This is a genomic window from Sediminibacterium sp. C3 (genome assembly GCF_000508085.1).
Lineage (GTDB): Bacteria > Bacteroidota > Bacteroidia > Chitinophagales > Chitinophagaceae > Sediminibacterium.
In genome coordinates, this window is sequence record NZ_KI669560.1 from 273890 (window position 1) to 389232 (window position 115343).

Sequence of the window (115343 nt, forward strand, 5' to 3'; positions counted from 1 at the left end):
TAAAACCATATTCGTCACATTGCTTTGCAGTTTCACCTACAACAGAATAATTACAAATTCTTTTTGCCAAAGCACCGGCGATTTGTTTAAATAAAATTTCTCCGTGTGTGTTCTTCACTGCCACACTCCATCTTTCGTTTTCTGTGGAAGATTTAGGATGCCAGGCCACCAGGTACTTTCCTTTATGATATTGGTTATAAGTTACTTCCCCGCTCATGGGATAACGATTCACGTGCACATTGGCAGGACTCATGAAAATGCTTACCTGAATTCGCTTGTCTTTAAAATATTCTGCATCGGTGATTTCTTCAATTACCACCACTTTGCCATCTGCAGGACAAACAATTTTATTATCGTCAATGGTATGAACCCTGTTAGGAATTCTGAAAAAAGAAATTATAAAAAGAAACAGTGCCAGGGTTACTACAAAAACGATAGTAGCTACTGTTGGCAAACTAGCACTCAGGAAACCAAACGACAACAAATTAATACCTCCAAAAAGTAAGGCAGTAATGGCGATGGTTTTAAATCCTTCCCGATGTATGGTCATATTATCAATGAATTAATGTGCAAATGTAGGGCGCAGAGAACTTACTCTTAGAAAAAAAGAAATAAAACCACCCAAACTGCCGGAATCGCAATCAGCAAAGAGTCAAAACGATCCAGAAATCCCCCATGTCCGGGCATAAAATTTCCGCTGTCTTTTACCCCTGCCGTTCTTTTAATTTTACTTTCCAGCAAATCTCCCAAGGTACCTGCTATGGCGGAGGTTAGCGAAACAGCCATCAGGGTTTTCAGCGGTAAGCCCCAGATATAATGGCCAGCCAGGGTTACTGCTATAACAGCCAGTACCGCTCCCCCATAAGTTCCCTCCTTGGTTTTCTTGGGACTGATTGGGCTTAGGGGTGTTTTCCCTATTAACGAGCCCACCAGATAGGCCATGGTATCATTGATCCAGATAGAAGCGATAATGGTCATGGGCAAAACCCAGTGCGGCCCTTTAAAAAACTGAATGCTATGATCGTACAAATCAATCATCATGGCAATAGGTATAGTAATATACAGTATGCCCGATGTTGCATATAAACTTACCGGATAACCCAGTTTGGTTCTATAAAATAATAAGGTAATCAACGATACAATAACCAGAATATACACAACAACGGTTGCCCAATACCAGAGCGGTAAAGCCTGGTATAGTGTACCCTTCCCCGCTATCACCAGTAGCACCCAGATACTTCCGATAATATTCTGAGACTTGAATATCATGGGAGCGCCTGCATAAGTAGCGTTTATCTTCCCCATAAGCTGATGAAATTCTACCAGGCAACCTACCATGATAACCCCAAACAAGCCTAAGAAACTCCATTGGTTGTAAAAAAGACCAGCACACATCACCAAAACAAAAACAACTGCAGTGAGGGCCCTGGTTTTTAAAGTCTGTAGGTTTAATGCCATAATAAAGCGAAGATAAGCATCGCGGATTTATTGGCTGAAAGTCTGTTGTATTAACTGTAAGGAGGTTTCCTTTAAATGGAAGGGGACATAAATTTCAATCTCTCCAAAAACAGGGTAGCTACTGTCCTGTTTATTCAATTGTTGCACAGGTATCTGATTTTCAGACAACATTCCATACACGATACTGGCTTCTGCAAGACTTTTAGTTGCAAATACTTTAGTCCACTGATTCATTGGCAACAACTTGGGGTTCTTTAAGAAAATAGGTACTGGCTTCTTTTTTCATAAAAATAATGGCAGGTACCACTATCATCAACCCAATCAGTCCATACCAGACTGGCATGGATTCTTCAATGGCTTCCTTGATGGGTTTACCCGCTTTGGTATACATGAATATTTGAATTACTACTACTGCATTGTTCAGGAAATGCATGAGAATCGCCAGCCATATATTGCCACTATAATGATAAATCAATCCCAGTATAACACCCAATGCTACCCTGGGTAAAAAACCAAAATAGGAAGCATGGATGGCGCTGAATAAAATAGATGCAATTAAAATTCCGAGGAAAGCATTCCTGGTTAAGCCCACTAGGATTCTTTGGAGACCTGAACGAAACAGCACTTCTTCAAAAATGGCAGGGGCTACCGCAATCACCAATAAACCTAGCAATAAATCCCAAACATCTTTCATATTCGCCAGCGACAACATGGTCTTAATATAATCGTCCTCCATTTGTCTGGCTTTGGCTAAAAAAGAAGCCGGCATAGGAATCATTTCATTGATTTCTGCCAGAGAACCACTGATAAAAAGGGCACCAAATGCAATGGTGCCAACAGCTGCTACTTGCTTAATGGTTAAATTACTATTGAATCCCAGTTCCTGCATGGGAGTTTTGGATGCAATTCTGGCAACCGCCCAGGAGGGAATAAAAAAAGCCAGAAAAGTAGCAAAAGCATTGGCAAAACGTGAAAATTGAACGTTTTCAGGTTTTAATAAGGCGTCTCCCGCCTGCAACAGGGGCACATTGAGTACCAGGGAACTTAACCAGCTCAGGAGCAATCCACTTACAATTAAACTCACTCCTAAAAAGCCCAACAACATGCCTAACTGGCTGGAATATGCAACAACTGGTCTCTGATTCATTAAAATGCGTAATAAGATTGTAAATTTGCCATTCCTTTTTTCATTCACCAACTAAATAATGATAAAAGGATCATCTGCAATATGGTAAAAATAGATCAAATAGAACTACCCGATTTCCCTTTATTACTGGCTCCCATGGAAGATGTAAGCGATCCTCCGTTCAGGGCGGTATGTAAAGACAATGGAGCCGACCTGATGTACACAGAATTCATCAGCAGTGAGGGTTTAATCAGAGATGCCATTAAAAGCAGACAGAAGCTCGACATATTCGAATACGAACGTCCAGTGGGCATACAGATTTTTGGAGGAGACGAAGAAGCCCTATCCCTGAGTGCCAAAATTGTAGAAACGGTAAACCCTGATTTGCTAGATATCAACTTCGGTTGCCCGGTAAAAAAAGTGGCATTAAGAGGAGCAGGTGCTGGTGTTTTAAAAGATATTGACCTGATGGTTCGCTTAACAGAAGCTACGGTAAAAAGCACCAAACTTCCGGTTACTGTTAAAACCAGACTGGGATGGGACGATCAGAGCAAGAATATAGAAGAAGTGGCAGAAAGACTACAGGATGTAGGCATCAAAGCGCTGGCGATTCACGGAAGAACAAGGGCGCAGATGTATAAGGGTGAAGCAGACTGGACTTTGATTGGGAAAGTAAAAAACAACCCAAGAATTAAAATACCCATTTTTGGAAACGGCGATATCGACAGTCCTCAAAAAGCCAAACTATACAAAGAACGTTACGGCGTAGATGGTATCATGATTGGAAGGGCTGCGATTGGATACCCCTGGATTTTCAGAGAAATAAAACACTACCTGGCTACGGGTGAAATTTTACCTGCTCCAACATTGGCTGAAAGAATTGAAGTATGTAAAAAACATTTGCGCAAATCGGTTGAATGGAAGGGACCCAAAGTGGGCATCTTTGAAATGCGCAGACATTATACCAACTATCTGAAAGGATTACCGGGCATTAAAGACTACAGGGCCAGACTGGTAACCTTAATGGAGCCAGCTGAAATAGAAGGGGTATTAGACGAAGTAACTGCCAACTACACTGGATATGAGTTTGAAAGAACTCCCATTGAACTAATCGACTACCACCAGAAATGTCCCATTAACTAGTGACATGTTTTTGGGTGAAACCCACTGTGAATAGTAAGCCATCAGGATACCTTTTTCATCAATAAGATATTTAGAAAAGTTCCAGTCGGGTTCATTTTCGCACCAACCATTTTTCGCTGGGTTGGTGAGCCATTGATAAACCGGAAGTTGCTCGGCACCTTTAATCACCTGTCCTTTTTTCATCAGTTGAAAACTAACTCCGTAATTTACTTTACAGAAAGCGGCTATGTCTTCATCTGATTTTTTTTCCTGCCCTTTAAAATCATTCGCAGGAAAACCAAGAATCACCAGGCGATCGCCATATTTTTTGTGCAATGCTTCCAGTTCTTCATATTGACCAGTGTACCCACAATCACTCGCTGTGTTAACCAACAAAACCTTCTTGCCTCTTAAGTCACTGAAATGAAGCGTATCCCCGTTGTTTTTTATGGCAGACAATTCATAAAAAGTTTCCCGAGGTTTGATGGCTCTTTCGTTAACCAGCATAGTCTTACTGGACTTCCCGGTAAGCTTCCCAAAAAACATAATAATTGGGTAAGCCTTTTTCATGATTGATTGTCTCCAGGTCATATCGGGATCTTTTATTAGAAAAGCTGCAACACCAAATACTACAGCCAACAGAATTAGTTTTCTCATATACGTTTTTGAAAGGTAAAAAGTTCAGGGCTTAGCCAATTAGCCACTTTAATAATTTCAGCTTGCCGGTGAAGGGAGGATACTTCAGAGAAGGATCAAACCAGGTTGGCGTTTTCATCACGGATTTTTTATGACTGAAAGTATCAAAGCTTTGTTTTCCATGATAAGCACCTGTGCCACTGAAACCTCTTCCACCAAAAGGCAGATGGGGATTGGTTAAATGCAGGCTGGCTGTATTAACACAAGCCCCTCCGGATGGAACCGCTTCTAACCATGCTTTTTCTTTTTCAGCGTTTCCGGTGAATACATAGAAAGCAAGTGGATTAGGGTTTCTTTTAATAATGGCTGTGGCTTCTTCTAGTGTAGAGAAAGTAAGAATGGGCAATACAGGTCCAAAAATTTCGTCGCGCATAATATTGGAATCAACCGAAACGCCATCGAGTAAAGTGGGTTCAATATACAAATTGGCTGCATCGTAGTTACCACCATACACAATAGTGCCATCCGATAAATAAGAGACAATTCTGTTGAATTGTTTCTGGTTAATGATACGGCCATATGCATCAGAATCCGCGGCATTGGATCCATAAAACTGAGGGATGTATTTTTTGAGTGCCTCAATTAATTCAACACGCTTTGATTCATGTACCAATACATAATCGGGTGCCACACACATTTGACCAGCATTGGAAAACTTCGGCATGGCAATGCGCTTGGCAGCAACAGAAATATTGGCATCTGCCTCCACTACACAAGGACTTTTGCCCCCTAATTCCAGGGTAACAGGCACCAGATTTTCAGCCGCCATTTTGTAAATGATTTTTCCAACGGATGTGCTGCCCGTATAAAAAACATGATCGAATACAAACTGATTCATCATAGCAGGTATAACCGTTGCCCCATCCCCTTTTACATAGAGTACCTGCTCCGGAGGAAATACATCCAGGATAATTTTTTCCATCACTGCTTCTGTGGCGGGAGCAAACTCGCTGGGTTTCAAAACCACTGTATTACCTGCTGCAATGGCTCCCATCAAAGGTGTAAACAACAACTGGAAAGGATAGTTCCAAGGACCAATCACCAGCACAACACCCAGTGGTTCCCTGAGAATAGAAGAACTGGAAGGCAGGTTCAGCAAATTGGTAGCAACTGGTTCCGCATCCATCCAGGAAGACAAATGCTTGATTGTTTCTTTTAACTCAGTCAGAAAAAAACCATTCTCTGTAACCCAGGTTTCTTCCCGGCTTTTATGCAGGTCTTTATAAAGTGCATCATAGATTTCCTCTTCATGTGCTTCCACTGCTTTTTTCAACAACAATAACTGCTGCTTTCGAAAAGCATAAGGCCTGGTGGCTCCTGATTCAAAAAACTGTCTTTGCTGCTGCAATTGATCAATAAGCGCTTGCATTTGTCCGATATTTTAGCTTAACAAGTTAAGAAAATTAGGGGGTAAGATTGAACTGAATCCATGCATCATTTTTCATCCACTTGTTTTATAAAAAACAGTATATTCATAGTTCACAATTGCGCTATATGAAAAAGAAAGAAAATCCAGAAAAACAATCAGCTCAAACCAATTCCCGGCGTTCCTTCCTAAGGAATGCGAGCCTTGCTGCAGCAGGGTTTTACATTGTACCCCGTCATGTATTAGGACGAGGTTTTATTGCACCCAGTGATAAGCTCCAGATTGCAGGTATTGGTGCAGGAGGAAAAGGGGAAAGCGATTTGTGGAGTTTCTACAATAGCGGAAAAGCAGATATTGCTTTCTTATGTGATGTAGACGACAGACAGTCTAAAAAAAGCAGGGAGCGTTATCCTAAAGCGAAGTACTACAAGGACTATCGCGAAATGTTAGACAAGGAACACAAATACATTGATGCAGTATCTGTTTCAACACCCGACCATATGCACGCCATTCAAGGACTGGCTGCCATGCAGCTGAAAAAGCATGTATATATTCAAAAGCCATTATCGCATAATATTTCTGAAGCAAGAGAATTAACAGAAGCTGCTCATAAATACAAAGTGGTAACACAAATGGGTAACCAGGGGGCCAGTGGCGATGGCGTAAGAAAACTGATTGACTGGTACAATGCTGGTTTAATTGGCGATGTACATACTATTTACTGTTACACAGACCGACCCGTTTGGCCACAAGGAGTGGGTTGGCCTACCACGAAAGGAACCGTTCCGGAAGGATTGGATTGGAACCTTTGGCAAGGCGTTGCGCCAGCTAAAGACTATGTAGATGGCTTATTACCATTTAACTGGAGAGGCTGGTGGGATTATGGTACCGGTGCATTGGGTGATATGGCTTGTCATATTATGGCCCCTGCATTTGCCGTATTGGGATTGGGGTATCCTGTATCTGCTGAATGTAGTGTAGCTACCCGTTACCTGCAACCATGGACCCGTGCTTATTATCCTGAAAGCTGTCCAACCGCTTCACATATTATTCTAACCTTTAAAGGACAAAACGGTAAGCCCGATGTAAAACTTCACTGGATGGATGGTGGCATTCAACCCGCACGTCCAGAGGAACTAGGTCCTAATGAAATTATGGGTGATGGTGGCAACGGTGCCATCTTTGAAGGAACCAAGGGTAAAATGATCTGTGGCACATATGGTGCACTACCTAACTTATTACCTACTTCCAAGAGCAAGGAATACGACAATGTACCGCAAACCATTAAGCGTGTACCCAAAGGAGACAATGGTCACTACGCTGCATGGGTAGAAGCTGCTATTGCCGGATATGGTTCTGCTCAGGCAAAAGAACTCAGCTCTAACTTCGACATTGCCGGTCCTTTAACGGAGAGTGTGTTAATGGGTAACCTTGCCATCAGAAGTTTCGATATTCAGAAGAAGGTAGGCGGCAGAGTTTCTTATCCAGGCAGAAATATCAAATTGCTTTGGGATGGTCCAAATATGAAGATCACCAACTTCGACGAAGCCAATCAATTTGTAAGAAAGGAATACAGAACTTTCTAAATCTTATAAAAAATACTGAAGAAAAGACCCGCTTTGAAAATTCTCAGAGCGGGTCTTTATTTTAAAGCACAATATTCAATTTTAGTAAAACAGCAAAACAACAACATCAAAAAAAATGGGCTAGCTAAAAGCTAACCCAACTCAATATCACTTAAAAATCCAAATGGATTCTAAATAGAAAAATCCTTCATATAAGCAGCATTCTTCTCTGCACTCTCTAAAGGATTGGTGCCTGTGAATGCTTCTTGTTCTACAATATGGTGCTTCATGCCATATTTCTGCATTTGACCCAGTATCTTTTTAAAGTCGATATCACCTTTGCCAATCTGGCAAGACTCAATACCCTTTGCGGTTTTAGTCTGGTCTTTTACATGACATAGTCTAAAGCGATTCGGATATTTTTTAGCCCAGGCAACCGGATCTTCTTTGGCTGCTACCACCCAGTAGATATCCATTTCATAATCAACAAGGCCGGCATCGGTACCTTCCATCATAACCGTCTGAGGAACCAGGCCATCTAAAACTTTAAAAGAATAATCGTGATTATGATAAGCAAAACGAATTCCGTTTTTCTTGCAAATTTCACCACTCTTATTAAACTCATCGTTGAAGCGCTTGAAATTCTCAATAGACTTCTGAGGTCCTTTGTATGGACAAATTAAATACTCAACACCTACTTCTGCAGCTTCAGCGGCTTTGCGTTCAAAGTCAACGGTATTGTTGCTATGCGCAGAAACAAGTTTCATACCCAAATCGTCCATGTATTTTTTGAACTCCGTATTTTTCCAGCCCCAGAAAAATCCTTTGGGGCCTTCAAAACTTTCAATCTGCTTATATCCATAGGAAGAAAGTTTGGCCAAAGTGCCTTTGGCGTCTTTCATCATATCTTCTTTTACTGTCCATAACTGTAAACCAAAGGCAGGAAGCTTTTTGGTTTCACCAAAGCTGGAAAGAAAATTGGCTTTACCGGCAAATGGCAAACTCAATCCTGCTGCCGCAAGGCCCGCAGTCTTTAAAAAATCTCTTCTTTTATTACTCATACAATTGTATTGAAGGCGTGTATCAATTTAAATCAAATGCTGTGCCATATTGCTTTACAGCCTTGTGCACTTTATTTATACTACTAGGTAGCCCAGGCTTTATCGCCTTTTTTGTACTCAGTACATCCTTCAAACTTACCTGGTACTGCTACATAACGCAATACTTTGGTTGCACCTACTTCAGAAGTAAAGAAGCCCCATAGTGTAAGCTCTTTCATCATTCTGAAATAATGCGGAAGTTCTTCTGGCTTTTTCTTTTCCTGGAAAGCTTTTGCTTCGGCATCTAATTCTGTTAACAATTTAGTGCGCTCTTCAGGACTTGCTTCCATAAAGGATTTACCAATTTTTGCTTTGGCATCTTTAAACTGCAATGCAGCCATCCCTTCCATGAAAACTTTTGCTTCTGCTGGCTTGTAGCAATCTTTTACAATCACGGTCATGAACTCACCCACATTGGCTTCTTTAGCCCCAGGGGTATCTGTTTTAGGAAGAATGGTTTCAGCAACTTCATTTAAAAAAGCAATGTCTTCTGGTGTAAAAGCAACTGCATCACCAGCAGTTGATTTACAACCCGACAAAAATGCCTGAGAGCCTAAAATGGTTCCGCCCAATAATAGCGCAACACTGGATAATGCTTCTCTTCTATTCATCATGGTATAATGCGTTTAATGAGTTTATAAATTTCCTTTTTTCAATTCGCTAACAGCAAAATCAGCTGCTCTTGCAGTGAATGCCATATAAGTTAAGGATGGGTTTACACAAGCAGAAGATGTCATAAACGAACCATCGGTAACGAACACGTTAGGTGCATCCCAGATTTGATTGTGCTTGTTTACTACAGATGTCTTAGGATCAGCGCCCATTCTGGCAGTACCCATTTCATGGATACCTCTACCCAATACACCATTCGCATCGTAACCTCGTACATCTTTTACGCCTGCATTGGTTAACATTTCAATGGCATCAGCCTGCATATCCTTACGCATTTTGAGTTCGTTTTCTTTTAACTCTGCGTCAATTTTCAAGACATTCAAGCCCCACTTGTCTTTCACTGTTTTGTCAAGGGTAACAAAGTTTTTATGATCTGGCAATACCTCACCAAAGCCCATAATACCCATTGACCATCCACCTGGCTCAGAAATAGCTTCCTTGAACGCAGCACCAATGGTAGCTTCGGCCACATTGCTGCCCCATCCGCCTCTGTTACCACTTCCCTGATAACCAAAGCCTCTCAGGTAATCACGCTTATCATTACCAATATTCTGGTAACGTGGGATATAAATGCCATTGGCTCTTCTTCCAAACGTGTATTTGTCTTCGTAACCTTCTACACGTCCACCGGCACCTACGCCAAGATGGTGGTCCATAATATTATGCCCTAATTCTCCGCTGCTGCTTCCCAATCCACCTTCCCAAACATCGGTTGCAGAATTCATCAGAATCCAGGCAGAGTTTAAGGTAGAAGCATTTAAGAAAATAATTTTGGCTTTGTACTCGTAGGTCTTATTGGTTTCGGCATCCAGCACTTCTACACCGGTTGCACGCTTGGTGTCCTTATCGTATAGAATCTTGGTTACAATGCTCCAGGGTCTTAGTGTAAGGTTACCGGTCTTCATCGCAGCAGGCAAAGTAGAACTCTGCGTACTGAAATAAGCACCAAATGGACAACCTAACCAGCACTTGTTACGGAACTGACAAGCCGATCTTCCTTCAATTTCTTTTGTTAGGTTGGCAGTACGGCCAATAATCATGGCACGCTGTCCCTTGTAATATTCCTGCAAACGCTTGGCAACATCCTTTTCAACGCAGGTCATTTCCATCGGTGGCAAAAACTGTCCGTCAGGTAAAACTGCCAGTCCATCTCTATTTCCACTGATACCAGCAAAACGCTCAACATAATCGTACCAGGGCTCAATTTCTTTATAACGAACCGGCCAATCTACGGCTATCCCATCTTTTGCATTGGCTTCAAAATCTAGATCGCTCCAGCGATAGCTTTGACGCCCCCATAGCAAGGAACGCCCACCTACATGGTATCCTCTGAACCAGTCGTAACGCTTCACTTCAACATAAGGGCTCTCCTTGTCGTTTACCCACATGCCATAAGTTTGCTCATTCAAAGGATAGTCGCGATCGAGCACCGGATTCTGCGCAATCATTTCCTGAGTCTTTCTTCCGTGGTGCGGATAATCCCAGGCTTCCTTATTGGCGTTCACATAATCCTTTACGTGTTCAATGTTGCGACCTCTTTCGAGCATCAATACTTTTAAGCCTTTCTCTGTTAGCTCCTTTGCCGCCCAGCCGCCGCTGATGCCAGAGCCAATCACAATCGCGTCGAAATTTTGTTCAGCCATGTTAGATGTTTAAGCTTTGATGGTTTAAAAAAATAGATATTAAATATTACAGATTTCAATTGCCTTTTTCAATGAACCCAGTTTGTCCTTTGCAACAGGAATGAATTCCTGGGCCACATATCCTTTAAAGCCCGTTTCCACAATGGCTTTCATGATGGCAGGATAATACAATTCCTGTGACTCATCAATCTCATGACGGCCAGGCACTCCTGCGGTATGGTAATGACCAATATAAGCGGAATTGTTGCGGATGGTTCTGATTACATCTCCTTCATCTATCTGCATATGGTAGATATCGTAGAGTAATTTGAAATTCTCTGAACCAATCATTTTGCAAAGCTCCACACCCCAGGCAGTTTTATCGCACATATAATCTTTGTGGTCTACCTTACTGTTGAGCAACTCCATGATAACAGTAACCCCTCTTTTCTCTGCAAGCGGCATAATTTTCTTTAGCCCTTCTGCAGCATTCTTTAATCCGGTAGCATCATCCATTCCGTTACGGTTACCGCTAAAGCAAATCAGGTTTTTATACCCTGCATCTGCCACCAGATTAATATGTTCTGTGTAGTTTTTAATTAAAGTAGCATGATATTGTGGATCGTTCCATCCCTTTACCAGACTGATTTCTGCGCCATTGCACATGGTAGAAACCATACCGTGCTTTTTTAAAGTTGGCCAGTCTTTCGGTCCCACTAAATCAATACCCGTAATACCCATTTTTTTTGCTTCAACACATAATTCTTCCACAGATAATCCATCAAAACACCAGCGACAAACTGAGTGATTTATATTTCCTTTCATTGTATTTGAACCCGTTGCGCAGGACGCGAAGCTTGGAATCAGGGGCGTTGCTGCAACAGCAACGGAACCCGTGATAATGTTTTTAATGGCAGATCGCCTGTTGGAAGATTTTTTCATATAGCATTCAGAACCCTAATATAAATATTTGTTTGCAGTAAACTTCCATGAAATATATAAAATGTTCAAGAAGGTATTTGATTCGGTGAACAAATAACAAGAATGATTCATCTTTATTAAATGAATATAATCGGCGATTATGATTAAATTAGAGGCGCTTATCCAAACTATAAATTAAAAAATATACTTATGGCTAGAAAACTAAGAATGGGAATGATTGGCGGAGGCAAGGACGCATTTATTGGTGCAATCCACCGTCTTGCAGCCAATATGGATGGACAGATAGAGCTGGTTTGCGGTGCATTAAGCATTAATCCAACCATTGCCCAGGAATCCGGAGAAATGCTTTTCCTTCCGCAGGATCGTATTTATATGACCTATGATGAAATGATTACAAAGGAAGCCGCCTTGCCTGCAGACAAGAGAATGGACTTTGTAACCATCGTTACCCCCAACTTCGCACACTTTGCTCCGGCGATGATGGCGTTGGAGCATGGTTTTCATGTAGTCATTGAAAAGCCCATCACATTTACTTTAGAAGAAGCCAAGCAATTAAAAGCCAAAGTGGAAGAAACAGGTTTGACACTCTGCTTAACGCATACTTATTCAGGATATCCAATGGTAAAACAAGCCAGGGCAATGGTTGCTGAAGGCGCTTTGGGTAAAATCAGAAAAGTATGGGTAGAATACCCGCAGGGCTGGTTGAGCAAGCTGAGCGAAAGAGAAGGCAATGCACAGGCAGCCTGGAGAACCGATCCCAAAAAATCAGGAAAGAGCGGAAGCATGGGAGACATTGGCACCCACGCAGCGCATTTAGCTGAATATGTAACTGGTGCTCAGATCAGCAAGATTTGCGCAGACTTAAATACCAAGGTGGAAGGAAGAATGCTCGACGACGATGGATCTGTATTATTACATTTTAATAATGGCGCATCGGGCGTTTTAATGGCATCTCAGGTAGCAGCAGGCGAAGAAAATGCGCTTAAAATAAGAGTGTACGGAGAAAAAGGCGGATTGGAATGGGCACAGATGGAACCCAATACCCTGATTGTAAAATGGCTGGAAGCGCCGATGCAGATATTACGTGCAGGAGCTAATTACACCGATCGTTTGTCGAGTTTTGCTACCAGCAATTGCAGAACGCCGGGCGGACATCCGGAAGGATACCTGGAAGCATTTGCCAATATTTACAAAAACTTTGCAGCAACCGTACAGGCTAAAATTGAAGGACGTACCCCAACCAAAGAACAATTGGATTTCCCTGGTGTAGAAGATGGTATCAGAGGTATGGCATTTATTGACAACGTTGTAGCATCTGCCAATTCAGATGTAAAGTGGACCGAACATAAAATATAATTCATGACCAATATTAAAGGACCAGGGATTTTCCTGGCGCAATTCATGGGCGACACAGCCCCTTTTAATTCATTGGCTTCTATATGCCAGTGGGCGGCATCATTGGGTTTTAAAGGAGTACAAATTCCTTCTTGGGATGCCCGTTGTATTGATTTACAAAAAGCAGCAGAAAGCAAAACTTATGCAGACGAAATCAGGGGGATTGTAGCTGCCGCCGGATTGGAAATCACTGAGCTATCCACGCACTTGCAGGGACAATTGGTAGCAGTAAACCCCGCATATGATGCACTTTTTGATGGTTTTGCACCCGAAGCATTAAGAGGAAACCCCAAGGCAAGAACAGAGTGGGCAGTACAGCAATTAAAATATGCAGCGAAAGCTTCACAAAACCTGGGACTCAACGCCCACGCCACTTTCAGTGGTGCATTGTTGTGGCAAACCGTATATCCCTGGCCACAAAGACCTGCAGGATTGGTAGAAACCGGTTTCACAGAATTAGCCAAAAGATGGATGCCTATACTAAATGAGTTTGATGCCAATGGGGTTGACCTTTGCTATGAAATTCATCCAGGTGAAGATTTACATGATGGGGTTACCTATGAAATGTTTTTGGAAAAAGTAAACAACCATCCACGTGCTTGTTTACTATACGATCCCTCTCACTTCGTATTGCAATGCCTGGACTATAAAGCCTATATAGATCACTATCATGAGCGCATTAAAATGTTCCATGTAAAAGATGCAGAGTTTAATCCAACAGGAAAACAGGGTGTTTATGGTGGCTATCAAGGTTGGGTTGAAAGAGCAGGCAGATTCAGGTCTTTGGGAGATGGACAGGTAGATTTCAAAACCATTTTCAGCAAGCTGGCTCAATACAACTATACAGGTTGGGCAATAATGGAATGGGAATGTGCGTTGAAGCATCCTGAAACCGGTGCAGCGGAAGGTGCACCATTTATTCAACAACATATCATCCGTGTAACGGATAAAACCTTTGATGATTTTGCCGGTACGGGTTCTGATGAAAATTTTAATAAAACAATCTTAAGTATCAACTAACTTTAACCACGCTACTATCAGGTAGCGTATCACCATTTAAACGAACGATTATGAAAAAGTACTTAGTGTTATTTGCCATTACCGGATTGGTAGCTGCAGCTTGTGGCGGTAGTGAAGAAAAGAAAGAAGAAAAAGCAGCTGAACCAGCAGCAGCGGCTCCTGTAGCAGACCTTAGCAGCAATCCGGACTATACAAAGGGATTGGAACTGGTTGGAAAATCAGATTGCTTAACCTGTCATAAAGTAAACGATAAATTAATCGGACCTTCTTATAAGGATGTAGCCAACAAATATGAAGCAACGGAAGAAAACATCAGCATGTTGGCTGGCAAAATCATTAAGGGTGGTAAAGGTGTTTGGGGAGAAGTTCCAATGACTCCGCATCCTCAAATCAGCGAAGAAGATGCCAAAGCCATGGTAAAATATGTTCTACTCCTTAAGTAAGCCACATGAACCAACTACTATGGGTTACTGCAGTTGGAGCTGCTTTAATAACAGCTTCAGTGAACAGCAAAAATATAATGCCCTCAAAGGCTTCTGCAAATAATACAGTAATTTCTGTTTCAGCCAGTTCCAATCCCGCGAAAGCGAAATGGATTAAACTGTTTGATGGCAAAACCACCAATGGCTGGAAAACCTATTCGAAAGACAGCATTGGAAGCGCATGGAAAGTAGAAGACGGAGTTTTGTTCTTAGACTCAAAAGCAAAGAAAGAACAAAAACTGGGCGGAGGTGATATTATTCACGAAAAATCATTCGAGAATTTTCATCTTCGTTTGGAATGGAAGGTTTCTAAAAATGGCAACAGCGGTATTATTTTCTGGGCACAAAACGACCCGGCAAAATACAAAGCTGTCTGGCATACCGGACCTGAAATGCAAGTGCTGGACAATGGTGGGCATCCTGATGCAAAAATCAGAAAACACCGCGCCGGTGATCTGTACGATTTAATTGAAGGACCAGACACTGCTGTAAAGCCAGTTGGTGAATGGAACAAAGCAGAAATTATTTCTAAAAACGGAACACTGGAATTAAAACTCAATGGCGTTACTACGGTAAAAACCACTTACTGAGACGAAGCGTGGTTTAACTTAATTGCCAACAGCAAATTCAAAACCATGTCTGGATTCGGCAGAACTTTTAGCGGACATATTGCCTTGCAGGACCATGGAGACGATGTATGGTTCCGCAATATTGAAATAAAGGAATTATAATGCAAACCCTGAACCACGAGTACTTCATGCAACAGGCATTGAAAGAAGCCCAGCTGGCTTTTGATGCGGATGAAGTACCCGTGGGTGCAGTGGTAGTGATGAACAATCAAATTATTGCAAGAGCCCACAACCAGGTAGAGCTTCTGAACGATTCAACTGCGCATGCAGAAATACTGGCTCTCACTTCCGCTTATAGTTCATTAGGCGCCAAATACTTACCCGACGCCACTCTTTATGTAACTGTAGAACCCTGCCTCATGTGCTGCGGCGCCATTTATTGGGGTAAATTAGGGCGCATCGTTTACGGAGCATCCGACGAAAAGAACGGTTACAAACACCTCACCAAAGAACAGTGGCCCTTTCATCCCAAGACAGAATTGATCTCCGGCGTTTTAGAAGCCGACTGCTCATTTCTGATGCGTTCTTTTTTCAGGGCCAAGCGATAATTGATACCCCCTTTCACAAACCGTTTAAAGATTCTGCGGAAGTTGCATCTTAACCTTACAGTTCATAATACTTGTGTGTAAGTGCCCCTAAAATTCGGACAGTTTAAAAATAGAGCTAAAAGATTAAATTTAAACTGCAAAACATGAAAAAGACACGATTCACTGAGACCCAGATTGTTTCTATTTTGAAGCAACAGGAAGGTGGTAGAACCACAAAAGAGCTTGCCCGTGAACACGGAGTTTCTGAAGCCACTATTTACAATTGGAAGAGTAAATATGGTGGTATGGAAGCCTCGGATGTTAAGAAACTAAAAGACCTAGAAGAAGAAAATTCTAGGCTTAAGAAGATGTATGCTGATGTAGCAATGGACAATCAGATACTAAAGGATTTGTTCTCAAAAAAAGGCTGGGCCCTGCCACAAAAAAGCAGCTAACACAAGAGCTGGTGAATGAATACGGTGTACCGGTGAGCAGGGCTTGCAAGTTGATATCAATTCCACGTTCTCAGTTTTATTATGAAACTAAGAAAGACGATAAATCTGTGATTGAAGCATTGCAGGATCTAGCTTTTAAGCATCCAACGTATGGATTTAGAAAGCTCTTTGCATATTTAAGGAGATCTGGTAAAACATGGAACCATAAACGCGTGTATAGGGTTTATAAGCTATTAAAGCTGAATAAAAAAAGACGTGGTAAGCGGAGACTTCCAACAAGAGTGAAGCAACCATTAGCAGAGCAAAACACTATCAACCAAAGCTGGAGTATGGATTTTATGAGCGACAGCATGGTTGGGAATAGAAAGTTTAGAACCCTGAACATCATGGATGATTGTACTAGAGAAGTATTGGCCATTGAGATTGACACATCACTGTCCTCAAAAAGGGTCATTAGAACACTTGATAGAATCATTGAACAGCGTGGTAAACCAGTTGCCATTAGAACAGATAATGGGCCAGAATTTACCTCAAAAGACCTTGAGCTATGGAGTATTGACAACGGAATAAAGCTTCAATTTATACAACCAGGAAAACCAATGCAAAATGGTTTTATTGAGCGGTTTAATCGATTGTATCGTGAAGCAATATTGGATGCATACTTGTTCTTTGATTTAAATGAAGTAAGGTTATTGACAGAAGAATGGATAGAGGAATACAATAACCATAGACCTCATGAATCTTTGAACAACCTAACACCAACAGAATGGAAACTAAACCTTATTAAAAATGATTATTCTCTAATTAAAACTGTTTGATATTTGGGGTACTTACACCAAAAAACAAAAGAAAAACCGAAATTGTCTCAAATTCTTAACCCTTTTTGTCCAAAAATTAAGGGGTCGATACACTATTACACATAGAAAGATTTGTACCATGAAACAAAGTGTTCTAATCCATCGTTCACAGAAACAGTTTGACAATAATTAAAAGCATTATTGAATTTTTCCATTGAAGCATAGGTTGAAGTTACATCACCTTTTTGTTTTCCTTCAAAAACCACAATTGCTTTTTTACCAATTTTATTTTCCAAAATATTGAGGAATTCATTTAAAATTATAGGGTTACTGCCGCCTATATTGTATACATGTTTAATGTCTTTATTAAAATTATAGAGATCTAAGCATAGTCTAATTGAATTTAACCCGGCTATAACATCTGAAATGTATGTAAAATCACGTCGCATTTCCCCATTATTAAATATTTTAATTGGGTTGCCATTAATAATATCTTTAGTGAATGAAAAATAAGCCATATCAGGACGACCATATGGTCCATACACTGTAAAGAATCTCAATCCAATAGATTTAATTCCAAAAGTTTGCTGATAAGAATATGCGATTATCTCATTAGATATTTTAGTTGCTGCATATAAAGAAACAGGTTTATCAACATTTAAGTTTTCAACAAATGGCGTTTCCAAACTATCACCATAGACACTAGAACTACTTGCATAAACTAAAATTGCTTGTGGAGAATATAGTCTTATACTATCAATAACATTGAAAAAACCATTTATATTTGAACTTATATAAGCTGCTGGATTTATTAAACTATATCTAACACCTGCCTGTGCAGCTAAATGGTATATACAATAAACATTTGAGTCTAGTATCTTTGATAAATTATTAGTAATATCACATCTCCAAAATGAAAGTTTGTAAATTTTAGAAGAATATTCTTTATCAAAATAATATTTTTCTGAAATTATTCCTAAATCCTTTAACCTTGCATATTTTAAGTTTACATCATAATAATCATTTAAAGAATCAACACCTACTATTTCAAAATTAGTATTTGTTAATAGAAACTTTGCTAAATGGTATCCAATAAAACCTCCTATTCCTGTAATTATAATTTTATTCATCTCTAAGTTCAAGTTATAAGTGCTTTTTTCTTGTAGCAATTGATTTTGGTTTGGTAATAAAATTCTTACTAATCTATGGTTTGATAATTTTTCAATACGTTTCACTTGATAATTTGTTACCAAACTAAGGTCAATCTTCTTAGGGAAAAACCTTCTGTTCTGCCCTATTTTGTTTCAACTCTATATTTCACCTCGAAAATAAGAACAGAGTGTTAAATAAAAATTTCCTAATCTAACTTTTACAAATAAAAAAGCAAACACTTAGCAAATTAGTACCATCTTTAAAAGGCTACATAAAAAGTCTTATTTGAAATGCCAGCTGAATGAGCTATGCCTTTTATAGTAACACTTACCTTTCCAAAAGCTTTGAAAAATTTTGCAGTTCAATATAAAATTTTATTTTCACAATCTATTCATTTAGTTTTCCCAGCATCAAGTTTTTTCAATACAACTGTTGTTGGCAATTCAAATAAATCATGGTGTTTAGCTATAACCTCTAAGCTTAACAACTGTAATGAATCTAAATATTCTTCACGTGTAATAATAATTGCTTCTTGTTTTTGCTCTAATGCATTGTTAAGATCAGCAATGCTTTGATAAGTAATGATGTTTGAATTTTTAAGGTTAAAATTATATCCTGGATTATATTGCCTATATGCTATAACAGGGCAATCTTTTTTAAATAGTTTTAAAGTTTTATATACCGGATTTTGTTGATAAAGAACAGGATAAACAATAAGCAAGCCTATAATGTTAAAAACCAAATAAGTTATGCTTAAGGCAAGTATATTAGTACCCCATTTCCATTGCTTTTGCCTGAAAAGAAATAGGAATAGTATCAATGGGGCTATCAATAATAGTAAAGCAACCCATTTATTATTTGCAGCTTCAATTTCATTATTTATGGCGAAATAACCTGCAACAGGAATGAGGATTAAAAAAACAAGTAAAACAAAAAAGGGGTATTTTTTTGAGCAAAATTCGATACTAACTAATTCATTAATAAAACTGCCAAGCAATATTGAAATAAATGGATAACTGATCATTGGATAGTTGGGAAGCTTGGTGCCAGCAAAACAAAAGAAAGCAATTGGCACAAGAGCTGACAGCAATGCATATTTCTCCAAATTTAATTTAAATAGCTTTTTCCTTTCTCTAATTAGTTCTGCAATAAATGCTGTATATGGCAACAATCCTATTAATACAAATAAAACGGGAAGAATAAATAATCCACCATGGCCTTCTTTAGGAGAAGCAAATCTTTCAATATTGTGTTCAAACAAAAAACTTGTTATCCATTTTCCATTAGTTGCCTTATAGACCAAAATATACCATGGCAACACAATTGTCATTACTAAAGCAAATGCTGAAATTAAATGCCATGAAAAAAAGTAACTCCACTTTTTTTGCCATATAACCCAAATGAAAATCAAAATTGCAGGCAGGGCTAAAGCGATAGGGCCTTTGGCCAATGTAGCCATCCCTAATGCAAAAGCCCCAAGATATAGCTGGGATGTTTTTTTTTCATCAAGCCATGCAAAAAAGCTAAAAAATCCGAGTGTAATAAAAAATATTAAATATGGATCAGGAACGGATAAACGAAACTCAAATAAAAAATGTGTACTTGTTACCAACACTAATACTGAAAAGAATGCAATTTTCTTGTTAATGTACTTTTTTGTATAAAAATATGTAACACAAATTGTACCGAGGCCAGCAATAGCAGAAAAAAAGCGGGCAGCAAAAGCATTTATACCAAATATTTTGTAGGAAAGCATCATAAAAAAATAATGCAATGGGGGCTTATCAGTCCTCAATTCACTATTAAATGTTGGTACAATCCAATTAGATTTTTCCAGCATTTCAGCAGCACATTGAGCGTTTTTTGCTTCGTCTAAAATATACAAGGGAGTGCTTCCCAATTTCATAAACAGCAAAGAGGCTGTTGCTACTAATAACCACCAAAACTGCTTTTGATTATATTTATTGTGCATTGATAAAACCATACATTTTATTAATTTTTGATTGAGAAAGGATTTTTAAATACCCACAGAATACCTACAAAAGAAACCAAAACTGTAGTTCCATAAAACAGTAAACTTATGGAAATGCCTTGATGTTCATTTAAAGAAAAATTTGTGCATCCCCATAAATAAACCATTTCTCTTATTCCCAATCCTCCAATAGATATAGGTAATATGGCTGCTATTGAAGAGAGTAGGAATAATAAGATATATTCAGAAAAATTCTGCTCTATTGCCATAGCTTTTAAAATAAAAATTACACATATTGTTTGAAAAAGTTGGACAATAAAACCCAAAAGCACAGTCTGAACAAAACATTGCAATATAGAATGCGGCTTGAGTACCTTCATCATTACCCAATAGTAAAATGCCATTAATAAAATTGTTGAAAGAAAAAAAAGTAAAAAGTAATTACCTGAACCATCAATTAAATATGTTGTAAAAGAAGCTAATCCAAATAAAGCTAATACACCACTGATTCTGTCAAATAAAACTGCAGATATAAGGGTTTTTATACTAACTTTAGTTTGCCTGTTTAATATCATCACTTTATAGGCATCACCTCCTATACTTCCAGGTAAAAACAAATTGTAAAACATACCCAACCAGTATAGTTTTAAATTAAGTAATTGTGAAAGAGATATATTGATATTTTTAAAATATATGTTTAATCTGAACGATGATATTATTTTTGAAATAATAAAGCTTATGAGTCCTAATAATAAAAAGCATTTCTTACTTGACTGAATTAGATTCCATGTTTCGATCCAATTTACTTTTTTGTAATGTAAATGAAGCAAACAATAGTTACAAGAAGTTTAAGTATCAATTTAAGAACATTAATGATTTTGAATCTTTCCATAGATTTTTTTTATTGCATACTTTTTCTTGTTAATAGTTAAGTTATATGTTCCCATACCAATTTCAGCTAAAATACCAATGCTTATCAGTTGAATCCCACCTAATAAAAAAATTACTCCAACAATTAATAATGGTTTACCCCAAATAGCATTGCCAGCTAATTTTAGTGATAATAGATATAAATTAATAATAACTCCTAAAAACAAACCTATAACACCCATGGTTCCGAATAGATGCATTGACTTTTGGCTGTATTTTTTAAAAAAAAGAAGAAAAATTAAATCGCTCAGCACTTTAAATGTTCTGTTTATGCCATATTTTGATTTGCCAAATTTTCTAGAATGATGCAATACATCCATTTGAGTTATAGAAGCACCACCAAATGAGGCTAATAAAGGAATAAACCTGTGCAGTTCTCCTCTCAAATCAAGATCTTGTGCCACTTCTCTTTTCATTACTTTTAATGTACATCCATAATCTTTAATATTTATATTGGTTGTAATCCTGATTACAAAATTTGCAATTTTACTAGGTATCTTTCTAAGAAATGTACCATCTTGCCTATTTTTTCTGTTGCCTGCAACCATATCCCAGTTTTCACTTTTTAATTTTCCTAGCATCTCTGGAATGTTAATGGGGTCATTTTGCAAGTCTCCATCTAAAAAAGCAATATATTCACCTGAGGAGTATTCTATACCTGCAACCATTGCTGTACTTTGCCCGTAATTTCTTTTAAATTGAATTAAACTAATCCTTTCGTCTTGAATCAAAAAATTTTGGATTTTTTTACATGTATCATCAGTACTGGAATCATCAACGAAGATTATTTCATAATCAATCAGAGAAAGGCTTTTATATATTTCCTTAATAAGAGGATCAATGTTTTCAGCTTCATCATAAACAGGTATAATTACAGAAAGTTCTAGCATAGATTATTATTTAATTTTTTTTATGAATTTTTCATGTCTGCTTAGTTCAACAGATAAGTGCAATTTTTAAACAAAAGGTAAAAAAGCTTTTGAGGGCTTTTTGCCTTTTGACCAAGTAGTGCGACTTTTTGGTTACTATGACAAAAAATTACACTCAACTTAGTTTGGTACAAAGATATCAGATTGAGGCCTTTGTTGAGGATGGAATGAAACAAAAAAAGATAGCGGATTATTTGGGCGTCAATCCTTCTACTATTAGTAGAGAACTGAGACGAAATGTCACGTCCTAAAAAAACCTTACACATTTAAAAATTAATCCGGGTATTACTTTACAGGTGTTTTTCTAAATCCTGGATTTTGTTTACAATCAAAGATAGTCATTTCTAAGTTCAAGTAATAAGTTGTAATAGTTAGTAGTTGATCTGAAAGTTTAGGATTTTTTCTTTTCGGTTTTTATAGGTGTCTCGACCCCTTAAAAACTAGACAAAAGTTCAATATTGGTTAGTCTGTTTTGGGCTGTTTTTTCTCTGCTTTTGGCAAAGATAGCCTCGCCTGCAGAAAACTCAAGGCTATACGAAGCGGTGGTGGCCTTTTCACAAGGGCCTTCAACCACCGGCCTTGACTTTTCCTCCGGCTTTGCGGCTTCAGGTTGCCTAAGCAGATCAACGACCAGTATAATAGTCATCCCAGGCCTGTTGTGGTGATTGATCACCTAAGCTTCCGTGTAGCCTTCTTTCATTGTAATGCTTTTTCCACCTGTTCATGACCAGGCCGGCATCATAGATCGATTCAAACTCATATCTGCGTTCAATGGTTCGCTCTACAATGCTGTGATATGCTTCTATGAAAGAGTTCTCCTCCGGAGTGGCAACATGGGTAAATTCTTGGTCTACTTGCATCTCTTTGAGGTAATCCCTCACAAGCTGGGCAATGAACTGACTTCCGTTGTCGTTTCTGATGGTGATACCCTTAACAGGATGTTTTTCAATAATCCGGCTAAGCAACCACTTCACCTGTTCCTTTCGGATACGCCACCAAAGAAGCTGTCCCAAGATCTTGCGACTATATACATCGAGCACAGTCAACACCAATGCATTACGACCTGCACCATGGATATGAAGGTACTTGATGTCCATACACAGCTGCTGCATCGGCGCTTCGGCTTGTTGAGTGTAGTACTGAACAAACTTACGCTTGTCTGTCTTAACCTGAATTTTACTACAATACAGCAAACCTTGCTCCGCCATCAGCCTGTACACCTTTTTCCTATTGATTAGAAAACCTTCCTGTCGAAGACTGGAAGTCATCACCCGGTATCCATAGTCAACAAACTCAATGCCTAAAATAAACTTTACAGCAATAATCACGCTGATGTTGCTGAGCTCATTACCATCCTTCATCAGAGTATGGGTCGATGGCTTTCTGCCTTGTTTTCCCGATTTACATCGGTAATAGAAGCTACTCCGATTAACACCACACCATTGCAGCATCCGACTAACCTTTATCTTACTTTCAAAGAGCTGGATACAGGATCTTACATCCTGAACCTTTAACGGCTTTTTTTTAAAAGCTCGGTTTTGAACTCAAGCTCCAAAGCCTGGTTCGCAATGATCCGTTTCAAACGTTCATTCTCAGACTGTAACTGTTTGACTTCCGGATCAATGGTGTGATACTTGGACCGTAAACCAGCTATCCCATCCTGATTGAACTCCTTCTTCCAACGATGGAATAACGATTGTGCCACATTGTGCTTGCGTAGCGTCTCAGTAAGCCCGTACTGATCCACTTCCTGGATGAGCTGAAGCTTCTGTTCAACACTCCAACTTCGACGTTTTGTACTCATGGTTCCCTAAATTTAATGTTCTAAACTGAATTAAAAAATCAGTCCAGTCATTTAGGGGGCTAAGACAACACCCAATGACCGGTTTGAAGAATCTATTAAATCACAAAATTGTACCACAGTTTTAACAACTAATCATTAACTTAACATCCTGATACTTTGGTATCGAATTTGGGGAGTATTATATATCACTGATCATCTGTATAAGCATGTATTAGAGATAAGTAATTGTAATTACTTACTTAAAAACGGAAAGACTTATTTAATCAAGGATCTTAGTGAAATTGAAGAGCATGGCTACACAATGCCAGTATTAGATAGATAGATGTACATTTTTAAACTAAAAGAACTAAGTGAGCATTCGGCAATAAATGGTATTGTCTGTCTTAAAATAAATAAGCGAGTATTCGAGAAATGCTAGTTTTCGTGAGTTTTTGGGTTAAGGTAATTGCATTTCTCGGCCGTGAGCGTTTGATTTTAAGACAGACTCTTGATTTATGTCGAATTCCGAAAGAATTTATTGATTTAACAGCCATTTAAACCAATGCCGCGTAAATTTGTAATTCATTCATACACATTTTAAATAGAAATATTATGTCATTTACACTAGCACCTTTACCCTATGCGCACGATGCGCTTGAGCCACATATCGACACTACTACCATGCAAATTCACCATGGTAAGCACCATCAGGCTTATGTTGACAATTTAAACAAAGCCATCGCTGGTACACCCAACGAAGGCAAGTCTTTGGAAGAATTGGTGAAAGCTGCAGGCAGCATTAGCCCTGCTGTTCGCAACAACGGTGGCGGTCACTGGAACCATACTTTCTTCTGGGAAAGCCTTGCAGCCAATGCAGGTGGAACACCTTCAGGTGAATTAGCAGATGTCATCAATGCTGCTTTTGGCTCATTCGATGCGTTCAAAGAAAAATTTGCAAACGCAGGGATGACTCGTTTTGGTAGCGGTTGGGCCTGGTTAATTGTAAAAGACGGTAAACTGGAAGTAAGTTCTACTCCCAATCAGGACAACCCCTTAATGGATGTTGCTGAAGTAAAAGGAACTCCCATCTTAGGAGCGGATGTTTGGGAGCATGCATACTATCTTAAATACCAGAACCGCAGAGCAGATTATTTAGCTGCTTTCTGGAATGTAGTTAACTGGAGCAAAGTTGCTGAGCGTTTTGCAGCAGCCAAGTAAATAAAATCTTGTATTTTCACATCACGCTGTAGGTATCTGCAGCGTGATTTTTTTTAAATATAGTTGTATGAAAAACCTATTTGCCTTTTTTGTTGTTAGCAGTTTATTAATCGCCTGTGCCGGAAATGATAAAACCATTATCATCATGAGTAAGGGAGATGCCACAGTGGATTTAAATGCAGGAACCATTCAGGCAAAAGACGGCGCAGGTCATGAAGAAAAACTGGTAGCTGTAAACAAGGCCAATATCAGTTTTAAACTCAATACACCGGCAGGTGAAGCTACCGTTGAGTTAAAAGAAAATGGTCTGTATGTCATCAACGTAAAAAATGACACAATCATCGGCAGTTATCAACCCTATACCAGTGCTTCTCAGGCTCAAAAAGTAATTACGCAGGAAAGCCTGGCGCAAAAAATTGATTCTTTACAATTATTAAGCGAGGGTAAAAATGTAACTGCCGCCAACAGAAACTATTTCATTTTACCTAACCAGGCAACATTGATTACCAGCAACCCTCAGGCGCAGGTAGTGGGTCCTTATCACCAAATGCGTTCTGCAGAAAAAGTTGACGGAAAAGATCCTGAGATTTATCGTTTCTATAGCATCAAGGAAATCAGAGAGATGATTACTAAACTCAGAGCGCTTACTGTTGCGCCTGAATAAATTTAAGGAACCGGATCCCAGCCGGAACCTCCGCCAGGTCTGCATTTGCTGAGTCGCTTAACAAGCAACCATCCTCCTTTAAAAAGACCATATTTTTTTAAGGCTTCTTCTCCGTATTGAGAACAAGTGGGTATAAATCTGCACTTAGGCCCCATCACAGGAGATATAATGTATTGATATATTTTAATGAATGGGATCAATACATAGCCAAGCAAACGGGTTATAGAAAATTGGCTTTGCCGGCTTTTCTCAGAAGTTATTGGGGGATTACAACCGCTACACATGGCTTTCGGTTTCACTGATTTTTCGAACCAATTTTTCCAGGACTTTTTCCATAGTTTCCTTTAGTGCGGCAAACTCAGGGAGCTCTTTACCTATGTACAAAAAGAAAACATCTAAAGTTGATGTCTTTTGTTCCATGGCAGCATAAAGCGGGTGCTTTTGTGTTCTGTATACTTCGCGCAACAATCGTTTAACCCTGTTTCGGTCATTGGCTTTCTTAAAAATCCTTGAACTCACACCTACACCGGCTTGAACATTGCCTGAATTAACTTCTTCCGACAAGGTGTAAAACACTTTAATCGGGAAAATACTAAACGACTTACCCCTGGCAAATAGCCCTTCCAAAGCTTTTCTGCTTTTTAATTTTTCGTTTTGGGAATAAGTGTTTTTGATAGCCATACTTTACAAAACTAAAAAAGCTCCGTCACAAAGACGGAGCTCAATATGATTTGCCCAACAGGATTCAATTGATTCCTGTTTCCTCAGAGAGGATGAGGGGATTACTTTAATCCTTTTTCGCTGGAAACAGTAAGTTTCTTGCGACCTTTCGCTCTGCGGCTTGCCAATACTTTACGGCCATTAGCAGTCTCCATACGCTTACGGAAACCGTGAACGGTTTTACGACGACGCTTGTGTGGTTGGAATGTACGTTTCATTGATGTCTTTTTTTACTAACCCTAAAATATGGTTTCATTTCAGTGCTGCAGTCACCATACCGCCGCTTGTGAAAGGACGGCAAAATTAAGTAAAAAAGATTAATGACCCAATAGTATATGCTCCGATTTTAAGGATTTTCCGAAGAAAATAGCCCCTTTTTCATCAAAATCGGCGGTGGAATCGGTGGTACAGAACCTGATTTGCCCTTTTTTGGAACATTTATCCTCCATTGCAGGGTGCCTTTCCAGGTAATGAGCCAGGCTTTGGGCTACAATTTCTCCCTGAGCAATCAGCTGAATATGATTGGGCAAAATAGCAGAAATTTTAGGTATTAGTAACGGATAATGGGTGCAAGCCAGTAAAATGGTATCAATAGCAGGGGATTGTTGTAACAACTGATCAAGGCTTTCTTTTACAAAATAGTCTGCTCCTGACCCTTCATGCGCTCCGTTTTCAATCAAGGGCACCCACATGGGGCAGGCCTGCTGATACACAGCCATTTCAGGAAAGAAATGGGCTATTTCCAGAATATAGCTTTCGCTGATGACCGTTCCCTTGGTTGCCAATACCCCTAGCTGGCCCGATTCTGAGAAACGACCAATCACTTCAGCGGTGGGTCTGATCACCCCGAGAACCCTTTTAGATGGCCCGTAATTGGCCAAATCTTTTTGTTGTATTGTTCGCAAGGCCTTTGCTGATGCCGTATTACAAGCCAATATTACCAGTTCACAACCCTGCTCAAAAAACCATTCAACTGCCTCTAAAGTATATTGATATACCGTTTCAAAGGATCGGGTGCCGTAAGGTGCTCTGGCATTGTCTCCCAGGTATAGATAATCGTATTGGGGCAGCGCATTCACCAGTTCTTTTAAAATGGTTAATCCTCCGTATCCACTATCAAAAACGCCGATGGGTGCTGATGGTTGCATGGGCCTAAAGATAAAAACAAAAAGCCTCTCTGAAATCAATCAGAGAGGCTATATAATTCAGTTTACAGTGTTTGTATTCAGAACTATCCTTTACCTGCAGGCTTAGCCGCTGGCTTAGCAGGAGTTGTTGTGCTGCTTCCTGTAGCTGCTTTCCATGCATCTTCAATTTCCTTTGGTAAAGGAAGTTTTAATTTTTGTGCAGCGCGGATAGTGATATTATCCAATAAGTTTGGTCTTACATAAGGAGAAATGGTTTCAGCCTTTAAAACCAAAGTATACTTCTGCTCAGCAACTACTTCCTGAACGGCAGCATATAATTTTTGTCTGTATGGATCAACCAGTTCTTCGTATTTAGCTTGTTCCATTTGCTGAGAATATTCAGTCCAGTTAACCAATTTGTAACGGGCCTGTAGTAATTCTCTGGTTGCCATTTCTCTTGCTTTAGGAGGCATAGTTGCAGAATCTTTCTTGAAGATGCTGTCTCTGCGTTGGTAGTCAGCCAAAGTGTATTTGTATTCTTCCTGCAAAGAATCTATTCTGTAGCTATTTAAAAGGGTATCAATTTTAGCAATACCAGGGAACAAAGAAAGGGCGGCTTGCTCATCAAAATAACCAATTTTAACCTGAGCGCTGGCGCTGTTAGAGAAAAGTGTAACCGCAGCGATTGCCACACACACAAAGAGAAATTTTTTCATTGTAATGAAATTTATTGTTTGTTTTTGATTAACTAGTTTTTAATGCCCAACTCTCTCAAAACCTCATCGGATTTATCCAGTTTGGGGTCGGCAAATATAACGGTAATTCCTTCACTTTTATCCAAGATAAAATCATAAACCCTTGCTACCGCTATTTTTTGGATGGCATTGTATACTTTATCCTGAATAGGTTTAACTAATTTTTGGCGCTCTTTGAACAAATCCCCCTCGTATCCGAAGCGCTTTTTTTGCAGATCCCTGATCTCTTTTTCTTTTACAAAAAGCTCGTCTTCCCTTTTTTTCTTTAATTCCTCCGTTAACATAACCTGCTCTGCCTCGTAGTTTTTGTACATTTTGTCGAGGATGGCCTGCTTGTCGTCAATTTCTTTTTGCCATTGTTCCCCTACCAGCTGCAGCTTTTTATCTGCGTCTCGGTATTCCGGTATTTTACTCAGAATATACTTGGTGTCGATAATTGCATAGCGTTGTTGAGCGCTAACTGCTGTTGTAAGCAATACAAGGGTGGTAAAAGCAACTAAAATTTTTTTCATACCGATCATTTTATGGTTATTCAGGTTCAAATCCAAGCATAAAGGTAAAGCGTGCTGCATCCCTTAACTGATTGGTTCCATTAAACCTATCCAATCCTATGCCATAATCGAATCCGAGCAATCCAAACATAGGTAAAAAGAATCGCATACCCAGACCCACCGATCTTCTAAGCTGGAATGGATTGTAATCTTTAAAGGAATACCAGCCGTTGGCTGCTTCAAAGAAAGCCAATCCAAAAATGGTACTGCTTGGGTTTAAGCTAAGCGGATACCTCAATTCCATCGTGTACTTATTAAAGATGGTAAAGTATTGGCTGGCTCTTTGCTGATCGGGGTTTACACGTGGATTGGAGTTATCGTATACCGGATAACCTCTGTGTGCCACAATATCAAATCCCAATAAGGCAAACTGGTTGGTTAAACCGGCATCCCCTACCTGGAAACGTTCGAATGGAGAAATCTGTAACTTTTCATTGAATCTGCCAACAAAACCAAACTTCGCAGCAAATCGCATTACAAACTGCTTGTTGCGGTCTTCTCCATGTGGTTTACCCAATGGCACAAACCATTCTCCGTTAAAGCGCCATTTATGGTATTCAATCCATTTGTATGGATTGTCTGCGGGATTAAAGTTGCTATTGATTAAAGAGTAAGGCGGTGTAATCTGCAGACTGGCCAGGAAGTTGGACCCTGTTTTGGGGAACATCGGCTGGTCTATAGAAGAACGCTGTAAAGCAATTCTGAAGTTCAGGTTGTTTACTATACCATTGTCAAAACCAGGTAAGTTGGTAGGATCAATGGCGTAGTTGCTCAATTTATAACGGGTATAGTTTAAACCCATTGATAAAGAGAAATAGTCATCCGGCCATTTCAATTGACGGGCAATACTTGCCGTTGCACCTGTGGTAGAAATATATCGCTCGCTGGCAATTCTTGGATCAAAACGACCAGTTAGCGGATCAAATGTCTGACCAAACTTGGTATTGAAAACGCTGATGGTTAACGCATTTCTTTTTTTACCGCCTAACCAGGGTTCAGTAAAGGAGAAATTGTAAGAACGGAATGCACGTCCATTACTCTGAACACGCAAACTCAATTTCTGCCCATCCCCCATTGGCAAGGGATCCCAGGCTGTTTTCTTGAATAAATTTTTAGCAGAAAAGTTATTGAAGGATACGCCAAGGGTTCCGGTTAATCCAATCAAGCCACCCCATCCTGCACTTAGCTCCAGCTGATCACTGGATTTTTCTTCAACGCTATAGTTAATATCCACCGTTCCGTCCTCCTGATTGGGTACCGGATTCGGAGTAATTTTTTCCTGATTAAAATAATTCAACTGAGCCAATTCACGCACCGAACGAATCAATAACTGACGACTGAATTTCTCACCCGGAATGGTTCTGATTTCTCTTCTGATTACATATTCCTTGGTACGGTCATTACCTGCAATACGAACATTTTTAATGGTGGCCTGCGGGCCTTCAATAATACGAATCTCAAAATCGATAGTATCGTTGTAAACCGCTGTTTCAATAGGCTCAGTTCTGAAGAACAAATAACCATCATCCTGATACAATCCACTGATATCCATTCCATCCGGAGTAGAAGATTTACCCAGCTTCTTGTTTAGCACATCCAAGTTATAGATATCTCCTTTTTTAATTCCCAGGATAGCAGTTAAAATAGAATCAGAATACTTGGTGTTCCCTCTCCAGCTAATATTACCGAAGTAATATTTTCTTCCTTCGTTCATCTTTAGGTCGATGTTCAGGTTACCGTTACCCACACTGTACACTGTGTCTTTGTCAATCACCGCATCTCTGTATCCTAAAGTGTTATAATATTCCAGTAAAGCTTCCTTGTCTTCTATATATTTCTTTTCATCGAATTTGGCAGAACTGAACTTGATCCTCATGTAAGGATCCATCACGCGCTTTGTTTTACTGAAAGTTAAATAGCCTCTTTCTTTCAGGTATTCTTCGAAAGTGTAGTTCTTTGGAACCACAATTCTACCACTGTCCATTACAGGGAACAAAGTAAGTCTGGACCTTTCCTTTGATCCCTTCAGCTGTTTTTTCAGTTTAACATCATCAATGGTAACGTCACCAAAATTGATATTGTTGATTTTTACCTTAGGTCCTTTTTCAATAAAGAAATCCAACGCAAGGGTATTGGCAAATGTGGTATCTCTTCTTTCGGCTATTTTTACTTTGGTATCTCTGTATCCCTTTTCTCCATAAAACTTCTTGATTACTTCAGAAGCTGTGATTTTCATGTTTTCTGTAACCACACGGTTTGGAACCAATCCTGTTTTACCTCTTAATTCATCTGCCTGACCTTTTGGAATGCCTTTAAAGAAGAAATTAGACAAACGTGGACGTTCGGTAACTGAAATTTCAATATCAATTTCCTTGCCTTCCAGCTTGGTAATATATATTTCAACATCGCTAAAATAATTCTGGCTCCAGAGTTTGGTAATGGCTTTGGAAAAATTGTCGCCCCCCGGAATGGTAACCTCGTCTCCAATATTCAGGTTGGCTATAGAGATTAACAAGTTCTCATCAAAAAAACTGTTCCCCACTACTTTCACCGCAGCAATCTTATATTTTTTGGGGGTCTTTTGGTTGAAAAGATTGATCAAATCTGCGTCAATAGAGCGGATGGTTGTATCAGAAGTTTGTTGTGCAAATGCAGGTTTAGTAAATAATAAAACAACTAAAGCGAACACCGATAATTTAAACACTTTATGCATCCCGTTTCTGTTTGTTCTGTTGGCGGTTGGTTATTTCCGCACACGCAGCAATTAATTTGGTTCTTTAAGCTGGGCAAATTACCCCGAATAATGAAAACTGTTTGTTAAATAAACTAAGCAATACTGGTCTCGGTTTGCACCTGATGGCCGGTTTTGCCAAATCTCCTTTCCCTGGATTGAAAATCAATGATGGCTTCGTATAGATTCTCTTTTCTGAAATCCGGCCAGCGCGTATTGGTAAAATACAGTTCGGCATAAGCCAGCTGGTACAACAAAAAGTTACTGATTCTATATTCACCACTGGTTCTGATCATCAGTTCAGGGTCTGGAAAGTTACTAGTTGCCAGGTAATGCTGCAAAGTTTCTGCGGTAATTTCTTTTGGATCAATCACCCCCTTTGCAACATCCAACCCGATATTTTTTACGGCATTCACCAGTTCCCAGCGGCTGCTGTAACTCAATGCCATAATGAGATTCAGGCCAGTATTGTTCTCTGTCATCTGCAAAGCTTCCTGCAAGGCAGTTTTGGCAAAATCAGGTAATAAATCTGTATTGCCAATCACATGCAAACGAATATTGTTTTTGTTCAATACCGGGACTTCTTTGCGAATGGTATCAACCAGCAATGCCATTAATCCATCCACTTCCGGTTGGGGTCTGTCCCAGTTTTCTGTGCTGAATGCATATAGGGTAAGATAGCCCACACCTAACTCTGCTGCACCTTCTACAATATCTCTAACGCTCTCTACCCCATGAAAATGACCATACAAACGGTCCTGTCCTTTTTCTTCCGCCCAACGACCATTTCCATCCATAATGATGGCAATATGTTTAGGCAAACGGTCTTTGTTAATTTGCGGCAAAAGGTCTTCCTTTTTAACCATGGGTTTAATTTAGTGTGCAAAATTAACAAAATCAATGGTTTTTAAGGATTTAAATACCTTAAAACTGGCTTATTTGCTAATAAGTGGGGCAGCGATAGTTATGTAAATTGAAGGAAATCCCCACTTTAATGGTCGCAAAAGCGTCGGCTTTCAGGCTATTTCCCCTCTGTCTACCCTTCATGCCAATGGAGGCACCGGTTTCGTAGCTGCGGTCCTGTAACAGAAATGCAGGGCTGGGAGAGCCATCCGGAAGGGGCGCAAAAGCATCCGGGGCATAGGTTTGGCCACTTACATCATCTAAAAAGTCGGTATTCGTAAAACGATAAATCAATTCGGCAAATACATTGGTTCGGGCATTTAAAGCATATTTGGCACCCAAAGTAAAAGGTATGCTGATGGCAACCGGATTGTAATACTGTCGGTCCAAATAAAGAGATGATCCCTGCCCCTCTGTGCCCAATAATCGCAAAAAATATTTCTGCCCGCCTAAATAAGCATAGGGATCATAGGAAAATGCCCCGATTCCCAGTCCTATATAGGGGGTAAAGCTAAATTCCTCGAAACCGGGCTGAAAACGGAAAAAATTGAAATCCCCGGATATGCCTACTTCCCAAACATTGGAATTGAAGCTCAGGTTTCTGGCTCTTTGAACATCATTGTTGCTGTATCTATCAGAATACCCCAGAAGCGCATATTCTCCTGATAAGCGAACACTGATATAATTATTGATTTGCTTTCGGTAGAAAAGACCGAAAGAAGTTTTGGGTCGATTGAATCTGATTTCAGGATTCAAATCACCAAAATAATGTCCCATACCAACGCCAATTCCAATTTCACCCGAATGCAAAAAGCTTTCCATTAACTGGGCTTTCGCCGAAATTCCGGCCGATAAAAAAGAGAAAATGATTAAAAGCTTTTTCAACATATAATCTACGGGCTTCTGTTGCCTTTGTAAAATAGCAACAAATTTCATTATCTAATTTGTTAATTTCTTTTATCAAGACCCCAGGTAAGCTTGGTTCGCAGCGTGGAGAGAAAAGTATTTTCGTTTAATCGTATTAAACTAATGTTAAATGATTCTTTTCTTACGGCCAGTTGAACAGTCTTAGGCACCAACTCCCTTCGTGCATCCATTGCCACAATAAACTCATCTGCCCTTCCTTCTACTTCAAAAGAAATAATATTATTATCCGGAATTACGATGGAGCGCACATTTAAATTGTGCGGGCAAATGGGTGTAATGACCAAACTGGAAGAATCCGGAAATAAAATAGGCCCATTGCAACTCAGATTGTAACCCGTGGAACCAGTGGGGGTAGAAACAATTAATCCATCTGCCCAATACGTATTTAAGAACTCCCCATTCATATAGGTATGAATCTTAATCATGGGGGAAGTGTCTTTTTTGTGTATGGTAAATTCGTTCAATGCAAAAGGCGCATCGGTAAACAATGGAACATTGGAATCCAAATGAACCAGGGTTCGTTTATCAATAAGATAGGTATGATTCACCAAGGCATCCACTGCAGTAGACAATTCTTCTCTGCTGATACTCGCCAGAAAACCCAGCCTGCCAAAATTAATCCCCAATACCGGAATGTTTTTTTCTCTGATTAGTGTAATGGTATCCAACATGGTTCCATCGCCTCCTAAACTAATGACACAATCGACCGATTCATCCAGGTCTTCGTATCCGGAGAACTGCTGAATTTTATTGCAAAGCTGTTGAGGAATATTAAACTGTTCAAACAAGGTGTTAAAAAGCAATATTTCTGTATCGTGGCGGCTCAGCTCTTCCAATAAAATCAACAAAGGATTTTCTTGTTCTATATCTAAGCCACGACTATAAATGGCAACTTTCATGAAACGGATTTTTGTAACTACATATTCAGATACGACAGTAAGTGCTGGTAATTTTCTTTCAGCTCATTGGCATATTCTTCTTCACCATAAAAATGTCTGACTGCATAATCGTATCGCTGGAATGTGGCTACAATATCAGATACTTCCAGCTTATTGATTTTAATGGTAATAACAACCAGACCTGTCCCTGCTTCCGTATATGTATTTAATTGAGTAATATATGCATCATTGGTTTCAACCAGACGGCTTAACTCACCAAATGAAAAGTTTCTTTTTTCTGTTTCCAGAACAATGATCGCTCCCCTGTCATCATTGCCCAGGAAAGTTGACATGGCTTTCAGGAAATCTTTGGTAGGTATAACTCCAAGTAACTCCATCTGTGCATTTACAACAGGTAAAATGGAGAGCTCGTGATTGGCAATCAGGTTTAAAGCACCCAGTAAATTTTCTTCTGGCCCAATTGAAAACTTTTTGAGTAATTCAGGATCGGACAAATGCAGATCTGAGTCCATTGCATCCAACATGTCTTCCTTGGCAACCAGACCCACAAATTTATCCTCGCTTAAAACAGGTAAATGAAGTACATCATAGTCATCCATTAGCTGCAAAGCAAAAGATGGCTTGTCCGAAATATTCAGCGAGGGGAAACTGGTATTTACTATTTGCGATACAACCATTGAAGTACAAATGTACAAAATGATTCAGGCAACACCCTTAATTATCCTTTGTGTTTACCTAAAAAGCCTTCCAGGATCACATTAAATTCATCAGGCACTTCCATCATTGGCGCGTGTCCGCATTTATCAATAAAGTGTAATTCACTGTTGGGAATCAACTTGTTGAACTCCTTACCTACAAACGGAGGGGTAATGGTATCGTTGTTGCCCCAGATTAAGCAAGTGGGTTGTTTAATTTGATTTAATTCTTCGCCGAGGTTGTTGCGGATGGCACTTTTGGCGAGTGCAATAATTTTAATCACTTTAACCCTGCTATTGGTAATTTCAAAAACTTCGTCTACCAGTTCCTTGGTAGCCATGGCAGGATCATAAAAAGTTAATTCGGTTTTCTTTCTGATGTATTCATAGTCACCTCTCTTAGGATAACTATCACCCATTCCGTTTTCAAATAAACCACTGCTACCTGTTAGTGTAAGGGTTTTAATTTTTTCAGGATGCTTTAATACATGCACCAATGCAACGTGTCCGCCCAAAGAATTACCTAATAAATGTATGTCGGTATATCCTCTGGTTTCAATGAATTTGTGAACGAATTTTTCCAATCCGCCTACACTGGTATGAAAAATATCTAAATCGAATAATGGTAAAATAGGCACCACTACACGGTGGCTCTTTCTGAAATGTTCAATTAAATCCGCAAAATTGCTCATGGCACCAAATAGTCCGTGCAAGAGCAGCAAAGTCTCTCCTTCCCCTTCTTCTATAAACTTATACTTATCAATTTCTTTTAACTCGTAATTCATTGGCTTGTTTTTCTTAAGGCCCAGCAATTGTTGCTAAAGTAATCAAAATAAAAGAGATTTTCACCCCTTATTCTTATTTATTGCTTCAAAAAAATCAGTCAAATCGGTGAATAAATCTTTGAAAATCGGAATGGCCATACCCAACCCCTCAACAGCAAAGGGTCCCCATAAATGAATATACGGGTAGGTTTGAGATGACTGAATGGTTGACTGGCTTAATAATTCCATCTTTTCGGTATAAAAAATAAGCACACTGAATACTGTCAGATAGAGCAGGGTATACATTAGAATACCCCCCAATTTATTAGCCCAGCCCAGCATAGACAATTCAAGCATTTGCTCAATAATGGCACTCAGTATCCTTACCCCGAAAAATACCCCTGCCATAATCAGGATAAAAGCCAGAAGCGGTAGCCAGGAAGCCCCTACATTAACCGTATTGCCTAACCAACCGGCAACCAGCGTACTGCATTTTAAAGCAGCTGCCAGACCAATGAAAATGGCTATAAATGAAAGTGCTGCCAAAACCAATCCTTGTTTAAATCCTTTTACGATTGCAAGAACCAGCAATGCCAGCACTACGATATCTAAAAACATAATGGTTATTTACTCAATAACGCTTTAACGGTAGCGGCAATTGTTTTACCCTCTGCTTTACCCGCCAATTGTTTGGATGCTACACCCATCACTTTACCTAAATCAGCCAAAGTTGTTGCTCCTGTTTCAGCAATAATTGCGGAGATAGCGGCTTCCAGTTCTTCCTGACTTAGTTGTTTCGGAAGAAATTTTTCAATCACGGCAATTTCCTCTAACTCTTTCTGAGCAAGGTCTGCGCGGTTTTGCTGCTGGTAAATTTCCAGAGAATCCCTTCTTTGCTTTACCAGTTTTTGTAACAGCTTTTGTTCCTGCTCTTCATTAATCTGGCCATTGGCACCTGGTTCGGTTTTGGCTTTAATGATTTCTGCTTTAATAGCTCTTAGCCCTCTCAGCAAGGCTTCATCTTTTGCTTTCATGGCGTCTTTCATCACGCCCATCACTTGTATTTCCAGACTCATAATTATTTATTTTGATTGATTTGTGAATCACGAAACTTCTTGTAAAATGTTTTCGCATGTGCTTTCATGTCTTCTACCAGTTCCTGTTGCTGGGTTGCTCTCATAAAAGTGTCGGCCATACCCATAAAAGTCTGGTAGTAAAAATCAGCCATTTCATCCACCATCATGTCTTTGGTCCATAAATCAATTCGCAAGGCAGATTTATCGGCTCCATCCCAGAAAGCAAGCATCATTGCTTTAGCATCCTGCTTAAGATCTGCGGTACTATCAGATGCAGACCAATCAATATGCTGAGGTACTTTATTTTCATCCAGACTCACATTAACGGTAATCGTTGATTGTTTCATATTGGTCAATTATTTTAAAATGCCGCAAAACTAAGACGAATCTGCTTTGGTAGCTAGTATTTCCTTCCAAAACAAGCTGGCAGCCTTCTCCCAGCTATACTGCTGCGCTCTCGTTAGCCCCTTCTGCACCATTTTTTCCCGTATCTGTTCGTTTTTGTACAAGGTTTGCATATGTGCAGCAATGGTATCGGGTTGATTGGAATCTGCATATAAAGCAGCCTCCCCGCCAACTTCGGTCATGCTGGAATTATTGGTTGTAATAACAGGTACCCCTGATTGCATGGCTTCGAGAATCGGCAGTCCAAATCCCTCAAAATGAGATACATAAATGGCTGCATAAGAAGATGCAGTCAATTTGGCAAGAATCTCATCTGTTACATATCCTGTTAATACCACATCGTTCCTGTATTTGTAGGTCTTGAGTTTCTCCATAAAATCCTGGTATTGCCAGGCAAGCCTGCCTGCGAAAACCAGCTTCATATTGCTTTTATGCCATTTTTTAAATAAGGAAAACGCTTTGATAATATTGAGCATATTTTTTCGGGGACTGATGCCACCAACACAAATAAAATATTCGTATCCGTCTGTATATGCTTCTTTAACCTGTTCTTTTTCTTCCCAGCTGAGTGGCCTGAAACCTTCTCTGGCTGCGCCACTTACTACTGCAATCGAATTTGCTTTATTGGGATAATAATGTAAAATATCCTGTTTTGAAAATTCAGAAACCGTAATCGTTCTCTTTGCTTTTTTTAGAAAAAGTGGGGTAAAAGTCTGATAAAACAATCGCTGATGCCACGAAATAGTCTGCGGTACATGCTTGTAGGCCAAATCATGAATCACTAATACTTGTGGCACTCCGGAAAGCAAACTACAAAATCCATAAGGTTGAATCCAGATGTCTGCCTTGCATTTTCTCACTTCCCATGCAGCCTTTATATTATACCAATACAGAAATGCAGGCACGTGTCTGGCTGCAGGGCCAATGGTAACTGAGCGGACATTGGGTCCGGTAATCCATTCTTTTTGATGAGGACGGTCATAAATAAATACAAACTGATGCTCGGGATGACTGCGCACCAAAATGCTGAAAATGGAAATGGCATATTGACCATACCCTTCTAAATAATCGTCCTGAAAAAAAATAGCATTCACTGCAATGGTCATAGCTAGTCATTTACATCTGTCACTCCACCGGAAACAGTAAATTTCATGGCATCGGCAGCACCTATATTCGGAAGGGATTTAATCTTGTGTCTGGGAACAAAATAGGTAATACCAGAAATAGCATAGGAATGAGGCACATAAACGGTTACGTGATCCTGTAAACCGAAATCCTTGCTGCTTTCCTGGGTAATAAACCCTATTCTCCAAATATCTTCTCCGTCCACATTCACCAGGACAGGCTGATTAAATTTCTTCTTATTTCCCGCAAATGCTTCCAGAAAATCTTTTACGGAAGAATAAATAAACTTGATACCGGGGGTTTTTTCCAGAACCGTATCTAATAAAGCAACAATTCTGTTGATGGCAAATAAGGAGGAAAGCCAACCAACAAGGAAAACCAGGCCAATAACAACCACAAATCCCAAACCGGGCATGCGGATTATATTGCCATTCACATCCCTTTTTACCAGATCCGGAGCCAGATTCTGCAGAATGCTGGGTAGTAAGTTATCTACCACATTAAATAAGCTGATGACTACCCAAATAGTAATACCTATCGGGGCTAATACAATCAGTCCCTGAAAAAAGTATTGTAATAAACGTTTTAAAATGGCTTTGATAGTCATATATCCTGCAAGATAGGCTAAGAAAAGGAGTTCAGTGAATCAATCAGGTTTGGCAGGTTTTACCGCTCATCCCTCTCCAGCGGGTGTTTAACAATAATTTAATAAAAATAATAATGGAAACTTTGGTTACAAAAATAGTTTCCATAGTTTTGCGTCCGAATTTTTAACTATGGAGCAAAGAATTGTTGAAAAAGCCCAGGAACTCTTCTTCCGTTACGGATTAAAGAGTATCACCATGGACGATATCGCATCCAACTTGGGCGCCAGTAAAAAGACCCTTTATCAGTATTTCAAGGACAAGGATAGCCTGGTGGACGCAGTTGTTCAAAGGGAAATAGAGCAGGACATGCAGGAATGTGGCCACATTGCAATCAGCTGCGACAATGCAGTTCATGAGGTTTTCAAGGCCTTTGATATGCTTCAGGAAATGTTGACAAGCATGAATCCTGCCATCATTTTTGAAATGCAGAAGTACCATCCTGAAGCTTACAAGAAAATGAATGCACACAAAAACAAGTTTTTTGTAAACATTACTAAGGAAAATCTGATCAGGGGTATTGCAGAGGGAAACTACAGAGAAGACCTGAACATTGACATTTTATCCAGATACAGAATTGAAAGCGTATTCCTGGGCTTTAACCCGGAAATCTTCATGCAGGGAAAATTCACGCTGGTTGAAGTAGAGATGGAATTGACGGAGCATTATTTATATGGCATTTGCACGCCAAAAGGGCAAAAATTAATTCATAAGTATAAAAAGCAAAGAGAAAAATAATATGTACAAGCAAATCAAAATGTTCAGCGTGCTGAGTTTATTGATGTTGGTTGGTGCAGCGAATGCACAAAAAGCCAACCGATACGAATTCAGCGTGCAACAAGCAGTGGCATTTGCACAGAAGAACAATGTGCAGGTAAAAAATGCCCTATTGGCCATTCAGGCTCAGATGCAAACAAACAAAGAAATAACTGCGTCTGCTTTACCAACTATTTCCGGTTCCATTGCTGCGAATCATTTTCCCAATGTAGCCGTACAGACCCTTCCGAACTTTATTTCACCGGCCACTTATCAGGTGTTGGTAAATGAAGGTGTTAAGGACGGTAACGGGAACCCGATAAAAATGCCGAATGATTTTGGGTTTATCGCTGCTCAATTCGGAACAAAGTGGAATTCAACTGTGGGGGTTTCTCTGCAACAGTTGTTATTCGACGGACAAGTATTTATTGGTTTACAGGCAAGGAAAGCTTCCATTGATTTTCAGGAAGCCGCTGCAAAAGTAACCGAGGAAAATATCAAGACAAATATTTACAAAGTGTATTATCAACTGGTAGTAAGCAAAACCCAGATTGAATTACTGGATGCAAATATCAAGCGATTGCAAAAATTGGATTATGACGTAAAGGCTTTATACAAAAACGGTTTTGCGGAAAGAATTGATATTGACAAAATTGAAGTTCAGCTGAACAACTTAAGTACAGAGAAAATAAAGGCGATGAACAGCATTGCCATGGGGTATATTGGACTTAAGACGCTTATTGGTATGCCGGCTGCAGATACACTGGTTTTAACAGACACTCTCGATTATAATCAGATTAAAGATGACGTTACCAAGCAGGAGTATAACTACCAGGATCGCAAGGATTTTCAATATCTTTCTACAGCCAAGCAATTGAATAATTACAATGTAAAAAGATACGAGCTGAGCAAATTGCCTACCGTTGCCCTGGGTGCATCTTATAGCAAGCTGGCGCAAAGAAATCAGTTTAACTTTTTTGGTAAAGGAGATTGGTTTACTGCTTCCTCTATCGGATTAAATATCTCTGTTCCAATTTTCAGTGGGTTTGCAAAAGATGCCAGAATTAAGAAGGCTAAAATTGAACTGGAACAAACCAGCAATCAATTGGAAAACCTGAAATTGAATATTGATCAATCCGTTGAGCAGGCAAGATTGAAATACAAAACTGCTATTGCTACTTTGGATTTTCAGAAAAACAATATGACACTGGCAGAAAAAGTGTACCAGCAAACTAAGAAAAAATACGAAGCAGGTACTGGATCCAATACAGAGATCAATGCTGCTGATGTAGACTTGAAAGCCGCACAAACCAACTATATCGCAGCCTTATACGATGCCATCATAGCAAGAGTAGATTATTTAACCGCAACCGGAAAACTATAAACATATTAAAACCATAACAATGAGAAAATCAATATTTATACTACCTGTTACCGCTGCCATCATGGTTATCAGCAGCTGTGGTAATAAAAACACAGAAGGCAATGATCTGGCTTCTAAAAAAGCAGCGCTTGAAAAACTGAAATCAGAACAGAACAAGCTGGCAGATCAGATTACTACTCTTCAAAATGAAATTAATAATCTGGATACTGCTACTGCAGGAGCTACTGCCAAATTGATTGATATTACACCAGTAGGTAAATCAACTTTTGTGCACTATATAGACCTTCAGGGAAATATTACTTCAGACAATATTTCTTATGTATCTCCCAGAATGGGCGGAGGACAAGTGAAAGCACTTTACGTAAAAAGAGGTGATATGGTAACAAAGGGACAGCTGTTAATTAAACTGGATGATGCAGTTTTAAGACAGTCTGTTGTTGCCGCTCAGAAATCTATTGAAACCGTAAAAAGTCAATTGAATTTTGCCAAGGACCTGTACAACAGACAAAGCAACCTATGGAAAGAGGGCATTGGAACAGAAGTACAATTGATTTCAGCTAAAAACAATGTTCAGTCTTTAGAAAGACAACTGGCAGCAGCAGAAGAGCAGGTTAAAGTAACCGAAGAACAGTTGCGCGCTACCAATATTGTTGCAGACGTTAGTGGCGTAGTGGATGAATTGAATGTAAGAGTGGGTGAAATTTTTGTTGGATTGGCAGGTGTTACTCCACAGATTAAAATTGTGAATACACAAAACATGAAAGTAGTTACACGTGTACCAGAAAACTACAGCAATCGTATTAAAGCCGGATCGGTTACCATTATCAGTTTACCTGACCTTAATAAGGAAATCAAAGCAACTGTTTCAACTGCCAGCAGAAGTATTGATGCCAATACCAGAAGCTTTGATGTTGAAATAAAAATTCCTTACGATGCCAATATCAGACCGAACCAATTGGCTCAGGTTAAGTTTCAGGATTATGAAGCCCCCAATGCCATTGCTATTAATGTGAACACTGTACAAACCGAAGAAAAAGGGAAATATGTATACATAGCAGTACAGGAAGGAAAGAAACTGGTAGCCAGAAAGAAAATGATAACAGTAGGTGAATTCTACGGCAGTCTGGTTGAAGTAAAATCTGGTTTAAACGAAAGTGATTTATTAATTACTGAAGGATACCAGAATATTTATGACGGACAGGCTGTAAAGGTTTTAAGAAAATAAAAAATACTATTTATGAATTTCATAGAAGGCGTTGCCAAAAAATTCAAAGAATTTAAACCTACCAGCTGGGCGATAGACAACCGGACAGCTGTATATGTTATCACTATATTGATATCATTGTATGGATTAAACAAATTCACAACTCTTCCCAAAGAACAGTTTCCTGATATTGTGGTGCCTACCATTTCTATCACTACTGTTTATTTTGGTAATTCACCCAAAGACATCGAAAACCTGGTTACCCGACCTATTGAAAAACAATTGAAAGGGATTAGCGGTGCCAAAGTGAATAAAATTCAATCCACTTCACAACAGGATTACAGTTTGATTGTGGTGGAATTTGATACAGATATTAAACCTGAAATTGCCAAAATCAAAGTGAAGGACGCGGTAGACAAGGCACAGACCGATCTGCCCAACGACTTAACTTCTTTGCCCAATGTGCAGGAGTTTTCCATCAGTGATCAGCCTATCATGTTTGTGAACCTCAGTGGGGATTTTGATGGCGTTAAGCTGAAAGAATACGCAGATAAACTACAGGATCGTTTTGAAGAACTGAAAGAAGTGAACCGTGCAGAAATTGTTGGTGCTCCTGAAAGAGAGATTCAGATCAATATTGATCCTGCAAAACTGGCTGCATCAAAACTAACTTTCAGAGACATTGAATCTGCCGTAAACCTGGAGAACAAGGACATTAGCGGAGGGTTGGTAGAAGTAGGAACCATGAAGCGCAATATCAAAATCAAAGGACAGTTCAGAACTGCCTATGATATGCAACATATTCAGGTAAAGAATGTAAACGGAGCACCTATTTATTTACAGGACGTTGCACAAATTATTGATACAGTAAAAGAAACCGAGAGCTATGCCCGCTTAGATGGAAAAAATGTAATTACCATCAATATTGTAAAAAGAGCAGGTGAAAACCTAATCAATACAGCCGATGGTATTAACAAGATAGTGGCTGATATGCAGGAAAGCGAAGAGCTTCCTAAAAACCTGAAAGTAGTTATTACAGGCGATCAGAGTAAGGGCACTAAGACTTCCTTTAATGAGTTGGTAAACACCATCATCATCGGATTTATATTGGTATTGGTGATTTTGATGTTCTTCATGGGTGTTACGAATGCATTCTTTGTTGCATTAAGTGTTCCGCTATCGGTTTTCGTTTCATTCATGTTTTTACCGTTGGGTGAATTCATAGCCGGTGGAGCTATTACCTTGAACTTCATTGTACTGTTTGCCCTACTGTTTGGCCTGGGTATTATTGTGGACGATGCCATTGTGGTAATTGAGAATACCCATAGAATTTATCAGAACGGAAAAGTAAAAATTGTACGTTCTGCCAAAGAAGCAGCAGGAGAAGTGTTTATTCCGGTGTTGGCAGGTACTGCCACTACACTGGCTCCCTTCTTCCCATTGCTTTTATGGAAGGGTATCATTGGTAAGTTCATGATCTACTTACCTATCATGTTGATTTTAACATTGGCTGCCTCTTTAGTGGTTGCCTTCTTTATCAATCCGGTATTTGCGGTTAGCTTTATGAAGCCGGAAGGAAGAGAATATGAATCACCCAAAAATGCAATATTCAAGCAATGGTGGTTCTGGGGATCGGTAATACTAGGCGTTTTATTCAACCTGGTTGGTTGGCATGGATTCGGAAACTTCCTAATCTTCATGGCACTACTGGTTATATTAGAGCGATATGTTTTAAGGGGCATTATACATTTCTTCCAGGAAAGAGCACTGCCAGGACTAATGAATCGTTATGAAAAACTATTACAGTTCATTTTAGTTGGGAAAAGACCCGTTTATCTATTGATTGGTTTGTTTATTCTTTTCCCGATTTCTTTATTCTTATTAATTCTGAGAGACAACCCCAAACCATTCTTCCCGAGCGGTGATCCGAAATTTGTTTACGTGTATTTAAAGATGCCAATTGGTACGAAGGCACAAACAACAGATTCTGTGCTTAGGGTATTGGAGAGCAGGGTGTACAAAATCTTAGGAGATGATCAGCCAGGCAAAGAAGGAAGCATTGTAGAAAGTGTTATTTCAAACGTAGCTGTTGGTGCTAATAATCCAAGAGACAATAACAGAAGTACCCAATCACATTTGGGTAGAATCCAGGTTTCTTTTGTGGAATTTGAAAAACGTCATGGTAAGAGCTCTGCTCCATTCCAGGATGAGATTAGAAAGCAGATGGTAGGGATTCCTGGGGCTTCTATTGAAGTAAGACAGGAAGACGCAGGTCCGCCAACAGAACCTCCGGTAAACATTGAAGTGAGTGGAGATAATTTTGATGCGTTGGCAAAAACGGCTATTCAATTGTTGAATCACTTAGATACCAACCGTGTAGAAGGCATGCAGAGTTTAGGCATGGATATCGATTTAAACAATCCGGAAATTACAGTTAATATAGACAGACAAAGGGCATTAGCAGAAGGTGTAAGTACTGCACAGATAGGTTCTGAACTAAGAACAGCTGTTTTTGGTAAAGAAGTGAGTAAGTTAAAAGATGATGAAGATGAATACAAAATTCAACTTCGTTTTGATGCCAAATCGCGCAACGATATCAATGAATTGATGAATATGCGTATTGTATTCAGAGATTTCACTACTGGTGCCATTAAACAGATTCCATTGAGTAGTGTGGCTACTGTTGAATACACCAACACGGCAGGTGGCGTAAAAAGAAAGAACCTGAAAAGAACCATTCAGATTCAATCCGCTGTAACAGATCCAAGTTTAACTCCTGAGATCAATAAGGCTTTGGCCAAGAAAATTGAAGAGTTTAAAGCAAAGACACAAATTCCAGCAGACATCACTATTAAACAAACTGGTGAAGGAGAGCAACAGGTGGAAACCAGTGCCTTCCTGGGTACTGCTTTGATAAGCGCTTTATTAATTATCTTCTTAATTCTGGTATTACAGTTCAACAGTTTAAGTAAGCCTTTCATTGTATTAACGGAAATATTCTTCTCTATCATAGGTGTATTCCTGGGTTATGCTTTAACAGGCATGAGCATGTCAACCATCATGGTGGGTGTAGGTATCATTGGATTGGCTGGTATCGTAATTAAAAACGGTATCCTCTTAATTGAGTTTACCGATGAACTAAGAGGCAGAGGATACAAAACCAGAGCAGCAGCCATTGAAGCAGGTAAAATCAGAATCATTCCTGTATTGCTAACTGCTTTGGCAACCATGATGGGTATGTTCCCGCTGGCTATTGGTTTTAATATTGACTTCGTATCTATGTTCACGCATCTGGATCCTAAGATTTTCATTGGAGGAGATTCTGTGGTATTCTGGGGACCTTTGGCCTGGACTATTATATTCGGTTTGATTTTCTCTTTCTTCCTCACCTTAATCATGGTACCAAGTATGTACCTGATTTCTGAAAGATTAAGAAGACCAATGGAAAGATTCTATGGTACAAAGTATGTAGCTTTATTTGGATTTACCGGACCCCTGTTCTTCATTTTTGTTGGAATCATGTTCGCTGTAAAAAAATTACAGGGTAAAAAAGTGTGGATGGGAGAACAAAAAATTAATTTAGCTAAAAATTAAACCATGCAAAATCACGAAATAGACTATCGCATTTTTGGAGAGGAAATGCAGTTTGTTGAAGTTGAATTAGATTATAACGAAACAGCTATTGCCGAACCGGGTGCATTCATGATGATGGATGACGGTGTTATCATGGAAACCATGTTCGGTGATGGTTCACATCAAAACAACAGCATATTCGGAAAGCTGTTGAATGCCGGAAAAAGAATGTTAACCGGAGAGAGTTTATTCATGACCGCATTTACCAATGTGAACCATGGTAAGCGCAGGGTAAGCTTTGCCTCACCCTATCCCGGAAAGATTATTCCTTTGGATTTATCACAGTATAACAATCGCATCATTTGTCAGAAAGATAGTTTTTTATGTGCAGCCAAGGGAGTTAGCGTAGGTATTGAATTTCAGCGCAAACTGGGTACGGGTTTATTTGGAGGTGAAGGATTCATCATGCAGAAACTGGAAGGCGATGGCATGAGTTTCTTGCACGCAGGAGGACATGTTTTCAAGAGAGACTTGCATCCTGGTGAAACATTGAAAATTGATACCGGCTGTATTGTAGGTTTCACTTCTAGCGTTAATTACGATATTCAGTTTGTCGGTGGAATTAAGAACACCATTTTCGGAGGCGAAGGATTATTCTTTGCAACCCTGACTGGTCCCGGAACGGTTTGGATTCAAACCTTACCCATCAGCCGATTAGCAGGAAGAATTCTTCAATACGGTGTAGGTCCAAGAAAAGAAGAAGGAAGTATTCTGGGGGGATTGGGCAACCTGCTTGACGGAGACGGCAGATGGTAGTCAGGTTTTCTCCACTGGAATAATTCCATTTTTAATAGCATAGAGAATTAAGCCGGCCGAATTTTTCGAGCCGGTTTTTTCTTGCATGGATTTTCTATATGACTCAACCGTTCTTACGCTCATAGACATTTGTTCAGCAATTTCCTTGCTTGTTAATTCGGCCGCTAATAGCTGAAGTATGGTTTTTTCCTTATCTGAAAAAACAATTGCTGATTCCTTTGCATGCGGATGAAAACGATTGGTTTGTATCAGCTGCTGTAAGTGTGCGGCAGTGTAAGTACAAAAGAATTGCTGAAGATTGAGCAGCTGAAAAATGGCTGTCTCCAATTCGCCTTTCGAAATATATTTCGTGGCAATCCCATTTACACCGGCAGAAAGAATACGCAGAAGTAATTCTTCACTGTAATGATTATACAGCACAAAAATCAAAATGGCATCATCCAGATTACGGATGGATTGTACCAATGAAGGCAAATGCATATGAGGAAGATTGGCATCCAGCATAACCAGATTGGGCTTGCATTCCGAAATGTCATGTAAAAGATTCTGATCAGATCTACTGTACCCAACTATTTCTATATTTGGTAAAGACCCTGCAAATTGTTTTAGTCCATCCAGAAAAATTTCCTGATGGTCGGCCAAAAAAACGCTGATTTTAGAAGGGTCTGGATGCATGCTAACTATTCTGATTGTGGTTTTCCAATAATAAATTATACTTCTCCAGCAAGGCGGTATACTTGTTTCTCAGGGACTGGATAATCAGATTTGCTTCTCTGAGGTCTTTGGGCTCTTCTTCTAATGGATAATAAGAAATAGCATCTGCCATGATTTGACCACTCTTTGGAGTAATCATTTCCAGAATATTTACGTGTAAAACCTGACCGTATTTAAGTAAAATGTCGACTGATAAATCCGGATCTTCAATATGATTATAAAAGCTGGATCTGCTAATACCAACTTTTTTTACCAGTTTAGATATGGATATACCATTATCGGCAACCAGACGCTTCAGCAACTGCCCACGATGTGTATTTTTTTTACTGCTATTCAATACAGTAAAGAAATAAACAATAGTGTTCAATTAATTGAACAATTAAAAATCAAATTTGGACAAATATGTTTAATTAGAGTCTCTTCAAACCCTGTACCGCTTTCTCTAAAGTAGCTTCTGATTTGGCAAAACAAAAACGTAGCACTTTATTGTCCTGACCATGCTGATAAAAAGCAGAAACTGGTATGGTAGCTACACCAAATTCTTTAGTGAGTTTAATGGCCAATTCTTTATCGGATAATTGACTGAAGCTGGCATAACTGTAACACTCAAAATAACTTCCATGCGAAGGAATGCAGGTAAATGGGGTATCTCGCATCAACACCCTGAAATAATCTCGCTTCAACTGCATAGATGAACCAAGCGATAAATAAGCATCTTCATTTTTTATATACTCAGCCAATGCTACTTGTGGAGGCGTGGGACAAGTGAAACAATTGAACTGATGCACTTTTCTGAATTCCTTCATCAGCTGCTCCGGAGCCATACAGTAACCAAGTTTCCATCCGGTACAATGATAGGTTTTCCCAAAGGAGAAGCAAACAAAACTCCGCTCAAATAATTGCGGGTATCTTAAAATACTCTGGTGTTCAATCCCATCAAAAATTAAATGTTCATATACTTCATCGCTAAGTATAATAATATTGGTCCCTTCCACAATACCGGATAGTATTTGCATGTCTTCCGCTGAAAGCACCGCCCCGGTTGGGTTATGGGGCGAGTTAATCATAATCATCCGTGTACGCGAAGTAATTTTAGACTTTACTTCTTCCCAGGGAATGCCATAATTGGGATATTGCAATTGTATGGGAACGGCAATCGCTTTGTTCAACTCAATGGTAGGAATATAACAATCATAAGCAGGTTCAAAAACGATTACTTCATCACCGGGCTGCAGTACAGTGGTTAGTGCTGTATAAATTGCATAAGTACCACCAGGGGTAACCGTAATGGAAGTAGTTCCATCCAAAGATGCATTGTAAAGTTTATTGGCTTTGTTTGCCAATGCTTTTACCAATGGCGGATACCCATTCATATGGGTGTACTGATTAAAGCCGTCCTGCATGGCTTTGTTAACCAAACTGGTTAATTCGGCACTCATGGGAAAATCCGGAAAACCCTGACCCAGATTTACGGCGCCAGCCTCGTTGGCCAGCTGACTCATTACGGTAAAAATAGTAGTTCCTACCTGGGGTAGCTTAGATTGAATAGCAACAGACACTTTGTTGAAATTATGGCTCAATAATATTAGCCAGTCGCTTCAGTTCTACTTCGGCAACCTTGGCTGTGAATGCCAAGTTAACCAATCTGTAGGATTCATTCTCAAAACTTTGCTGAGCCAGTTTCACGTCAATGATGGTAGCCTGCCCTAATTGAAAACGTTGCATCACCAGGTCTAACAATTGTTTGCTTAATAACTGGTTTTCCTTAGCCGTTTTTAACTGAGCCAATGCATTGGTATATGCCTGATAGGTTCTAACTGTACCGGTTTCGATGTTCAATAAAAACTGATCTCGTTGCACTTTGGCATTTCGGGTATTGATTTCTGCAACCTGTTGTTGCTTCTTGCTGATTAAACCATTGTAAATGGGAATTGCCAGGTTTACACCAATAAAAGGACCATAGCTTCTATTTTCCAAAATGAAACCCGCGCCACTTTTGGTATTGCTAAAATTGAAACCGGTAGTGGCACGAAGCGAGGGTACACGCAGTGCGGCAGTTTCTCTTTCCAGCAACTCATTGATTTTAATTTGCTGCTCTGCTGCTGCAATCTGAGGATTTTTTAAAGCCAATGGCTTTATCTGGCTTAGGGTAACTTTTTCATCTACAATAATAGAGTCGCTGATAACTACAGCACTATCCGGGCTCACAAATAATAAACTCAATAAGTTTGTTTTCCCCTGATCAATAATTAACTGTTGTGCCTGTTTGGATTGTACCAGTGCATTCAGATCAATCTGTGCCTGATACAAATCGGCATTATTAGCCAATCCAACTTCTTTTCTGCTTTTGATTACATCAATTCGCTGTTGAGATACTTCAATGGACTTTTCAATCGTGTGCAATAAATTCTGCTGACGCACCACATCATAATAGCTGGTCATTACAGCAGCCATGGTTCCCTGAATCTGTGCATTCAGCATATCCTCGTTCATCTTTTGCAACTCTGCCAACCTTTGTTGTGCTGCCTTTACCCTGAATCCGTTGAACAACAAGATACCAGCGGTAAGATTGGCATTCATATTATTAGACGACACCCCGCTTCTGGTAACGTTTCTGGCAGGATCCGGAAACTTCTGATCAATGCTGGTTATATTCTCTACATCATTCACTGCAGCTGTAACCGTAGGAAGTCCTCCGGCAACACCCATATGATTATTAATGGAAGCAATCTCAACATTGTTTTTAGCGAGCTGAATATTATAGCTGTTCTTTAATGCAATGGACACTGCATCAGATAAACTCAATCTATTCTGGCTAAACCCGAACTGGGCAGCCATCGGTATTACCAGGAATGATAGGATTAATTTACGCATCAGGTCTAAATTACCAACGGTTGATTGATTTATTAGGGAATATTACACGAACGGGCAACTAGCTTACCAGCGTACCTACATTGGCACCTTCAACCACCTGCAACAAGTTACCCTGGGTATTCATATCGAATACAATAATGGGCAGTTTGTTTTCCATGCAAAGTGTGAAAGCCGTCATATCCATCACTTTCAGGTTTTTAGAAATGCATTCCTGGAAGCTTAGTTTTTCAAATTTAGTAGCCGTTGGATCTTTTTCGGGATCGGCACTGTAGATACCATCTACCCGGGTTCCTTTTAAAATAACATCCGCCTTCATTTCAATAGCTCTTAGTGAACCAGCTGTGTCTGTAGTAAAATAGGGGTTGCCGGTACCGGCACCAAAAATCACCACACGTCCTTTTTCTAAATGTCTTAAAGCCTTTCTGCGGATATAAGGCTCTGCTACCTGTTCCATATTGATGGCGCTTTGTAGTCGGGTATATACCCCAATTTTTTCCAGCATCGCCTGCATAGCCATAGCATTAATCACGGTTGCCAGCATACCCATATAATCTCCATGCGCTCTTTCAATACCACTGTCGGCTTCGTTCATCCCTCTGTAAATATTACCACCACCAATTACAATAGCCACCTGAACACCCAGATCAGTAACCCTTTTAATATCATGTGCATATTGCTCAATGATTTTGGGGTTAAAGGGATCACCGTTTCTTTGATCGCCCAATAAAGCTTCTCCGGATAATTTCAAGAGGATACGTTTGAATTTTGGTAGCATAGCTAGAGGTTGTTTAAATGAGTAGATTACAAAAGTACAAAAGCCCCTCCGATAAATGGGAGAGGCTTTTGAAAATATTTGGTTTCTTAGAATTATCCTAATGCAACACGCTTGAATTCAGTAACAGTTACGTTACCAGCGCTCTTTAAGTAAGCTTCAACGGTCAAAGAACCGTCTTTTACAAAAGCCTGGGCCAATAATGTATTCTCTTTAAAGAATGCATTCAATTTGCCTTCAGCAATTTTAGCTACCATTTCTTCAGGTTTACCAGCCATCTTAGGATCAGCTTTCATGGTTTCTAACACGATTGCTCTTTCTCTTTCGATGGTATCAGAAGGAATGCTGTTAGCATCAACCGCAAGAGGATTCATAGCAGCAATCTGCATAGCTACGTCCTTACCAGCTTCAGGAGCTTCAGCGCTTAATCCTACCAATACACCCATGCGGTTTGCACCGTGAATATAAGAGGCAACATAAGGAGCTTCAATTCTTTCAAACTTGGCAACACCAATTTTTTCGCCAATAGCAGCCAACTTATCGTTGATCATATCTGCTACTTTAGCACCATTGATGGTTACTTCGTTTAGTTCTTCAACACTTTTAACGTTGTTGGAAACCGCTGCATCAGCAATAGAGGTAGCGAAAGCAACGAAATCAGCGTTCTTAGAAACGAAGTCGGTTTCGCAGCTAATGCAAACTACAAATCCAACTTTGTTGTCAGCAGAAGTACGAGCAATAATTACTCCTTCTTTTGCTTCTCTGTCGCTACGCTTAGCAGCCACTTTCTGACCTTGCTTACGTAACCAATCAATTGCAGCTTCAAAATCACCGTTGGTTTCAGTTAAAGCTTTTCTACAATCCATCATACCGGCACCAGTGGCCTGACGTAATTTATTTATATCGGCAGCTGTAATAGTTGCAGTTGACATAATTATTTCAATTTAAAAGATTCAATAATAAAGCTTATCTGGCTCCACCACCTGCAGGTCTGCGGTTACCACCACCTGCCGGAGTACGACGCTTAGGAGCACCACCAGGACCACCTGCAGCAGCACCACGGCCTCTACCACCACGTCCAGCTTCAGACTGTGCTTCTGCTTCCAAACGACGAGCTCTTGCTTCGTTCTCATTGTTATTGTCATCAGACTCTTCTTCATCTTTAGAAGCCTGGCGCTCAGCCAAACCTTCTGCAATAGCAGCAACGATGTAGTTAGTGATAATAGCAATAGACTTAGTAGCGTCATCGTTCGCAGGAATTGCGAAGTCAACTTTATTAGGATCACAGTTGGTATCAACCATACCAAAAGTAGTAATACCCAAACGCTTAGCTTCAGCTAAAGCAATATGCTCGTGACCAATGTCAACTAAGAATAATGCTGCAGGAAGACGGCCCAGCTGAGCAATACCGCCCAATACTTTTTCCATCTTATCCTTATCGCGGGAAAGGGTTAATCTTTCTTTCTTGGTTAAGCTGTCAGCGCTTCCATCAGCCAACATTTTTTCAATGCTCTGCATTTTCTTCACGCTCTTACGAACAGTGTTGAAGTTGGTAAGCATACCACCTAACCAACGTTCTGTAGCATAAGGCATGTTTACACGCTTAGCGCATTCAGTAACAATTTCTTTTGCTTGTTTCTTGGTAGCAACAAACATGATTTTCTTACCGCTCTTAGCAATTTGCTTGATAGCAGCTGCAGACTCCTGTAGGTAGTCAACAGTTTTGTTAAGGTCGATAATGTGAATACCTTTTTTCTCAGCAAAGATGTAAGGCAACATCTTTGGATTCCACTTCTTTTTCAGGTGACCAAAGTGTACGCCGGCCTCCAGTAGTTGCTGTTGTAGTGAAGTGTTATTTTCCATTGTGGTGAATTATATAATTTTTTAAAATTTATTTCAGGTAGATATTCAATACAACGATTAACGCTTACTGAACTGGTAGCTTCTACGTGCTTTCTTATGACCAAATTTCTTACGTTCAACACTACGTGGATCACGCTTCAATTGACCAGCTGCTTTAAGTGCAGGACGCAATTCAGGATTCACCTCAATCAACGCACGGGCAATACCTAATTTAGCTGCTTCAGCCTGACCTTTCAAACCACCGCCGGTAGCGTTGATAATGATATCAAACTTACCTTCTAATTCAGTAGTCTTTAAAGGAGCTTCTACCTGGTTCTGTAAATAAACCAGTGGGAAATAAGCTTTGTAGTCTTTGTCGTTTACAGTTATTTTTCCTTCGCCTTTGCTGATGAAGACACGTGTAACGGCTTCTTTACGGCGACCAACTGCATTTTTTTGTTTTTCCATTTTGTTTATGCTTGGCGTCTGGCATTGCTACCAGACAATGTTTTAGAATTTAAGTTCCTTAGGTTGCTGAGCGGTATGAGGATGTGCAGTTCCGGCATACACGAATAATTTTTTGATCATTTTACGACCTAATTTATTCTTGGGTAACATGCCTTTTACAGCTCTTTCCATAATTACTTCCGGACGACGCTTTAATAGACTGCCAGCAACTTCTTCTTTTTTACCACCTGGGTAACCAGAGAAGTTTAGGTATACTTTATCTTCTAACTTATTACCAGTGAAAGCAACTTTCTCTGCATTAATTACAATTACGTAATCGCCACAATCTACGTGTGGAGTGTAATAAGCTTTGTTTTTGCCGCGTAATACAGCAGCAATCTTGGAGGCAATACGTCCTACGGTTTGATTAGTACCATCAACTACATACCAGTTGTGTTGAACGGTAGCCGCATTCGCATGCTTGGTGGTGAAATGAAGTTTACTCATGATCTTGTTGTTTTAAGTGAAATCGGCGCTATCCCACCGATTAAAATATCCCATTTTTTGGGAGGGCAAAGGTCTGTATTGGTAATGGAACAACCAAGAAATATGGGAATTATTTTGGGGGCACTATTCATAACTAACTGATTTTCAATAAAAATTTGTGCAAGTTTTTTTCATCTACCTTTGCAGATATGGCATTTTTACAATTTTCAGGGCAGAATTTATTCGATGGAAAGCAGTTTTTAGGACCGGACCAGGTGCTCATTACCAATGAAGAAGGTCGGGTGGAAGCCATTGTTCCCCGAACAGAAGCAGGGGAAGAAATTCAGGAATTGAATGGCATTATCAGTCCAGGATTCGTGAATACCCACTGTCACCTGGAATTGAGCCATATGAAAGGAAGAATTCCGGAACATACCGGACTACCTGAGTTCATTTTAAAAATTGTTAGCGACAGACACCATCCTGAAGAAGAAATACTGGAAGCCATTGCAAAAGCGGAAGCCCATATGTTAGAATCAGGCATTGTAGCCGTAGGCGATATCAGTAACAACCAGTTAACCGCGGCTCAAAAAGCCTTGCGCAACCTAGCCTATTACACTTTTGTTGAAATCAGTGGCTGGAAACCGGAAATTGCTGAACCCCGTTTCAGCAATGCACAAAAAGTAATGGAGCAGTTCAGAGGGATTACAACTGTCGCATCAATCAAATCGCCGCAAATCTCCACCAACCCGCTGCAAACATCCTTCAGTCCGCACGCGCCTTATTCTGTATCTGAAGAACTCTGGGAAATGATGATGCCCCATTTTGAAGGCAATACGGTAACCATACATAACCAGGAGACACCCGCAGAAAACGAGTTATTCCGGAAAGGAAGCGGAGACTTTGTACAGATGTACCAGGCCATGAATATAGATCAGGCCCATTTTACGCCGACGGGTAAGAATAGCCTGCCGTCTTACTTCCCCCGGCTACAAAAAGCAAAAAATGTATTGCTGGTGCACAATACCACCACAACAGAAGCGGATATGGATTTTGCAGCTGCTACCGCTGCAGCACATGAGCAGTCGCTCTTTTATGCACTATGCGTAAATGCCAATCTTTATATAGAAAATGCACTGCCGCCCATTGAAATGCTCAGAAGTAAAAACGCAAACATTGTTTTAGGCACCGATAGTTTGTCGAGCAATCATCAATTGAGTATTTTATCCGAAATACAAACCATTGCCAAAAATTTTCCAATGATTCCTTTAAATGAAATTCTGAAATGGGCTACCAGCAATGGCGCAGAGGCTTTACAGATGGATGCACAATTCGGCTCATTTATACCCGGCAAAAAGCCTGGTATTATCGTATTGGAAAATTTTGGACCCAACCAAACGATTGGAGAGGCAACCGTTAAAAGATTAATCTGATCATTTAAGCCAATACCTCTTGCAAAATGGCGAAGCTTTTCATTTGCCCGAAACCAGCAATATGCAAAGACAGGTATTGCTGATAGGCTTCGAGCAATTGTCTGCGGATATTTTTATTCAGTGAAATAGTTTCCAGTTCGTTATAAAAATTCAGACCTGCTATTGTTGAAGTAATTTCTGCCAGTTGACCAGCTAAATAATAAGGATGCAGCGGTATTTGCGAAACAAATACGCCCTCCTGTAAATCTAAAACAGCGGTTTCTGTTGTATAATTTCCCTGTAACTGAAAACCCAGTTCTGCAGCCAAATGCAAAGTAAAGTATAGTGGCAGATTACCCGTCAGCGTTGGGTTTCCACGATCGAGCTGCTTCAGGGTATCTTCAATTAAATAATAGAGTTCCGGATTGGCTTCGGGTTGTTTTAAGCTATGCTGCAACAATTCCATCACATAGATAGCCACTGTATTCTTAACTACATTAAACAATACCGACTCATATAAATACGCCCAGCGAAACTCTTTAATGAATTGCAATTGCTTGAGTTCGTTGTGGTAAACCTGTAATTCCAGAATGGCAGCCGGATTAAAATAACTGGCTTTGCCCGCAGAAGTCTTACTGCTTTGGCGCACTCCTTTAACCAGGTATTGTTGTATTCCAAACAATTCTGTGTAAATAGAAGTAATGATACTGGAATCACCGTATTTAATGGTTCGCAATACCACACCCCGGGTTGAATGCACCGTGCTCATGCATGCAATTTAAACAACCCCAGTAAATTGTTTCAAGAAGCGCACATCGTTTTGAGAATACAAACGCAGGTCGTTCACCTGGTACTTTAGTTGGGTGATTCTTTCCACGCCCATACCAAAAGCAAATCCCGTGTATTTGTTAGCATCAATGCCAAAGTTTTCTAAAACTTTCGGATGCACCATTCCACTTCCTAAAATTTCAACCCACCCTGTATGCTTACAAATATTACAACCCTTGCCTTCACAAATTAAACAGCTGATATCCATTTCAGCACTGGGCTCTGTAAAAGGAAAATAACTCGGTCTGAAACGCACTTTCACGTCTTTGCCAAACATTTCCTGTACAAAGAAATAGAGGGTTTGCTTTAGATCGGCAAAGCTTACGTTTTCGTCAATATACAATCCCTCTACCTGATGAAAAAAGCAATGGGCGCGGGCACTTACCGTTTCATTACGGTACACACGACCCGGACAAATTACGCGAATAGGCGGCTTTTGGTTTTCCATTACCCTAGCCTGAACGCTACTGGTATGGGTTCTTAACAACCAGGTTGGACCATTCCCATCTGCTGGTTTTTTAATATAAAAAGTATCCTGCATATCACGGGCAGGATGGTCTTCCGGTAAATTCATCGCACCGAAATTGTGCCAATCGTCTTCAATTTCAGGACCTTCCGCTACAGAAAAACCCAATCTTTTGAAAATAGAGACCATTTCATTCCTTACCAATGTTAAAGGATGTCTGCTACCTACACCCACAGGATCACCTGGCAAGGAAAAATCTTGAGTGTTAGAAACAGCAGCGGTAGCTGCTCCGGCAAACTGATCTTGCAACTCCTGAAAACGCGCTTCTGCAAAGAGTTTGAACTCATTCAATATCTGACCAAATTCCTTTTTTTGTTCATTTGGCACATTGCGCATTTCGCCCATAATGGCTTTTACCAAACCCTTGGTACCCAACCATTTGATTCTGAATTGTTCTACTTCGTCGGCATTATTCGCAGTAAATGCAGCAATGGCTGCTTTGTATTCTTTAATTTGTTGCAAGAGAGATTCCATGGTGCGAAGATAAAAACTTATATTTGTTGCTGCATCAAGCAATTTTACATGGAATACAATACCTCCAGGAAACTCCTGGGAATGAAGGAGTACGGCAGACACGTACAGAAGATGGTGGATTATCTCCTCACAATAGAAGACAGAGAAAAGAGACAAAAACAAGCGCAAGCGGTTATTGAGCTCATGGGATTTTTAAACCCACACCTGAAGAATGTAGAAGACTTTAGACATAAGCTATGGGATCATTTATTCTTCATTAGCAATTTTACGCTAGATGTAGATAGCCCTTATCCTATACCCCAAAAAGAAACCTACAAACTAAAACCCGATCCATTGCCTTATCCCAAGCGCAATCCAAGATATGCGCATTTAGGAAAGAATTTGGAAGTGGTGATAGACAAGGCATTGAAAGAAGAAGACCCTGAGAAAAAAGCAGGATTTGCCAATGCCATTGCCTATTATATGAAGTTGTCATATAGCAACTGGCACAAAGAATTGGTACACGATGATGCCATTCGTTCCGAGTTGGATCAAATTACCGGTGGTCAGTTGGAGTTCAGCAATACACCATATATCAAACACCGCAATCAACCTTTTGAACGCGATGAATATCCAGCCAGAAGCGGTGGCAGGTGGAAACAAAACTTTGGTGGAAGAAACAATAGAAACCAAGGAGGCGGACAACGCAATGATTCCAGAAACAATGGAGGCGGTGGCAATCGCAATCAAAGTGGAGGTCAGCGCAACGATTCAAGGAACCAGGGAGGCGGCAATCGCAACCAAGGCGGAGGATTCAAGAAACGCTATTAATATTCCATGAGTAGTTTTGAAGTAATAGGTGGCAAGCAGTTAAAAGGCAGCATTGTTCCACAAGGCGCCAAAAATGAAGCTTTGCAAATATTATCTGCGGTAGTATTAACCAAAGAGCCCCTTACCATTTCCAATATTCCGGATATTCTGGATGTGAATTTACTCATTGAATTATTGCAGGAAATGGGGGTTGAAGTAAATCGCATCAACCAAGATACCTATCAATTTCAGGCAGATAATATACAAGTAGATTACTTGGCTTCAGAAGATTTTCGCAAAAAAAGCGGAAGACTCAGAGGCAGTGTAATGCTGGCAGGTCCATTGTTAGCACGTTTTAAGAAAGCTTATTTACCCAAACCCGGTGGCGATAAAATTGGAAGAAGAAGATTAGATACTCATATTATCGGTTTTCAAAAATTAGGCGCCACGTATGCATACGATGACAACATTGGTTGCTTTACTTTAACCACCGATGCCTTACAGGGCTGTTATATGTTACTGGACGAACCTTCTGTAACAGGTACCGCGAATATTGTAATGGCTGCGGTTTTAGCAGAAGGCACTACCACCATTTACAATGCAGCTTGCGAACCTTACTTACAACAATTGTGCAGTATGCTTAATCGCATGGGTGCAAAAATCAGTGGTATTGGGAGTAATTTATTGGTTATTGAGGGAGTAGAAACGCTAGGTGGCACAACACACCGTTTATTGCCCGACATGATTGAAATAGGCAGTTTTATTGGCTTAGCAGCCATGACCCAAAGTGAAATCACCATTAAAAATGCAGGGGTACAACACTTAGGCATCATTCCAGAAAAATTTCAGCAATTAGGCATTCAGTTTGATATACAAAGAGATGATATTTATATTCCTTCGCAGGAATCCTATACCATACAAACCTTTATGGATGGGGGAATACTGACTATATCCGATCATCCCTGGCCAGGTTTTACACCTGATTTATTGAGCATTGTTTTGGTTGTAGCAACGCAGGCCATTGGGTCGGTTTTGATCCACCAGAAAATGTTTGAAAGCCGTTTGTTCTTTACCGATAAATTGATTGATATGGGGGCACAGATTATTCTGTGTGATCCGCATAGAGCCACCGTAATTGGACTCGGCAGAAGAAATAGTTTGCGCGGCATCACCATGAGCAGCCCCGATATTAGAGCAGGGCAAGCCCTATTAATTGCAGCACTCAGCGCAGAAGGCAAGAGCACCATACAAAATATAGAACAGATTGATCGTGGCTATCAGTTCATAGACAAACGCTTACAAAGTTTGGGGGCGGAGATTGTAAGGAAGTAGGGATCAGTTTGTTTGATATAACATTGAACACAATTTATGTAGCATACTATATTTCTGATTACAATCCTTAAATCAAGTTTGAATTTACTTTTTTTATATTTGTTTATTATTTTTATTTGTTTATCAATAATAAACAAATAAATTTAGAAAACAAAATGATATAAATTGTTTTTATATCGCTATAAACATGGCATTTGTTTATTTATTTTCCTTGTTTATTAATATCAAATAAGATAAATTTGTAAACATGATAAAAGAACAGGTCATACAGGATGCCTTGGAGCAGCTGGAAGTACACACCGGGATTGTAGCTACGGTGATTTCTGCCCCAGGAATTGACGGGGTATTCCATTTTACGTTGGATGGGAAAGTACATATGGCCTTTCTTGAAGTTAAGAATTATATCAGAGGGCACCAGCTTGCTCACCTAGTTAGACTTAAAACTAAGTTTGATCCTTTGATGGTAATTGCTGGACAGATATATCCAAAAATGAAAGAAGAGCTTCGGAAAGAGAATATTGCATATTTGGAAACCAATGGGAATGTATTCTATAAAGGAAAGGATCTGATGTTGTGGATTGATGGGCAAAAAGCGATACGAGGGTTGGGAGTGAAAGAAAAAACAGGGCGGGCGTTTACTAAAACAGGCGTGAAACTATTGTTTCATTTTATGCTGGAACCAGCATTGCTAAATTTAACCTACCGTGAGATTGCGCAACGAACTGGGACCGTATTTGGGAACATAAATGTAATCATGAATGATTTAAAGCATCAGGGGTTCTTGTTGCAGTTAGATAGGAGTCGTTATCAATTGCAGAACAAGAAAGAATTGTTGGAGCGATGGATGGTAGCTTATGAAGAGAAACTGAAACCTTCTTTAAAACTGGGAAGTTTTCGATTCTTAAAAGACGAAGATTATATTAAATGGAAAAATATTCAGTTGGAATCCATCACAATGTGGGGAGCAGAACCAGCTGCGGATCTTTTGACCAATTATTTAAAACCAGGGGAACTCACCTTATATACCCTTGAAACCAAACAAGAGCTGATTCGCCATTACAGACTTATACCAGATGAGAACGGGCCTGTGAAAGCATACCAGAAGTTTTGGTATAATGAAAAAGAAAATCAAAATATAGTCCATCCCCTATTGGTCTATGTTGATTTGATGAACACAGGAGATAGAAGATGCATTGAAACAGCACAAAAAATTTATGAGCAATTTCTACAAGACAAATTTTGAGGGCCTGCGATTAGAGCCCAAATTTAGTGAAGCCATGTCAGCGCTAGAGCGTGGGTTTACATGCTTTGGAATAGATTATTATTTGGTAGGAGCTGTATCACGTAATGCATGGCTGAGCGCGATACATAAAGTAACACCGAAACGCACGACCGGAGATGTTGACTTTGCAGTGTTTATAAATAACAATGGTGTTTATGAAGATCTAAAGAAATATCTCATAGAAGTAGAAGGTTTTCAGCCCTTTCATGACAACGCCTTCATTGTGATGTGGAAAGACGGAACGGAGATTGATCTTTTGCCGTTTGGTGCTATTGAAGATGATGATCGAAAAGTGACCGTACTGGGAACAGGATATACAAGCGTTCATGTAGATGGATTTAATGAGGTGTACAACCTAGGATTACCGGAACTCGAGTTAGATGAAAATCATCGTTTCAAGTTTGCAACACTAAGTGGTATTGTTCTCTTGAAACTAATTGCCTGGGACGACAGGCCGGAAGTACGTGGTGATGATATTAAAGATGTCTCGGAAATACTAGACCATTTTTTTGATATTAAACAGGAGCAGATTTGGGAAGATCATGCAGATATGTTTTTAGTGGAACATGCAACAGATGATGGCAGGAATGGATTGTTATTGATTGCAGCTAAGGTTTTGGGTAAAGAGTTGAAAACAATTGTTAGCCAGACACCAGTATTATACAATCGGGTATTAGGAATCATTGCACGGAATACGATAGATCCCGCGACAAGCGAAATGGGAAAGATCATGGCGCAGTATTTTGAAACAACCGTTGAAAAGGCGAGGCTGATCATTAAAGAAATCGAAGCTGGTCTGGTAGAATAATATTTAGTTAAAAACGAACAAGAAACTTGACTCATTGTCACCTTTATTAATGTCGCTCTTAATATAAGAAAAGTACAAAAAATAGCGCAATAAACAAAGCCACTGCGGTTTTTATGGAGTGTCTTTGTAAATTGATTTACGCAACGGAGTATTTAACTATACAAAAGGTCTTCTAACTGCTCCAAGATTTTACCATTTTCATTCAATTCATAATTCTCATCAAATCCCTCCTTCTGCAATTTTTCACCTACCCAGTCACGGATTTCTATTACAACCTCATCGTTAATTCCGATGGCGACACCATTACCATTAGACAAATGCTTGAATAAATCACTCCTTTCTTTTCCAAGTGTGTTTTTTAAAAATTCGTATTGGTTTGCACTTAACTTTACTATCATTGCTCGTTAGCATTTTTAATTAACGCTTCTGCTTTCTTTGTTGATGTTGGATTAACGGATATTATTTTACCCGTTTGTGGATTAACAACAGTTTCTGCTGTTTTACCAACATATCTCTGACTCTGCCTTCCTGCTTTATCTGTTACAACTTCTCCAACTTTAAGAGGATTTTTAATCGCATCATGTATAGCTGCAGGTTTAACACCTCGCTCGATTGCTCTTTCAACACCATGTTTGGTAAATCCTTTTATTTCTGTACCTACTGCCGTTTTAATAGCTGCTTTTTCAACAGCAACTTCACTAGCTTTAATAAGAGCTCCCTCTAATTTTGCTCCTGGAATAATTGAAATCGCAGCTTCCATCCCAGATATTGAGCGAGGCTTAGCATCAGTAAAATCACTCTCAGTACTTTTCCCTGTTACCACTTCAACAATACTTGCAATTGGATTTAAGTAAGCATTGAAAGTTCTTGCAAGTCTTACAGCACCATTATAGGTAGCAGTTGCTGTTTCTTTAACAGCACTTTTAATATCTTTCCATAATTCTTCACAACATGGCTCATCACCTAATGGATCACTAAATCTTATTGGGTTATTATAATTAGATGCATAAGGGCTCCACAACTCCATGTTTTCAATCTTCGGATCTATCTGCCACCATCTTCCAATTTGTGGGTCTAGATTTCTAAAGAAAGCATCATAAGTGGCTAATCCTAAGTCCGCGATTAACTCTATACCATTGTATTTCTTGTCATTTTCAAGAGCTCCAGCAGCTTTACTAGATACCCCACCCATTGTTAACCCGAACGGATAGTAATGGGTTTCTTCGAGTAGGGGCCCAGCTTGATGGGTCAGGTTAAAATTATCAAAGAACACTACATCGTTACTCTCGTTGCTGAAGTAAATATACGCATATCCATTCTTTTTTGCGCTTGCACTGCCGTATAATGTTTGTCTACTTTCTTGTACCCATGCACTTACTTGTACCACATAGCTATTGGCTGCATCAAACTTAAATTGTTCGTCAAAAAGCAAGATATGCATATAGGCTTTGGGCTGGTAGGTATAGCCGCCTGATGGGCTTTGTGGCGCAAAGACTCCTGTAAATAAGCCGTCTGCTCCAAGGCTACCTGCCGCAGCACTATTGGCTGTTTTTACTGCTGTTCCTGCAGGGCTTCGAGTGCCAGCAATAACCCCTGCAATATGGTTTAAAATGCTGCCTAATCCATTGGCGCTGCTATTGTCTGCATAGTTGTTGTGGTAAAAATAATCTACACTGCTGTAGATATTATCGCCACTCATGACTTTCAGTAACTTTCCTGCCCCTATACTCCCTCCATTCTTGGTGATGCTGAACGCGTAATTCCCATTGGTACCCGTTGTGCCAAAATTACCCGGTCTGTTCACTCTTCTATTCACAATATCTATGCTATTGCCTGCTGCATCATCCCAGATGGCATTTTGGTTATTGGCTTCCCCACTGCCACTGCCTCCCTCTGCACTTAAAGTAGGGTAATACTGTGTATTCGTTTCATCGGTAAGTACCATACGGGTATTCCCTAAATGGTCTTTGATAAAGTAATCATAGGCTACTGCACCACTGGCTGCTTTGCGCAACCTTCCTTCTTCATGACCAGCAAACAAAAACATATCATTTTCAAAAACCATATCCCCCAAGTAAAGCGTTGTCTTTACACTGCTACCCTCGGTTACGGTCTTGCTTAACTTAGCGCCACTGGCATCGTAGTTGTAGGTGATATTTCCTTTTGCAGGAACACTGATTTGTCTAGTCCTGAAATAGCTTGTCAAAAAACTATTCAGCATGACAGAAAAGGTTCAAAAAAAGTCAAAGCCTAGTTTCCCCAGTAGCCAACCATATAGGCGGAGAAGCGAAGAGGAAATGTTAGAAATTGTCCGAGAAATTCAGGAAAGGGGAATGCCAAAGAAAACGGCATGCCGTAAATATGGAGTCAATAGGAACACCCTAAGGCTATTTATTTTAAAGCAATCCACAAAGGATTTATCCCAAAATCATTCATTAGATTTATTATCAACTATGAATGAAAATCAACAACACTTGGCATTGTCCAAAAAGATTAAGGAGCTAACTGGTGCACTTGTGTATCGACCCCTTAATTTTTGGACAAAATGGGGTTAAAATTTGAGACAATTTCTGATTTTTTTTCTGTTTTATAGGGTACGGAATTTTGGTTAAAGATTTGCAAGAACTGTTCTGGTGATTTTCTGCCCAATGAGCCATGCTTTCTGTGATTGTTATACCACTCGTAATAGCGGTTAAAAATCAATTGCGCATGATAAATGGATTCGAACTCGTAGCGTTCAACCACTTCTCTTTGAACATTGCTGTGAAGCGATTCTATGTAGGCATTTTCCTCTGGTGTAGCCACATGGGTAAATTCCTGGTTAACGCCTTTATCCTTCAAGAACTGCCTTACCACGGTTGCAATGAACTGGGATCCATTGTCGTTTCTTAGCGTTACGTTTTCAATCTTGTATTCCATTAGTAATAGTGACAGTAAAATAATCACATCACCTTTTTTGATGTTAAAGCGAAGCATATGCGTCAATACTTTTCGGCTAAAAGCATCAATAACTGTCAACAGCAAAGCATTTCTCTGAGCTCCATGGATATGGATGTATTTTATGTCCATGCATAAGTGTTCGAGTGGTTTTTCTGCTTTAATCTTTCTAAAGCGAACAAACTGCCTGGGAACACCAGTGGAACCAATGCGACGATTGAACAGTAAGTGGTTGATTTTCATCAGCCTGTACACTTTTTTATGATTAATGATGTATCCCAAATCTTTGAGTTCATCCCAAACATTTTTGTAGCCATAACAGCAAAATTCTTGTTGCAGGATGATTTCAACTTGATTCACCACTTCGGTGTTTTCAACAAGTTCTCCGTCTTGTTTGACAGTCATTTGGGATGGTTTACGACCACGTAAACCATCCCTACGCTTGTAATAAAAACTACTGCGGGGAACACCTGACCAAGACAAAAGATCCTGTTTGCTTACCATTGGATGTGATTGAAACTGCTGCATTACTTCGACCGACGCTGCTCGTGGAATTGACTTTTTTTTAAAAGCTCCGTTTTGAACTCAAGTTCAATCTGCTGCTTGGCTACTATGTTCTTCAGCAAACGAACTTGTTCTTCCAGGGCTTCTAGTTCTGGATTACGAACCTTTACATACGATTGAAGATTGGCTACACCTCCTTCATTAAAATTCTCCTTCCACCGCCTAAATACCGTTGGGGAAAGATTGTGTTTGCGTAAGGTTGCACTTACACCTATTTGATCTGCTTCATTGATGATTGACAGTTTCTCCGAAGCCGAGAAACTCCTTCTTGACTTTGACATGATTCCTAAATTTAGTGACTTAATTGTTGTTACAATCTTGTCCAGCTATTTAGGGGGTCAATACAGTATCGGATTTTCTTCCAATGTCTCAAATAAAAAGACTAAATCGGATTTTAAAGAAGGGTATTTTTTAGCCAACTTTTTTAACTCTTTCCTAAAAGTAGGAACCGCTACAATGTTATAACTCATCTAATAATTGCTTTGCAGGTATACCTTTGAGTTTACCTTGTCTTATCAATTTTAGTTCTTCTACCGCTTCTTTTATCTCTTCAATCAGCAAAGCCTTTTCTTCTGAAATTGTTTTGGCCTTTACATATGGTAAACTTTTAAGCACTTCCATTAAATGCAGTGCTTTATTATCTTTAATATCTAATAATACTTTCATTACACAATTGTTATATCTAGTTTAAAGTTACTCAAAAATGCAAGATTTTTTCATATTTAAAAAGTGACCAAAAATCAATAATTTTTTGCATTGAAACTAGTTTATATAATAAGTTATTTTCGAACCTACTCGTATCAATAAGTATCTCAATGGTTTTTTACAGAGATTAAATGGAAATAACACCAAAGTGGAGGCTATTATTGTACTTAAATTAATGGCAGGCGACAGCTACTATTTACTGACGAAGAGTTAGTACAGGATAAATGGAGCTAACACATGCCGACTGAATTACCCGTTACAAAAAATTGTTATCTTTATACCTTCGTCAGCAATGCTAGACCTAATGTTGATGTGTTCTTTGATAATTTTAACCTGACCCATCAGGCTGGGCCCCTACTCGAAGAAACCCATTACTATCCGTTCGGCGGTACATTAGCCGCAATCTCTTCCAAAGCAGCAGGTAAATTATCCAATAAGTATAAGTTCGGAGGAAAGGAATTACAGTCGGCAGAGTTCTCAGATGGATCAGGACTGGAGCTGTATGACTTTGGAGCGAGGAATTATGATCAACAGATAGGAAGATGGTGGAGTAATGACCCGAAAGCGGATAAACTTGTACAATGGTCACCTTATAATTACTGCCTAAATAATCCGATAGTATTTATTGATCCTAATGGAGAATACCCTATTTACATAACTACAAGGAGTTATGCTCCGTTTAAAACCTTTGGCCCAGGTTTTGCAAATTTTTATGGCGACAACAGAGGACACTCATTAGATAGAGGTGCTTCTTACCGTACGTTGGCATCAATCAATTATGAAACTGAAACACGCCAAACAACTGCTACAGGTGGACGTTCAAGATCGCACTCGGTTGATGGAAGAAAAGATGCTATCTCCGAAACTCATATATCCAATCGATCTAAAGATAATAATATAGATGTTCATTCTTACGGGAATAATGCTGCCCAAAAAGGTTCGTGGGATATTGATCAGTTTACAAAACTGACTGTAAATATGGAAGGGGATAGTAAAAAAGACCATGTTTTAGGATTAAAGGGTACAGTCAGTGGGGATGATTTTCCTAATCAAGAGAGTATGATTTATGATAGTAAAGGAAACGGGCTTTGGTTAGGAAATTATGAAACATCGGGAGGCTCTGTTGCTGGCCCGACGTTAGGCTTAGCAAGAGAAAATGAAGGTGATGTACATATCAAAATTGACATTAGAATTAAAGTCAATAAAGATGGTGTTTTCCAAGGAGTGATGCAGAGAAACAAAGATGGCAAGGATGTTATGATATCTCTTAAAGACTGGAATAAAAAATTTAAGTCCGATGAAAACAAATAGAATTTTTTTGGTTGTATGGTTTGTGTGTGTCTTAATTTATTTAATTCCAGAGCTCTTTTTCGAAGGTGCGCTGCTTTATTTGTCGGGAGGGGTTATTGGCGGCACTATTAGTGAGATTATTAAAGATCTGATAGGGGAGCGAAATGATTTTTTTGTTTTTTTAATATGGGCAGTTTTACTTGGAGGACTTGTACTCTTATTCGTTCGATTACAAAATAAGATTGCGAAGTATTTGGTTATAACTGTGGTTGCATTTTTCCTGTATATCATCGATAATTTGTTAGCCTTTGTGCCATTCCCGATAGATAGTTCACAGAGTACCTTTATGATAAAAATAGACTTGATAGCTTTATCAATTTTATTGAAAGGGGCTTTTTTAGCATGGCTCTATTGTCGAAGGTTGCAAATGAAAAATAACCAAGTTCGTCTTAATTAGCTTAGAACTTAATGATAGTAACAAAGCCCTCGGTTGAGGGCTTTGTTGTTTATAGAACAGGTACTTTACTTTTATTGTTTCTTCCATTCACTCACCGTAAACGAGGTTATAACAGAATCATCTTTTGAAAAGAATATCTTTAAATCCTTTGTATAAACAGGGTCAATATCTTGCTTGTAATCTATCAAAATTCTATAGGTTAAAGAACTACTATCTTTTATATCTGGCACTCCTAAAAGTTCAGTTAATTTGGAATACTTTAATCCTTTCAAATTGTAATTCATCGTAAGGTCTGTAAGCATTCGTGAACGATAAGGAGAAGGGAAAAGTGGGTCGGCTTGTTCACCCCATTTATTCTTATCGAACTTTATTTGTCTCTTATCACCATTACAAGAAAGTAAAATAACAAAAGCAGAAAACTGTAATATTAGCAGAATAAAATTTGTATTTCTATTTACCATTTTCATTGTTATTTCTTCTCTTTACTTAATAATATGCCCTTGTTGCTTCCTTGCCTCTTCATTCCTTTTGTTCTGTTCTTCTTGAGTAAACCCATCTTTATTTAATTTTTGAAACACGGTCTTTAGTGCATTATATTGTTCATCTGATATTTTCCCTTTAACAATTTTCCAACTACCATCTTTACCTTTCTCTGCTGAATAAAATCCATCTGTATGAAATGCTTCTAAAACTGTCAATGCCATATCTCTCATCCCAAGCTCTTTATTCTTACTTCCGATTTCTCGACCTATAACGTTATTCAGTAAATCAATTGATTCATCTGCCTTTCCAAGGCTTGAAAATCTTTGTGTAAAAGGGGAGATAGAATTACCATCAATTGCATTGGGATTATCTTCATGAGCCTTGCCTATCTGATTGGCTATATCTCCGCCAAATTCTTTTGTTATTGTAGCTTGCCACAAAACATGCCTAAAAGCATTTACCTGACTACCTTCGCTACCTTGCCCTTGTGGCTCTTCTAATACAGATGATTTAGATTCGGCAGAACTTCCCCTTGTAGAAAAACGTGCTGAATTTGTAGAAATATTCGTTGCACCAGGAGAAACATATCCAATAGTAGCCGCAGCCAGTGGATGTCGTACTGAAAATTTCGTTGTTCTCCACCATGAAGGGCCAGGGTCTTCCGTAGGAGCCATACCATCAGGATCTATATATCGTATTGGATTGTCATATGCATAAGCGTAAGGAGACCATCTACGCATTTCATCAGTCCTTGGATCTATTACCATCCAACGTCCTATTTGATTATCATACATCCTCGCCCCATAATCATACCACTCTAATCCAGATCCATCGCTGAACTCTTCATTCTGTTTTTCCTTACCATTGTATTGATACTTATTGGATAATTTACCTACTGCTTTTGAGGATATACCACCCATTGTTAACCCGAACGGATAGTAATGGGTTTCTTCGAGTAGGGGCCCAGCTTGATGGGTCAGGTTAAAATTATCAAAGAACACTACATCGTTACTTTCGTTGCTAAAGTAAATATACGCATATCCATTCTTTTTTGCGCTTGCACTGCCGTATAATGTTTGTCTACTTTCTTGTACCCATGCACTTACTTGTACTACATAGCTATTGGCTGCATCAAACTTAAACTGTTCGTCAAAAAGCAGGATATGCATATAGGCTTTGGGCTGGTAGGTATAACCGCCTGATGGGCTTTGTGGCGCAAAGACTCCTGTAAATAAGCCGTCTGCTCCAAGGCTACCTGCCGCAGCATTATTGGCTGTTTTTACTGCTGTTCCTGCTGGGCTTCGAGTGCCAGCAATAACCCCTGCAATATGGTTTAAAATGCTGCCTAATCCATTGGCGCTGCTATTGTCTGCATAATTGTTGTGGTAAAAATAATCTACACTGCTGTAGATATTATCGCCACTCATGACTTTCAGTAACTTTCCTGCCCCTATACTCCCTCCATTCTTGGTGATGCTGAACGCGTAATTCCCGTTGGTACCCGTTGTGCCAAAATTACCCGGTCTGTTCACTCTTCTATTCACAATATCTATGCTATTGCCTGCTGCATCATCCCAGATGGCATTTTGGTTATTGGCTTCCCCACTACCGCTACCTCCTTCACTACTTAAAGTGGGGTAGTACTGTGTATTGGTTTCATCGGTAAGTACCATACGGGTATTCCCTAAATGGTCTTTGATAAAGTAATCATAAGCCACTACACCACTGGCTGCTTTGCGTAACCTTCCTTCTTCATGACCAGCAAATAAAAACACATCATTCTCAAAAACCATATCCCCTAAGTAAAGCGTTGTCTTTACACTGCTGCCTTTAACTAAACCGGACGATATGAAACAAATAAATCTAATTCCTCTTCGGATGTGCTGCAACGCCTCTCTGCCGCATTCGATACTACTACCGATTATATCATGAAGGGTGCTGAAGATGATTCTGTGGCCTCTCAGCTTAAAGTTAAAGAACTACTTAAGCAGTTCAGACAGGTCGAACTCATGAACGCCGATGATAAAAACCTTATTAAGACTTTGATTGATGCTTTTCTTACCAAAAGGCAGGTGCAGCAACTCGCACAATAACAAAGCCACCCGTGAAGAGTGGCTTTGTTAGAGCTTACTTACATGACAATACTGAATCAATATATTGTCGAGAAGGCGGTATCTGGTAATTATATAATGCAGCCTCTCTTTGCCTAAGAATTATATCAGATTTTTGAAAATTATCAGTATCATAAGCAACAGGGAATTCCTGATTAACAAGTAATAACCTCAATCCTTGACTATCCGTTTTAACACATGGCGCAAGATTATTCTCGCCATGCAATAATTTCCCATCCACTTCATAATCATATAGCACTGACCTATTATTATTTTTGTATGACGTGCCTGTTATACCTGTAATATGTCCCGTTGTAATTGTAAAGTGGGTTCGTAAATGTCGATTTTTATATTCACTCCAGATAAGCCAAAACACAATTAAGCCTATCACTAAAATCGATATTATTTTTTTAGTATGCTTCATAATCAATTATTTTTTGTTTTCTCGTCAACAATAGCCCCCGTAAAATTTATAGACTGGGAAACACCTTCGCCAAGTGAGAGATTTCTAAAATCAACTTTTAATTGATTCCCCATTGCACCACCTGCCGTGCCAAATGCAGCGTTGATAATTATTGCTCTTGCATCAAATGAAAATACTGACCCTTCCATTCTTGATGCTGATGAGAGGTTGATTGAACCTGACAATGTTGCGTTAAACAAAGACACTCCTGCAATATTCCCTAATGAATGTGTTGGTGTTCCTATGCCAAATGATAATGCTGTGCTAACTGGATTCCAGTTTTGAAGAATTGACCTATGCTTTATACCCCCATTTACTATAGCTTGAATTCCAAAATCAGCACCTGCGGCAATGACATTTGCTTGCAATTTCATTCTTAACGCAGTTAATACTACTGCCGGAGCAGTGGAAACTAAAACTGGCGTAGCCAATATACCTACAGCCCATGCCTGCATCTGTCTATATGCCCTTTCGTTTTGAGCAAATCTTATATGATTGTTCTCTTGACCAGCTAACCAACTTGGATCACCTGCTTGATGTAATTGTTGACCATCACGTATCCTACCTGCCATAGCATCACTCCATTTGCCTTGATCTTTACGAATTGTTGGCCAATTAAATCCACCCCAACTACTTCCACTGCTTTTGTGCTTTTTTGAACTGGTCACTGTTACGCTTCCGTATAAAGCATTGGGGTCATCATTACCATAAATAGTTTCACCACTCTTTGTCTTGCCTACTGGCATATTATCCGTTAGACCCAATGGGTCATTTATACGAATGGGATTATTGCTGCCAAAATTATACGGTGATTGATGTAAAGACACATCGGCCAATGCGTCAATTTGATTGAACCTTCCTAACTGTTGATCATACCTCCTATGCATTGCATCATAAAGCTCTAAACCACTACCATCAGAGAACTCTCCACTTTGCAGCTCATTACCACCATTGAATTTGTATTTGTTTTCTAATTTACCTGCTGCCTTAGAAGAGATACCCGTCATTATTAACCCAAACGGATAGTAATGAGTTTCGATTTTTTATATTGCAACAATAAAGAAATACGTTAGAGCTTCAATCAAAGAACTTTTCTATAATCTAAAAATACTAGTTTAATTACGAAAGGTAAAGTTCACAATTTAGTAGCTGTTTAACTCTCCTTTAAGGAGCCGAGTAAATAATTCAAAAATGAAAATTGATTTACAAATCTTATCAAAACTTTCTTGACCTTATTCTTACTTAGTTGCTATTCAACTTTGGGGTCTGTAAACTTATTCTTGCTTTGTGGTATCGGATTATTAAACATCTCCTCATCTGTTAACACTCTGTACATTAAAGCCGTTAATCTTACATAATCACTATCATCTTTGTTAGGAACCATCACTTGCCCTATCCGCCATGTATTTGATTTACTGACCAACAATCCTACATCTGTCGAAAAAAAATATGAAATCTCACCATCTGTTATTCCTTTGTTTCTTATAAGCTTGAGTAATTTAAAATTTTTTCCGTTTACACTGTATATTTTTTCATCTTCTAAAGCAAATACAACTGTATCGACTTTATTAAATATCCCATTGTATTTTTTCTTTGAAGTATCACAACTAACCACGAAGTTATTACTATCATTATCATAATATTTAAAAACAACTATTCCGTCTGACAGCTCCAACTTATTGAACTGATAGTTGATAAGAAAAGCCTTCTCTTTTTCAATAGAAGAGAATACTCTTTCTATTTTAGTTCTTTGTAATGATAAATCGTGTTGCTTTTCTTTTCTCTTACATGAAATTAAAATTACAAGACTTAAGAATATTAGTAGTCTATACATAACCCTTAGTTGAAGAAGTCATTGACTTTTTTTCGGATATATTCAGATTCATTTTTAACCTTACCTTGAGATTTCTGTCTTTCATAGTCAGCTTGCCACAATTGTCGATTCTCTATGTAAAAAACAGATCTTTCTTGATACCACCCCGAAGTAACTGGTTTCATCCAATCCCTATGTTGAATAAAAGTACTGGCCATAGCTTTATCTGAAATTAGAGTTTGCTGATCCATTCTTACATGTTGCGTTTCATGTAAAATAGTTTCTGCACCCTCCGCCTGATCTACTGAATTAATCATATCATCCGATCGTATTGTAACGTCAAATTTCAGATAACTACCTTTACTATTACCACTTGCAACTTGATCAATGCTCCTATATTTCTTATCAGTTTTAAGCTCGGTTGCTGCACCATCAGCCCTATTAATGGAGAAAACTTTTGTATTTCCAGAAACGCCAGTTGACCGAACTTTGAACTCAACAGTAGTTGTTCCATATTTCCCCCCTGGGCTGTATAATTTTACAAATCTCTTTCCAGCCTTGGAACTAAGAAACGTATTATAGGCTTTATTTAAATTTTTATCCCCTCTTAGTTGTGCATCTATAATTGTATCGCCTAATGGGTCGTTATTTAATATTGGATTATTACCCATTGCAGCATATGGGCTTTGGAAGTCAGTTGGCTTAGGATCAATTTGTAGCCATCTTCCAATTTGAGGATCGAGTGATCTAAAATGAGTGTCATACCATTCAAGTCCGTTTCCATCAGAAAACTCTTTACTCTGCAATTCAGAACCTGCATTAAACTTCCTTTTATTCTCCAACCTTCCAGATGCTTTCGAACTCACCCCACCCATTATTAACCCAAACGGATAGTAATGGATTCAGTTACATAGCATACCCAGCAATGGTTTCAAAGATCAGACAAAAACTATCTTATGCTAATTTATGCATTTTTTGTATCACTTTTAACACAAGAATTTTGTTGCACTAGTTTATTATGTGCTTGCTGAACTTCATCATTTAAAAATCCTTGTGCAATTACAACATATTTATAAAATTCCTTGCTTCCGGGTGCATGTCCTGATACTTTTCTAACAACATGTTCTGGCACACCTAAAACCAAAAGTGTAGTGATTGCTGTCCTTCGCATTGTATGAGAACTTAAGTGGTCATAATATTGCCAACTTTTGTTACCCCCTTTTTTTGTTCTATCCATTTGCCTTTATAGCTCATATATTTGGGCTGCAGTTCTGTCCAGCCTACCTTTTCACCAAATCGTTTAATTAAAATATTAAATCTAGCATTTGAATATTGTGGCAATAAAAACTTACCCTTATTTGTTCTGTAAGTTTTAAAAATTGTACATAGATAATCTGGCACTGGTATTTTAGTATAGCTACCTGTCTTAATTGTATATAGAATAATATATAGCTGCCCATCTTCAGTTATCAAGTTGTTTTTCTTTAGGCCCATTAAGTCTGAAAATCTTAATCCTAGCGTACAACCTGCAAGGAATATATCTTTTACACGAATGAGGTTTGCAGTTAATCCAGTTGTATACAATTTATCTGTGATTAAAAACTGTAATTTTGGTACACTTAAGATTATGGGGTTATACTGGGTTTGTGTTATCGTAAACCAATTATAAACAGGAGCAATAGGCAATACTTTCTCTTTTATAATCCATCGAACCAATGTTTTCAAAGATTTCCAAATTGATCCAACATAGCCATCAGAATACCCTTTATTATAAAGAAACGTAGAAAATAAATGGTAGAATTTTAACCAGTATTTTTTTTCGATTGTATTTATTTTAATGCTTTGTTTAGGTAAAAGCCTAAAACCAATTGCTGTTTTATTTTGGTATTCATATTCTTGTAAAAGCTTTAAAACACATTCATAGAACACAATAGTATTCTTATTGATTTTTTTTCCTGTAGCAGTCCGTCTTTGCCCATAAATCATCTCTTTGATAAACTGAATAAAAAGTGGGGTAAGTAATTCTTTTTTGCATTTTTACTAAAATTATCTATTAAAAGGTGTTTTCCATGCTTTTTGTAGTTGATTTACTACAATTCAATTCGTAAAAACCCCCAATAAAATGTTTGTTTTATTTACAAAAAGTTTTTAGGCGCAAATTTAGTTTTGATTCACGGGTGTAATAAAGGCCTGTAGAATTAATTTAGTGCGGAATAAATTTTTAGTTAGTATAACAGGCTTGGTATTTTGTTCGAGTACATTGTTAGCTCAAGACACTGCTGTTTATAATCATGCATTACTTGAACATATAGACAAAAAGTACAATGGGCTAGCGTATCTGTTAAATAAGAAATCAAATAAAGTATTTGCGCAACTACAAAAACAAGAACAAAAACTGATTTCAAAGCTTTCGAAGCTGGATACGAGTAAAGCAAAAAATCTACAAATTAGTTCATCTGCTGCTTACCAAGATTTGCCTACTCAATTAATGAAGGAAAAGGGCAATTCCGTGTCAGCTGTCCGCAATTATATTCCTGCATTCGATAGTGTACAGGCAATGATGAGTTTTATAAATGGGGGCAATGGTATAAAATCAGTTGCTGCTTTGCAAGAACAATTACAGATAGCTAATTATACAAAGACATTTTTACAAAATAGAAAACAAGCATTGCAAGTAGCATTAGCTGGCACGCCATTAGCAAAGCAATTAAAGCAAGTACAAAAAACGGCATTTTATTACCAACAGCAAATACAATCGTATCGCGAAACTTTAAAGGATCCAGATAAAATACAAAAACTCGCCTTGGCAGAGCTTTCCAAGTTGGATGCTTTTAAATCCTTCTTCGCAAAGAACAGCCAGCTAGCCAATATTTTTAGAATGGGGGTTGCTGAAAATGAGTTAGATGCAGCTTCAATAAATGGTTTACAAACCAGACAGAGCATGCGTGTTGCACTGCAGCAGTTTGAATCTGCTGGCGCAAATCCACAACAGTTTGTGCAGAGGCAGGTACAAAGTGCTACTGGCGAACTTCAAACGTTTAAAAACAAAATAAATAATGCAGTTGGTGGCAATGGTGAAGCTGGTATGCCATCATTTAAACCCAATACCCAAAAAGCAAAATCCTTTTTACAAAGAATTGAATTGGGTTTTAATATTCAATCATTAAGACCCAATGGGCTATTGCCAGTAACAAGTGATTTGGCTTTTACGCTTGGCTATAAACTAAACAGTCAAGGCGTTATTGGAGTTGGGATGAGTTATAAAATGGGCTGGGGCAATGGAATAAGCGATATGCGCATAACCCATGAAGGTTTTGGCTTGAGGAGTTTCGTTGATTGGCAAATTAAAGGGGGCTTTTACATGAGTGGAGGATACGAACAAAATTACATGCAGTCTTTTAATCGGCTTTCAGAGCTCTTGAATCAACCCATGAGTACATGGAAGCAAAGCGGATTAATAGGCATTAGCAAAAAATACAAACTAGGAAAGAAGAAAGGAACCTTACAAGTATTGTATGATTTTTTACATTTTTCAAATCAAGTAAATACACAACCAGTGATTTTTAGAACTGGATTTAATTTTTAGTATATGGGTATTAGATTTTTATGGCTGGCTTTATCGGTTTTAACAATGGGCACTAAATTGTTGGCTCAGGTTGAATTGCAGGGCACATTAATGGAGTTAAAAAAAGTGCCAATTGCGCCCTCTCCTAATGCATCTGCAATTGGAAAGTTTGGTGAAATTCCTGTTTCCTTGAGCACGGGTATACCCAGTATACAAGTGCCAATGTATCAATACCAAAGTAATGACAAGGGTATTAGTGTAGATGTTTCACTTCGTTATCATGCGGGCGGCCATAAGGTAGATGATATGGCAGCTAACGTAGGATTGGGATGGTCCTTAAATGCTGGCGGTGTGGTTTCAAGAACGATGCGTGGCAGGCCGGATGATGGAACAGCAGGGTATTTGTCTACGGGTAATTTGCCAGCCTATCAAACACAGGTTTTCGACTATATGTATACAGAACCTGGCACATATACTTCTACCAACCAAGGAATTTGCTACGACAACTCTAGTGACTATTATACCATAAAAAATATTGCGGAAGGGGAGCTGGATGGCGAGTGTGATATTTTTCAGTTTAATGTTGGGTCGGTTGCAGGTAAATTTTATTTTAAGAAGAATGGACAAGTGCAGTTGGTAACGCAACAAAATGTAAAAATCACATTTAGTGCTGTTTATAGCAATGGCACCATGTCTTATATAGATGAATTTGTAATTACGGATGAATGGGGTAACAAATATGTATTCAATCAAAAAGAGTGGACATCTTCGAGTAGCGCATTAGGCTCTACTCCACCAGTTTCGCCCAGTTACATTAGCAGTTGGTATTTGAAAAAGATTATTGCAGCCAGTGATGCAAGAGAAATCATTTTTAATTATACTTCTCCTTCTTATTCACTACAATACGAAGGGGGCTTTGCAACTTCTTATCGAACCAAGTGGGCATATGGCTATATCAACGGTCCAACAGAAGCCACTTACGGGTATTCCATCATTTCGATATTATATCCACAAAGAATTAGCTCTATTGATTTTCCAAATGGCAACCAAGTATTTTTCAATTATAATTTGGCGAGAGTCGATTATGTGGGTGATTATGCATTAACCGATGTGGTGATAAAAAACAATGCGTTTCAAAAGAAATTTATTTTAGAATATGATTATTTTGTTTCACCCACTTGTTACCCACAGAGCAGCCCTTGTACTCCTCCGCCATATTCCGCTAATGATTATTATCGCAGGCTTAAGTTGACTTCTGTAAAAGAGACTGGAGGTTCACAAATTATTCCTCCTTATACATTTGAATACAATGCTACACCATTACCCGTTCGAAATTCAGCATACAAAGATGCATGGGGATATTACTCAGGAACAGCCACTCCCAATAGTGCAGGTACTCCTATAACAATCTCAACACCAGGACAGCCTTTTACACTATTTTTTAGTGATGCACTACCTGTTGAACAATATACCAAAGCCTGGGTTTTAGAGAAGATCAATTATCCAACGGGTGGCTTTACCAGTTTAACTTATGAACTCAACAATGGCTATAACAACGGAGTATTAAAAAATATTGGTGGTTTAAGAATAAAAAAGACAGAAGACCATAATGGAGCAACGAGCAATATTGTGGTAACCAATTATAGTTATGTAAAGGCAGATAATAGTTCTTCTGGTACCATGCAGACCATGCCCAATACGACCTATTATTGGACAGTAATGAGAGACAACTATAATTCTATTAAAGCCTATTTTTTAAATCAAACCAATAGCCCCACGCAATCACTTTCTTATTTTAATGGCAGCCCAGTTATCTATACCAGGGTTAAGGTGGATAAGAATAGCAATGGTCAGAACAATGGGTATTCTATAAGTGAATACAGTGCTGTTGCTAGTTACCATATTCACCAAGATAATTTCCCCTATGTGCAAAAGCAAGACCTAGATTGGGCGCAAGGTTTACTAGTAAAGGAAACCCAATACAATAGTGCCAATGCAATTGTAAAGCAGTTAGATAATGAATACCAAGACTATACTTATTATCCAAGTGCCGATCCACAATCACGAAATACTATTAGTGGGTTGTTATTCTGGGATGATCAAGGCTCTTTTAACGCCAACTTATATGGTGCTAGGTCTTATTATATGAACTATGGAAGATCGGCATTAAAGAAACGCACAGAAACCATTTATGAAAATGGAATTGCACAAACCCATATCACCGACTACTATTACGACCACAGCAACTATTATTTTCCATCGAGAGTAAAAAGAACCAATAGTAAAGGACAAGAAATTGAACAAAGATTAAAGTATCCGTTCGATTTTACGGGAACGTATGTATATGATCAAATGGTAGCACGCAATATATTGGCTCCTATTATTGAATCAAAGCAGGTGTACTTGTCAGGAGGACTCACCCAAAGTGGCATATTAAATAATTATGGTTTGGTGAATGGTACAATCATAGATATTAATAATCAACAACGTTTCAATACCAGCTCAAATGGATGGGATACAGAGGTAGTATTTAATCAATACGACAGTAAGGGCAATGTTTTGCAAATGAGTCCCAAAAATGGCCCCGTGGTTGCTTATGTATGGGGTATCAATCAAACCAGTGTGTTAGCCAAAATTGAAGGGGCTACCTATGCAGAAGTATTGGCAGCGCTTGGGCAGTCTGATCCAAATTTGACATATCTACAACAAATGGGTGAGACCGATTTAAGAAATCAATTGAACTTGCTTCGTAATAATTTAAAGAGCAGTAAGCCTAAAGCACAAGTAACTACTTTTCTATACAAGCCCTTAGCTGGTATAAAGGAACAAACCAACCCGAATGGTAAAACCAGCTATTTTGAGTACGATGTTTTCAATAGGCTTTCCTTAGTAATAGACCAAGACGGAAATATCGTAAAGCGCATTTGCTATAATTACCAAGGTCAACCAGAAGTATGTTATACAGCCGAAAGTGCGGGTGGTCAAACGGTATATGCAAGATTAAGTTATGAAAATCAATGGTGGTCGGGCAATTATAGTTATGCAGACATTGTTGTTCGGTTTTATTCTGATGCAGCGGGGACTATTCCAGTGTCTGTAAGCAATCTATCTACCGCATACCAAAATCAATCTTGCTATGGCACATCTTATAATTCCGCTACTGCCAATGGAACGGCCATTGTGTTAAACTATTCTGCCCTAGTGTACGAGTACAATTTCGATTATGGTTATTGGTGGGACTGTTCTTATAACTATGGTTTAACAAGCGGCAATTATGTCATCATTCAATAAAATTATTATCATGCGATACCAATATATCATCGGGTTTGTTTTGTTATTGTGTTCATTTACTTCTGCACAAGCACAAGACCGAAAAACATTCAAAGACAGTTTACGCAATAAAGAGGTAAAGCATTTTGCCGATACACTATCCTTAAGTAAAGCACAAGCCAAAGCATTGTCACAACATTATGTAAACAGAGATAGGCAAACCGATTCTATTATGCGCTTACCGCTTATTGGCCAAGATGGAGCAAAGCGAAAGGCGATGTTACAAGAAGTGAGAACCACTTTTAATGAGGCAGTTAAACAAACCTTAAATAAAAAGCAATACCAGATTTTTAAAGAAGTGCATAAAGCACAGCAAGCCCTAGCAATGGAAAAACTAAAAGGGTTAAAGAAACAAATACTTGTGGACAATAACGATAAAGACAACTGATCAATATGTTTCCAGCAGCTAAAATAATAAAGGGGATTGCAATTTGTTCAATCATTTTGATATGTGATAATCAAACTTATGGGCAAGGAACCTACCCAGGTAGTACCCCTATTAACTATGTACGAGTTTGGGACCTAAGGGCTCCTGAACAAAACCATTTAAATATAAGTTCCAAGCCACTTAAGGATGCCTTACAAAGCACTATGTATAGTGATGGGTTGGGCAGGGTATTACAAACAGTGGTGAAACAAGGTGCGCTAACAACCGCAACAGCAGCAAGTGCTGACCTGGTGACTCCACAGCAGTATGATGTTTATGGAAGAACACCACAAGTATATCTGCCTTTTGCGGCAACCGATAACCAGGGTGGATTTAAATACAATCCATTTGATCAACAGGTTGGATTCTACAATGCACAACTAGCAGGTCAAAGTGAGCAGTATTTTTATCAACAACTTACTTATGAATCGAGTCCACTTAATCGCGTGATTAAAACTACCGCACCGGGAAGCAGTTGGACGGGCAGTAATAGAGGCGTTAATACGGTATATGGACTTAATGATGCCAGTGACGACGTAAAAATTTGGACAGTGTATGGCAGTGGCAGTTATGGTTTAACGGGCACTTATGCAAATGGACAACTCAGTGAAATCACTACCATAGATGAAGATGGTAAGCAGGTGGTAGAATATAAGGACAAAGACGACAAAACGATTTTAAAGAAAGTACAACAGAGCTCTAGTCCTAGTGCGGGATATAGTGGTTGGATGTGTACCTATTATCTCTATGATGATTTTGGCTTACTCAGGCTTGTGGTACAACCCAAAGGGGTGGAGTATATGTTACAGAACGGATGGTCTATCAATAGCACAATACTAGCAGAACAATGTTTTGAATACAACTATGATGGCAGGGGTAGAATGATTGAAAAAAGAGTTCCAGGTGCGGGTCTCGTTGAAATGGTATATGATGCAAGGGATCGGGTAACCCTAACCCGTGATGCCAATATGTTGGCAGCTGGTAAATGGCTGTTTACCAAGTATGACGATGTAAACAGAGTAATACAAACAGGGTTTGTTTTTCAAGGAGCCAGTAGAGCTACCTTTCAATACTATGGTGATAGCTATGTTGATTATCCTATTCATTGGTGGAGTAATGAAGTGCTCACTGAAACCTACTATGATAACTACAGTTGGAGCCCTGCTAGTTATGGATTATCGGATGCATTGAACCTTAGTTGGGGCAGTTTTGCTGCGGAAGACAATAGTAATTTCCCCTACCCAAGAGGAGTGGTAAAGAGTAATGATGTGCATGGAATGGTTACAGGTACAAAGGTAAAACAACTAGGAGGTTCAGGCGGATATTTATACAGTGTATTGATCTATGATAAAGAGGGAAGGGTTTTACAAACACAGCGCACCAATATAACTGGTGGAGTGGATATTGCTACCACACAATATAGTTTTAGTGGACAGCCACTTCGGGTGGTACAAAGAACGCAAAAAGCGGGTGCCAATGCAAGTGATATCGTAACTACGAGTGAACACAGTTACGATGATTTGTGGCGGATTACTGCAACTACCAAAACCGTTAGTGGTCAGGCGAATGGGCAATCGCTATCTGCCAGTAAGCAAATCAGCCAAAACAGTTATGATGCTTTGGGTCAATTAAGTAAAAAAGTATTAGCGCCGTACATGAGCCTAGAACAACTGGATTATGAATACAATATCAGGGGATGGTTGCTAGGGGTTAATAGGGGTTATTTAACTGGATCGGGTAAAAGATTTGGTTTTGAATTAGCATACGATAAGCCAGGTAACTATGTAGGTGGAGCTAATTATACCCCCCAGTACAATGGTAATATTGCTGGTACTACCTGGAAAAGTATGGGTGATGAAGAGAAGCGTCGCTACGATTTTGGATACGATGCCGCCAACCGCTTATTAAAAGCCAATTTTGGACAGTTTACCAGTGGTGGGTTTAATCTTAGTGCAGGCATCAACTACAGTGTACAACTGGGTGATGGTGTCAATGGGTCTTCTGCCTATGATGTTAATGGCAATATTAAAGCGATGCAGCAGTGGGGCGTAAAGGGCATCAGTAGCACGGTCATAGATGACTTGTCGTATACTTACCAAAACACTCTCAGTAATAAGCTGCTTGCAGTAAATGAAGTGTCTTTGGGAAGTACCAACAATTACTTAGGTGATTTTACCGATGCGAACACTTCGGCAAACGATTACAGTTATGATGGCAACGGTAATTTAATTGAAGATAAAAACAAGGGCATTGGTTCTATTGGTTACAATCATTTAAATCTACCACAGCAAATCAGTGTTCCTGCAAAAGGAAATATCACCTACAACTACGATGCCAGTGGCGCAAAGTTAAGCAAGACCGTAACCGAGGGTAGCAGTGTAAAGACAACGCTTTACTTAGGGGATATGGTTTTTGAGAATGATATGTTTTTGTTTGCGGGCCATGAAGAAGGAAGGTTGCGCAAAGCAGCCAGTGGTGCAGTAGCCTATGATTACTTTATCAAAGACCATTTAGGGAATACCCGTATGGTACTTACCGATGAAACGAATACACAGTATTACCCTACTTTAAGTGCAGAGGGAGGCAGTGGCAGTGGGGAAGCCAATAACCAAAATGCCATCTGGGATGATGCAGCAGGCAATAGCATAGATATTGTGAATAGAAGAGTGAACAGACCGGGTAATTTTGGCACAACGGGTACCAACGGGAATTACGCGTTCAGCATCACCAAGAATGGAGGGAGTATAGGGGCAGGAAAGTTACTGAAAGTCATGAGTGGCGATAATATCTACAGCAGTGTAGATTATTTTTACCACAACAACTATGCAGACAATAGCAGCGCCAATGGATTAGGCAGCATTTTAAACCATATTGCAGGGGTTATTGCTGGCACTCGAAGCCCTGCAGGAACAGCAGTAAAAACAGCCAATAGTGCTGCGGCAGGTAGCCTTGGAGCAGACGGCTTATTTACAGGAGTCTTTGCGCCACAAAGCCCATCAGGGGGTTATACCTACCAGCCCAAAGCCTATATGCATATCTTGCTTTTTGACGAACAGTTTAAGTTTGATGCAGCCAATAGCTATGTAGTACAAGTAAGTGCATGGGTACAAGAAAGTAGACAAACATTATACGGAAGTGCAAGCGCAAAAAAGAATGGATATGCGTATATTTACTTCAGCAACGAGAGTAACGATGTAGTGTTCTTTGATAATTTTAACCTGACCCATCAAGCTGGGCCCCTACTCGAAGAAACACATTACTATCCGTTCGGGTTAACAATGGGTGGGGTGAGTAGTAAGGCTCTAAATAGCACTCAAGAAAATAAGTTCAAGTACAATGGTAAAGAAGAACAACGCAAAGAGTTTACAGATGGTAGTGGACTTGATTGGTTAGACTATGGTGCAAGGATGTATGATGCGCAAATTGGGAGGTGGCATGTGGTTGACCCACTTAGTGAGTTAGATAGAAAAACAACTCCTTATGCCTATGTATTTAACAATCCAATTTTGTTTGTTGACCCTGATGGGATGTTTGGTGATTACTATACTATGGATGGTAACTATCTCGGAAACGATGGGAGGGATGATAAAAAGGTGTATGCCGTTAAAGAAGGGGATTATAAAAAACTTGATGAAAAAAGAAATATTATTTCTAAAAAAACAGAATTGAAGGGGTTGACAAATGAAGTTCTAATTGGGTTTGCTGCAGCTATTCACGCTGAATCAAGTGGGAGCAAAGATGAATCCTATGCAATAGGCAATGTAGTGATGAACTTTTTAGGTGGCGGTGGAAGTAAGGGGTTGAAAACCCTTGAAGATGTTGCTATGTATGACAACTCACTTGTACAAGGTGCTACTCAAAAACATTATTCTGATTATTTAAAATTATCAGAGGAAGGGAAAGGTTCAAAGTTCGCACTTGGGGCCGCCATAAATGCTTACGGATATTCGCAAGGGATTGCTGGCTTTAAGGATTATAGTGGGGGTGCAAATTCATGGGATGGGATTGATTTAATGGACACGAAAGCTGTCAATAGTCATAGAGGCTATTCGTGGAGTTCTGATTCAAAAAAAATGTTAAGTGATTATAAAAAGCTAGTAAATGGAGGTGTAAATGTAGCAGGTTTTACATATAAGGATAAAGGCTATCAAATTTCTGCAGATAAGATTATTGGCAAGACACTTTATACTAACTTAACAACGGGGCGTGGGGAAGGAAAGGAAAATAATAAACGATTTCAATAAAAATTGATATCATGAAAGTTCAGCTGATTTTGAGTACATTATTTCTGATATTACAAGCCTGTGCAAATGACGCACATAAAAATGAATTGAACAATGTGGCGGATACAAATGAGATAGTATTTAAGCGTTGGGTAAAAGACACACTTCCGTCAATCAAAACCAGTGATAGCCTATTTTTTAGTGAGGTTAATATTAACGAGGATACTACTCTGATGGAGATAAAGAAACACTACAAATTGAAAGTTACTTCAGTTGGCAATTACAAGAATAGTGATTTAGTTTATGCTTTTAGCTTGTTGCAACGTGAGCACTTATTACCAACAACGTCCTTTTTCTTGAACTTGGATGTAAACTATATCTACATGGTTTCGTTTGTTGGAACGAAGTATGATTATAAAACCGAGATTGATAGCTTTGATGTGATTACAGAAAAAGAAGTTATGAACCTGAGTTATGTGAAGGGAAATTTAGTAGACAAAAAAATAAAGAAACGAACATAATAAAAGCCAATGATCTTACAAGCCACTTTTCTTGAGTGGCTTTTTTTATTGTGCGAGTTGCTGCACCTGCCTTTTGGTAAGAAAAGCATCAATCAAAGTCTTAATAAGGTTTTTATCTTCAGCGTTCATGAGTTCTACCTGTCTGAACTGCTTAAGTAGTTCTTTAACTTTAAGCCGAGATGCCACAGAATCATCTTCAGCACACTTCATGATTTAATCGGTGGTAGTATCGAGTGCGGCAGAGAGGCGTTGCAGCACATCCGAAGAGGAATTAGATTTATTTGTTTCATATCGTCCGGTTTAGTTAAAGGCAGCAGTGTAAAGACAACGCTTTACTTAGGGGATATGGTTTTTGAGAATGATGTGTTTTTATTTGCTGGTCATGAAGAAGGAAGGTTACGCAAAGCAGCCAGTGGTGTAGTGGCTTATGATTACTTTATCAAAGACCATTTAGGGAATACCCGTATGGTACTTACCGATGAAACCAATACACAGTACTACCCCACTTTAAGTAGTGAAGGAGGTAGCGGTAGTGGGGAAGCCAATAACCAAAATGCCATCTGGGATGATGCAGCAGGCAATAGCATAGATATTGTGAATAGAAGAGTGAACAGACCGGGTAATTTTGGCACAACGGGTACCAACGGGAATTACGCGTTCAGCATCACCAAGAATGGAGGGAGTATAGGGGCAGGAAAGTTACTGAAAGTCATGAGTGGCGATAATATCTACAGCAGTGTAGATTATTTTTACCACAACAATTATGCAGACAATAGCAGCGCCAATGGATTAGGCAGCATTTTAAACCATATTGCAGGGGTTATTGCTGGCACTCGAAGCCCAGCAGGAACAGCAGTAAAAACAGCCAATAATGCTGCGGCAGGTAGCCTTGGAGCAGACGGCTTATTTACAGGAGTCTTTGCGCCACAAAGCCCATCAGGCGGTTATACCTACCAGCCCAAAGCCTATATGCATATCCTGCTTTTTGACGAACAGTTTAAGTTTGATGCAGCCAATAGCTATGTAGTACAAGTAAGTGCATGGGTACAAGAAAGTAGACAAACATTATACGGCAGTGCAAGCGCAAAAAAGAATGGATATGCGTATATTTACTTTAGCAACGAAAGTAACGATGTAGTGTTCTTTGATAATTTTAACCTGACCCATCAAGCTGGGCCCCTACTCGAAGAAACCCATTACTATCCGTTCGGGTTAACAATGGGTGGGGTGTCAAGTAAGGCAGCTGGAAGGTTGGAGAACAAATACAAGTTTGGTGACAAAGAGATGCAAAATAGAGAGTTTACTGATGGATCAGGTCTTGAGATGTATGATTTTGGAAAACGCAACTACGATCAGCAAATAGGAAGATGGTGGCAAATTGATCCAATGTCAGAGGCTCGTAATTGGGTAACTCCATTTAACTATGTGCAGAATAATCCAATTACTCGAATAGATCCAGATGGAGCTTTTGATGATTACTACATAAGAGACAATGGAGAAATATCAGTGAAGAAGACTGATGATTCGTTCGATAAATTCTATACGCAAAAAAGTGAGAGAACCGAAGGCGATATGGTTATACGGACGTATAAGTTCGAAGCCAAGCTTGATAAAAATGAAGATGGTCTCATAGCGTTACCTAATTCTTTTCAGGGTGATGGCTTCGGCTTTAATTACACAGGTAGCAAGGGTGAAAATTATATATCTGGATCTGCTTTTGCTGGTTTGATAGGTGCGTTGAAAGAGGCACAAGTTTCAGATGTAAGCTTAAATCACTGGAGTAATGCAGATGGTTCTTCGCCTAGTCCAAGTAGGAGCCACAAAAATGGGGAAGTTGGTGATATTCGACCTTTGCGAAAAGATGAATCAGGTAGCCCTGTTCTTATTACCGACAAACAATTTGATGCTGAAAGAAATGGAACATTAATGAAGTCTATGAAAAAGTTTGGATGGACGAGTATTTTGTCTGAGAAAAATCCTTCGACTGGACAGATAACGCCAGGAACAACACACTATTCTGGGTACACCGATAAAAATGGTAATTGGAAATCAGTTCGCCACAACAATCATTATCATGCCCAAAGATTCCATCCTAAATTGATACCTTACAAACCTTATAAACCATGAGTTTTAAAATAATCTTTTTGTGTAGCTGCGTGTACATGTGTAGTTCCTGTAATGAGCATAAAGCAACAGCTGAATTAACTAAGGATACGATAAGTTCAACTGTTAGTAAGCCCGTATATACAGACACGTTAGAGTCCTTTTTTCAATCAAAGGGCGTACTCGTATTTAATGCGACTGATAAAAATCTGAGTAAAGATGCAAAGATTTTAAATGACGATAATACCGTTTTCGCTACGTACAATTTGGCCAAGAATCAAATAGCAATTGGTGAATATCGGCAGTCACTAACTAATTTTCCCAAAGAGAATCAGATGTGCATACAGAATGATTTTTTCCCAAAAGAATTTTATCCAGAGCAATCAGTTATTCAATTTGAGTATACTAGTATAGTCGATGGTTTTGCAGAAGTTATCCTTAACAAGGAGAAGCAAATTAAAAAGCGAATAGAGCTAAAAGACAGTTTGTACACTGTTGTGCCTTGGAAAAAACATTTAATCGGCAGTATGGTTGATTTTAATCCAAGACTCAACCCGGTACATGAATCTAAATTTGACTATTCTGGTGTTATTACTTACGAAAGTGATGAGGATGTAGTTTTTGTTATAAGCGAGATATCAGGTGATTGGATGAAAATAGAATGTGCTGAAAGGTGCGGCTTTTCATGCCCAGCCGGGAAAAAAATAGCTGGCTGGATTAAGTGGAGAAAAGGTACTAAGTTGCTTATTAGGCTTGCTTACTCTTGTTAAATCCAATCTTTTAAATAGTTGTGTAAGAATATTTAAATGACAACCCCCTGGAGTAATCGGGGCGTTGTCATTTAGGACTAGACAAATACTAAAAAGGCCCCGAAATTTTCGAGGCCTTTGTACTAAATAGAATTTCTGTAATTACTTAATCGTCTTCATCAATTCTTTCACGGCTACTTCCAATTGCTGATCTACACCTTTCTTCACTACTTCGTATTCATTGTAAACTAAGAAGTCTGGATCGGTTGCTGCATTTTCTAAATACTTGCCCGCATTGGTTTTTACACCCACGGTTGGTGCGCCCCAACGGATTCCTGAATCCATTAGACTTTCCCATGCTGCAAAAGAACAAGTGCCTGGAACCTGTGTGCCCACTAACTTGTTTACATTTAGTTCTTGCACCATGAATGCATAACAATGTCCATCACTATAGTTCGCTTCATTCGCCAAAGAAATACTTGGCTTAGTCCAACGGAAATTGGGTTCATAGCCATTGCTTCTTACATCATTGGTATAGTTCATGAATTGCTTACCACTTAAGAAAACAGCTAGGTCAGCTACTAAGTCTCCCCCGCCATTGTTTCGGGTATCTACTACTACGCCTTTCTTTAAGAAATGTTTACCCATGATATCTTCATAGGTAGATCTAAAGGTACCATCACTCATACCAGGAATATGAACATAGCCTAAAGCACCTCCACTTAAGCGTTCTACTTCATCTGCATTTCTTTTTACCCAACGCTTGTACAACAAGCCATTCTCTTCTCCTGTACTAATAGCTTTTACTGTGATCTCTCTTTTAACGCCATTTTCATTTAAAGTAAGCAATACTGTTTTACCAGATTTTCTATTTAAGTATTGCGCCAGGTCCTTGTCTGCTGTTACCGTTTCTCCATCAATCATTTCAATGATGGCACCCGCTTTCACATTCAGTCCTGCTCTATCCAATGGACCTCCTACAATCACTTCTTCAATTTTAACACCATTTCCGGTGTAGGCTGCATCGTAAAACGCACCCAAAGAAGCCGTTGCGTCTCCGTTGGCATTAAAGCTTCCAAAAGATGCACCACTATGGCTCACATTCAATTCGCCCAACAATTCGCTTAGCATTTCACTGAACTCATAGTTGTTGCCAATGAAAGGAAGGTATTTTTCATAATCCGTTTTATAACTATCCCAGTTAATTCCATGGAAGGTTTTATTGTAAAATGTTTTCTTGGTTCTGCGCCATACATGGTCAAACATAGCTTGGCGTTCTTCACTCATGTTCACCAACATTTCTCCGCTAATACCTACTCTGTCTTGTTTGCTGCTAGCTACATCCAACTTAGTGATGCTGCCATCGCTACTGATGAAAATATTTTTCTGGTCTTTGTCCCATACCATACTGGCTCCATTGGCATTCAAGGGCACCAACATTTTGGTTTCCTTGGTTCTCAAATTGGTGGTCCATAAGTTCATGCCTCTTTCAAAACGAGCGAGGTAATAAAGCGTTTCTCCATCCTTGCTTACCAAGGCATCGCCCATAGACGAAGAGTGAATAGTAGCTCTTACCCTGCGCTGTGTTAATCCCTCCCATTCTATTTCTACGGCTTCAACTGCTGGCGTTTTTTTCTTGCTGGTATCTGCTTTGGCTTTTTGTTCTTCCATTTCTTTTACTAGCATCAACTCTTCTTTAGTCAATTTAAATCGATCCATAGCAGCCTGTGTAAAGAACATGAGGTAAGCATCGCTTTGAGCACCTCCGCTCATGGCAGCGCCTCTTAATCCATCCCGATTACTCTGCCACAACATAGCTTTACCACCCATTACCCATTTAGGACGATAGTCGTTGAATCCACTCTCGGTAATATTCATGATTTTCTTTCCATCTACACTGGCCAAACCCACTTCCCCTACTGCACTACCAACCACTGCATAATCAAACAACAACCACTTACTGTCTGGACTCCACTGAAAATATTGGTCGTTTTCTGTCCAGGCAAAAATTTGATCAGAGCCCAATACGGTTCTGCTTTGCTTGCTTGCAATATTGTAGATGCGCACATTGTTTCTGTTTTCTACAAAGGCAATTTCCTTACCATCTGGAGAATACAAGGGTTGTGTATTGTCGTTTGCATTGTCTAATACAGGGGTTTCTTTAATTAAAGTGGCTGCATAAAAATAAGGTTCGTCTGCTCTTACCTTACTGCTTTCAAAAATGCTCCACTTGTTATTGCGCTCAGCTGTATAAATAATGGATTTGCCATCTGGTGAAAATCCAATCCCCAATTCCTGTGTAGGCGTTGCAGTGATTCTTTTGGTTACTCCTCCCTCTACACTGGTTACAAATACATCGCCTCTATACAGGAAAGCAACTTCTTTACCATTAGGAGAAACTACAATATTGCTTCCGCTACTTACGCGCATCACTTGCTCATCGTTCTTTCTGGCATCTGCTAAAATGGTCACCCCTAATTTTTGCGGAGTTGCTCCCGCTTTCATGGTGTATAATTCCCCATCATAGCTAAAGCATAGGGTTCCATCATTGGCCGTACTTAAATAACGAACTGGATGTTTTTTAAAGGAAGTCAGCTTCTCTGATTTGCCGCCGGCAACCGACATTTTGTGTACATTGAAACTGCCACTCTCTTCACTTAAATAAATCAATTCTTTTTCGCCATTGGCAAAAACTGGATTGCGGTCTTCTCCGTTAAAACTGGTCAGCTTGGTATGCTTATCTGTTTTGGCATCGTAGATCCAAATATCACGGGTAATAGAAGAAGTATGGTGTTTTCTCCAGGCATTCTCTCCTCCCTTTTTATCGTGGTAAACCATTTTGCTACCATCCTTGCTAAATTTTACATCTTCAGCAGGGGTGGTTTGTAATTGAATAGGTCTGCCGCCATTCACACTTACACTATAGAGTTCGGGCATAGACCCTGTTGGGAATTGGCGGTTGCTGGCCAAATCCATTCTTGCAGAGCCAAAAATGATTCGTTGATTATCAGCAGAGAAATCGTAAGGATATTCTGCAGCTGAATGAAAAGTAACGCGCTTGGCTTCTCCCCCATTGGCAGGGATTGTGAAAATATCAAAGTTGCCATAGCGATCACTGGCAAACGCAATGGTCTTTCCATCTTTACTCCATACGGGCATATAATCGTGTGCTTCGTGCAGGGTTAATGCAGTGGCATTTCCGCCGCTTACCGGTACCGTGTATAAATCTCCTTTATAGGTAAACACAACGGTTTTACCATCCGGAGAAATACTGGAATAACGCAACCACTTGGGATTGGATTGCGCCTGCACCTGACCAGCCATTAAGGTTGCAAGTGTAAACATTGACAATATTTTTTTCATACATTTTTTTGTTGATTGGAAAGATATAGAAGATGAAGAGGATTTTAAAATCAATTACATGAGTGTCGGGAATTAAATAAGTACCTTTAAATAGTGGGAAATTCAGCAATACAGATATATCCTCTGGGAGATCAGGCCCTAACCATTGAATGGTCAAGCACCATCAATGAAGCGGCCAATCAAAAAGTTATGCAGGCTTTCCGCTATTGGCAAAAAAATCCTATTGCCGGGGTTACCGATCTTATTCCCGCATATAGCAGTTTAACTTTTGTGTACGATACAGCCATCATTCAACAATATTCCCGCGGCCAATCTCCTTTTACCTGGCTTAGTCAAAAAATCAATTCAACCAACTCAACAGCAACAACCGTTGAAGAAGAGACAGCGCCATTAATCGTTCCCGTTTGTTACGATCCCTCCGTAGCACCCGACCTGGAATTTGCAGCTCAATTTGCAAAATGCGCTGTAGAAGAATTCATTCAATTACATAGCAGTAAAATATATAAGGTTTATATGCTGGGATTCTTACCCGGCTTTGCTTATATGGCTTCGGTAGACGAAAAAATCCGGTTGCCCAGAAAAGAAACGCCAAGAAAATTAGTGGCTGCCGGAAGCTTGGGCATTGCAGGAGAACAAACCGGTATTTATCCGCTGGATGCCCCTGGTGGATGGCAATTAATTGGTAAAACGCCAATATCATTATTTGATATCAGTAAGGAAGATCCTTGTTTTTTTAAATCGGGTGACCGGGTAAAATTTGAACCCATATCATTAGATGCATTTCATGACTTAAAAAATAGTAAGCCATGAGCATTGAAATTGTAAAAGCCGGATTGTTCTGTACCATTCAGGATGGGGGCAGGAAAGGATTTCAGCATCTTGGCATTAATCCCGGCGGCGCCATGGACAAAGTGGCGATGCAAGTTGCCAATCTATTGATACAAAACAAACCCGATGAAGCCCTGATTGAATTTTTTTATCCTGCACCTGCATTTCAATTTAACCAGGCAGCTTTCATTGCGCTGAGTGGAGCAGATTTTGGCGCCACGATTGATGACACGCCCGTTCCTATTCATCAGCCCATTTTTGTGCCGGCCAATGCAACCCTTCGCTTTAACAAAAAACAAAAGGGCATATTGGGTATATGGCCATTCAAGGGGGACTGGAACTGAATGAATGGCTGAACAGCTTTAGCACCAATACACGTGTAATAGCAGGCGGGCTCGACGGAAGAAATCTAATGAAAGGAGATCTGATTGCATTTAAGTCTAAACCCCCTTTTTTGAAAGAAACAGAAGGGCTTCAGATTTTACCCTGGATAGCAGATACGAAAAGGTTATATCAGGTTGAAAGAATCCGGTATTTACCAGGCAGAGAATTTAGTTTGCTCAATCAGGCTTCTCAGCAATTCATGACAAACGCCCAGTTTACAATTCAAGCGGATAGTGACAGGATGGGCTATCGTTTGAAAGGGCCCTTGCTGCGTTTAAAAAAACCCATGGAACTCATTTCTTCCGGTGTTACCAATGGCACCCTGCAACTCTTACCCAGCGGGCAATGCATTGTTTTACTGGCTGATCATCAAACCACTGGAGGGTATCCCAGAATTGGTCATATCATACAGGCAGATATCCCCAGCCTGGTGCAACAGGCTCCGGGAACAATCATTCAAATGATTCCTGTAAATATGGAGACAGCAGAAAAAATCAACAAACAACAACTACAATATTTGCAGCAATTAAAGAATGCCTGTACCTTACAACTGCATGCTTACCATCGATATTAATTGTGATTTGGGCGAAGGGTTTCCCAACGATTCTTTGCTGATGCCATTTATCAGCAGCGCCAATATTGCCTGCGGATTTCATGCAGGCGATACAGATACCATCAAGCGGACCATTGAAAATTGTGTAAAAAATAAGGTTGCCATTGGAGCGCATCCGGGATTTAAGGACCGGGCTAATTTTGGCAGAACAGAAATGGTATTGTCCGACTGTGAATTGTACGATGTAGTGGCCGAACAAATTGAACTGGTGTTAAATATTTGTACAGAGATGGGCGCAATGCTGCATCATGTAAAACCACACGGGGCTATGTACAATATGGCTGCCCGTGATACTACTATGAGTTATATTATTGCTGGTGCAATAAAAGAGATCAATCCTTCATTGATATTGTATGGACTTAGTAATAGTTTTTTAATTTCAGAGGCAGAAGCCCTTGGATTAAAAACCGCATCGGAAGTTTTTGCGGACCGTACCTATACACCCGAAGGAATGCTGACACCCAGATCAGAAGCCAACGCCTTGCTGCATTCAACGGAGGAATCTTTGTCGCAGGTATTGCAAATGATTACTCAGCATCAGGTAATCGCAACCGATGGCAGCATTGTTTCCCTTAAAGCAGACACGATTTGCATTCATGGCGATGGAGCCCATGCGCTTTCATTTGCTGCTGCTATTTTTAATTCCATGAAAGACAATAATATTTTGATTAAACCCTGCTCATGAAGCCAAGCCCGAAAAAACAATCTGCCATTTTAGGTGCCGCTTTTTTAATGGCTACTTCTGCCATTGGTCCGGGTTTTCTTACACAGACAACGGTGTTTACACAATCCCTTGCTGCCAGTTTTGGTTTTGTGATTCTAATTTCTGTATTGCTCGATATTGGCGCACAGATGAATATCTGGAGAGTAATTGCTGTTACGGAAAAAAGAGCGCAAATCATTGCCAACGAACTCTTGCCGGGTATGGGGTATTTGTTGAGTGCTTTAATAGTGGTGGGTGGATTGGCTTTTAATATTGGCAATATTGGCGGGAGTGGATTGGGACTGCAGGTAATAACAGGCCTTGATCCGGCTTATGGAAGTGTTATCAGTTGTGTTGTGGCTTTAATTATCTTTTGGTACAAGGAAGCAGGCAAAGCCATTGATGGATTTACCAAAGTACTAGGGTTGCTGATGATTGGCCTTACCTGTTATATTGTATGGAAAGCGAATCCACCCATTGGTACAGCCATACACAGAACCTTCATTCCGGAAAAATTATCCGCAACTGCCATTGTAACCTTAGTGGGCGGAACCGTCGGAGGCTATATCAGTTTTGCAGGTGGACATCGTTTATTGGATGCGGGAATTAAAGGGGAAGCACAATTGCCATCGGTTAACAGAAGTGCCATTTCAGGAATACTCATTACTTCAGTGATGCGGTTTCTACTGTTTCTCTGTGTTTTGGGTGTAATGACCATGGGCCTTCCGATTGATGCGCAAAACCCTGCAGCTGCTGTGTTTCAGCAAGCAGCAGGCAATCTCGGTTATCGGTTTTTTGGTATAGTCATGTGGTCTGCAGCCATAACTTCTGTGGTAGGGGCAGCATATACTTCTGTTTCTTTTATCAAAACCTTTCACCCCTGGCTGGAAAAAAATGAAAAAGCCATCATCACTGCTTTTATCATTTTCAGCACTACGATTTATTTATTCATGGGTAATCCTGTAAAAATTTTAGTGACCGTTGGTGCATTGAATGGATTGATTCTTCCCATTGCTCTGGCCATTATTTTATTGGCAGCCTATAAAAAAAGATTGGTCAACACTTACCAGCATCCACTCTGGTTAACCATCACGGGTTGGATGGTGGTTGCCGCCATGACTGTCATGAGTGGCGTTACCATTATGAAATGGTTTAGCTAACTAAGTCCCCTTAAACTTTATTTTGATTACTAATCGACTTGTAATAAGCGAATCGCATTGCCCACTGGATCTACTTTCGGGCATTCAATGGTATGTATCAATTCGGCTGGATTTTCTCTGCGCAACGAGCCGGCATAATAGCCCTTGTCGTAGTACTTCAGCAGAATGGAAAAGCAGCCGGGAATATCATCTTCAATTAAACAGTTGATGGCTGTTTTGGTTTCCAATCCACCCAGGCGTTTTTTAATTCTGATAACGGCATTTACCAGAAACTCCTTATTAAATTTTCCGTAGCCTTTTATGATGTATTGCAATCGTTCTTCAAAAGGAATTTGCAGGAAGCATACTTTTTTATTTCGCATCTGCTTAAATAAAACCGTGGGAATATTTACATCTCCTATTCTTTGACTCTCGTCTTCCAGCCAAATGAAAGGATGTGTTTCTGAAACTTTAGCGGACTGATTCTGAAGGGCTTCAGCCAATTGGTTTTCAAACATTTCCTGACTGGGTTGTGGCGGTTGTCCCAGGTTGCCAAAGGCAGAGCCCCGATGATGCGCCAATCCTTCCAAATCAATAATAGCAGCGCCTCTGCGTTGTAATTCCTGCAACACTTCTGTTTTACCTGAACCTGTGTACCCACCTACAATCTGCATGGGATATTCTTTTACAAATTGTCGCAACACCCAGTTCCGGTAAACTTTGTAGCCGCCAACCAAGGTGTAAACTTTAAAACCGTAAAGATCTAAAAGCCAGGCTACTCCTGCACTTCGCATTCCCCCTCTCCAGCAATGTACCAACACCGTTTTATGCTCTGCGGAAGCAGTAATTTTTTCTACCGCTTCCACCATTTTAACCATTTTGGTGCCAAAATATTTGAGCCCGATTTTGATGGCTTTTTGCTTGCTTTCCTGTTTGTAAGCCGTACCTACAATTTTCCTTTCTTCATTATTGAACAAGGGCAGACTATGGGCACCGGGAATATGTGCATGTTCAAATTCTCCCTCACTTCTTACGTCGAATACAGGGAACTGTTTGCAGAGCGGTATAAAATCTTCTATAGTTAATTTGGTGATTGCCACATAGCAAATGTACAATGGAAATGGAGTAACTTTTCGGCATGAAAGAATTATTACTGGTGAGACATGCCAAGAGCAGCTGGGCCAATCCCGGACAGGATGATTTTGACAGACCGCTGAACGAAAGAGGACAAAAAGATGCACCCATGATGGCACGGAGAGTTATTGAAAGAGGGGTAAGCATCAATGGCATTATTACCAGTACGGCTTTGCGGGCCATTACCACTGCTCGTTTTTTTGCTGTTGAAAATTCAATTGCAGAAAAGGAAATTATAAAGCAGGATTTCTTATACCATGCACCACCCGAAAGATTTGTAAAAGCCATTCTGCAAATACCTGATACCATTACCACGGCTGCCATTTTTGCCCACAACCCGGGTATAACCGATTTTGTAAACCAGCTTACAGATGCACGCATAGATGATATGCCCACTTGTTGTGTATTTGCCATTAAAATCAATGCGGATTCCTGGATAGATTTTTCAAAAGTCAAAAAAGAATTCTGGTTTGCAGATTGGCCTAAGCGGATGTAACAGCAGGCTTCTTGTTAACCAGGTAAACGCCCGTAAAAATTAATACTGCAGCAACCAGTTTATAAATCGTAAAATATTCGCCGGCAAAAATCATGGCAAATATCGCCGCAAATACGGGTTGTGTGTAAATGAATGCGCCTGTGGCGGAAGAGCCAATCAGGGCAATGCTTTTCACCGTTAACAGATAAGCTACAAAAGTGGCGAAAATAGCTACATAGGCCAGGACCAGCCAATGACTGGTTTCAAAACCAGACCAGGAAGCTTCCAGCATATAAGGGAAACCAACAGGTAATATGCCGAATGCACCAATGGTAAATATCCAGCGCAGTACCTGTATCCCCGAGTACTTAGCCATCAGGGGTCTAACCAATACTAAGTAAAAGGCATATGAAATGGCATTGACTAAAACCAGGATATCGCCCAGCACCATATTGCTCGCAACGGCGCCAGAACTGTCTTTCATTAGCACCAATACCGTAGCGCCTCCAATCCCGCAGGCCAAACCCAATCCCTTCAGGAAAGTAAACTTTTCCTTTAATAAAAAAGCGGCAATGATAGTAATAAAAATAGGAGAGCCCAAAGACAATAGAGAACTATGTATAACTGTTGTGAGTGAAACACCCTTGATAAAAAAAAGTTGATTAATGACAATGCCGGTGAGTGCACATAAAGCAAATCGGGGTAAATCTTTTCTTTCAAATTTTACCTTGCCCGGTTTTAGTATAAATAAAATCCAGAACAAGACCAGCGTAACCGCTACCCTTACAAAATTCAGTGCAAAGGGATGTATATACTGCGGTGTAATGTATTTCACAGCCGTATAACTGCTTCCAAAAATCAGATTGGCCCCTAATGCTGCTGCAAATGCTTTATAAGATCTGCTCATTTAGGCAAAAGTAACAATAATGTACGCAGCTGTTCCAGATCGAATGGATCAATATTCATTTTACTGAAAGTAAAAGACTGTGCCTGCATATAGGCATCCTGCAAACTGAATTGCGACTGATCAATACGCAATAACCGTTTGTTTTGCATTAGAAGTTTACTGAGATACTCCTGCTCTGTTTGTCCGGGGGTTGGCACTACAATTAATTTTTTATCAATGGAAATAAGCTCCATCAACGAAGTATAACCGCCTCTGCTAATGATATAATCGGCCTGTTGCAATTCATTGGCCAGCTCTATGGTATCCAGGTGATTAAAGACGGTTACATGCGATGGAACTTCTATACTGGCCGTTTCTGCAGGCAGCCCCCTCACCAATAATACAGGCTTGGTATAAGTTTCCAGGTCTTTTAAGATTTTTCTTTCCAGCATGGTGCGCTGTGGCTCAGGACCAGAAAGTACTACTGCAAAACTATATTTAGTAGCACAGGTTACCCGATGAAAACGGGTGAGCAGCTTCATGTAGTGAACTGGAATGGAAGGCAGTTTAGCAGGGTGTGAGAGTTCGCCGGCCAATCCGGGAGCTGCTGCCATATCCGGCACCCAGCAAGCAGTAAACTTTTTTATGAAGAAATAATTTACCCATTGTATAATGCTTTGCACCCAACGATACGGTGCTTTAATAATTAGCTGATGCGTAATAAAAATGGATGGGATGGTTGGATGATGCACCCCATATCGGTTGTCTGAAATAATCAAATCAATAGGGTGTTCATCCGCAATCGATTGTACCCAGGCTTCTTCTCTTTTGATGGTTTTATAAATGCCGGGCATCTGAAACAATAATTTAAACAATAGGAGTAACCGGGATTTTGCATAGTGAACCCGATAGCCCGTTAAAGGAAGTATGGTTAAATCGGGAAATTCTTTCAACAAGAGTGCAGCCTGGTGTCCTTCGGCAGCTACTAGTACTTTGCAATTCAATTGCTGAAAAGCTTTGATAATAGGTATGCAGCGGGTTGCGTGTCCTAAACCCCAATCTAGTGGTGCAATTAATACGGTGGAAATGTTAAATTGATTACGCGAATCGGCCATGATGAATAATGTAAAATGATTTTATTATTTTAGTTGAACATATGAAAAGCAGAACAAACCAAATTATATTTTTACTGTTAGTTATGATGTTGGCGACTACGTCTTGTGGGATTTTTCAAAAATCGAACAAGTCTACATTTTGTGCTTGCCCGAAACACTAATTTGTAAATCATGAGTAGAGATTTGTTGGTGCTTACTAACCAGGCTTACTTATCTGCAGAACAGACTGCAACCATTGTAGCAGGATTAAACAAAGTACTGGGCCCGGTTGAAAACTGGGGAGCATTTTGCATAGCCAACGAAATCATCGACATCAACAGACATAAAATCATCACCAAAACGCATTTAGTGAAGCAAATATTACAGGACAAGCCAAATAAACCTTTCCTGTTTATTTGCAATAAAAATTAAGGTCGCTGATTTTTGAAGCCCTCAGATTGTATCGTTTAGCTCAACTCAATTAAGAAAGTTTTTCCAAAGCTGCGCCTAGCTGGGCCAGAACGGTTGGGATATCTTGCTTTCTGCAGGTTCCCACACTTAAACGATACCAGCTGCTATTGGCTCCGGCTCCAAATGCGGAGAAGGGAACAATGGCAATTTTGGCTTCGCTTAAAATATACTGGGTTACATCAGACTGGGTAGCGAGAACATTACCCTCCGCCGTTTTACTTCCCACCAGATCAATCTGTATGGTTAAATAAATAGCAGCCTGTGGAGCAATGGCATCTACTTTGAAGCCCTTTTGTTTTAAGGCAATGATTCCATCGTAGATACTTTGTAAACGGAAAGCTATTTCAGATTTAAAGTGTGTTAAGTAAGTGCCTATCGCATTTTTCATTGGCAGGTATTTGGCTACTGCATGTTGCTCTGCCATAGGCGCCCAGGCACCCAAATGACTTAAGATGGCTTTCATCTTCGCAATTACATTTTCAGGACCCAATGCCCAGCCTACTCTAACACCCGTTGCAGAGAATACTTTGGAAATACCATCTATGAAAATAGCATAGGGCTTCATGGCCGGATTCAGGGTAAGGGGATTATAATGAACCGTATCACCATAAGTTAATGTCCAATACATCTGATCGAACATCAGATAAAGTTTTTTCTCTTCTGGGCCGCGACTGGCATTCTCTTCCAGAATCAATTCGCAGATTTCTGCCAGTGCATTCTTGCCTAAAGTAGTACCAGTAGGATTTTGCGGAGTACATAAACAAATTAAGCTGGCTCCTTTAATATGAGGCTTAAGGTCTTCTACGGTTGGCATGAAATCGTTCTCCGGCAAACAATTCACTTCGCAGTGTTGTCCTTCGGTTAAATGTACGTAGTGATTGTTGTTCCAGGATGGTACGCCATACACTACTTTGTCTCCTTTATCTACTATTACTTTAAACAAAGCATAAATCAACGGACGTCCACCGGATGCTACCTGAATTTCAGCAGGCGTAAAATGCAGGCCTTCCCAATCCTGAATGAACTGACTAATGGATTTCCTTAAATCAAGGATGCCCTCCGCTGCAGGATAACTGGTCTTTTTTTGCTGATAGGCTTCAATAATGAGCTGCTCTAATTCAGCGGGAATAGGAAATTCGCCGGGATTAAAATCGCCAATGGTGAAATTATAAATGGTTTCTCCATTGCGGATTCTTTCATTGATGGCATTGCCCAATTTTACAATCTCACTTCCAATAAGGGTTTCTGCCAGATGACTCAGCTTGCTCATACAAAAATTTTGTGCAAGGTACAGAATTGCAGGTAACTTTATTGGTATGTATAAGCATTCCCAAATTTTACTATCTATATTGTGTTTAGTGCTATTCAACAAGGTTGAAGCACAGGACAATACATTAAAAATAAATTTATCCAAACAGAGCTATTTGCAGGGCGATTCGCTGGAAATACAAATTGTTAGCCCTAATTATTTAGACAAAAAACTAAAATCGGCCACTGCACATATCTGGTTAGATCATCTGGTAACCAAACAACGCTGGAAATTTCGCTTTCCCATGATTGAAGGAGAAGTGAATGCAGCTTTAAAAATCAGCGAGACAGTTCCCAGTGGCAATTATGCCATCAGTTGTTTAATTCAATCCGGTTTTTACAGAATTCAGGGACAGGTGCTTGAACGGGATAAAAAAGATACGGTCATTAATTACATGATGCGGACCAGTACCAAACAAATGATGGTAGACCGGGTTAAAGTGGATGCAAAAGGTTTTTTTACCATGAAGCCTATGTTGTTTCAGGACACAGCTTCATTTTATTTTTCCCCCATGCAAAAACCCAAGAAGAATTATTTAGCCATTCTTTTAAAAACACCAGTGGATTCTGTATTTGAGCCTGTTGAAACACAAACAGTATTTTTTACTGTAGGCAAACCAGGAGAATATGTAGAGAAAAAATTCAACTATACCCTGCTTTTAGACGACCCGGAAATTAGTACAGAAGGTTTGCCCAACGTTACGGTATTTGCCAAAACAAAAACCAAGCTGCAACAATTCGAAGAGAGCTATACCAGTGGATTATTTAAGAATGACAACGCTTTTGTTTTTGACGGTTTGGAAAGTGATGAATTGGTTCGGTCTCAGTCGCTGGCCTGGTTTCTGCAACAAAAAGTACCGGGACTAACCGTTGCTATTGACTCTGCCAACAATGAAGTATTTAAATGGAGAGAAGAAATTTGTACCATATTCATTGATGAGTTCGAAGTAATGCCTGGTGAACAATCAATGGTATTTCCGCGCGACATTGCCATGATAAAAGTTTTCAGACCTCCGTTTCAATACAGTTCTACCACAGGGTTCGGGGGGGCCATTGCCATCTACACGAAGAAAGGAAAGTTTGTAGACAACAATGGCGCTAAATTTTCTTTTATCTTAAAGGGCTATACCGGATTTGATAGTGAATGGAAATAAAAATCCCCGCTACTTTCACAAGAGCGGGGATGTATTAAATCATTGTTCTTAATCTAATTACTCCAAAGGCTTATAATCCTTAAAGAACTTCAGCGGAGCCGCTTCGGCCAATGCACGATACTGCTTCCAGCTGCCTTCGAACAAGGCATTGGCTTTTTGTATCACACTGTTCACCGCTTCTTCTGCATAACCCATTAAGCGATTTTCCTGCTCACCAGGAATGGTGGTTTTACCCATAATCAATTGTCTGGCTTCGCCCAATAATCCATTAATTGTTTCCTGCGGAATATTTCCATAGCCTTGTTTCAACTGAGGCTTACCATTCAGCATTTCGCGGATTTCTTTTAATGCATCTGTAACTGGCTTAGCAGCTTTGCGGATAGTATCAGCTGCTTTGCGATCCATGCTTGCATAACCAGCTTCTACTTTCTTCATAATCTCATCCACTTCTGTCAAACGATCATTCAAAGCAGTCAGCTTTATGATTGATTTTTCCATTCTTGCATTCGCAACCCGGATAGCATTTCTTACTGTCAATGGTGTTGGTGCATTCGGATCATCGTTCACTACAACAAATGTGCTGTCTTTTAAATCTCTGCCAAGGGTTAATACCACTTTGTATTTGCCAGGATTAACAGGCAATCCTCCAGGTTCAGCACCACCGCCACCTGCACCTCCAAAACGGCCACCGCCGCCGCCTCTTCCGCCGCCGCCTGCCTGGCGAATACCCTTACCTTCCATACCCCAGTAATATTTATTGAAGCCGGAATCTACGCGGGTTCTGAGGTTTCTTACATTTACCCCATACTCATCATAAATAGCCATCTGCAACGTATCGGAAATTCTATTTTTACCTGTATCAGCAGCCGTTTTATTTACGAAGAAAGTAATAGGAGCTCCTGTTCTTTTGTTCTCTCCTTCGTAAGTGCCATAAGTACTGTACTCAATACCAGAAGCATTTTTCATTTTAGCCTGGTATGCTTGTGGTGCTTCAAAAGCGACTAGCTTTTTAGCAAACACTTGACCTTTATTTGCCGCCACTTTTCGCAATGGACGAATATCATCTAGAATCCACAATGCTCTGCCAAATGTAGCGATTACCAAATCGGCCTCTCTTTCCTGAATGGCCATATCATAAGTAGATACAGAAGGATAGCCATTTTTGAACTGCTGGAAATTGGTTCCGTTGTCTAAGCTTACCCATAGCCCTTGTTCTGTTCCTACAAATATTAAATTAGGTTCTACTGGATCTTGAATCACACACAGTGCATAGCCAATCACTTTTTTCTCATCCACCATTCTTGTCCAGGTTTTGCCATAGTCTGTAGTTCTGTAAACAAATGGACGCATTTCACCTCTTCTGTAATCGTTCACTACTACAAAAGCTTCGCCACCATTGTGTTTAGACGCTTTGATTTGTGGAACCCATGCTCCCAAAGGCATTCCAGGTAATTTGCCTCTGAAATTGGTCCATGTTTTTCCACCATCTCTGGTCAATTGAATATTACCATCATCGGTTCCTACCCAAATAACCCCTTGCTCTTTTGGAGATGGCTCAATGGTTAAAATGGTACAATGGTTTTCTGCACCGGTAATATCTACGGAAATACCACCATTGTTGCTCTGATCAATTTTGGCAGAATCGTTGGTAGTTAAATCAGGAGAAATTAATTCCCAAGAAGCGCCTTTATTCGTACTCTTATTTACAAACTGACTTCCGTAATATATAGTGGCTTTGTCAAAAGGATCTTGTGCAATAGCAGCATTCCAGTTGAAGCGCTGTCTTACATTTTTACTGGGTCTGGGTGGTCTGATACTCCACTGTTCTCCGGTTGCAATATTATAACGGGAAACATTTCCTCCCTGACTCATCGTATACACCCAGTTAGGGTCTTCTGCATCAGGCATCACATCAAACCCGTCTCCACCGCTAACGCCTTGCCAGAAAGCGTTTCTGATTCCACTTCTTCTCCAAACATAGGCAGGTCCATGCCAGCTACCGTTATCTTGTAAACCTCCCATAACATTGTAAGGGATTTGATTGTCTACATTCACATGATAGTATTGACCCAATGGTAGTTTTTCATCAAACTGCCAAGTCTTACCTCTGTCTCTTGAAATACCGATACCCCCATCATTACCATCAATAATAAAATTGGCATCGTTTGGATGAATCCACCATGCATGGTGATCGGGATGGATACCACTGTAAGGAATAACTGGCTTCCAGGTTTTACCTGCATCATCACTTACATTGATTACCTGATTGATATTGTAAATTCTGTTTTCATTTTTGGTATCTACCGCAATGTCCTGAAAATAAAAAGCACGATTGGTTACCACAGCTGGATCGCTGTTTACCAACTCCCATTTAAATCCACCATCATCGGATTTATACAAGCCATTCTTGGTGGCTTCCACCAATGCATATACGCGGTTCGGATCGGTACGAGCAATGCTGATTCCGATACGGCCATAATCGCCCTCGGGCAAACCATGCTCCTTACCTAATTTGGTAAAAGTTTTACCGCCATCCATGGTTACATAAAAACCACTTCCGCTTCCACCACCTTTTAAGCTCCAGGGTGTGCGCTTGTGCTCGTACATATTCACAAACAACTTATTGGGATTCGCAGGGTCCATTACCATATCACCTACACCACTGTTTTGATTGGTGTATAAAATTTGCTTCCAAGTTTCTCCTCCATCGGTTGTTTTATAAACGCCTCTTTCGGGATGATCTGCAAATGGATTACCCATTGCACCTACATATACCACATCCGGATTGGTTGGGTCAATGATGATGCGATGAATATTGCGGGTCTTTTCTAAACCCATGCGCTTCCAGGTTTTTCCACCGTCTAAACTTTTGTAAATTCCTTCTCCTAAGCTGATTGAATTACGAGGATTACCTTCTCCAGTTCCTGCCCAAACCACGCTGGGATTGGATTGTACCAACGCTATTGCACCTATATTCTGTATGGGTTGGTCGTCAAAAATGGGCGTCCACGAAGCACCTCCATTTTCAGTTTTCCATACGCCACCACTGGCTGTGCCCAAAAAGATAATATTGGGATTGGTCCACACCGCATCAATGGCAGTTACACGACCACTCATGCCTGCCGGCCCAATATTACGGGGCTTCATGTTTTTAAAGTGTTTGGATAAATCTACCTGCTGGGCATACACAGCAAAACTGGCTGCAATACCCACAAAGGCTAAGAGTAATTTTCTCATAAAGGAATTTAGTTTTAGGAAGCGGTAATTTCCTAAATAAAGGTGCAATTGCCAAAAACTAAGGATGAGTGGCTTATATTTATCGGTAGAAAGAATGCCCTTGAAAAATAATTCCATCCTTACCAACAGCAGCTTAAAAACAGGTATCTACGCAGCCGTCGTTGCTTTTTTAAGTTATACCATGATTTTTGGTTTTCGCAAATCCTTTACGGTTTGCACGTTTGATGGCATGGCATACTGGGGCCTGGGTTATAAAACATTGTTGGTACTAAGCCAGATGCTTGGGTACTTGATGGCCAAGTTTTATGGAATTAAATTCATTGCAGAACTCAAACGTATGGGTCGCAATAAAAATGTGTTGACCTTGGTAGGAATTTCCTGGTTGGCCTGGTTGTTATTTGCGTTAACTCCTGCGCCATTCAATATTGTTTTTCTTTTCATGAACGGGTTTCCACTGGGTATGTTGTGGGGCGTTATTTTTTCTTATATCGAGGGGAGAAAAACCACCGATTTTATTGGCGCAGCACTAGCAGTTAGCTTTATTTTTTCATCGGGTTTTGTAAAGTCGGTTGGGGGCTGGCTGATGGTGGAATGGAATATATCTGAGTTCTGGGTTCCCTTTGTTACTGGGCTGGTTTTTGCACTTCCTCTACTGTTGTTTATTTACCTCATGGAACAAATTCCTCCGCCAACTGAAGAAGATATTGCCTTACGCATGAACCGAACACCCATGACTGCAGCAGACAGAAAAAAATTTATTCGGCATTTTTTTCCAGGTATTGTTGCGGCCGTTATCATCTATGCTTTTGCCACTATTTTCAGAGACATTAGAGACAATTTTAGTGCAGACATGTGGAAGGAAATGGGCTATTTAAATCAACCTGCCATATTTTCTAAAACAGAAACCCCCATTACACTGGTTATTCTGGTTTTGATAGGCAGCATGGTGCTGATCAAAAACAGTTTTAAGGCATTTATGCTTTCTCATGTTTTTATCATGCTGGGCTTTATTGTTGCGGGATTGAGTACCTGGTTGTTCAGCAGTGGAGGGCTTGCCCCCATCTGGTGGATGACCCTGGTAGGCTTGGGTTTATACATGGTTTATATCCCCTTCAATGCAGTGTATTTTGAGCGCATGATTGCTGCATTTCAATTTACCGGCAATGCGGGTTTCTTAATTTATGTAGCCGACTCTTTTGGTTACTTGGGAAGTGTGAGTGTCTTATTGAGCAAAGAAATTTTTAAAGTTCAATTGAATTGGGTGCATTTCTTTTCGAATAGTGTAATGGGCTTGTCTGTGGCGGGGGTATTGATTACGCTTTATTCTGCTAGGTATTTCAAATTAAAACACGATAAAAATGCCTCTTTTTTATAATTGATTATAAAGATATCGCTTATTTTTAGGGTTTTGATATAAATAACTCGCTATATTTGAGTATGATTTCCCGTTATTTAGGTGACCAAATAACCCATATACAACCCACCAAAAAAGCGATTCTATTAATTGGGGCAAGGCAAGTTGGCAAAACAACTTTACTTAAACAACTGTTTTCAGATGCTTTGTGGTTGTATGGAGATGATGCGGATACACGTCAACAACTGAGTAATCCAAATGAGACAGTTTTAAAAAATCAATTAGGTACTAATAAAACCTTAGTAATAGATGAAGCACAAAGAATTGAAAACATTGGTTTAACGGCAAAAATCATCACAGACAGATTACCCAATATAACATTAATACTATCTGGTTCATCTGCTTTTGAATTAGCGAATAAATTAAATGAGCCATTAACCGGTAGAAAATGGGAGCTGCAAATGTTTCAATTGAGCTATGATGAAATGTGTAATTATCATACAGCTTTTACGGAAAACAGATTGTTAAAGCAAAGGTTATTATACGGTTATTATCCAGAAGTAGTATTGGGTGAAGGCAATCAACAAACTATCCTAAAAGAAATTTCAAGTGCATACCTATATAAAGATATTCTGACCTGGGAAAATATTCATAAACCTGATAAATTAGAACGACTCATACAAGCCATTGCCCTTCAAGTAGGCCAATTGGTATCCTATCATGAATTAGGACAAATAGCAGGATTAAGTTCAGCAACCGTTGAACGCTATATTAACTTATTAGAAAAAGCATTTGTAATATACAGGTTAGGCAGCTTTAATAGAAATTTGAGAAACGAATTAAATAAAAGTCGGAAAATATATTTTTACGATAATGGATTAAGAAATGCAGTCATTAATCAGTTTCAGCCAATTGAACTAAGAAATGATATTGGTGCCTTATGGGAAAATTATTTATTAGCAGAAAGAACCAAATATTTATCAGCGAAAAAAATATATTGTAATCGCTATTTCTGGCGAACAAAAGATGGCGCTGAAATAGACTATGTTGAAGAGTATAACGGCGAAATTTATGCGTATGAATTTAAATGGAGTTCAGCAACAAAAGCAAAGTTTTCTAAATCATTTGTTGAACAGTACAAACCGGTAGAAACAAAACTTATTCATTCAGAAAATTATATGGAGTGGTTGAGGTGAAAAAAATTAATCAGATTTCATCACTTTTGAAATAAACGCTTCTTTTCGCCTAGTTGATACTTCGACTTCTGATCCATCTATTAGTTGAACAGAACCACCTTTGCCTTTATTATAAGACTTAATAAACGAAAGATTAATGAGATGAGAATTATGTACTCTGAAAAAATTATAATCGGTTAGTAATTCTTCAAACTCTTTTAAAGTTTTAGCTACTACTAATTTAGTCTTTTCTGTTAAATATAAGGTAGTATAGTTGATATCACTTTCGCATCTAATAATAGAAGAAACAGGAATAAATTCTATACCCGATAAAGTAGGGACGGCTATCTTTTTATCATGTAAGCTTAATTGTTTAAAATTTGCATACAACAAATCAAATTTCTGTTTGAAATCTTTTTGTTCAATAGTATCGCTAAATTTATCGATAGCTAGTTTCAAATCGTCAATATCAACTGGTTTCAGTAAATAACCAATAGCACTAATGTCTCGACCCCTTAAAAACTAGACAAAAGTTCAATATTGGTTAGTCTGTTTTGGGCTGTTTTTTCTCTGCTTTTGGCAAAGATAGCCTCGCCTGCAGAAAACTCAAGGCTATACGAAGCGGTGGTGGCCTTTTCACAAGGGCCTTCAACCACCGGCCTTGACTTTTCCTCCGGCTTTGCGGCTTCAGGTTGCCTAAGCAGATCAACACCAGTATAATAGTCATCCCAGGCCTGTTGTGGTGATTGATCACCTAAGCTTCCGTGTAGCCTTCTTTCATTGTAATGCTTTTTCCACCTGTTCATGACCAGGCCGGCATCATAGATCGATTCAAACTCATATCTGCGTTCAATGGTTCGCTCTACAATGCTGTGATATGCTTCTATGAAAGAGTTCTCCTCCGGAGTGGCAACATGGGTAAATTCTTGGTCTACTTGCATCTCTTTGAGGTAATCCCTCACAAGCTGGGCAATGAACTGACTTCCGTTGTCGTTTCTGATGGTGATACCCTTAACAGGATGTTTTTCAATAATCCGGCTAAGCAACCACTTCACCTGTTCCTTTCGGATACGCCACCAAAGAAGCTGTCCCAAGATCTTGCGACTATATACATCGAGCACAGTCAACACCAATGCATTACGACCTGCACCATGGATATGAAGGTACTTGATGTCCATACACAGCTGCTGCATCGGCGCTTCGGCTTGTTGAGTGTAGTACTGAACAAACTTACGCTTGTCTGTCTTAACCTGAATTTTACTACAATACAGCAAACCTTGCTCCGCCATCAGCCTGTACACCTTTTTCCTATTGATTAGAAAACCTTCCTGTCGAAGACTGGAAGTCATCACCCGGTATCCATAGTCAACAAACTCAATGCCTAAAATAAACTTTACAGCAATAATCACGCTGATGTTGCTGAGCTCATTACCATCCTTCATCAGAGTATGGGTCGATGGCTTTCTGCCTTGTTTTCCCGATTTACATCGGTAATAGAAGCTACTCCGATTAACACCACACCATTGCAGCATCCGACTAACCTTTATCTTACTTTCAAAGAGCTGGATACAGGATCTTACATCCTGAACCTTTAACGGCTTTTTTTTAAAAGCTCGGTTTTGAACTCAAGCTCCAAAGCCTGGTTCGCAATGATCCGTTTCAAACGTTCATTCTCAGACTGTAACTGTTTGACTTCCGGATCAATGGTGTGATACTTGGACCGTAAACCAGCTATCCCATCCTGATTGAACTCCTTCTTCCAACGATGGAATAACGATTGTGCCACATTGTGCTTGCGTAGCGTCTCAGTAAGCCCGTACTGATCCACTTCCTGGATGAGCTGAAGCTTCTGTTCAACACTCCAACTTCGACGTTTTGTACTCATGGTTCCCTAAATTTAATGTTCTAAACTGAATTAAAAAATCAGTCCAGTCATTTAGGGGGCTAAGACACTAAATTTGAAGGCTTTTACTGCATACTTTTCATAAGCAGTTGTAAAAATAACATCAAAAGAAAGTTTATCAAACTTACTCAACAAATCGAAGCCAGTTAACTCATTTAATTGGACATCCAAAAAAATGAGATCAGGCATTTCTTGGACTATTAAATCATAAGCCGATAGCACAGAACTAGCTATGCCAACTAATTTTAATTTTTCTGCAAACTTTGTCAAAAATAAAGACTTTAGTCTATCAATACAATGCTGCTCATCATCTACAATAATTACTTTAATCATATCAAGCCTTCATTAAGGGTAATTGCAAAACAACTCTGGTACCAACAGGTAAGTCATGGATGTCTATAGTTGCATTTGTCTTTTTCAAATGATTTAAAATGGCTATTCTTTCCTTCGTTAAACTAAATCCAAACGATTTTTTATTCTTGCTTAAAACTTGGACATTTTTTCGTCCAACTCCATTATCGTCAACATGTATCAGAAGCATCCCATTTTCCAGTCGAATGTCAATAGAAACAATGCCACCTTGTTCCTTACTTGATAATCCATGCCAAATACTATTTTCCACCAATGGCTGCAATATCGAAGGAGGAACTAACAGTGTTGATACATCAACACTGTCTTGAACTGACAAATTGTAATTTACTTTATTACCTAATCGCTTTGATTCTAGCTGAACATATAGTTCAATCATTGATAATTCTTCACTCAATAGGATTTCTTTTTCTTCAGAGTTCTCTAGAGTATATCTCATTAATTTAGCGAACTTTGTAAGGTACTCGTCTGCATCTTGAATATTGTTCTTTTGAATATAATCTGAAATAGAATTAAGTGAATTAAACAAGAAGTGCGGATTAAGCTGCAACTTCAGAATTTTCATCTGATTCTCAATCACTGTCGATTTCAAAATCTGCTCTTTGGTTGTACTCTCTAATGACTGTTTCTTTCTTAGAAAATAAAATATTACTAGCAACAATAATAAAAGTATTGCTGAAAATATAAGTGTATACTTTCTTTTAATTTCAATATTTGAGATTTCTTGTCTTAGCAACATTTTGTTTTTTTCTGATGCTTGAATAACTTGATCTTTTTTTTGCCTTTCTGCTAAAACTAATTTTTGACTCTCAAAACTTTTTTTTGCACTAGATAATTCAAGCGAAATGTATCTAATCTTTTCTTTATTTAAAGCTATTTTCGTTTTTTGCTCTTTAAGTAAAGCAGCAAGTTTAAGCCTATTAATAATTTCCTTATCCACAGCAGCTTTTTTCTCAGATTCGAACTTAAGTTCAGCCTTTGTAACCTCTACTCGCTTATCGAGATTGTCAATACTGTCACGAGCCCCTATGAATCGCTTATAATAATCATATGCCATTGGAAAATTATTTTTCCTCTCATATATCGCATATAATTTCTCAAAAGCCTCTTTCTGGCGAAATAGAATTCCACCTTTATTTGCATCATCAGCTAATTCCAAGTATTTTTTTTCAGCGGAATCAAAATCTTCCATATGAAAATAAACATCCGCTAAACTGGAGTTCACCTCCAAACGCTGTGTTTGATCTGTTTTATAGGAAGAACTTTTTTCTAGTCTCTTTAATATTTGAAGAGCTGAGTCAAACTTATTTAAGCGATTATACAATACCGATTGGTTATAAAGTGAAATATCAGCCAACGATGTATATCCCAAATTCAATTGAATCGATGCCACTACTTTAAACTCATCTAAAGCACGCTGATAATCAATAGCATGATCCATAAGAAACGAGCCATAGTTACCATGACATACAGCCCTAACTTCTTTATCACCTATCTCATCTGCTAGCTTAATACTAAGCTTGCCAACTGAATCAGCTTTTTGCTGTATATTGAGTCTATTATAAACTCCAGTAAGCTGGCCGAGTAAGCTAACATAAAATATGTGAATTCTATTTGCTGCATATTTCTTTTTTAAGACATCGATATAGCTAAGAGCTTTAAGCGTTGTCTCAAGTGCCTTCACCATATCCCCTTTAATTGTATACATTGTACCTAGCTGTCGGTATGCTGAAGCTACACCTCTTAAAAAGCCTATCTTTTCCGACATTCCCAATCCTATATAAGTGAGTTTGATGGGTGTGTCAATAATTGAAAACATTCTATGCTGACCAGCCAAATTTATAATTCCAATAATTCTTTCAGAATCCGGTAATGACTTGTTTTCGTAAACTTTATAAAACGGATGCTTTTTATAATCAAAATTTTGTGCAACAAGCAAAAAATTTGAAAAGAGTAAAACAAGAAACAATGCACCTTTAATCATGGTTAAATTAGTTTAAAAAACATGACCATAAAAATACTCACTATTAGAAACTAAGCACTTGATTACTTCAAAACTACTCAGTTCAATAAGTATCAAATAATAAATCATATATTCCAAATAATAAACAGCACTATTCTTGTTGGGGGGATTAATCTAAGTTAGCTCAAAAATTAATTTAAACCCTACTATGTAGGGAGAAAATTTTATCTCCGCATATGCTGGAAACCAATAAGTTACTAACAAACCAATATCAAGATTTACTTATAGCCCATTTGAGTAGGCTATTATCCAAACAAATAATTACACTTCAAACAACTGAAGAAATAATATTGGTTAACACGGCTGATATTATTTATTGCTCAAGTGCTATTAATTACACTACAATCTGGTTAATTGAGAAAAAAAAGATTGTTATAGCAAAAACCCTCGGGGATATAGAGCAACAATTAAAAGAGTATAATTTTTTTAGAATTCATCAATCATATCTCATTAATCTGCTTTGGCTAAAACAATTTAAAAAAGCTAAAGGTGGTTATGCAATTATGATTGATGATACAAAATTGGAAGTGTCCAGTAGAAAAAGAGAAGCATTTCTAAAATATATTACTCGTTACACAAAATTGACATAATACGTGCGAATAATAAATGGTATTCTACGAATAATAAATCGCACTTATTCTCTCGATACTATTCTAATAAGTTAGAGCAAAATATATAATATGGTATCAACCAACCAACCGCTTAATCAACCTTCACATACTAACAATTCCACTAATAGTGGTTGGTTCGACAAAGAAAAGATTAAAGACTTCTACAAAGAAAGTTTACCGAAAATTTTAAAAACAATCTTCACGGAACCGATTGAAGGAACCTATTCACTGCTATCCGAAAAAACTGAAACTAGTTACTTTAACTCTTTAGTACTCCTAATATCTACAGGCATCCATTATATATTAATCCTGTATATAATAGCAGGAGACATGCGATCGATGGTTGGCTTTGGAACCTTAGTAAAAATTGGTTTAGAAATTATTGCGTTTATGCTCGTGATTACTGCTATAAGTTTTGGCATTAAGTCTATTTCAGGTAAACCCTCTTTTAAGAATGAGTTACTTACAGGTGCACTTTATGGTATTCCTCTTACTTTACTTATCATTAGCGTACTCCTATTAAACTTCTTTTCTAAAAGCTTAGATGTTACAGACCTCCTCTCTGACAGAAGTTTAAAAGCACTTCAAAGTGGCGGTATCATCATAGGATTTTTAATGCTCTATATTTTTTTCATGTTTATCAATATCATCCAACAATCACTAAAATCCGCAGGTAGAAAAGACTCAATAGCCTGGTATATATCCCCAATTGCAGTACTTACTGCCTTCTATATTACTTCAATAATTATCGAAAAACAACTTAAATAAATATTTTATATGAAAAATTTACACCTCTCTAGCATAATTTTAGCTATAACTATTTTTTTAACTAGTTGTGATTCAGGATCTGGCAATAGTATTGGAAAGGAAATTGATCTTATCCCCGTATCAAACGGTGATACCTGGGGATACATTAATAAAGAAGGAGAATTTAAAATTAATACTCAGTTTGTTTATGCCGGTTTATTTAATGATGGGATAGCATTAGTTAAAACCGACGGCGAAAATAATACTTATGGCTATATAGACGAAAGTGGGAAGTACCTCATTAATCCTTCTTTTCTCCAAGCCACCAATTTTAATAATGGTATCGCAGTAGTTGTATCGCCGAATGAGGTTCCTAAAGCCATCAATAAAAAGGGGGAGGTACTATTTCCACTAACAGGCGCAGAAAAAGCGATGGAACCGAGAGGTGGCTTTATTGCCTTTGCCATACAAAAGGATAACGAACAACTTTGGGGATTTGCTGATCTAAAGGGAAAAACTATTATCAACCCTCAGTTTAAGCAAGTAGGCTATTTTAGTGAAGATCTATGTGCTGTAGCAGATAAAACAGGTAAATGGGGATTTATAGATGAGCAAGGAAAAATCATTATAAATCCGCAGTTTCAGTTCGCAGAAGCATTTCAGGGTGAAGAAGCTATTGTTATTAACGACCGTAAGGTAGGTTTAATTGATAAAACTGGGAAATACATCATTAATCCACAATTTGAACAGCTGGTAAGAGATGGAAATTTGTTTGTGGTAAGGAGTGGTGGTAAGTTTGGTTGGGCCGATAAAGAAGGAAAATTTGTTATCAACCCGCAATTCGAAGCTACTTATGGCTTTGCTGGCAGCAAAATGGCTGCAGTAATGAGTGGGAGAAGTTGGGGCTATGTAGATAAAGAGGGAAAATATATTATCAACCCGCAATTTTCTTATGCAAGTCCATTTAACGGTTCAGTAGCAGTTGTAAGTAACGGCTCACAAGTAGGCATTATCGACAAAGAAGGAAAATATTTGGTTAATCCTCAATTCAGTGGCGTTTCAAGTGATTATGCCGGAGCCCTGATTGGTAAAAGTACAACTGGCACTGTTGTCTCGGATTTCGTAGATATTGGTTCTGCAATTAATAAACTTCATGGAGAGATTACAGATAAAACCGTTGCTGGTTTCAGCTTTGCTAGTAAAGTTGGGGAGATCATTCAAAAATTTAGTAAAACACCCGCAAACTATAGCTACTCAAATAGAAATGTTTATTTATTCGAAAGAGAACAAATAAGTCCGGGAATTAAACTAAGCCTAGAAATCGGCGGAATCATATTTATTTCTAGAGGATGGAATTATGAACTAAATCCCGAAGCGTATCCTGATCAGTTTCAATATAGAATTGATTTAGAAGGAAAGGCTATAAGTAAGGTAAAGGATCTGATGCAAGGATTAAAGAATGCTTTTGCAGGATATACACTAACAAGTGGCGATAATAGCGATATAGAGATGAGCAATAGCTATCAAAAAATTTCGATTGCAGATAGAGAATCGGCAATTTATGTTGAAATAACCAAACTCAATTAATAACCTGTATGAAAAAATTATTTTTATTGATATTGTTTATTGCACAGTATCTATGGTCAGATGGACAATTTTTATTAGACACATCTTTCAATACTCCTAGTCTAGAAGAAAAACTACCTCGCGGATTTAATTTAGGAATTGGAAATGCAATAAGTGATATGGCATTACAAAAAGATGGTAAGCTAATTGTAGTAGGAAGTTTTGAAGAGTACAATGGGAGAAAGCGGAATCGTATTTGTAGAATTTTATCGAACGGAGAAATAGATGAGGGTTTTATAACTGGCAGTGGGTTTAACGCTAGCGCCAATATTGTTAAAATTCAAAATGATGGCAAAATTTTAATTGCAGGAAGATTCAATGTTTATAACAACATGCCATGCGCTGGCTTAGTGCGATTGAATGAAAATGGAACTATTGATAAAACATTTAATCTTCCTACGAGAATACAAGGAACAATAAACGACATATTACCAACTGAAGACGGAAAAGTATTTATTGCAGGTAGATTTAATCAATACAATAATGTTTTTGTAAAAGGTGTAGTCCGCCTATTAAATGACGGAAGTGTCGATAATACTTTTGCTTTGCCAAGTGGTTTTGATGGTGGTGTTAATAGTATTGCAATACAAAAAAATAAAATTATAATTGGAGGTGACTTTACCTTTAACCTGGGCAGTGGTCTACTTATCAGCAAATTAACCAGATTAACAGCCAGCGGCTCTTTTGATATAACCTACAACGCAAGTGGCAAAGGTTTTGAAACCTCAGGTGGAAACGTACTAAAAGTATATATTCAACCCGACAACAAAATTTTAGTTTCGGGTAATTTTAAAAAATATAATGACAATGTTGTAAATAGATTTATTAGAATTAATGAAAACGGTTGGTTAGATAAAAAATTCAATAATAATATCGATTCTAAAAAATTTGGCTCTGTAGAAGGAGAAATAGATAAAATTTATTGTGCTGCAGATGGTAGCATTTATTTAGGTGGTGAATTTGAATCATTTGGAAACTACATACGATTTGGTTTTGTAAAATTAGACGCACAAGGAAATGTTGTTCGTGAATTTTATGATAATAATGTACTTACTGGTCAAAGGCCTATCATTACTTCTTTTGCGGTACTACCTTCTGGAGAGTATATTGTTGGAGGGAGATTTGAATATTTAAACGGTTTCAAAAGAAACTCAATTGCGTTATTAGATAATAGAGGCTCAATATCAAAAAAACTATTTTTTGTATCAAAAGGAGTAAGTGGCCCAGTTACCCATATTATTCCATTTAAAGGAAAATTCTTACTTGCGGGTAAGTTTAATTTTTATGACGATGAAGTGGTAAATGGAATAACCCTGATAGATGAAAAAGGGGAAAGAGATGCATCATTTAATTTTTCTTCGGTATCCTTTAGAACAGAAACAATTTCAGATGTAAAAGTGTTGAAAAATGGTCAGATTTTACTTGCCGGTATTTTTAATCCAACTAATGCAAATAATAGCCATAAAATATTAAAGCTGAATGAGGACGGCTCTATTGAAGAGAGCTTCTATATTGGCGCAAACATTGATAATTATGTTTACAGTATTGATGAACAAAGCGATGGAAAAATTATAGTTGGGGGTGACTTTAAGAAAGTAGACGGTATTAGTAAAGTGGGTATTATAAGAATTAATATTGAGGGATCTATTGATAACAGTTTTAACAGTAACAACAGTTTAGATATGTTCATCAAAAAAATTGTCGTTGATAAAGAAACAGATAAGATTTTTGTTTCTGGAAGA

At 39.1% G+C, this 115343-nt stretch carries 113 protein-coding genes and 2 pseudogenes (2 of these 115 running past the window's edge); 45 read left to right on the forward strand and 70 right to left on the reverse strand.

The window, feature by feature from the left end; translation table 11 throughout:
- The 4 genes in view from F777_RS0101285 to F777_RS17090 are tightly spaced (at most 47 nt apart) and all read right to left on the reverse strand, a layout consistent with a single transcriptional unit that may run on beyond the window.
- Positions 1–550: the 5' portion of a phosphatidylserine decarboxylase family protein gene (locus tag F777_RS0101285; protein WP_026750461.1), read on the reverse strand. 107 nt of this gene lie to the left of the window's left edge; the window shows 550 of its 657 coding nt (coding positions 1–550); the start codon lies at positions 548–550; the stop codon falls past the left edge of the window.
- A 47-nt stretch (positions 551–597) separates the two neighbouring features.
- Entirely contained in the window at positions 598–1458 is an 861-nt protein-coding gene (locus F777_RS0101290) for a phosphatidate cytidylyltransferase (RefSeq protein ID WP_026750462.1), read from the reverse strand.
- A gap of 27 nt (positions 1459–1485) precedes the next feature.
- Positions 1486–1692: a putative signal transducing protein gene (locus F777_RS15265; protein ID WP_037369011.1), complete on the reverse strand. Its 207-nt coding sequence runs from the start codon at positions 1690–1692 to the stop codon at positions 1486–1488.
- Positions 1676–2605: a CPBP family intramembrane glutamic endopeptidase gene (locus F777_RS17090; protein WP_152530825.1), complete on the reverse strand. Its 930-nt coding sequence runs from the start codon at positions 2603–2605 to the stop codon at positions 1676–1678. Before F777_RS17090 ends, F777_RS15265 begins: the two co-directional genes overlap by 17 nt.
- Before the next feature lie 81 nt (positions 2606–2686).
- On the opposite strand from F777_RS17090, the gene dusB reads away from it, so the two are divergent.
- Positions 2687–3727, forward strand: a complete 1041-nt coding sequence (dusB, locus tag F777_RS0101305) for a tRNA dihydrouridine synthase DusB (RefSeq protein WP_026750464.1) — start codon at positions 2687–2689, stop codon at positions 3725–3727.
- Here dusB and F777_RS0101310 read toward each other — a convergent pair.
- On the reverse strand, positions 3692–4363 hold the full coding sequence (locus tag F777_RS0101310) for a glutathione peroxidase (protein WP_201767552.1): 672 nt from the start codon (positions 4361–4363) through the stop codon (positions 3692–3694). The two genes, dusB and F777_RS0101310, sit on opposite strands and share 36 nt — an antisense overlap.
- Positions 4364–4394: 31 nt before the next feature.
- Positions 4395–5771 (reverse strand): aldehyde dehydrogenase, encoded by a 1377-nt coding sequence (locus F777_RS0101315; protein WP_026750466.1) that lies wholly within the window; start codon positions 5769–5771, stop codon positions 4395–4397.
- A 125-nt stretch (positions 5772–5896) separates the two neighbouring features.
- Between F777_RS0101315 and F777_RS0101320 the strand changes: the two genes are divergently transcribed.
- Positions 5897–7354 (forward strand): Gfo/Idh/MocA family protein, encoded by a 1458-nt coding sequence (locus F777_RS0101320; RefSeq protein WP_026750467.1) that lies wholly within the window; start codon positions 5897–5899, stop codon positions 7352–7354.
- 170 nt (positions 7355–7524) lie between these two features.
- On the opposite strand, the gene F777_RS0101325 is transcribed toward F777_RS0101320, so the two are convergent.
- From F777_RS0101325 to F777_RS0101340, 4 genes are all read right to left on the reverse strand, one after another.
- Positions 7525–8394: a TIM barrel protein gene (locus tag F777_RS0101325; RefSeq protein ID WP_026750468.1), complete on the reverse strand. Its 870-nt coding sequence runs from the start codon at positions 8392–8394 to the stop codon at positions 7525–7527.
- Between the two features lie 83 nt (positions 8395–8477).
- Positions 8478–9047 carry a gluconate 2-dehydrogenase subunit 3 family protein gene (locus F777_RS0101330; protein ID WP_369791986.1) on the reverse strand — a complete coding sequence of 190 codons (570 nt, stop codon included), beginning with the start codon at positions 9045–9047 and terminating at the stop codon, positions 8478–8480.
- Between the two features lie 21 nt (positions 9048–9068).
- Positions 9069–10748, reverse strand: a complete 1680-nt coding sequence (locus F777_RS0101335) for a GMC oxidoreductase (RefSeq protein WP_026750470.1) — start codon at positions 10746–10748, stop codon at positions 9069–9071.
- Positions 10749–10787: 39 nt separating this feature from the next.
- The gene (locus tag F777_RS0101340) at positions 10788–11669 is read right to left on the reverse strand and encodes a hydroxypyruvate isomerase family protein (protein WP_026750471.1); all 882 of its coding nucleotides are present in this window, start codon (positions 11667–11669) and stop codon (positions 10788–10790) included.
- A 189-nt stretch (positions 11670–11858) separates the two neighbouring features.
- On the opposite strand from F777_RS0101340, the gene F777_RS0101345 reads away from it, so the two are divergent.
- The 6 genes and pseudogenes from F777_RS0101345 (at position 11859) to F777_RS0101375 (ending at position 16995) form a co-directional block, all read left to right on the forward strand.
- Positions 11859–13025 (forward strand): Gfo/Idh/MocA family protein, encoded by a 1167-nt coding sequence (locus F777_RS0101345; protein ID WP_026750472.1) that lies wholly within the window; start codon positions 11859–11861, stop codon positions 13023–13025.
- A 3-nt stretch (positions 13026–13028) separates the two neighbouring features.
- Positions 13029–14084: a sugar phosphate isomerase/epimerase family protein gene (locus F777_RS0101350; RefSeq protein WP_026750473.1), complete on the forward strand. Its 1056-nt coding sequence runs from the start codon at positions 13029–13031 to the stop codon at positions 14082–14084.
- 50 nt (positions 14085–14134) lie between these two features.
- Positions 14135–14527 carry a c-type cytochrome gene (locus tag F777_RS0101355; protein WP_026750474.1) on the forward strand — a complete coding sequence of 131 codons (393 nt, stop codon included), beginning with the start codon at positions 14135–14137 and terminating at the stop codon, positions 14525–14527.
- 77 nt (positions 14528–14604) lie between these two features.
- Positions 14605–15297 (forward strand): annotated as a pseudogene (locus F777_RS15275) (DUF1080 domain-containing protein).
- Entirely contained in the window at positions 15297–15743 is a 447-nt protein-coding gene (locus F777_RS0101365; protein ID WP_026750475.1) for a nucleoside deaminase, read from the forward strand. Before F777_RS15275 ends, F777_RS0101365 begins: the two are co-directional and overlap by 1 nt.
- Before the next feature lie 143 nt (positions 15744–15886).
- A protein-coding gene (locus F777_RS0101375) for an IS3 family transposase (protein ID WP_152530826.1) occupies positions 15887–16995 on the forward strand; the annotation gives its coding sequence in 2 pieces (ribosomal slippage) (positions 15887–16148 and positions 16148–16995; 1110 coding nt in all).
- A 95-nt stretch (positions 16996–17090) separates the two neighbouring features.
- Here the strand turns inward: F777_RS0101375 and F777_RS0101380 are convergent.
- The 4 genes from F777_RS0101380 to F777_RS0101395 form a co-directional block, all read right to left on the reverse strand.
- Entirely contained in the window at positions 17091–18209 is a 1119-nt protein-coding gene (locus tag F777_RS0101380; protein WP_201767555.1) for an NAD-dependent epimerase/dehydratase family protein, read from the reverse strand.
- Between the two features lie 308 nt (positions 18210–18517).
- Positions 18518–20110, reverse strand: coding sequence for an ArnT family glycosyltransferase (locus F777_RS0101385; protein ID WP_081720435.1), 1593 nt, complete (start codon positions 20108–20110; stop codon positions 18518–18520).
- An 8-nt stretch (positions 20111–20118) separates the two neighbouring features.
- Positions 20119–20928, reverse strand: a complete 810-nt coding sequence (locus F777_RS15280; protein WP_071790295.1) for a lysylphosphatidylglycerol synthase transmembrane domain-containing protein — start codon at positions 20926–20928, stop codon at positions 20119–20121.
- Between the two features lie 39 nt (positions 20929–20967).
- On the reverse strand, positions 20968–21918 hold the full coding sequence (locus tag F777_RS0101395; protein WP_026750481.1) for a glycosyltransferase family 2 protein: 951 nt from the start codon (positions 21916–21918) through the stop codon (positions 20968–20970).
- Between the two features lie 137 nt (positions 21919–22055).
- On the opposite strand from F777_RS0101395, the gene F777_RS18550 reads away from it, so the two are divergent.
- A complete protein-coding gene (locus F777_RS18550) occupies positions 22056–22208 on the forward strand; it encodes a helix-turn-helix domain-containing protein (protein ID WP_081720436.1) in 153 nt (50 codons plus the stop codon).
- A gap of 182 nt (positions 22209–22390) precedes the next feature.
- Here F777_RS18550 and F777_RS0101405 read toward each other — a convergent pair whose 3' ends face one another.
- The 3 genes from F777_RS0101405 to F777_RS0101415 are packed head-to-tail and all read right to left on the reverse strand — an operon-like array spanning position 22391 to position 23761.
- Positions 22391–22603: a hypothetical protein gene (locus F777_RS0101405; RefSeq protein WP_026750482.1), complete on the reverse strand. Its 213-nt coding sequence runs from the start codon at positions 22601–22603 to the stop codon at positions 22391–22393.
- Positions 22581–23408, reverse strand: coding sequence for an IS3 family transposase (locus F777_RS15285; RefSeq protein ID WP_051408350.1), 828 nt, complete (start codon positions 23406–23408; stop codon positions 22581–22583). Before F777_RS15285 ends, F777_RS0101405 begins: the two co-directional genes overlap by 23 nt.
- Before the next feature lie 59 nt (positions 23409–23467).
- Positions 23468–23761 (reverse strand): transposase, encoded by a 294-nt coding sequence (locus tag F777_RS0101415; RefSeq protein ID WP_026750484.1) that lies wholly within the window; start codon positions 23759–23761, stop codon positions 23468–23470.
- Positions 23762–24352: 591 nt separating this feature from the next.
- Between F777_RS0101415 and F777_RS0101420 the strand changes: the two genes are divergently transcribed.
- Together F777_RS0101420 and F777_RS0101425 are read left to right on the forward strand one after the other, a co-directional pair.
- The gene (locus F777_RS0101420) at positions 24353–24958 is read left to right on the forward strand and encodes a superoxide dismutase (RefSeq protein ID WP_026750485.1); all 606 of its coding nucleotides are present in this window, start codon (positions 24353–24355) and stop codon (positions 24956–24958) included.
- A gap of 67 nt (positions 24959–25025) precedes the next feature.
- Entirely contained in the window at positions 25026–25622 is a 597-nt protein-coding gene (locus tag F777_RS0101425; RefSeq protein ID WP_026750486.1) for a hypothetical protein, read from the forward strand.
- Positions 25623–25624: 2 nt separating this feature from the next.
- Here the strand turns inward: F777_RS0101425 and yidD are convergent, their stop codons facing one another.
- The 17 genes from yidD to F777_RS0101505 all read right to left on the reverse strand — a co-directional run bounded on the left by yidD (position 25625) and on the right by F777_RS0101505 (position 38907).
- Positions 25625–25906 (reverse strand): membrane protein insertion efficiency factor YidD, encoded by a 282-nt coding sequence (gene yidD, locus F777_RS0101430; RefSeq protein ID WP_081720437.1) that lies wholly within the window; start codon positions 25904–25906, stop codon positions 25625–25627.
- On the reverse strand, positions 25899–26303 hold the full coding sequence (locus F777_RS0101435) for a ribonuclease P protein component (protein ID WP_026750488.1): 405 nt from the start codon (positions 26301–26303) through the stop codon (positions 25899–25901). The genes yidD and F777_RS0101435 overlap by 8 nt, the downstream gene beginning before the upstream one ends.
- A 101-nt stretch (positions 26304–26404) precedes the next feature.
- Positions 26405–26560 (reverse strand): 50S ribosomal protein L34, encoded by a 156-nt coding sequence (gene rpmH, locus F777_RS17545; protein ID WP_071790296.1) that lies wholly within the window; start codon positions 26558–26560, stop codon positions 26405–26407.
- 99 nt (positions 26561–26659) lie between these two features.
- Positions 26660–27490, reverse strand: coding sequence for a glutamate racemase (gene murI, locus F777_RS0101440; RefSeq protein ID WP_026750489.1), 831 nt, complete (start codon positions 27488–27490; stop codon positions 26660–26662).
- Between the two features lie 83 nt (positions 27491–27573).
- On the reverse strand, positions 27574–28185 hold the full coding sequence (locus tag F777_RS0101445) for an OmpH/Skp family outer membrane protein (protein ID WP_037369015.1): 612 nt from the start codon (positions 28183–28185) through the stop codon (positions 27574–27576).
- A gap of 32 nt (positions 28186–28217) precedes the next feature.
- Entirely contained in the window at positions 28218–28736 is a 519-nt protein-coding gene (locus F777_RS0101450) for an OmpH/Skp family outer membrane protein (RefSeq protein WP_026750491.1), read from the reverse strand.
- Positions 28737–28752: 16 nt separating this feature from the next.
- Positions 28753–31488: a BamA/OMP85 family outer membrane protein gene (locus tag F777_RS0101455; protein WP_026750492.1), complete on the reverse strand. Its 2736-nt coding sequence runs from the start codon at positions 31486–31488 to the stop codon at positions 28753–28755.
- 113 nt (positions 31489–31601) lie between these two features.
- Positions 31602–32372, reverse strand: coding sequence for an isoprenyl transferase (locus F777_RS0101460; protein WP_026750493.1), 771 nt, complete (start codon positions 32370–32372; stop codon positions 31602–31604).
- 76 nt (positions 32373–32448) lie between these two features.
- Positions 32449–33345, reverse strand: a complete 897-nt coding sequence (locus F777_RS0101465; RefSeq protein WP_235785872.1) for a DUF6089 family protein — start codon at positions 33343–33345, stop codon at positions 32449–32451.
- 11 nt (positions 33346–33356) lie between these two features.
- The gene (locus tag F777_RS0101470; protein ID WP_026750495.1) at positions 33357–34235 is read right to left on the reverse strand and encodes an NAD kinase; all 879 of its coding nucleotides are present in this window, start codon (positions 34233–34235) and stop codon (positions 33357–33359) included.
- Positions 34236–34252: 17 nt separating this feature from the next.
- The gene (locus F777_RS0101475; protein WP_026750496.1) at positions 34253–34912 is read right to left on the reverse strand and encodes a CBS domain-containing protein; all 660 of its coding nucleotides are present in this window, start codon (positions 34910–34912) and stop codon (positions 34253–34255) included.
- Positions 34913–34953: 41 nt separating this feature from the next.
- Positions 34954–35715 carry an alpha/beta fold hydrolase gene (locus tag F777_RS0101480; RefSeq protein ID WP_026750497.1) on the reverse strand — a complete coding sequence of 254 codons (762 nt, stop codon included), beginning with the start codon at positions 35713–35715 and terminating at the stop codon, positions 34954–34956.
- Positions 35716–35775: 60 nt separating this feature from the next.
- Positions 35776–36312, reverse strand: a complete 537-nt coding sequence (locus F777_RS0101485) for a CvpA family protein (RefSeq protein WP_026750498.1) — start codon at positions 36310–36312, stop codon at positions 35776–35778.
- 5 nt (positions 36313–36317) lie between these two features.
- Positions 36318–36770: a GatB/YqeY domain-containing protein gene (locus F777_RS0101490; protein WP_026750499.1), complete on the reverse strand. Its 453-nt coding sequence runs from the start codon at positions 36768–36770 to the stop codon at positions 36318–36320.
- A 2-nt stretch (positions 36771–36772) separates the two neighbouring features.
- On the reverse strand, positions 36773–37117 hold the full coding sequence (gene gldC, locus F777_RS0101495) for a gliding motility protein GldC (protein ID WP_026750500.1): 345 nt from the start codon (positions 37115–37117) through the stop codon (positions 36773–36775).
- Between the two features lie 30 nt (positions 37118–37147).
- The gene (locus F777_RS15290) at positions 37148–38281 is read right to left on the reverse strand and encodes a glycosyltransferase family 4 protein (RefSeq protein ID WP_037369018.1); all 1134 of its coding nucleotides are present in this window, start codon (positions 38279–38281) and stop codon (positions 37148–37150) included.
- Between the two features lie 2 nt (positions 38282–38283).
- Positions 38284–38907: a DUF502 domain-containing protein gene (locus F777_RS0101505; protein ID WP_026750501.1), complete on the reverse strand. Its 624-nt coding sequence runs from the start codon at positions 38905–38907 to the stop codon at positions 38284–38286.
- Positions 38908–39076: 169 nt separating this feature from the next.
- Between F777_RS0101505 and F777_RS0101515 the strand changes: the two genes are divergently transcribed.
- Genes F777_RS0101515 through F777_RS0101535 form a run of 5 tightly spaced genes read left to right on the forward strand, consistent with a single transcriptional unit; the run spans position 39077 to position 46677 of the window.
- Positions 39077–39682 (forward strand): TetR/AcrR family transcriptional regulator, encoded by a 606-nt coding sequence (locus F777_RS0101515; protein WP_026750502.1) that lies wholly within the window; start codon positions 39077–39079, stop codon positions 39680–39682.
- Position 39683: 1 nt separating this feature from the next.
- Entirely contained in the window at positions 39684–41084 is a 1401-nt protein-coding gene (locus F777_RS0101520) for a TolC family protein (RefSeq protein WP_026750503.1), read from the forward strand.
- A 19-nt stretch (positions 41085–41103) separates the two neighbouring features.
- Positions 41104–42309, forward strand: a complete 1206-nt coding sequence (locus tag F777_RS0101525) for an efflux RND transporter periplasmic adaptor subunit (protein ID WP_026750504.1) — start codon at positions 41104–41106, stop codon at positions 42307–42309.
- Between the two features lie 12 nt (positions 42310–42321).
- Positions 42322–45882, forward strand: a complete 3561-nt coding sequence (locus F777_RS15295; protein WP_071790297.1) for an efflux RND transporter permease subunit — start codon at positions 42322–42324, stop codon at positions 45880–45882.
- A gap of 3 nt (positions 45883–45885) precedes the next feature.
- Entirely contained in the window at positions 45886–46677 is a 792-nt protein-coding gene (locus F777_RS0101535; protein ID WP_026750505.1) for a TIGR00266 family protein, read from the forward strand.
- Here F777_RS0101535 and F777_RS0101540 read toward each other — a convergent pair whose 3' ends face one another.
- From F777_RS0101540 to rplM, 9 genes are all read right to left on the reverse strand, one after another.
- On the reverse strand, positions 46678–47352 hold the full coding sequence (locus tag F777_RS0101540) for a response regulator transcription factor (RefSeq protein WP_026750506.1): 675 nt from the start codon (positions 47350–47352) through the stop codon (positions 46678–46680).
- 1 nt (position 47353) lies between these two features.
- Complete coding sequence (locus tag F777_RS0101545; protein ID WP_026750507.1) at positions 47354–47758, reverse strand: helix-turn-helix domain-containing protein; 405 nt, start codon at positions 47756–47758, stop codon at positions 47354–47356.
- Positions 47759–47801: 43 nt separating this feature from the next.
- The gene (locus F777_RS0101550) at positions 47802–48950 is read right to left on the reverse strand and encodes a methionine aminotransferase (protein ID WP_201767556.1); all 1149 of its coding nucleotides are present in this window, start codon (positions 48948–48950) and stop codon (positions 47802–47804) included.
- Between the two features lie 10 nt (positions 48951–48960).
- On the reverse strand, positions 48961–50265 hold the full coding sequence (locus tag F777_RS0101555) for a TolC family protein (RefSeq protein WP_026750509.1): 1305 nt from the start codon (positions 50263–50265) through the stop codon (positions 48961–48963).
- 58 nt (positions 50266–50323) lie between these two features.
- A complete protein-coding gene (gene pyrH, locus F777_RS0101560) occupies positions 50324–51040 on the reverse strand; it encodes a UMP kinase (RefSeq protein WP_026750510.1) in 717 nt (238 codons plus the stop codon).
- A 92-nt stretch (positions 51041–51132) separates the two neighbouring features.
- Positions 51133–51969, reverse strand: a complete 837-nt coding sequence (gene tsf / locus F777_RS0101565) for a translation elongation factor Ts (protein WP_026750511.1) — start codon at positions 51967–51969, stop codon at positions 51133–51135.
- Between the two features lie 34 nt (positions 51970–52003).
- Positions 52004–52900, reverse strand: a complete 897-nt coding sequence (gene rpsB / locus F777_RS0101570; RefSeq protein WP_026750512.1) for a 30S ribosomal protein S2 — start codon at positions 52898–52900, stop codon at positions 52004–52006.
- A 57-nt stretch (positions 52901–52957) separates the two neighbouring features.
- Positions 52958–53347, reverse strand: coding sequence for a 30S ribosomal protein S9 (rpsI, locus tag F777_RS17750; RefSeq protein WP_026750513.1), 390 nt, complete (start codon positions 53345–53347; stop codon positions 52958–52960).
- 42 nt (positions 53348–53389) lie between these two features.
- Positions 53390–53833 (reverse strand): 50S ribosomal protein L13, encoded by a 444-nt coding sequence (rplM, locus tag F777_RS17755; RefSeq protein WP_026750514.1) that lies wholly within the window; start codon positions 53831–53833, stop codon positions 53390–53392.
- Positions 53834–54021: 188 nt separating this feature from the next.
- Here rplM and F777_RS15300 point away from each other — a divergent pair, with 188 nt between their 5' ends.
- On the forward strand, positions 54022–55245 hold the full coding sequence (locus F777_RS15300; protein WP_037369021.1) for an amidohydrolase family protein: 1224 nt from the start codon (positions 54022–54024) through the stop codon (positions 55243–55245).
- Positions 55246–55249: 4 nt separating this feature from the next.
- Here F777_RS15300 and recO read toward each other — a convergent pair whose 3' ends face one another.
- On the reverse strand, positions 55250–55993 hold the full coding sequence (gene recO, locus F777_RS0101595; protein ID WP_037351786.1) for a DNA repair protein RecO: 744 nt from the start codon (positions 55991–55993) through the stop codon (positions 55250–55252).
- Between the two features lie 9 nt (positions 55994–56002).
- Positions 56003–57052 (reverse strand): phenylalanine--tRNA ligase subunit alpha, encoded by a 1050-nt coding sequence (gene pheS / locus F777_RS0101600; protein ID WP_026750516.1) that lies wholly within the window; start codon positions 57050–57052, stop codon positions 56003–56005.
- A gap of 48 nt (positions 57053–57100) precedes the next feature.
- Here pheS and F777_RS0101605 point away from each other — a divergent pair, with 48 nt between their 5' ends.
- The 4 genes from F777_RS0101605 to F777_RS0101620 all read left to right on the forward strand — a co-directional run bounded on the left by F777_RS0101605 (position 57101) and on the right by F777_RS0101620 (position 61263).
- Positions 57101–57862, forward strand: a complete 762-nt coding sequence (locus F777_RS0101605) for a DUF4290 domain-containing protein (protein ID WP_026750517.1) — start codon at positions 57101–57103, stop codon at positions 57860–57862.
- Between the two features lie 6 nt (positions 57863–57868).
- Positions 57869–59173: a UDP-N-acetylglucosamine 1-carboxyvinyltransferase gene (gene murA / locus F777_RS0101610; protein WP_026750518.1), complete on the forward strand. Its 1305-nt coding sequence runs from the start codon at positions 57869–57871 to the stop codon at positions 59171–59173.
- A gap of 247 nt (positions 59174–59420) precedes the next feature.
- The gene (locus tag F777_RS0101615; RefSeq protein WP_026750519.1) at positions 59421–60416 is read left to right on the forward strand and encodes a type IV toxin-antitoxin system AbiEi family antitoxin; all 996 of its coding nucleotides are present in this window, start codon (positions 59421–59423) and stop codon (positions 60414–60416) included.
- Between the two features lie 34 nt (positions 60417–60450).
- The gene (locus F777_RS0101620) at positions 60451–61263 is read left to right on the forward strand and encodes a hypothetical protein (protein WP_201767557.1); all 813 of its coding nucleotides are present in this window, start codon (positions 60451–60453) and stop codon (positions 61261–61263) included.
- Between the two features lie 152 nt (positions 61264–61415).
- On the opposite strand, the gene F777_RS0101625 is transcribed toward F777_RS0101620, so the two are convergent.
- A complete protein-coding gene (locus F777_RS0101625) occupies positions 61416–61661 on the reverse strand; it encodes a hypothetical protein (protein ID WP_026750521.1) in 246 nt (81 codons plus the stop codon).
- Positions 61658–63484, reverse strand: a complete 1827-nt coding sequence (locus tag F777_RS0101630) for an RHS repeat domain-containing protein (protein ID WP_026750522.1) — start codon at positions 63482–63484, stop codon at positions 61658–61660. The genes F777_RS0101625 and F777_RS0101630 overlap by 4 nt, the downstream gene beginning before the upstream one ends.
- On the opposite strand from F777_RS0101630, the gene F777_RS0101635 reads away from it, so the two are divergent.
- Entirely contained in the window at positions 63483–63818 is a 336-nt protein-coding gene (locus tag F777_RS0101635; protein ID WP_026750523.1) for a transposase, read from the forward strand. The genes F777_RS0101630 and F777_RS0101635 overlap by 2 nt on opposite strands.
- Here the strand turns inward: F777_RS0101635 and F777_RS15305 are convergent.
- The 3 genes from F777_RS15305 to F777_RS0101655 form a co-directional block, all read right to left on the reverse strand.
- A complete protein-coding gene (locus F777_RS15305; RefSeq protein WP_081720438.1) occupies positions 63793–64728 on the reverse strand; it encodes an IS3 family transposase in 936 nt (311 codons plus the stop codon). The two genes, F777_RS0101635 and F777_RS15305, sit on opposite strands and share 26 nt — an antisense overlap.
- Positions 64728–65045: a transposase gene (locus tag F777_RS0101645; RefSeq protein WP_026750524.1), complete on the reverse strand. Its 318-nt coding sequence runs from the start codon at positions 65043–65045 to the stop codon at positions 64728–64730. Before F777_RS0101645 ends, F777_RS15305 begins: the two co-directional genes overlap by 1 nt.
- 178 nt (positions 65046–65223) lie before the next feature.
- On the reverse strand, positions 65224–65430 hold the full coding sequence (locus F777_RS0101655) for a hypothetical protein (protein ID WP_026750526.1): 207 nt from the start codon (positions 65428–65430) through the stop codon (positions 65224–65226).
- Between the two features lie 276 nt (positions 65431–65706).
- Here F777_RS0101655 and F777_RS17095 point away from each other — a divergent pair, with 276 nt between their 5' ends.
- Together F777_RS17095 and F777_RS0101665 are read left to right on the forward strand one after the other, a co-directional pair.
- A complete protein-coding gene (locus F777_RS17095; protein ID WP_026750527.1) occupies positions 65707–66780 on the forward strand; it encodes an RHS repeat-associated core domain-containing protein in 1074 nt (357 codons plus the stop codon).
- Complete coding sequence (locus F777_RS0101665) at positions 66767–67216, forward strand: hypothetical protein (protein ID WP_026750528.1); 450 nt, start codon at positions 66767–66769, stop codon at positions 67214–67216. The genes F777_RS17095 and F777_RS0101665 overlap by 14 nt, the downstream gene beginning before the upstream one ends.
- A 71-nt stretch (positions 67217–67287) precedes the next feature.
- Here the strand turns inward: F777_RS0101665 and F777_RS0101670 are convergent, their stop codons facing one another.
- Positions 67288–67677, reverse strand: a complete 390-nt coding sequence (locus F777_RS0101670) for a hypothetical protein (protein WP_152530828.1) — start codon at positions 67675–67677, stop codon at positions 67288–67290.
- A gap of 21 nt (positions 67678–67698) precedes the next feature.
- Positions 67699–69492: an RHS repeat domain-containing protein gene (locus F777_RS17100; RefSeq protein WP_051408353.1), complete on the reverse strand. Its 1794-nt coding sequence runs from the start codon at positions 69490–69492 to the stop codon at positions 67699–67701.
- Between the two features lie 87 nt (positions 69493–69579).
- Here F777_RS17100 and F777_RS17860 point away from each other — a divergent pair, with 87 nt between their 5' ends.
- Positions 69580–69792 (forward strand): hypothetical protein, encoded by a 213-nt coding sequence (locus tag F777_RS17860; RefSeq protein WP_152530829.1) that lies wholly within the window; start codon positions 69580–69582, stop codon positions 69790–69792.
- A 34-nt stretch (positions 69793–69826) separates the two neighbouring features.
- Here F777_RS17860 and F777_RS0101685 read toward each other — a convergent pair whose 3' ends face one another.
- From F777_RS0101685 to F777_RS0101710, 6 genes are all read right to left on the reverse strand, one after another.
- A complete protein-coding gene (locus F777_RS0101685; RefSeq protein ID WP_037369026.1) occupies positions 69827–70234 on the reverse strand; it encodes a hypothetical protein in 408 nt (135 codons plus the stop codon).
- Between the two features lie 2 nt (positions 70235–70236).
- The gene (locus F777_RS0101690; protein WP_255326563.1) at positions 70237–71313 is read right to left on the reverse strand and encodes an RHS repeat-associated core domain-containing protein; all 1077 of its coding nucleotides are present in this window, start codon (positions 71311–71313) and stop codon (positions 70237–70239) included.
- A 209-nt stretch (positions 71314–71522) separates the two neighbouring features.
- Positions 71523–72107, reverse strand: a complete 585-nt coding sequence (locus F777_RS0101695; RefSeq protein ID WP_026750532.1) for a hypothetical protein — start codon at positions 72105–72107, stop codon at positions 71523–71525.
- Positions 72108–72112: 5 nt separating this feature from the next.
- On the reverse strand, positions 72113–72928 hold the full coding sequence (locus F777_RS0101700; protein ID WP_235785873.1) for an RHS repeat-associated core domain-containing protein: 816 nt from the start codon (positions 72926–72928) through the stop codon (positions 72113–72115).
- Between the two features lie 122 nt (positions 72929–73050).
- Positions 73051–73257: a hypothetical protein gene (locus tag F777_RS0101705; protein ID WP_026750534.1), complete on the reverse strand. Its 207-nt coding sequence runs from the start codon at positions 73255–73257 to the stop codon at positions 73051–73053.
- Between the two features lie 11 nt (positions 73258–73268).
- Complete coding sequence (locus tag F777_RS0101710; protein ID WP_369791993.1) at positions 73269–74090, reverse strand: phage integrase SAM-like domain-containing protein; 822 nt, start codon at positions 74088–74090, stop codon at positions 73269–73271.
- 202 nt (positions 74091–74292) lie between these two features.
- Between F777_RS0101710 and F777_RS0101715 the strand changes: the two genes are divergently transcribed.
- From F777_RS0101715 to F777_RS0101735, 5 genes are read left to right on the forward strand one after another with little or no spacing between them, the layout of a single operon-like run.
- Positions 74293–75672, forward strand: coding sequence for a class III extradiol ring-cleavage dioxygenase family protein (locus tag F777_RS0101715; protein ID WP_152530830.1), 1380 nt, complete (start codon positions 74293–74295; stop codon positions 75670–75672).
- A 3-nt stretch (positions 75673–75675) separates the two neighbouring features.
- A complete protein-coding gene (locus tag F777_RS0101720) occupies positions 75676–78942 on the forward strand; it encodes a hypothetical protein (RefSeq protein WP_026750537.1) in 3267 nt (1088 codons plus the stop codon).
- A 10-nt stretch (positions 78943–78952) separates the two neighbouring features.
- The gene (locus F777_RS0101725) at positions 78953–79369 is read left to right on the forward strand and encodes a hypothetical protein (protein WP_152530831.1); all 417 of its coding nucleotides are present in this window, start codon (positions 78953–78955) and stop codon (positions 79367–79369) included.
- 5 nt (positions 79370–79374) lie between these two features.
- Positions 79375–83652, forward strand: a complete 4278-nt coding sequence (locus tag F777_RS0101730) for a DUF6443 domain-containing protein (protein ID WP_026750539.1) — start codon at positions 79375–79377, stop codon at positions 83650–83652.
- An 11-nt stretch (positions 83653–83663) separates the two neighbouring features.
- Positions 83664–84152 (forward strand): hypothetical protein, encoded by a 489-nt coding sequence (locus tag F777_RS0101735; protein WP_026750540.1) that lies wholly within the window; start codon positions 83664–83666, stop codon positions 84150–84152.
- A 45-nt stretch (positions 84153–84197) separates the two neighbouring features.
- Here F777_RS0101735 and F777_RS17955 read toward each other — a convergent pair whose 3' ends face one another.
- Positions 84198–84362: a hypothetical protein gene (locus F777_RS17955; protein WP_161631468.1), complete on the reverse strand. Its 165-nt coding sequence runs from the start codon at positions 84360–84362 to the stop codon at positions 84198–84200.
- Between the two features lie 135 nt (positions 84363–84497).
- On the opposite strand from F777_RS17955, the gene F777_RS0101745 reads away from it, so the two are divergent.
- Both F777_RS0101745 and F777_RS0101750 read left to right on the forward strand, forming a co-directional pair.
- Entirely contained in the window at positions 84498–86279 is a 1782-nt protein-coding gene (locus F777_RS0101745; protein ID WP_026750541.1) for an RHS repeat-associated core domain-containing protein, read from the forward strand.
- A 35-nt stretch (positions 86280–86314) separates the two neighbouring features.
- Positions 86315–87025: a hypothetical protein gene (locus F777_RS0101750; protein WP_026750542.1), complete on the forward strand. Its 711-nt coding sequence runs from the start codon at positions 86315–86317 to the stop codon at positions 87023–87025.
- 141 nt (positions 87026–87166) lie between these two features.
- Here F777_RS0101750 and F777_RS0101755 read toward each other — a convergent pair whose 3' ends face one another.
- Positions 87167–90349 (reverse strand): S41 family peptidase, encoded by a 3183-nt coding sequence (locus F777_RS0101755; RefSeq protein WP_201767558.1) that lies wholly within the window; start codon positions 90347–90349, stop codon positions 87167–87169.
- A gap of 111 nt (positions 90350–90460) precedes the next feature.
- Here F777_RS0101755 and pxpB point away from each other — a divergent pair, with 111 nt between their 5' ends.
- The 4 genes and pseudogenes from pxpB to F777_RS0101780 all read left to right on the forward strand — a co-directional run bounded on the left by pxpB (position 90461) and on the right by F777_RS0101780 (position 94055).
- Positions 90461–91177, forward strand: a complete 717-nt coding sequence (gene pxpB / locus F777_RS0101760; RefSeq protein ID WP_051408354.1) for a 5-oxoprolinase subunit PxpB — start codon at positions 90461–90463, stop codon at positions 91175–91177.
- Between the two features lie 107 nt (positions 91178–91284).
- Positions 91285–92153, forward strand: a pseudogene (locus F777_RS0101770) (biotin-dependent carboxyltransferase family protein).
- The gene (locus F777_RS0101775; RefSeq protein WP_235785874.1) at positions 92113–92877 is read left to right on the forward strand and encodes a 5-oxoprolinase subunit PxpA; all 765 of its coding nucleotides are present in this window, start codon (positions 92113–92115) and stop codon (positions 92875–92877) included. Before F777_RS0101770 ends, F777_RS0101775 begins: the two are co-directional and overlap by 41 nt.
- Positions 92874–94055 carry an NRAMP family divalent metal transporter gene (locus F777_RS0101780; protein WP_026750548.1) on the forward strand — a complete coding sequence of 394 codons (1182 nt, stop codon included), beginning with the start codon at positions 92874–92876 and terminating at the stop codon, positions 94053–94055. Before F777_RS0101775 ends, F777_RS0101780 begins: the two co-directional genes overlap by 4 nt.
- Positions 94056–94084: 29 nt before the next feature.
- Here F777_RS0101780 and mnmH read toward each other — a convergent pair whose 3' ends face one another.
- Positions 94085–95134, reverse strand: a complete 1050-nt coding sequence (mnmH, locus tag F777_RS15330; protein WP_051408355.1) for a tRNA 2-selenouridine(34) synthase MnmH — start codon at positions 95132–95134, stop codon at positions 94085–94087.
- Positions 95135–95172: 38 nt separating this feature from the next.
- On the opposite strand from mnmH, the gene F777_RS0101790 reads away from it, so the two are divergent.
- Entirely contained in the window at positions 95173–95664 is a 492-nt protein-coding gene (locus F777_RS0101790) for a SixA phosphatase family protein (RefSeq protein ID WP_026750549.1), read from the forward strand.
- On the opposite strand, the gene F777_RS0101795 is transcribed toward F777_RS0101790, so the two are convergent.
- On the reverse strand, positions 95651–96550 hold the full coding sequence (locus tag F777_RS0101795; protein WP_026750550.1) for a DMT family transporter: 900 nt from the start codon (positions 96548–96550) through the stop codon (positions 95651–95653). The genes F777_RS0101790 and F777_RS0101795 overlap by 14 nt on opposite strands.
- Positions 96547–97644, reverse strand: coding sequence for a glycosyltransferase (locus F777_RS15335; RefSeq protein ID WP_051408356.1), 1098 nt, complete (start codon positions 97642–97644; stop codon positions 96547–96549). Before F777_RS15335 ends, F777_RS0101795 begins: the two co-directional genes overlap by 4 nt.
- 171 nt (positions 97645–97815) lie before the next feature.
- Between F777_RS15335 and F777_RS0101805 the strand changes: the two genes are divergently transcribed.
- Positions 97816–98055 carry a hypothetical protein gene (locus F777_RS0101805; protein ID WP_026750551.1) on the forward strand — a complete coding sequence of 80 codons (240 nt, stop codon included), beginning with the start codon at positions 97816–97818 and terminating at the stop codon, positions 98053–98055.
- Between the two features lie 49 nt (positions 98056–98104).
- Here F777_RS0101805 and F777_RS0101810 read toward each other — a convergent pair whose 3' ends face one another.
- Positions 98105–99364 carry a pyridoxal phosphate-dependent aminotransferase gene (locus tag F777_RS0101810; RefSeq protein ID WP_026750552.1) on the reverse strand — a complete coding sequence of 420 codons (1260 nt, stop codon included), beginning with the start codon at positions 99362–99364 and terminating at the stop codon, positions 98105–98107.
- 46 nt (positions 99365–99410) lie between these two features.
- Here F777_RS0101810 and F777_RS0101815 point away from each other — a divergent pair, with 46 nt between their 5' ends.
- Positions 99411–100556, forward strand: coding sequence for a hypothetical protein (locus F777_RS0101815; protein ID WP_152530832.1), 1146 nt, complete (start codon positions 99411–99413; stop codon positions 100554–100556).
- 57 nt (positions 100557–100613) lie between these two features.
- On the opposite strand, the gene F777_RS0101820 is transcribed toward F777_RS0101815, so the two are convergent.
- Positions 100614–103793 carry a VPS10 domain-containing protein gene (locus F777_RS0101820; protein ID WP_037369671.1) on the reverse strand — a complete coding sequence of 1060 codons (3180 nt, stop codon included), beginning with the start codon at positions 103791–103793 and terminating at the stop codon, positions 100614–100616.
- 64 nt (positions 103794–103857) lie between these two features.
- On the opposite strand from F777_RS0101820, the gene F777_RS0101825 reads away from it, so the two are divergent.
- The gene (locus F777_RS0101825) at positions 103858–105168 is read left to right on the forward strand and encodes a DUF5690 family protein (protein WP_235785875.1); all 1311 of its coding nucleotides are present in this window, start codon (positions 103858–103860) and stop codon (positions 105166–105168) included.
- Between the two features lie 62 nt (positions 105169–105230).
- Positions 105231–106343, forward strand: a complete 1113-nt coding sequence (locus F777_RS0101830; RefSeq protein WP_026750556.1) for an ATP-binding protein — start codon at positions 105231–105233, stop codon at positions 106341–106343.
- Between the two features lie 6 nt (positions 106344–106349).
- On the opposite strand, the gene F777_RS15340 is transcribed toward F777_RS0101830, so the two are convergent.
- From F777_RS15340 to F777_RS17110, 5 genes are read right to left on the reverse strand one after another with little or no spacing between them, the layout of a single operon-like run.
- Positions 106350–106781, reverse strand: a complete 432-nt coding sequence (locus tag F777_RS15340; RefSeq protein WP_051408357.1) for a LytR/AlgR family response regulator transcription factor — start codon at positions 106779–106781, stop codon at positions 106350–106352.
- 56 nt (positions 106782–106837) lie between these two features.
- Positions 106838–107854 carry an IS3 family transposase gene (locus F777_RS17105; RefSeq protein WP_051408358.1) on the reverse strand — a complete coding sequence of 339 codons (1017 nt, stop codon included), beginning with the start codon at positions 107852–107854 and terminating at the stop codon, positions 106838–106840.
- 59 nt (positions 107855–107913) lie between these two features.
- The gene (locus F777_RS0101845; RefSeq protein ID WP_026750484.1) at positions 107914–108207 is read right to left on the reverse strand and encodes a transposase; all 294 of its coding nucleotides are present in this window, start codon (positions 108205–108207) and stop codon (positions 107914–107916) included.
- A gap of 51 nt (positions 108208–108258) precedes the next feature.
- On the reverse strand, positions 108259–108558 hold the full coding sequence (locus tag F777_RS0101850) for a LytR/AlgR family response regulator transcription factor (protein WP_026750557.1): 300 nt from the start codon (positions 108556–108558) through the stop codon (positions 108259–108261).
- Position 108559: 1 nt separating this feature from the next.
- Positions 108560–110578, reverse strand: a complete 2019-nt coding sequence (locus F777_RS17110; protein WP_026750558.1) for a histidine kinase — start codon at positions 110576–110578, stop codon at positions 108560–108562.
- A 215-nt stretch (positions 110579–110793) separates the two neighbouring features.
- On the opposite strand from F777_RS17110, the gene F777_RS15355 reads away from it, so the two are divergent.
- The 4 genes from F777_RS15355 to F777_RS0101875 form a co-directional block, all read left to right on the forward strand.
- Positions 110794–111207 carry a LytR/AlgR family response regulator transcription factor gene (locus F777_RS15355; RefSeq protein WP_051408359.1) on the forward strand — a complete coding sequence of 138 codons (414 nt, stop codon included), beginning with the start codon at positions 110794–110796 and terminating at the stop codon, positions 111205–111207.
- Between the two features lie 90 nt (positions 111208–111297).
- Entirely contained in the window at positions 111298–111996 is a 699-nt protein-coding gene (locus tag F777_RS0101865; RefSeq protein ID WP_026750559.1) for a hypothetical protein, read from the forward strand.
- A gap of 9 nt (positions 111997–112005) precedes the next feature.
- Positions 112006–113562 (forward strand): WG repeat-containing protein, encoded by a 1557-nt coding sequence (locus tag F777_RS0101870; RefSeq protein ID WP_026750560.1) that lies wholly within the window; start codon positions 112006–112008, stop codon positions 113560–113562.
- Between the two features lie 8 nt (positions 113563–113570).
- A protein-coding gene (locus F777_RS0101875; protein ID WP_026750561.1) for a delta-60 repeat domain-containing protein crosses the window boundary here: on the forward strand, positions 113571–115343 show its 5' portion. The gene runs 1173 nt beyond the window's last position; only the first 1773 of its 2946 coding nucleotides appear in the window; the start codon lies at positions 113571–113573; its stop codon lies off the right edge, out of view.

What these genes read in the sequence shown, in the direction of transcription:
- F777_RS0101820 (WP_037369671.1), bottom strand. Translation starts at nt 103,793, where the DNA reads ATGAGAAAATTACTCTTAGCCTTTGTGGGTATTGCAGCCAGTTTTGCT.
- dusB (WP_026750464.1), top strand. Translation starts at nt 2,687, where the DNA reads ATGGTAAAAATAGATCAAATAGAACTACCCGATTTCCCTTTATTACTG.
- F777_RS0101415 (WP_026750484.1), bottom strand. Translation starts at nt 23,761, where the DNA reads ATGAGTACAAAACGTCGAAGTTGGAGTGTTGAACAGAAGCTTCAGCTC.
- F777_RS0101705 (WP_026750534.1), bottom strand. Translation starts at nt 73,257, where the DNA reads ATGCGAAGGACAGCAATCACTACACTTTTGGTTTTAGGTGTGCCAGAA.
- F777_RS0101425 (WP_026750486.1), top strand. Translation starts at nt 25,026, where the DNA reads ATGAAAAACCTATTTGCCTTTTTTGTTGTTAGCAGTTTATTAATCGCC.
- F777_RS0101615 (WP_026750519.1), top strand. Translation starts at nt 59,421, where the DNA reads ATGATAAAAGAACAGGTCATACAGGATGCCTTGGAGCAGCTGGAAGTA.
- F777_RS0101405 (WP_026750482.1), bottom strand. Translation starts at nt 22,603, where the DNA reads ATGACTATTATACTGGTCGTTGATCTGCTTAGGCAACCTGAAGCCGCA.
- pyrH (WP_026750510.1), bottom strand. Translation starts at nt 51,040, where the DNA reads ATGCTACCAAAATTCAAACGTATCCTCTTGAAATTATCCGGAGAAGCT.
- F777_RS17955 (WP_161631468.1), bottom strand. Translation starts at nt 84,362, where the DNA reads ATGAAGTGTGCTGAAGATGATTCTGTGGCATCTCGGCTTAAAGTTAAA.
- F777_RS0101290 (WP_026750462.1), bottom strand. Translation starts at nt 1,458, where the DNA reads ATGGCATTAAACCTACAGACTTTAAAAACCAGGGCCCTCACTGCAGTT.
- F777_RS0101830 (WP_026750556.1), top strand. Translation starts at nt 105,231, where the DNA reads ATGATTTCCCGTTATTTAGGTGACCAAATAACCCATATACAACCCACC.
- F777_RS0101350 (WP_026750473.1), top strand. Translation starts at nt 13,029, where the DNA reads ATGACCAATATTAAAGGACCAGGGATTTTCCTGGCGCAATTCATGGGC.
- F777_RS0101540 (WP_026750506.1), bottom strand. Translation starts at nt 47,352, where the DNA reads ATGCATCCAGACCCTTCTAAAATCAGCGTTTTTTTGGCCGACCATCAG.
- F777_RS17100 (WP_051408353.1), bottom strand. Translation starts at nt 69,492, where the DNA reads ATGGTTTTTGAGAATGATGTGTTTTTATTTGCTGGTCATGAAGAAGGA.
- yidD (WP_081720437.1), bottom strand. Translation starts at nt 25,906, where the DNA reads ATGTGTAGCGGTTGTAATCCCCCAATAACTTCTGAGAAAAGCCGGCAA.
- F777_RS15290 (WP_037369018.1), bottom strand. Translation starts at nt 38,281, where the DNA reads ATGACCATTGCAGTGAATGCTATTTTTTTTCAGGACGATTATTTAGAA.
- F777_RS0101730 (WP_026750539.1), top strand. Translation starts at nt 79,375, where the DNA reads ATGTTTCCAGCAGCTAAAATAATAAAGGGGATTGCAATTTGTTCAATC.
- F777_RS0101345 (WP_026750472.1), top strand. Translation starts at nt 11,859, where the DNA reads ATGGCTAGAAAACTAAGAATGGGAATGATTGGCGGAGGCAAGGACGCA.
- F777_RS0101395 (WP_026750481.1), bottom strand. Translation starts at nt 21,918, where the DNA reads ATGCTAGAACTTTCTGTAATTATACCTGTTTATGATGAAGCTGAAAAC.
- F777_RS0101385 (WP_081720435.1), bottom strand. Translation starts at nt 20,110, where the DNA reads ATGGTTTTATCAATGCACAATAAATATAATCAAAAGCAGTTTTGGTGG.
- F777_RS0101520 (WP_026750503.1), top strand. Translation starts at nt 39,684, where the DNA reads ATGTACAAGCAAATCAAAATGTTCAGCGTGCTGAGTTTATTGATGTTG.
- rplM (WP_026750514.1), bottom strand. Translation starts at nt 53,833, where the DNA reads ATGAGTAAACTTCATTTCACCACCAAGCATGCGAATGCGGCTACCGTT.
- F777_RS15295 (WP_071790297.1), top strand. Translation starts at nt 42,322, where the DNA reads ATGAATTTCATAGAAGGCGTTGCCAAAAAATTCAAAGAATTTAAACCT.
- F777_RS0101635 (WP_026750523.1), top strand. Translation starts at nt 63,483, where the DNA reads ATGACAGAAAAGGTTCAAAAAAAGTCAAAGCCTAGTTTCCCCAGTAGC.
- F777_RS0101355 (WP_026750474.1), top strand. Translation starts at nt 14,135, where the DNA reads ATGAAAAAGTACTTAGTGTTATTTGCCATTACCGGATTGGTAGCTGCA.
- F777_RS0101795 (WP_026750550.1), bottom strand. Translation starts at nt 96,550, where the DNA reads ATGAGCAGATCTTATAAAGCATTTGCAGCAGCATTAGGGGCCAATCTG.
- F777_RS0101645 (WP_026750524.1), bottom strand. Translation starts at nt 65,045, where the DNA reads ATGTCAAAGTCAAGAAGGAGTTTCTCGGCTTCGGAGAAACTGTCAATC.
- F777_RS0101670 (WP_152530828.1), bottom strand. Translation starts at nt 67,677, where the DNA reads ATGGTAAATAGAAATACAAATTTTATTCTGCTAATATTACAGTTTTCT.
- F777_RS0101505 (WP_026750501.1), bottom strand. Translation starts at nt 38,907, where the DNA reads ATGACTATCAAAGCCATTTTAAAACGTTTATTACAATACTTTTTTCAG.
- F777_RS15355 (WP_051408359.1), top strand. Translation starts at nt 110,794, where the DNA reads ATGCTGGAAACCAATAAGTTACTAACAAACCAATATCAAGATTTACTT.
- F777_RS0101485 (WP_026750498.1), bottom strand. Translation starts at nt 36,312, where the DNA reads ATGTTTTTAGATATCGTAGTGCTGGCATTGCTGGTTCTTGCAATCGTA.
- F777_RS0101325 (WP_026750468.1), bottom strand. Translation starts at nt 8,394, where the DNA reads ATGAGTAATAAAAGAAGAGATTTTTTAAAGACTGCGGGCCTTGCGGCA.
- F777_RS0101435 (WP_026750488.1), bottom strand. Translation starts at nt 26,303, where the DNA reads ATGGCTATCAAAAACACTTATTCCCAAAACGAAAAATTAAAAAGCAGA.
- F777_RS0101475 (WP_026750496.1), bottom strand. Translation starts at nt 34,912, where the DNA reads ATGGTTGTATCGCAAATAGTAAATACCAGTTTCCCCTCGCTGAATATT.
- F777_RS15265 (WP_037369011.1), bottom strand. Translation starts at nt 1,692, where the DNA reads ATGAATCAGTGGACTAAAGTATTTGCAACTAAAAGTCTTGCAGAAGCC.
- pheS (WP_026750516.1), bottom strand. Translation starts at nt 57,052, where the DNA reads ATGGAATCTCTCTTGCAACAAATTAAAGAATACAAAGCAGCCATTGCT.
- F777_RS0101845 (WP_026750484.1), bottom strand. Translation starts at nt 108,207, where the DNA reads ATGAGTACAAAACGTCGAAGTTGGAGTGTTGAACAGAAGCTTCAGCTC.
- F777_RS0101490 (WP_026750499.1), bottom strand. Translation starts at nt 36,770, where the DNA reads ATGAGTCTGGAAATACAAGTGATGGGCGTGATGAAAGACGCCATGAAA.
- F777_RS0101460 (WP_026750493.1), bottom strand. Translation starts at nt 32,372, where the DNA reads ATGGTTAAAAAGGAAGACCTTTTGCCGCAAATTAACAAAGACCGTTTG.
- rpmH (WP_071790296.1), bottom strand. Translation starts at nt 26,560, where the DNA reads ATGAAACGTACATTCCAACCACACAAGCGTCGTCGTAAAACCGTTCAC.
- F777_RS0101725 (WP_152530831.1), top strand. Translation starts at nt 78,953, where the DNA reads ATGCGATACCAATATATCATCGGGTTTGTTTTGTTATTGTGTTCATTT.
- gldC (WP_026750500.1), bottom strand. Translation starts at nt 37,117, where the DNA reads ATGAAACAATCAACGATTACCGTTAATGTGAGTCTGGATGAAAATAAA.
- F777_RS0101340 (WP_026750471.1), bottom strand. Translation starts at nt 11,669, where the DNA reads ATGAAAAAATCTTCCAACAGGCGATCTGCCATTAAAAACATTATCACG.
- F777_RS0101655 (WP_026750526.1), bottom strand. Translation starts at nt 65,430, where the DNA reads ATGAAAGTATTATTAGATATTAAAGATAATAAAGCACTGCATTTAATG.
- F777_RS0101525 (WP_026750504.1), top strand. Translation starts at nt 41,104, where the DNA reads ATGAGAAAATCAATATTTATACTACCTGTTACCGCTGCCATCATGGTT.
- F777_RS15300 (WP_037369021.1), top strand. Translation starts at nt 54,022, where the DNA reads ATGGCATTTTTACAATTTTCAGGGCAGAATTTATTCGATGGAAAGCAG.
- F777_RS0101445 (WP_037369015.1), bottom strand. Translation starts at nt 28,185, where the DNA reads ATGAAAAAATTTCTCTTTGTGTGTGTGGCAATCGCTGCGGTTACACTT.
- F777_RS0101605 (WP_026750517.1), top strand. Translation starts at nt 57,101, where the DNA reads ATGGAATACAATACCTCCAGGAAACTCCTGGGAATGAAGGAGTACGGC.
- F777_RS0101750 (WP_026750542.1), top strand. Translation starts at nt 86,315, where the DNA reads ATGTGTAGTTCCTGTAATGAGCATAAAGCAACAGCTGAATTAACTAAG.
- F777_RS0101810 (WP_026750552.1), bottom strand. Translation starts at nt 99,364, where the DNA reads ATGAGCAAGCTGAGTCATCTGGCAGAAACCCTTATTGGAAGTGAGATT.
- F777_RS0101480 (WP_026750497.1), bottom strand. Translation starts at nt 35,715, where the DNA reads ATGAATTACGAGTTAAAAGAAATTGATAAGTATAAGTTTATAGAAGAA.
- rpsI (WP_026750513.1), bottom strand. Translation starts at nt 53,347, where the DNA reads ATGGAAAAACAAAAAAATGCAGTTGGTCGCCGTAAAGAAGCCGTTACA.
- F777_RS0101825 (WP_235785875.1), top strand. Translation starts at nt 103,858, where the DNA reads ATGAGTGGCTTATATTTATCGGTAGAAAGAATGCCCTTGAAAAATAAT.
- F777_RS0101665 (WP_026750528.1), top strand. Translation starts at nt 66,767, where the DNA reads ATGAAAACAAATAGAATTTTTTTGGTTGTATGGTTTGTGTGTGTCTTA.
- F777_RS0101625 (WP_026750521.1), bottom strand. Translation starts at nt 61,661, where the DNA reads ATGATAGTAAAGTTAAGTGCAAACCAATACGAATTTTTAAAAAACACA.
- F777_RS0101450 (WP_026750491.1), bottom strand. Translation starts at nt 28,736, where the DNA reads ATGAAAAAAATTTTAGTTGCTTTTACCACCCTTGTATTGCTTACAACA.
- F777_RS0101420 (WP_026750485.1), top strand. Translation starts at nt 24,353, where the DNA reads ATGTCATTTACACTAGCACCTTTACCCTATGCGCACGATGCGCTTGAG.
- recO (WP_037351786.1), bottom strand. Translation starts at nt 55,993, where the DNA reads ATGAGCACGGTGCATTCAACCCGGGGTGTGGTATTGCGAACCATTAAA.
- F777_RS0101790 (WP_026750549.1), top strand. Translation starts at nt 95,173, where the DNA reads ATGAAAGAATTATTACTGGTGAGACATGCCAAGAGCAGCTGGGCCAAT.
- F777_RS17090 (WP_152530825.1), bottom strand. Translation starts at nt 2,605, where the DNA reads ATGAATCAGAGACCAGTTGTTGCATATTCCAGCCAGTTAGGCATGTTG.
- F777_RS15285 (WP_051408350.1), bottom strand. Translation starts at nt 23,408, where the DNA reads ATGCTGCAATGGTGTGGTGTTAATCGGAGTAGCTTCTATTACCGATGT.
- F777_RS15305 (WP_081720438.1), bottom strand. Translation starts at nt 64,728, where the DNA reads ATGCAGCAGTTTCAATCACATCCAATGGTAAGCAAACAGGATCTTTTG.
- F777_RS0101335 (WP_026750470.1), bottom strand. Translation starts at nt 10,748, where the DNA reads ATGGCTGAACAAAATTTCGACGCGATTGTGATTGGCTCTGGCATCAGC.
- F777_RS0101695 (WP_026750532.1), bottom strand. Translation starts at nt 72,107, where the DNA reads ATGTATAGACTACTAATATTCTTAAGTCTTGTAATTTTAATTTCATGT.
- F777_RS0101775 (WP_235785874.1), top strand. Translation starts at nt 92,113, where the DNA reads ATGCCTGTACCTTACAACTGCATGCTTACCATCGATATTAATTGTGAT.
- F777_RS0101455 (WP_026750492.1), bottom strand. Translation starts at nt 31,488, where the DNA reads ATGCATAAAGTGTTTAAATTATCGGTGTTCGCTTTAGTTGTTTTATTA.
- rpsB (WP_026750512.1), bottom strand. Translation starts at nt 52,900, where the DNA reads ATGGAAAATAACACTTCACTACAACAGCAACTACTGGAGGCCGGCGTA.
- F777_RS0101720 (WP_026750537.1), top strand. Translation starts at nt 75,676, where the DNA reads ATGGGTATTAGATTTTTATGGCTGGCTTTATCGGTTTTAACAATGGGC.
- F777_RS0101535 (WP_026750505.1), top strand. Translation starts at nt 45,886, where the DNA reads ATGCAAAATCACGAAATAGACTATCGCATTTTTGGAGAGGAAATGCAG.
- F777_RS0101555 (WP_026750509.1), bottom strand. Translation starts at nt 50,265, where the DNA reads ATGCGTAAATTAATCCTATCATTCCTGGTAATACCGATGGCTGCCCAG.
- F777_RS0101620 (WP_201767557.1), top strand. Translation starts at nt 60,451, where the DNA reads ATGTCAGCGCTAGAGCGTGGGTTTACATGCTTTGGAATAGATTATTAT.
- F777_RS0101515 (WP_026750502.1), top strand. Translation starts at nt 39,077, where the DNA reads ATGGAGCAAAGAATTGTTGAAAAAGCCCAGGAACTCTTCTTCCGTTAC.
- F777_RS0101865 (WP_026750559.1), top strand. Translation starts at nt 111,298, where the DNA reads ATGGTATCAACCAACCAACCGCTTAATCAACCTTCACATACTAACAAT.
- F777_RS0101365 (WP_026750475.1), top strand. Translation starts at nt 15,297, where the DNA reads ATGCAAACCCTGAACCACGAGTACTTCATGCAACAGGCATTGAAAGAA.
- F777_RS0101755 (WP_201767558.1), bottom strand. Translation starts at nt 90,349, where the DNA reads ATGTTTACACTTGCAACCTTAATGGCTGGTCAGGTGCAGGCGCAATCC.
- F777_RS0101870 (WP_026750560.1), top strand. Translation starts at nt 112,006, where the DNA reads ATGAAAAATTTACACCTCTCTAGCATAATTTTAGCTATAACTATTTTT.
- F777_RS17105 (WP_051408358.1), bottom strand. Translation starts at nt 107,854, where the DNA reads ATGCTGCAATGGTGTGGTGTTAATCGGAGTAGCTTCTATTACCGATGT.
- F777_RS0101850 (WP_026750557.1), bottom strand. Translation starts at nt 108,558, where the DNA reads ATGATTAAAGTAATTATTGTAGATGATGAGCAGCATTGTATTGATAGA.
- F777_RS0101630 (WP_026750522.1), bottom strand. Translation starts at nt 63,484, where the DNA reads ATGCTGAATAGTTTTTTGACAAGCTATTTCAGGACTAGACAAATCAGT.
- tsf (WP_026750511.1), bottom strand. Translation starts at nt 51,969, where the DNA reads ATGTCAACTGCAACTATTACAGCTGCCGATATAAATAAATTACGTCAG.
- F777_RS0101310 (WP_201767552.1), bottom strand. Translation starts at nt 4,363, where the DNA reads ATGAGAAAACTAATTCTGTTGGCTGTAGTATTTGGTGTTGCAGCTTTT.
- F777_RS18550 (WP_081720436.1), top strand. Translation starts at nt 22,056, where the DNA reads ATGACAAAAAATTACACTCAACTTAGTTTGGTACAAAGATATCAGATT.
- F777_RS0101815 (WP_152530832.1), top strand. Translation starts at nt 99,411, where the DNA reads ATGTATAAGCATTCCCAAATTTTACTATCTATATTGTGTTTAGTGCTA.
- F777_RS0101320 (WP_026750467.1), top strand. Translation starts at nt 5,897, where the DNA reads ATGAAAAAGAAAGAAAATCCAGAAAAACAATCAGCTCAAACCAATTCC.
- F777_RS0101780 (WP_026750548.1), top strand. Translation starts at nt 92,874, where the DNA reads ATGAAGCCAAGCCCGAAAAAACAATCTGCCATTTTAGGTGCCGCTTTT.
- F777_RS0101745 (WP_026750541.1), top strand. Translation starts at nt 84,498, where the DNA reads ATGGTTTTTGAGAATGATGTGTTTTTATTTGCTGGTCATGAAGAAGGA.
- F777_RS17110 (WP_026750558.1), bottom strand. Translation starts at nt 110,578, where the DNA reads ATGATTAAAGGTGCATTGTTTCTTGTTTTACTCTTTTCAAATTTTTTG.
- murI (WP_026750489.1), bottom strand. Translation starts at nt 27,490, where the DNA reads ATGCAACCATCAGCACCCATCGGCGTTTTTGATAGTGGATACGGAGGA.
- murA (WP_026750518.1), top strand. Translation starts at nt 57,869, where the DNA reads ATGAGTAGTTTTGAAGTAATAGGTGGCAAGCAGTTAAAAGGCAGCATT.
- F777_RS0101330 (WP_369791986.1), bottom strand. Translation starts at nt 9,047, where the DNA reads ATGATGAATAGAAGAGAAGCATTATCCAGTGTTGCGCTATTATTGGGC.
- F777_RS0101685 (WP_037369026.1), bottom strand. Translation starts at nt 70,234, where the DNA reads ATGAAGCATACTAAAAAAATAATATCGATTTTAGTGATAGGCTTAATT.
- F777_RS17095 (WP_026750527.1), top strand. Translation starts at nt 65,707, where the DNA reads ATGCCGACTGAATTACCCGTTACAAAAAATTGTTATCTTTATACCTTC.
- F777_RS0101465 (WP_235785872.1), bottom strand. Translation starts at nt 33,345, where the DNA reads ATGAAATTTGTTGCTATTTTACAAAGGCAACAGAAGCCCGTAGATTAT.
- F777_RS0101470 (WP_026750495.1), bottom strand. Translation starts at nt 34,235, where the DNA reads ATGAAAGTTGCCATTTATAGTCGTGGCTTAGATATAGAACAAGAAAAT.
- F777_RS15335 (WP_051408356.1), bottom strand. Translation starts at nt 97,644, where the DNA reads ATGGCCGATTCGCGTAATCAATTTAACATTTCCACCGTATTAATTGCA.
- F777_RS0101805 (WP_026750551.1), top strand. Translation starts at nt 97,816, where the DNA reads ATGAGTAGAGATTTGTTGGTGCTTACTAACCAGGCTTACTTATCTGCA.
- F777_RS0101735 (WP_026750540.1), top strand. Translation starts at nt 83,664, where the DNA reads ATGAAAGTTCAGCTGATTTTGAGTACATTATTTCTGATATTACAAGCC.
- F777_RS0101315 (WP_026750466.1), bottom strand. Translation starts at nt 5,771, where the DNA reads ATGCAAGCGCTTATTGATCAATTGCAGCAGCAAAGACAGTTTTTTGAA.